The organism is Jezberella montanilacus, from assembly GCF_003003055.1.
Classification (GTDB): Bacteria; Pseudomonadota; Gammaproteobacteria; order Burkholderiales; family Burkholderiaceae_B; genus Zwartia; species Zwartia montanilacus.
Genome location: NZ_PVTV01000019.1, coordinates 1 through 101,011 on the forward strand (window position 1 = coordinate 1; position 101,011 = coordinate 101,011).

100 protein-coding genes, 2 tRNA genes and 1 pseudogene are annotated in these 101,011 nt (G+C 51.3%); 47 read left to right on the top strand and 56 right to left on the bottom strand.

All coding sequences use genetic code 11. The features are described 5' to 3' along the window. Positions 1 to 194, top strand: a 194-nt coding sequence (locus tag BCM14_RS15375) for a hypothetical protein (RefSeq protein WP_259673658.1), incomplete at its 5' end; no start/stop codon positions are given. A gap of 222 nt (positions 195 to 416) precedes the next feature. On the opposite strand, the gene BCM14_RS14615 is transcribed toward BCM14_RS15375, so the two are convergent. The 5 genes and pseudogenes from BCM14_RS14615 to BCM14_RS14635 form a co-directional block, all read right to left on the bottom strand. Further along, positions 417 to 746, bottom strand: a complete 330-nt coding sequence (locus tag BCM14_RS14615; protein WP_106228794.1) for a hypothetical protein — start codon at positions 744 to 746, stop codon at positions 417 to 419. Beyond that, complete coding sequence (locus BCM14_RS14620) at positions 724 to 1,014, bottom strand: hypothetical protein (RefSeq protein WP_106228795.1); 291 nt, start codon at positions 1,012 to 1,014, stop codon at positions 724 to 726. Before BCM14_RS14620 ends, BCM14_RS14615 begins: the two co-directional genes overlap by 23 nt. 113 nt (positions 1,015 to 1,127) lie before the next feature. Beyond that, entirely contained in the window at positions 1,128 to 1,694 is a 567-nt protein-coding gene (locus tag BCM14_RS14625; protein WP_106228796.1) for a tyrosine-type recombinase/integrase, read from the bottom strand. Positions 1,695 to 1,935: 241 nt separating this feature from the next. Beyond that, positions 1,936 to 2,235, bottom strand: coding sequence for a hypothetical protein (locus BCM14_RS14630; protein ID WP_106228797.1), 300 nt, complete (start codon positions 2,233 to 2,235; stop codon positions 1,936 to 1,938). Next, positions 2,235 to 3,097 (bottom strand): annotated as a pseudogene (locus tag BCM14_RS14635) (hydroxymethylglutaryl-CoA lyase). Before BCM14_RS14635 ends, BCM14_RS14630 begins: the two are co-directional and overlap by 1 nt. A 68-nt stretch (positions 3,098 to 3,165) precedes the next feature. Between BCM14_RS14635 and BCM14_RS14640 the strand changes: the two are divergent. Then, positions 3,166 to 3,879, top strand: coding sequence for an IclR family transcriptional regulator (locus BCM14_RS14640; RefSeq protein ID WP_106228798.1), 714 nt, complete (start codon positions 3,166 to 3,168; stop codon positions 3,877 to 3,879). A gap of 462 nt (positions 3,880 to 4,341) precedes the next feature. Then, entirely contained in the window at positions 4,342 to 4,737 is a 396-nt protein-coding gene (locus tag BCM14_RS14645; protein WP_106228799.1) for a DUF1761 domain-containing protein, read from the top strand. 26 nt (positions 4,738 to 4,763) lie between these two features. On the opposite strand, the gene BCM14_RS14650 is transcribed toward BCM14_RS14645, so the two are convergent. Continuing rightward, positions 4,764 to 5,060 (bottom strand): DUF1330 domain-containing protein, encoded by a 297-nt coding sequence (locus BCM14_RS14650; RefSeq protein WP_106228800.1) that lies wholly within the window; start codon positions 5,058 to 5,060, stop codon positions 4,764 to 4,766. Positions 5,061 to 5,263: 203 nt separating this feature from the next. Between BCM14_RS14650 and BCM14_RS14655 the strand changes: the two genes are divergently transcribed. Then, the gene (locus tag BCM14_RS14655) at positions 5,264 to 6,595 is read left to right on the top strand and encodes a M20/M25/M40 family metallo-hydrolase (RefSeq protein ID WP_375318494.1); all 1,332 of its coding nucleotides are present in this window, start codon (positions 5,264 to 5,266) and stop codon (positions 6,593 to 6,595) included. A 67-nt stretch (positions 6,596 to 6,662) separates the two neighbouring features. On the opposite strand, the gene BCM14_RS14660 is transcribed toward BCM14_RS14655, so the two are convergent. The 4 genes from BCM14_RS14660 to BCM14_RS14675 all read right to left on the bottom strand — a co-directional run bounded on the left by BCM14_RS14660 (position 6,663) and on the right by BCM14_RS14675 (position 10,638). Further along, positions 6,663 to 7,277: a hypothetical protein gene (locus BCM14_RS14660; RefSeq protein WP_106228802.1), complete on the bottom strand. Its 615-nt coding sequence runs from the start codon at positions 7,275 to 7,277 to the stop codon at positions 6,663 to 6,665. A 140-nt stretch (positions 7,278 to 7,417) separates the two neighbouring features. Further along, positions 7,418 to 8,164, bottom strand: a complete 747-nt coding sequence (locus BCM14_RS14665) for an acetoacetate decarboxylase (RefSeq protein WP_106228803.1) — start codon at positions 8,162 to 8,164, stop codon at positions 7,418 to 7,420. Between the two features lie 125 nt (positions 8,165 to 8,289). After that, complete coding sequence (locus tag BCM14_RS14670; RefSeq protein ID WP_106228804.1) at positions 8,290 to 9,300, bottom strand: Bug family tripartite tricarboxylate transporter substrate binding protein; 1,011 nt, start codon at positions 9,298 to 9,300, stop codon at positions 8,290 to 8,292. 93 nt (positions 9,301 to 9,393) lie between these two features. Next, a complete protein-coding gene (locus tag BCM14_RS14675) occupies positions 9,394 to 10,638 on the bottom strand; it encodes an amidohydrolase family protein (protein WP_259673659.1) in 1,245 nt (414 codons plus the stop codon). A 292-nt stretch (positions 10,639 to 10,930) separates the two neighbouring features. Between BCM14_RS14675 and BCM14_RS14680 the strand changes: the two genes are divergently transcribed. Then, positions 10,931 to 11,728: a flagellin gene (locus BCM14_RS14680; RefSeq protein WP_106228805.1), complete on the top strand. Its 798-nt coding sequence runs from the start codon at positions 10,931 to 10,933 to the stop codon at positions 11,726 to 11,728. A gap of 65 nt (positions 11,729 to 11,793) precedes the next feature. Beyond that, complete coding sequence (locus BCM14_RS14685; protein ID WP_106228806.1) at positions 11,794 to 12,249, top strand: DUF3237 domain-containing protein; 456 nt, start codon at positions 11,794 to 11,796, stop codon at positions 12,247 to 12,249. Between the two features lie 66 nt (positions 12,250 to 12,315). On the opposite strand, the gene BCM14_RS14690 is transcribed toward BCM14_RS14685, so the two are convergent. From BCM14_RS14690 to BCM14_RS14735, 10 genes are all read right to left on the bottom strand, one after another. Further along, a complete protein-coding gene (locus BCM14_RS14690; RefSeq protein WP_106228807.1) occupies positions 12,316 to 13,035 on the bottom strand; it encodes a sulfite exporter TauE/SafE family protein in 720 nt (239 codons plus the stop codon). Next, positions 13,022 to 13,258, bottom strand: coding sequence for a hypothetical protein (locus tag BCM14_RS14695; RefSeq protein WP_106228808.1), 237 nt, complete (start codon positions 13,256 to 13,258; stop codon positions 13,022 to 13,024). The genes BCM14_RS14690 and BCM14_RS14695 overlap by 14 nt, the downstream gene beginning before the upstream one ends. Beyond that, positions 13,255 to 13,443 (bottom strand): FixH family protein, encoded by a 189-nt coding sequence (locus tag BCM14_RS14700; RefSeq protein WP_259673660.1) that lies wholly within the window; start codon positions 13,441 to 13,443, stop codon positions 13,255 to 13,257. The genes BCM14_RS14695 and BCM14_RS14700 overlap by 4 nt, the downstream gene beginning before the upstream one ends. Before the next feature lie 26 nt (positions 13,444 to 13,469). Beyond that, positions 13,470 to 14,927, bottom strand: a complete 1,458-nt coding sequence (gene ccoG / locus BCM14_RS14705) for a cytochrome c oxidase accessory protein CcoG (RefSeq protein ID WP_106228810.1) — start codon at positions 14,925 to 14,927, stop codon at positions 13,470 to 13,472. A 2-nt stretch (positions 14,928 to 14,929) separates the two neighbouring features. Next, positions 14,930 to 15,859 (bottom strand): cytochrome-c oxidase, cbb3-type subunit III, encoded by a 930-nt coding sequence (ccoP, locus tag BCM14_RS14710; RefSeq protein WP_106228811.1) that lies wholly within the window; start codon positions 15,857 to 15,859, stop codon positions 14,930 to 14,932. Continuing rightward, positions 15,856 to 16,023 (bottom strand): cbb3-type cytochrome oxidase subunit 3, encoded by a 168-nt coding sequence (locus tag BCM14_RS14715; RefSeq protein ID WP_106228812.1) that lies wholly within the window; start codon positions 16,021 to 16,023, stop codon positions 15,856 to 15,858. Before BCM14_RS14715 ends, ccoP begins: the two co-directional genes overlap by 4 nt. Before the next feature lie 17 nt (positions 16,024 to 16,040). Further along, positions 16,041 to 16,694: a cytochrome-c oxidase, cbb3-type subunit II gene (gene ccoO, locus BCM14_RS14720; protein ID WP_106228813.1), complete on the bottom strand. Its 654-nt coding sequence runs from the start codon at positions 16,692 to 16,694 to the stop codon at positions 16,041 to 16,043. Between the two features lie 13 nt (positions 16,695 to 16,707). After that, positions 16,708 to 18,165 carry a cytochrome-c oxidase, cbb3-type subunit I gene (gene ccoN / locus BCM14_RS14725; protein WP_106228814.1) on the bottom strand — a complete coding sequence of 486 codons (1,458 nt, stop codon included), beginning with the start codon at positions 18,163 to 18,165 and terminating at the stop codon, positions 16,708 to 16,710. An 87-nt stretch (positions 18,166 to 18,252) separates the two neighbouring features. After that, positions 18,253 to 18,411 carry a cbb3-type cytochrome oxidase assembly protein CcoS gene (gene ccoS / locus BCM14_RS14730; RefSeq protein ID WP_106228815.1) on the bottom strand — a complete coding sequence of 53 codons (159 nt, stop codon included), beginning with the start codon at positions 18,409 to 18,411 and terminating at the stop codon, positions 18,253 to 18,255. Between the two features lie 9 nt (positions 18,412 to 18,420). Next, on the bottom strand, positions 18,421 to 20,904 hold the full coding sequence (locus BCM14_RS14735; RefSeq protein ID WP_259673661.1) for a heavy metal translocating P-type ATPase: 2,484 nt from the start codon (positions 20,902 to 20,904) through the stop codon (positions 18,421 to 18,423). 107 nt (positions 20,905 to 21,011) lie between these two features. On the opposite strand from BCM14_RS14735, the gene BCM14_RS14740 reads away from it, so the two are divergent. Genes BCM14_RS14740 through BCM14_RS14750 form a run of 3 tightly spaced genes read left to right on the top strand, consistent with a single transcriptional unit; the run spans position 21,012 to position 23,634 of the window. Beyond that, positions 21,012 to 21,857: a transketolase gene (locus BCM14_RS14740; RefSeq protein ID WP_106228881.1), complete on the top strand. Its 846-nt coding sequence runs from the start codon at positions 21,012 to 21,014 to the stop codon at positions 21,855 to 21,857. Next, positions 21,854 to 22,861 (top strand): transketolase family protein, encoded by a 1,008-nt coding sequence (locus tag BCM14_RS14745; RefSeq protein ID WP_106228816.1) that lies wholly within the window; start codon positions 21,854 to 21,856, stop codon positions 22,859 to 22,861. The genes BCM14_RS14740 and BCM14_RS14745 overlap by 4 nt, the downstream gene beginning before the upstream one ends. Before the next feature lie 23 nt (positions 22,862 to 22,884). Next, positions 22,885 to 23,634 carry an SDR family NAD(P)-dependent oxidoreductase gene (locus tag BCM14_RS14750; protein WP_106228817.1) on the top strand — a complete coding sequence of 250 codons (750 nt, stop codon included), beginning with the start codon at positions 22,885 to 22,887 and terminating at the stop codon, positions 23,632 to 23,634. Here the strand turns inward: BCM14_RS14750 and BCM14_RS14755 are convergent. Beyond that, a complete protein-coding gene (locus tag BCM14_RS14755) occupies positions 23,628 to 24,413 on the bottom strand; it encodes a hypothetical protein (RefSeq protein WP_106228818.1) in 786 nt (261 codons plus the stop codon). The two genes, BCM14_RS14750 and BCM14_RS14755, sit on opposite strands and share 7 nt — an antisense overlap. A gap of 247 nt (positions 24,414 to 24,660) precedes the next feature. On the opposite strand from BCM14_RS14755, the gene BCM14_RS14760 reads away from it, so the two are divergent. The 4 genes from BCM14_RS14760 to BCM14_RS14775 all read left to right on the top strand — a co-directional run bounded on the left by BCM14_RS14760 (position 24,661) and on the right by BCM14_RS14775 (position 29,288). Next, a complete protein-coding gene (locus tag BCM14_RS14760; RefSeq protein WP_106228819.1) occupies positions 24,661 to 25,092 on the top strand; it encodes a bactofilin family protein in 432 nt (143 codons plus the stop codon). 5 nt (positions 25,093 to 25,097) lie between these two features. Next, a complete protein-coding gene (locus tag BCM14_RS14765; protein ID WP_106228820.1) occupies positions 25,098 to 26,093 on the top strand; it encodes a M23 family metallopeptidase in 996 nt (331 codons plus the stop codon). 134 nt (positions 26,094 to 26,227) lie between these two features. Beyond that, positions 26,228 to 27,418, top strand: coding sequence for a YeeE/YedE family protein (locus BCM14_RS14770; RefSeq protein WP_106228821.1), 1,191 nt, complete (start codon positions 26,228 to 26,230; stop codon positions 27,416 to 27,418). Positions 27,419 to 27,422: 4 nt separating this feature from the next. Further along, on the top strand, positions 27,423 to 29,288 hold the full coding sequence (locus tag BCM14_RS14775; RefSeq protein ID WP_106228822.1) for an ABCB family ABC transporter ATP-binding protein/permease: 1,866 nt from the start codon (positions 27,423 to 27,425) through the stop codon (positions 29,286 to 29,288). 46 nt (positions 29,289 to 29,334) lie between these two features. On the opposite strand, the gene BCM14_RS14780 is transcribed toward BCM14_RS14775, so the two are convergent. Continuing rightward, positions 29,335 to 30,168, bottom strand: a complete 834-nt coding sequence (locus tag BCM14_RS14780; RefSeq protein WP_106228823.1) for an NADPH-dependent oxidoreductase — start codon at positions 30,166 to 30,168, stop codon at positions 29,335 to 29,337. A gap of 149 nt (positions 30,169 to 30,317) precedes the next feature. Between BCM14_RS14780 and BCM14_RS14785 the strand changes: the two genes are divergently transcribed. Continuing rightward, positions 30,318 to 31,778 (top strand): M20 family metallopeptidase, encoded by a 1,461-nt coding sequence (locus BCM14_RS14785; protein WP_259673662.1) that lies wholly within the window; start codon positions 30,318 to 30,320, stop codon positions 31,776 to 31,778. A gap of 12 nt (positions 31,779 to 31,790) precedes the next feature. Here the strand turns inward: BCM14_RS14785 and BCM14_RS14790 are convergent, their stop codons facing one another. Together BCM14_RS14790 and BCM14_RS14795 are read right to left on the bottom strand one after the other, a co-directional pair. Then, positions 31,791 to 32,672, bottom strand: a complete 882-nt coding sequence (locus tag BCM14_RS14790) for a 3'-5' exonuclease (RefSeq protein WP_106228825.1) — start codon at positions 32,670 to 32,672, stop codon at positions 31,791 to 31,793. After that, positions 32,673 to 33,455, bottom strand: a complete 783-nt coding sequence (locus BCM14_RS14795; protein ID WP_106228826.1) for an enoyl-CoA hydratase — start codon at positions 33,453 to 33,455, stop codon at positions 32,673 to 32,675. Between the two features lie 102 nt (positions 33,456 to 33,557). On the opposite strand from BCM14_RS14795, the gene BCM14_RS14800 reads away from it, so the two are divergent. After that, positions 33,558 to 34,757, top strand: coding sequence for a CaiB/BaiF CoA transferase family protein (locus tag BCM14_RS14800; protein WP_106228827.1), 1,200 nt, complete (start codon positions 33,558 to 33,560; stop codon positions 34,755 to 34,757). 186 nt (positions 34,758 to 34,943) lie between these two features. On the opposite strand, the gene BCM14_RS14805 is transcribed toward BCM14_RS14800, so the two are convergent. Beyond that, positions 34,944 to 36,035, bottom strand: coding sequence for a branched-chain amino acid aminotransferase (locus BCM14_RS14805; RefSeq protein WP_106228828.1), 1,092 nt, complete (start codon positions 36,033 to 36,035; stop codon positions 34,944 to 34,946). Positions 36,036 to 36,230: 195 nt separating this feature from the next. On the opposite strand from BCM14_RS14805, the gene BCM14_RS14810 reads away from it, so the two are divergent. The 4 genes from BCM14_RS14810 to BCM14_RS14825 all read left to right on the top strand — a co-directional run bounded on the left by BCM14_RS14810 (position 36,231) and on the right by BCM14_RS14825 (position 40,836). Further along, the gene (locus BCM14_RS14810) at positions 36,231 to 37,742 is read left to right on the top strand and encodes an ABC transporter substrate-binding protein (RefSeq protein WP_106228829.1); all 1,512 of its coding nucleotides are present in this window, start codon (positions 36,231 to 36,233) and stop codon (positions 37,740 to 37,742) included. Positions 37,743 to 37,785: 43 nt separating this feature from the next. Continuing rightward, positions 37,786 to 38,730, top strand: a complete 945-nt coding sequence (locus tag BCM14_RS14815; protein ID WP_106228830.1) for an ABC transporter permease — start codon at positions 37,786 to 37,788, stop codon at positions 38,728 to 38,730. Then, positions 38,727 to 39,560 carry an ABC transporter permease gene (locus tag BCM14_RS14820; RefSeq protein WP_106228831.1) on the top strand — a complete coding sequence of 278 codons (834 nt, stop codon included), beginning with the start codon at positions 38,727 to 38,729 and terminating at the stop codon, positions 39,558 to 39,560. The genes BCM14_RS14815 and BCM14_RS14820 overlap by 4 nt, the downstream gene beginning before the upstream one ends. Positions 39,561 to 39,633: 73 nt before the next feature. Further along, positions 39,634 to 40,836, top strand: a complete 1,203-nt coding sequence (locus BCM14_RS14825; RefSeq protein WP_106228832.1) for an acetylornithine transaminase — start codon at positions 39,634 to 39,636, stop codon at positions 40,834 to 40,836. Between the two features lie 26 nt (positions 40,837 to 40,862). Here the strand turns inward: BCM14_RS14825 and BCM14_RS14830 are convergent, their stop codons facing one another. Further along, entirely contained in the window at positions 40,863 to 42,212 is a 1,350-nt protein-coding gene (locus BCM14_RS14830; RefSeq protein WP_106228833.1) for an amidase, read from the bottom strand. A gap of 109 nt (positions 42,213 to 42,321) precedes the next feature. On the opposite strand from BCM14_RS14830, the gene BCM14_RS14835 reads away from it, so the two are divergent. From BCM14_RS14835 to BCM14_RS14845, 3 genes are read left to right on the top strand one after another with little or no spacing between them, the layout of a single operon-like run. After that, positions 42,322 to 43,191 carry an isocitrate lyase/PEP mutase family protein gene (locus tag BCM14_RS14835; RefSeq protein ID WP_106228882.1) on the top strand — a complete coding sequence of 290 codons (870 nt, stop codon included), beginning with the start codon at positions 42,322 to 42,324 and terminating at the stop codon, positions 43,189 to 43,191. A 51-nt stretch (positions 43,192 to 43,242) separates the two neighbouring features. Continuing rightward, positions 43,243 to 44,256: a Bug family tripartite tricarboxylate transporter substrate binding protein gene (locus BCM14_RS14840; protein ID WP_106228834.1), complete on the top strand. Its 1,014-nt coding sequence runs from the start codon at positions 43,243 to 43,245 to the stop codon at positions 44,254 to 44,256. A 59-nt stretch (positions 44,257 to 44,315) separates the two neighbouring features. Next, on the top strand, positions 44,316 to 44,621 hold the full coding sequence (locus tag BCM14_RS14845) for a high-potential iron-sulfur protein (protein WP_106228835.1): 306 nt from the start codon (positions 44,316 to 44,318) through the stop codon (positions 44,619 to 44,621). A 63-nt stretch (positions 44,622 to 44,684) separates the two neighbouring features. Here BCM14_RS14845 and BCM14_RS14850 read toward each other — a convergent pair whose 3' ends face one another. The 7 genes from BCM14_RS14850 to fabL all read right to left on the bottom strand — a co-directional run bounded on the left by BCM14_RS14850 (position 44,685) and on the right by fabL (position 51,437). Beyond that, positions 44,685 to 45,917 carry an LpxL/LpxP family acyltransferase gene (locus tag BCM14_RS14850; RefSeq protein WP_106228836.1) on the bottom strand — a complete coding sequence of 411 codons (1,233 nt, stop codon included), beginning with the start codon at positions 45,915 to 45,917 and terminating at the stop codon, positions 44,685 to 44,687. Further along, on the bottom strand, positions 45,917 to 47,188 hold the full coding sequence (locus BCM14_RS14855; protein ID WP_106228837.1) for a beta-ketoacyl-[acyl-carrier-protein] synthase family protein: 1,272 nt from the start codon (positions 47,186 to 47,188) through the stop codon (positions 45,917 to 45,919). The genes BCM14_RS14850 and BCM14_RS14855 overlap by 1 nt, the downstream gene beginning before the upstream one ends. Before the next feature lie 2 nt (positions 47,189 to 47,190). Then, complete coding sequence (locus tag BCM14_RS14860) at positions 47,191 to 48,507, bottom strand: beta-ketoacyl-[acyl-carrier-protein] synthase family protein (protein ID WP_106228838.1); 1,317 nt, start codon at positions 48,505 to 48,507, stop codon at positions 47,191 to 47,193. 15 nt (positions 48,508 to 48,522) lie between these two features. Continuing rightward, the gene (locus tag BCM14_RS14865; protein WP_106228839.1) at positions 48,523 to 49,398 is read right to left on the bottom strand and encodes an ApeI family dehydratase; all 876 of its coding nucleotides are present in this window, start codon (positions 49,396 to 49,398) and stop codon (positions 48,523 to 48,525) included. Continuing rightward, a complete protein-coding gene (locus BCM14_RS14870; protein WP_259673663.1) occupies positions 49,398 to 49,823 on the bottom strand; it encodes an acyl carrier protein in 426 nt (141 codons plus the stop codon). Before BCM14_RS14870 ends, BCM14_RS14865 begins: the two co-directional genes overlap by 1 nt. Before the next feature lie 86 nt (positions 49,824 to 49,909). Beyond that, positions 49,910 to 50,668 carry an SDR family oxidoreductase gene (locus BCM14_RS14875; RefSeq protein ID WP_259673664.1) on the bottom strand — a complete coding sequence of 253 codons (759 nt, stop codon included), beginning with the start codon at positions 50,666 to 50,668 and terminating at the stop codon, positions 49,910 to 49,912. A 13-nt stretch (positions 50,669 to 50,681) separates the two neighbouring features. After that, entirely contained in the window at positions 50,682 to 51,437 is a 756-nt protein-coding gene (gene fabL, locus BCM14_RS14880) for an enoyl-[acyl-carrier-protein] reductase FabL (protein WP_259673665.1), read from the bottom strand. A gap of 174 nt (positions 51,438 to 51,611) precedes the next feature. On the opposite strand from fabL, the gene BCM14_RS14885 reads away from it, so the two are divergent. The 4 genes from BCM14_RS14885 to queE are packed head-to-tail and all read left to right on the top strand — an operon-like array spanning position 51,612 to position 55,616. Beyond that, complete coding sequence (locus BCM14_RS14885; protein WP_106228840.1) at positions 51,612 to 53,135, top strand: CoA-acylating methylmalonate-semialdehyde dehydrogenase; 1,524 nt, start codon at positions 51,612 to 51,614, stop codon at positions 53,133 to 53,135. Positions 53,136 to 53,165: 30 nt separating this feature from the next. Next, a complete protein-coding gene (gene queC, locus BCM14_RS14890) occupies positions 53,166 to 53,864 on the top strand; it encodes a 7-cyano-7-deazaguanine synthase QueC (protein WP_259673666.1) in 699 nt (232 codons plus the stop codon). Continuing rightward, the gene (locus BCM14_RS14895; RefSeq protein WP_106228842.1) at positions 53,864 to 54,973 is read left to right on the top strand and encodes a 6-carboxytetrahydropterin synthase; all 1,110 of its coding nucleotides are present in this window, start codon (positions 53,864 to 53,866) and stop codon (positions 54,971 to 54,973) included. Before queC ends, BCM14_RS14895 begins: the two co-directional genes overlap by 1 nt. 7 nt (positions 54,974 to 54,980) lie before the next feature. After that, positions 54,981 to 55,616 carry a 7-carboxy-7-deazaguanine synthase gene (gene queE / locus BCM14_RS14900; protein ID WP_106228843.1) on the top strand — a complete coding sequence of 212 codons (636 nt, stop codon included), beginning with the start codon at positions 54,981 to 54,983 and terminating at the stop codon, positions 55,614 to 55,616. On the opposite strand, the gene BCM14_RS14905 is transcribed toward queE, so the two are convergent. Beyond that, the gene (locus BCM14_RS14905; protein WP_106228886.1) at positions 55,600 to 56,769 is read right to left on the bottom strand and encodes a CaiB/BaiF CoA transferase family protein; all 1,170 of its coding nucleotides are present in this window, start codon (positions 56,767 to 56,769) and stop codon (positions 55,600 to 55,602) included. The genes queE and BCM14_RS14905 overlap by 17 nt on opposite strands. 78 nt (positions 56,770 to 56,847) lie before the next feature. Here BCM14_RS14905 and BCM14_RS14910 point away from each other — a divergent pair, with 78 nt between their 5' ends. Genes BCM14_RS14910 through BCM14_RS14920 form a run of 3 tightly spaced genes read left to right on the top strand, consistent with a single transcriptional unit; the run spans position 56,848 to position 60,806 of the window. Next, positions 56,848 to 57,660: an SGNH/GDSL hydrolase family protein gene (locus BCM14_RS14910; protein ID WP_106228844.1), complete on the top strand. Its 813-nt coding sequence runs from the start codon at positions 56,848 to 56,850 to the stop codon at positions 57,658 to 57,660. Positions 57,661 to 57,705: 45 nt separating this feature from the next. Next, positions 57,706 to 59,214, top strand: coding sequence for a glycerol kinase GlpK (glpK, locus tag BCM14_RS14915; RefSeq protein ID WP_106228845.1), 1,509 nt, complete (start codon positions 57,706 to 57,708; stop codon positions 59,212 to 59,214). An 8-nt stretch (positions 59,215 to 59,222) separates the two neighbouring features. Further along, the gene (locus BCM14_RS14920; RefSeq protein WP_106228887.1) at positions 59,223 to 60,806 is read left to right on the top strand and encodes a glycerol-3-phosphate dehydrogenase/oxidase; all 1,584 of its coding nucleotides are present in this window, start codon (positions 59,223 to 59,225) and stop codon (positions 60,804 to 60,806) included. Positions 60,807 to 60,811: 5 nt separating this feature from the next. Here BCM14_RS14920 and BCM14_RS14925 read toward each other — a convergent pair whose 3' ends face one another. From BCM14_RS14925 to BCM14_RS14980, 12 genes are all read right to left on the bottom strand, one after another. Further along, a complete protein-coding gene (locus BCM14_RS14925; RefSeq protein ID WP_106228846.1) occupies positions 60,812 to 61,555 on the bottom strand; it encodes an SDR family NAD(P)-dependent oxidoreductase in 744 nt (247 codons plus the stop codon). A 1-nt stretch (position 61,556) separates the two neighbouring features. Next, complete coding sequence (locus BCM14_RS14930) at positions 61,557 to 63,158, bottom strand: GMC family oxidoreductase (RefSeq protein ID WP_106228847.1); 1,602 nt, start codon at positions 63,156 to 63,158, stop codon at positions 61,557 to 61,559. Continuing rightward, positions 63,158 to 63,955, bottom strand: coding sequence for a shikimate dehydrogenase family protein (locus BCM14_RS14935; RefSeq protein ID WP_106228848.1), 798 nt, complete (start codon positions 63,953 to 63,955; stop codon positions 63,158 to 63,160). The genes BCM14_RS14930 and BCM14_RS14935 overlap by 1 nt, the downstream gene beginning before the upstream one ends. 75 nt (positions 63,956 to 64,030) lie before the next feature. Further along, complete coding sequence (locus tag BCM14_RS14940) at positions 64,031 to 65,107, bottom strand: hypothetical protein (RefSeq protein ID WP_106228849.1); 1,077 nt, start codon at positions 65,105 to 65,107, stop codon at positions 64,031 to 64,033. A 27-nt stretch (positions 65,108 to 65,134) separates the two neighbouring features. Then, positions 65,135 to 66,031, bottom strand: a complete 897-nt coding sequence (locus tag BCM14_RS14945) for a DMT family transporter (protein ID WP_106228850.1) — start codon at positions 66,029 to 66,031, stop codon at positions 65,135 to 65,137. 2 nt (positions 66,032 to 66,033) lie between these two features. Continuing rightward, positions 66,034 to 67,374, bottom strand: coding sequence for a serine--tRNA ligase (gene serS / locus BCM14_RS14950; RefSeq protein WP_106228851.1), 1,341 nt, complete (start codon positions 67,372 to 67,374; stop codon positions 66,034 to 66,036). A 91-nt stretch (positions 67,375 to 67,465) separates the two neighbouring features. Then, positions 67,466 to 67,576: a DUF2474 family protein gene (locus BCM14_RS14955; RefSeq protein ID WP_106228852.1), complete on the bottom strand. Its 111-nt coding sequence runs from the start codon at positions 67,574 to 67,576 to the stop codon at positions 67,466 to 67,468. 51 nt (positions 67,577 to 67,627) lie between these two features. Then, positions 67,628 to 68,632, bottom strand: coding sequence for a cytochrome d ubiquinol oxidase subunit II (gene cydB, locus BCM14_RS14960; protein WP_106228853.1), 1,005 nt, complete (start codon positions 68,630 to 68,632; stop codon positions 67,628 to 67,630). Positions 68,633 to 68,634: 2 nt separating this feature from the next. Next, complete coding sequence (locus tag BCM14_RS14965) at positions 68,635 to 70,071, bottom strand: cytochrome ubiquinol oxidase subunit I (protein WP_106228854.1); 1,437 nt, start codon at positions 70,069 to 70,071, stop codon at positions 68,635 to 68,637. Between the two features lie 137 nt (positions 70,072 to 70,208). Then, positions 70,209 to 71,513 (bottom strand): replication-associated recombination protein A, encoded by a 1,305-nt coding sequence (locus tag BCM14_RS14970; RefSeq protein ID WP_106228855.1) that lies wholly within the window; start codon positions 71,511 to 71,513, stop codon positions 70,209 to 70,211. 9 nt (positions 71,514 to 71,522) lie between these two features. Beyond that, complete coding sequence (lolA, locus tag BCM14_RS14975; RefSeq protein ID WP_375318496.1) at positions 71,523 to 72,131, bottom strand: outer membrane lipoprotein periplasmic chaperone LolA; 609 nt, start codon at positions 72,129 to 72,131, stop codon at positions 71,523 to 71,525. Positions 72,132 to 72,225: 94 nt separating this feature from the next. Beyond that, positions 72,226 to 74,595, bottom strand: coding sequence for a DNA translocase FtsK (locus tag BCM14_RS14980; RefSeq protein ID WP_106228889.1), 2,370 nt, complete (start codon positions 74,593 to 74,595; stop codon positions 72,226 to 72,228). A 44-nt stretch (positions 74,596 to 74,639) separates the two neighbouring features. On the opposite strand from BCM14_RS14980, the gene trxB reads away from it, so the two are divergent. Both trxB and BCM14_RS14990 read left to right on the top strand, forming a co-directional pair. Further along, positions 74,640 to 75,599, top strand: coding sequence for a thioredoxin-disulfide reductase (gene trxB, locus BCM14_RS14985; protein WP_106228856.1), 960 nt, complete (start codon positions 74,640 to 74,642; stop codon positions 75,597 to 75,599). Next, positions 75,586 to 76,287 carry a Smr/MutS family protein gene (locus BCM14_RS14990; protein ID WP_259673668.1) on the top strand — a complete coding sequence of 234 codons (702 nt, stop codon included), beginning with the start codon at positions 75,586 to 75,588 and terminating at the stop codon, positions 76,285 to 76,287. Before trxB ends, BCM14_RS14990 begins: the two co-directional genes overlap by 14 nt. Positions 76,288 to 76,586: 299 nt before the next feature. On the opposite strand, the gene icd is transcribed toward BCM14_RS14990, so the two are convergent. Then, entirely contained in the window at positions 76,587 to 77,843 is a 1,257-nt protein-coding gene (gene icd / locus BCM14_RS14995) for an NADP-dependent isocitrate dehydrogenase (RefSeq protein WP_106228858.1), read from the bottom strand. A gap of 83 nt (positions 77,844 to 77,926) precedes the next feature. On the opposite strand from icd, the gene BCM14_RS15000 reads away from it, so the two are divergent. Beyond that, complete coding sequence (locus BCM14_RS15000) at positions 77,927 to 78,352, top strand: DUF1841 family protein (RefSeq protein WP_106228890.1); 426 nt, start codon at positions 77,927 to 77,929, stop codon at positions 78,350 to 78,352. Between the two features lie 42 nt (positions 78,353 to 78,394). Here the strand turns inward: BCM14_RS15000 and BCM14_RS15005 are convergent, their stop codons facing one another. Together BCM14_RS15005 and BCM14_RS15010 are read right to left on the bottom strand one after the other, a co-directional pair. Beyond that, complete coding sequence (locus BCM14_RS15005) at positions 78,395 to 78,757, bottom strand: c-type cytochrome (protein ID WP_106228859.1); 363 nt, start codon at positions 78,755 to 78,757, stop codon at positions 78,395 to 78,397. Between the two features lie 11 nt (positions 78,758 to 78,768). Further along, positions 78,769 to 79,131 carry a c-type cytochrome gene (locus BCM14_RS15010; protein WP_106228860.1) on the bottom strand — a complete coding sequence of 121 codons (363 nt, stop codon included), beginning with the start codon at positions 79,129 to 79,131 and terminating at the stop codon, positions 78,769 to 78,771. A gap of 122 nt (positions 79,132 to 79,253) precedes the next feature. Between BCM14_RS15010 and BCM14_RS15015 the strand changes: the two genes are divergently transcribed. The 4 genes from BCM14_RS15015 to BCM14_RS15030 all read left to right on the top strand — a co-directional run bounded on the left by BCM14_RS15015 (position 79,254) and on the right by BCM14_RS15030 (position 84,836). Beyond that, positions 79,254 to 80,141 (top strand): AAA family ATPase, encoded by an 888-nt coding sequence (locus BCM14_RS15015; RefSeq protein ID WP_259673669.1) that lies wholly within the window; start codon positions 79,254 to 79,256, stop codon positions 80,139 to 80,141. 50 nt (positions 80,142 to 80,191) lie between these two features. Next, positions 80,192 to 80,809, top strand: a complete 618-nt coding sequence (locus tag BCM14_RS15020) for a GNAT family N-acetyltransferase (protein ID WP_106228862.1) — start codon at positions 80,192 to 80,194, stop codon at positions 80,807 to 80,809. Continuing rightward, positions 80,799 to 81,968: a vWA domain-containing protein gene (locus BCM14_RS15025; RefSeq protein ID WP_106228863.1), complete on the top strand. Its 1,170-nt coding sequence runs from the start codon at positions 80,799 to 80,801 to the stop codon at positions 81,966 to 81,968. The genes BCM14_RS15020 and BCM14_RS15025 overlap by 11 nt, the downstream gene beginning before the upstream one ends. A 90-nt stretch (positions 81,969 to 82,058) precedes the next feature. Continuing rightward, positions 82,059 to 84,836: a M16 family metallopeptidase gene (locus BCM14_RS15030; RefSeq protein ID WP_106228864.1), complete on the top strand. Its 2,778-nt coding sequence runs from the start codon at positions 82,059 to 82,061 to the stop codon at positions 84,834 to 84,836. A 92-nt stretch (positions 84,837 to 84,928) separates the two neighbouring features. Here the strand turns inward: BCM14_RS15030 and dnaJ are convergent, their stop codons facing one another. The 5 genes from dnaJ to hrcA form a co-directional block, all read right to left on the bottom strand. Then, entirely contained in the window at positions 84,929 to 86,059 is a 1,131-nt protein-coding gene (dnaJ, locus tag BCM14_RS15035) for a molecular chaperone DnaJ (protein WP_106228865.1), read from the bottom strand. A 91-nt stretch (positions 86,060 to 86,150) separates the two neighbouring features. Beyond that, complete coding sequence (gene dnaK, locus BCM14_RS15040; RefSeq protein ID WP_106228866.1) at positions 86,151 to 88,097, bottom strand: molecular chaperone DnaK; 1,947 nt, start codon at positions 88,095 to 88,097, stop codon at positions 86,151 to 86,153. A gap of 155 nt (positions 88,098 to 88,252) precedes the next feature. After that, entirely contained in the window at positions 88,253 to 88,828 is a 576-nt protein-coding gene (gene grpE / locus BCM14_RS15045) for a nucleotide exchange factor GrpE (protein ID WP_106228867.1), read from the bottom strand. Between the two features lie 98 nt (positions 88,829 to 88,926). Further along, positions 88,927 to 90,018 carry a ferrochelatase gene (gene hemH / locus BCM14_RS15050; protein ID WP_106228868.1) on the bottom strand — a complete coding sequence of 364 codons (1,092 nt, stop codon included), beginning with the start codon at positions 90,016 to 90,018 and terminating at the stop codon, positions 88,927 to 88,929. Between the two features lie 79 nt (positions 90,019 to 90,097). Next, entirely contained in the window at positions 90,098 to 91,114 is a 1,017-nt protein-coding gene (gene hrcA / locus BCM14_RS15055) for a heat-inducible transcriptional repressor HrcA (protein WP_106228869.1), read from the bottom strand. A gap of 62 nt (positions 91,115 to 91,176) precedes the next feature. On the opposite strand from hrcA, the gene BCM14_RS15060 reads away from it, so the two are divergent. Together BCM14_RS15060 and recN are read left to right on the top strand one after the other, a co-directional pair. Then, positions 91,177 to 92,076 (top strand): NAD kinase, encoded by a 900-nt coding sequence (locus tag BCM14_RS15060; RefSeq protein ID WP_106228870.1) that lies wholly within the window; start codon positions 91,177 to 91,179, stop codon positions 92,074 to 92,076. A gap of 5 nt (positions 92,077 to 92,081) precedes the next feature. Further along, entirely contained in the window at positions 92,082 to 93,725 is a 1,644-nt protein-coding gene (gene recN / locus BCM14_RS15065; protein ID WP_106228871.1) for a DNA repair protein RecN, read from the top strand. On the opposite strand, the gene fur is transcribed toward recN, so the two are convergent. Beyond that, the gene (gene fur / locus BCM14_RS15070) at positions 93,722 to 94,156 is read right to left on the bottom strand and encodes a ferric iron uptake transcriptional regulator (protein WP_106228872.1); all 435 of its coding nucleotides are present in this window, start codon (positions 94,154 to 94,156) and stop codon (positions 93,722 to 93,724) included. The two genes, recN and fur, sit on opposite strands and share 4 nt — an antisense overlap. A 91-nt stretch (positions 94,157 to 94,247) precedes the next feature. Between fur and BCM14_RS15075 the strand changes: the two genes are divergently transcribed. Continuing rightward, positions 94,248 to 94,817: an outer membrane protein assembly factor BamE gene (locus tag BCM14_RS15075; protein WP_375318495.1), complete on the top strand. Its 570-nt coding sequence runs from the start codon at positions 94,248 to 94,250 to the stop codon at positions 94,815 to 94,817. Between the two features lie 22 nt (positions 94,818 to 94,839). Continuing rightward, entirely contained in the window at positions 94,840 to 95,634 is a 795-nt protein-coding gene (dapB, locus tag BCM14_RS15080; protein WP_106228873.1) for a 4-hydroxy-tetrahydrodipicolinate reductase, read from the top strand. Here the strand turns inward: dapB and murB are convergent. Next, positions 95,629 to 96,684 (bottom strand): UDP-N-acetylmuramate dehydrogenase, encoded by a 1,056-nt coding sequence (murB, locus tag BCM14_RS15085; protein ID WP_106228874.1) that lies wholly within the window; start codon positions 96,682 to 96,684, stop codon positions 95,629 to 95,631. The two genes, dapB and murB, sit on opposite strands and share 6 nt — an antisense overlap. A gap of 112 nt (positions 96,685 to 96,796) precedes the next feature. Here murB and BCM14_RS15090 point away from each other — a divergent pair. The 7 genes from BCM14_RS15090 (at position 96,797) to BCM14_RS15120 (ending at position 100,878) form a co-directional block, all read left to right on the top strand. Next, positions 96,797 to 96,872 (top strand) — tRNA-Gly (locus tag BCM14_RS15090). A 43-nt stretch (positions 96,873 to 96,915) separates the two neighbouring features. Further along, positions 96,916 to 96,989, top strand: a tRNA-Cys gene (locus BCM14_RS15095). A 34-nt stretch (positions 96,990 to 97,023) separates the two neighbouring features. Next, positions 97,024 to 97,650, top strand: a complete 627-nt coding sequence (locus tag BCM14_RS15100; protein WP_106228875.1) for a DUF2946 family protein — start codon at positions 97,024 to 97,026, stop codon at positions 97,648 to 97,650. 4 nt (positions 97,651 to 97,654) lie between these two features. Then, on the top strand, positions 97,655 to 98,236 hold the full coding sequence (locus BCM14_RS15105) for an NUDIX hydrolase (RefSeq protein ID WP_106228876.1): 582 nt from the start codon (positions 97,655 to 97,657) through the stop codon (positions 98,234 to 98,236). 26 nt (positions 98,237 to 98,262) lie between these two features. Next, on the top strand, positions 98,263 to 99,018 hold the full coding sequence (aat, locus tag BCM14_RS15110; protein WP_106228892.1) for a leucyl/phenylalanyl-tRNA--protein transferase: 756 nt from the start codon (positions 98,263 to 98,265) through the stop codon (positions 99,016 to 99,018). A gap of 53 nt (positions 99,019 to 99,071) precedes the next feature. Beyond that, positions 99,072 to 99,812 carry an arginyltransferase gene (locus tag BCM14_RS15115; protein WP_106228877.1) on the top strand — a complete coding sequence of 247 codons (741 nt, stop codon included), beginning with the start codon at positions 99,072 to 99,074 and terminating at the stop codon, positions 99,810 to 99,812. 19 nt (positions 99,813 to 99,831) lie between these two features. Further along, positions 99,832 to 100,878: a quinone-dependent dihydroorotate dehydrogenase gene (locus tag BCM14_RS15120; protein ID WP_106228878.1), complete on the top strand. Its 1,047-nt coding sequence runs from the start codon at positions 99,832 to 99,834 to the stop codon at positions 100,876 to 100,878. The last annotated feature ends 133 nt before the right edge of the window (positions 100,879 to 101,011 follow it).

A 101,011-nucleotide genomic window follows, 5' to 3' on the forward strand; every position in this document is an offset into this window, starting at 1 on the left:
CGTCCGTAAATCGTGCTTTCTTCATCACTGCTCCTTGCTGTCAAGGAGCCATTGTCTCTAATTTCGCGTGGTCTGAAAATCCCAGGGCAGGTCATGTTGATGGAGACAGTCTAATTTTTTTCGTATTTTTCACGCAAATCACCGCGTTGTTTTATTTCCTTGACAGAAAAATAGGAAAAATCGGAGCCATGTAAACATTGAGTTAGCAGGCGATTTTAATTTTGAGAAAAAATCACTAAAAATCTTTGTTTGAAAATTCCATGCAAAATTAAATGTGAAATTATTGTGAAAATTTTCAGTGAAGTGTTTTCAATTTACTATTAATCTTAGGCGAAAACTTCGCTCTAAAAATAAAAAACCAGCCGGGTGATAGGCTGGTTGATCAGAGTCTAATTGCTGATTAGCTGCTTAGTTGATTACTTTTTTCCGTATGCAGCATCGTGGTCTGGCTCAATTAATAACACTCTAAGAAAATGATCCTCTCTAAAGCCGATTCCCCGAATTGATTTGCTAACCCGAAAGGAGTAGAGCGCATCGATGCCCTTTGGGGCGGGGATACTATGAATCTTTTCCCATTTGAGACCTTTGTCACGGTAAACCTGGTTCCAGGTCAGTTGCGTGATTTTTTCAAAAGTAGCAAAGGCCTTCTCTTGTTCGACTAACTCTAATGTCTCCCAAGCAGATTGAAAGACCGGGCTATTGAGATCAAGCTCAACTAATGGCTCAGGCTTTACGTTTCGTGCCATGCGCTTTAGCCATTTTTAATTTAGAAAGATCAGTCGCTTTTGCCGGGGTTTTTTGTGCCCAAGCTAGAGCAGCCGATAAGTCCTTTTTAACGGCAGGCGTATGCATCCAACGTTCATTATCAGGAATAACCGTGGCTGTACGAATCACCCAAACCCCTGGCTCAGGCGTTTCTACTAGTACTTGACGTCCTGCATGCTCTTTACCAAGCGAAATTTGTCCGCTTGATCCAATCGACTTAATAACCTGGTGATCTATGACTGCGCCCATGGCATTCTCCTATATTCATGCAGCATGATTGCATTATAGCATGATTTTTATACAATCGGACTGATGTTTCACCATGGCACAACCCTGGGCAAAGCCCTTGAGCCCGAACTCACTTAGATCAGTTCTACGGCCTGTCTCTTTTGCTCATCGTTGACGTCGATATATCTTTGCGTTACCGCAATGGACCGATGGCCGGCTAAAGAGGCTAAGATTCTTACACCAATGCCTTTATTAGCCAAAGTGGTAATGAAAAACTTTCTGCCCGAGTGGCTGCTCCCACCGCTAATACCCACATTCTTATATAGCTGATGAAACCACACACATAAGCCATTGGGGCTAAAACGTAATCGGTGATCGGTATGAAAGAAGGGGATATCAGCGCCTTTGGCATGTCTTGTTGTGAGGTAGTTGGCTAATTCCACCTGTAAACGCTGTGAAACAAAGACGGTTCTGGGATATTTGCCTTTAGTTTGCGCGGCCGATAAACGGATCTCATTCTTAATCGATCCATCGGGGTTCACTACATCACCCATGGTGAGTGAGGCTATTTCGGCGACACGAAGGCCTCCGAGAAAACTGGTAAGAATGATTGCTCTGTCACGCAAAGCGTATTTTTTGGTACTGACGTAATTAAGAACTTGATCAAGCTCTGCTTGAGATAAGGTTTTTGCTTGTGCCATTTGGTTTTCCTGTCATAAATAAAATGTGCGTTTTAAGTATGTTTCCTTAAGCAGAAAAGGTCGACCTCAGTTTGTTTGCTAAGCGTCACTTAACAGGACAAAAAGACCTTCAAAGAATCAATGACTTACAAATCGGGTTAAGAATATAGTTATTTTCTTAACCCGTATTTGCTTATAAGTATTTAGCAATCTTCATTAAGATCTGTCGTCTTTAGACGACGACCTTAGCTAATGCTTCAAATCACTTGATAGCGTACTTTTGTAAGTTCTCAAGTGCTTTCTTATATCCCCCAGCAAATACGCCGTTTGTAGACGGTTTTTGAGGGGAATTTAGCTCTGATTGCGTTGTGGCTATCAGCGCTGGGGTGGGTTTACCGGGAATTCTGGCAATGCAGCTACGTATAGGCAGTTCCCAGTAATCATTTATTCCGTGCTCTGAATCTTTAATTTCAATATAAATTCTGCTGTAGTTCATATCCAAAGACGCATAGCCCTCTACCGCGCTCTTGATCCCAGCTTCATAGCGATATATCCAGCTCATTAAAACCCCGTCTTCATTTGTAGGGATGGCTTGCGAGCTTCAAAAAGCAAATCCAAATTGATACCTGTTTTGACGCCCATTGCCTCAAACATAAACACCAAATCTTCAGTGACCACATTACCAGATGCACCAGGAGCATAGGGGCAGCCGCCTAAACCGCCCATTGAAGAATCAAATGAAGTGACGCCCTCTTCATATGCCGCCAAGCAATTTGCTAAACCAAGTCCACGTGTATTGTGTAGATGCGCTGCGCCAGCTTTACTACCAATAGCTGACTTCAATCTTCTAAAGAGTCTTTTAATTTGAGCCGGATTTGCATATCCCGTTGTATCGGATAAACCAGACTCATCAGCACCTGCTGCAATTACTTGCTCAGCTATCCAAATAACCTCATCCTCCGGAACCAATCCTTGTAAGGTGCAACCAAAGGCTGTTGCAATACCCGCCTCGACCTTTACTTGTGGCGCATGGTCATTGCGATATTGAGCAATTCGTTTAACTTCCTCAATCATTTCCTCACGGGTCTTACGGACATTCGCCAAGGAATGTGCGGCACTAGCTGAAACAGGAATAGTAACTTTATGAACACCAGCCTCAATTGCAGCCTGTGCTCCTTTTAAGTTAGGGACCAAGGCCATGACTGTGAGCCCCGGCAAAGTTTTAGCATGACGCACAATATCAGCTGCGTCAGCCATCTGCGGCAACATCTTTGCAGGAACAAATGAAGCAACCTCTATCTCACGAACTCCGGCTTTATACAAAGCATCATCCAGGCATTCTTTTTTTCTGTTGGCATGATTGATTTAATGGGCTGCAAACCATCCCTTGGCCCAACCTCACTAATTAAAATATCTGTTGACATCAAATTCACTATGTTCTATCCTATAGAATGTTGTTCTATTATTAAATCACACAAAAAAGCCTCTGTCTATGCCAAAAAAATCCTCTAAGCAAAATGATGGAAAAATCGCTAAATCAGAGGCAGGCGTAGCTGCTGTAGACAAAGCACTCACAATTCTTAGGCTGTTTACGTCAAGTAACCCTGAACTCTCATTAATTCAAATTTCTGACGCAACAGGTCTTTATAAGAGTACGGTCCTGAGGATGTTGGCATCACTTGAAAACTCTCTTTTGGTAATTAAAAGGGCTAATGGGGTTTATACGCTTGGTCCTGCAATCGCCAGTCTTACCGCTGCATATCAGCAACTGTCCCTAGAGTCGGTTGTATTGCCTATTCTTGAGGATCTTATGCATGCCACTAACGAAAGTGCGGCTTTTCATGTACGTCAAGGTGATCAACGCCTATGTTTATATAGAGTAGATTCCAATCAAGCACTTAGGGATCATATTAAGGTTGGCGATTTATTACCTATCGATAAAGGTGCGGGTGGAAAAGTACTCACCGCATTTGAAGGAGTCCCAGGGAAAATCGCTTCAAAAATTCGCAAAGATATGGTTTTAGCGGTTTCAGGAGATCGAGTAAAAGAAATTTCTGGGATTTCAGCACCCGTCTTCAATTCTGAAGGCCTAATTGGAGTGATCACGCTGACAATGCCGACATATCGTTTTGATAACAGGCAAGCAGCACTGGTTAAGGCTAGTGCAGAAAAATTGACGAAACTTCTTGGTGGGAAATTTTCTTAAATGCACTATGTCGACCCCAGCCAAAATGGCCGTGCCCATTAGGAACTCTCCAATGCCTGCTTATGGCCGTTCTCTGCCACCTAAATACTGCCAATCACCCAAATTGAACGCCAGCAAGCCACCCTATAAGAGCCGCCTGACCGTCACGTAACCGGACACTTCCGAGTCGGGTCAAACCGACACTAGATCGTCAGGGTCAAAAATTGATCAGAGTCGCCCCATAGTCCACTAGGATCCGCCACGCCCTAATACCAGATAGGGTTCTCGATAGCAAAGCTAGATCATGATTAGCCACAATCAGGCCAATAGACCAGCCTAAATATGTATGAAGAAATGTGAAATTTGGCCTGCCCAGCACGATTCGAACGTGCGACCTACGCCTTATTTTGTCTTGACTTGAGACCTGTTACCGTGTTGCATAGCACTATCGCTTTATCGTTCTAATTGAAGAGGGACAAGCTCATGGACATTGGCATCACCGCCGTTTTAGCGGCGACCTTCGTCAGTTATGTAGTAGGCTCGATTTGGTATCTATGGCTCGGGAAATCGTGGCGTCGGGCAGTAGGCTGGGGCGAAGAAGGGCCTGCGTACCGCCCCTCAGCGTTTGAATTGCTCGTCGGTTTGCTGGGCCAGCTGATTATCGCTTGCGCCCTGTTCAGCTTACTTGCCCACCTTGGTTTGACTGGCGTTCGTTCCGCACTCATTGCAGGCTTTGGCATCTGGCTCGGATTTATTTTGCCGAGTCTCACAACGAACATCATTTTCCAACGCAGAAACAAAAAGCTTATTTGGCAAGATGGCCTGCATTGGCTTCTCATTTTAGCGAGCCAAGGGATCGTGCTCGGATTGCTATCCTGAAGATGCGCGTTTTGATCGATGATTACTCAGGAAGCGCTCGACTCCAGTACAAAGATGCGAAAGCCCGCATATTGATCGCCTACCCTGCGAGCATCCCGGTAAGCTTGCGAGGCAAATGTTGCGACGGCCATTTCAACGCTTTCAAACTGAACCAGAGCGACTCTTTTTGGTGCAACTTCATCTATGGCTGTGGGTTGGCTTGGCCGAACGAGAAATGTCGCACCGGCGTCAGCAAATACCTTTGCGGCTAAAGGGAAAAACTCTTTAGTAAAGGCCTCGGGATCCCGCACATCAAGTTCAATAACTGCGATAGCTGGTTTCATTTGAGCGGCTTAGCGTGGAGCAATAGAGCGACTGGCGGTAGACTTTGGCATTTCGTCGAGTCCTCTATACTTAGTTGTAGAGAAGGCTAGTTTAATTGCCTAGCGTGAAAAAGAGAATTTTTTTCTTTGCCGCACCTGAATACTCTAAGCCCCAAAAATTCAACTGATGGTATGTTACCAAGCCACTGCATAGAGAGCTCATCTTGACACCAAAATTCTCATTCGCTCAAGCCAAACACCTAGGTCAGACTTCGCTTGCTCTACTTACAACGCTCCTGGCGATCTCAGTTCCTCCTGTCTACGCGCAGGATATCGACGGCACAGTCAAAACTCTGTTGGCGTCACCCAGAATCAAACAGGTATTAGCGGACTTAGAAACCGATGATGCCAGAGCACTTAAAGAACTCAAGCGCTTCACAACTGAACTCCCCGCCCCACCCTTTAAAGAGAGAGTGCGCGCTGAAGCGTTTTTGGCAAGAATGCAAGAGCTTGGTGCAAAAGATGCCTACATTGATGCCGATAACAACGTGATTGCCGTTCGCAAAGGGACAGGTCACGGACCCAGGCTGCTGATATCGGCACACCTTGATACGGTGTTTCCGGAGGGCACCGACGTCACAATCAAAGAAAAGGACGGCAAGCTCTACGCGCCGGGTATTTCAGACGATACTCGCGGCTTGATTGTGTTGATACAGTGGTTGAAGGCGTTAAACGAAAGAGGCATTCAAACCACTGGTGATTTAGTGATTGCCGCTAACGTGGGTGAAGAGGGACTGGGTGACTTACGCGGCATGAAAGCCATTTTCAAAAATGTAGCTGGTATAGACGGCATGGTTGGCTTAGAACCTGGCTTGGCAGACAGGATCACCATTGGAGGAACAGGTAGCCACCGTTACGATGTCATTTTTACCGGACCTGGTGGTCATAGTTTCGGGGCATTTGGTCAAGTTCCCAGTGCTATACATGCGATGGGACGAGCCATCAGCAAAGTGGGCGACGTCAGGCCACCGAAGGACCCGAAGACAACTTTCACCGTCGGCACAGTGGAAGGCGGAACCTCAGTGAATTCAATCGCTGGTCATGCAAGTTTCGCGCTTGATATCCGATCAAACGGTGCTGATAGTCTCGCTAAAACAGAAAAACTAATCATGGATGCTATTGCAGCGGGCGTTGCAGAAGAAAACCAGCGTTGGGAGACAGACAAAAAAATTACCGTAGAAATGAAGCTGATCGGAGATCGGCCTGCCGGCTCGACGCCTGAAGACTCTGTGATGGTTAAGACAGCGGTGACGAGCAGTCAAGCCTTTAATAAGAAGCCTTATTTTAATAGCTCAAGCACCGACGCCAACGTGCCCATGTCATTGAAAGTTCCAGCAATCATCTTAGGTAGCGGTGGCAAAAATGGGGGTACCCATTCACTGACCGAGTGGCTAGATCCTAGTCAAGAATGGGTCGATGCCCAAGCTGCACTCGTCACTGTGCTGAGTCTTGTCGGGGTTGAAGGGGTTGTTCAACCCTTGTTGTCAAAGAAATAGTTTGGGGACTGATGGCGAAGACCGGGAACGGCACACGTTGAGATGTCCGATTCCCGTTGTCATTCAATTACTTCCTGCCAAATTTCGCCTTTGTGTCTTCCAGACATAGATCTTTAGCAGCATCCGCGAACGCATTGCACTTTTCTTTAGCGACGGTGTACTGAGCGTCAGTCTTGTCGTCAGTCGCGGCCTTCCGAGCATCGTTTACTGTTTTGTTTGCATCAGTACGTGCCTCGACGGTTTTCTCATTCGCCTTGGTTGTCGCATCCGTGGTTTTCTCTTGTACTTTTGCGTCGGCTTTCGCTGAGGTAAATGCAGCATCTGCCTCTTTTACGCACACGTCTTTGATATTGCCACCCTTGTCATTGCACTTTTCCTTCGCGACTTTAAAGTCAGCGTCAGCCTTGGCAACGCGTGCCTCGTAGTGTGCCTTCGGGCTCGGCTTATAGGCAGCTTCCAGTTCAGCCTTTGCGACTGATTCTTTACCTTTAGCCTCAGCCATGCAAATGTTCTTGGCGTTTCCTGCCAAAGAGCTACAGCCGGTTTTGGCGGATTTGTAATCGGACTCGATCTTCTCTTCTGCAGTCTTATGATCGATTTTCGACATGCTTTGAGCCATTGCACCAGCAGCAAATCCAAGAGCTAGCGCAGCCGCGATGAGAGTGATCTTTAGGGTTTTCATGATGATTCCTTTGCGAAACTTTAGAGTGGTCCGGGGTCAACACTGTTGATCCGGTTAGTAACCCTGATGTTATGCAAAAAGAACCTTGGCTTCCGTCTGTTAGAGCACTTACTATCGATAAGGTACGCCCGCGTCTGACTTCAAGTTTTTAGATAGTCGAAAGCAACTTCACCCAACCCAAGCGTCAAATCGCACACTAAGTGTTTGGCACCGATTACTTCCAGAACCGGCAAATCCGCCACCGGCGCGAGAGCATGATGAAACAGCTGAAGCCGAGCTGGTCCCGTCCAGGCTCCGTGTAGTTTGACGCCTTGTGAGAAATAGCGAACCAGTTCGCAGATCCTTGGCGTGCCATCGACGTGTGGAATGATTTTCAACAAGTAGTTGGGTGTTTGAGACATCTTGGTTTGCTCAGTCGCAATATCGAGGCTTTGATATTTAAAGCCCATCGTCCCAGTTGCGACACGCACTGGTCCATAATCGAGCGTGCCCAATAAGGTATCCGAGGCAACCGACAGGTGCGGATTAGCGAGTTTTTTAGGAAAGCCCCACAACTCTCGACCCCCAGCGATGGGTGCGTGGTCATCGAGGTACATCATGTGCGTGTAGTTTGCTGCTTGACCGTCCTGATCGATGACGCTGATCACTTGACCGCTTTCAGTGTAATCACCGAACCCTGATGAGTCTGGCATTTTGATAAATTCAAAGCTGACGAAAGGATCTTTGACTATAAGCGGCTCGGGAACAATTGCTCTTAACGCATCGATATCGGTGCGATAAGTAATAATAAAAAACTCTCGGTTAACAAAGTGATAGGGGCCTCGAGGGAAAGCGGGGCTGGTAAAAGGCATTGAATAGGCATTCGCCCGGATGTCAGCAATTTTCATCAATGGTTGCTCCGAATTTGGGATGTCAGGTCTGCTTAGATAGTAGACACCATAACCGAGGCTTCATGACACCTAGCTTATATGACAGCTCGCTGACATTTCCGCCAACCCCATACCAGCGCGCGTTAAAAACTAATGTTATCGGCCTTAATCACTTTTCCCCAGCGATCGGAGTCCTCCAGAGCGCGCTGGGTCAGTTCTTTCGGCCCCATAGGGGTGGCGATCAGGCCCTTTTCAATTAAGGTTTTTTGGAAAGCAGGATCAGCGAGGATTTGTGCAAAGGTCTGCTCTAGCACTTGTGTGAACTCGACAGGTGTTCCTTTCGGGGCATAGATCCCCATCCAGTTATTAACGTTATAACCTGGCAAGCCAGCTTCAATCATGGTGGGCAACTCAGGCATGCCTGGCAATCTTTGTGTCGCTGCGACGGCTAAGGCACGCACTTTGCCACTATCAAGCAAAGGTTTCGATGCGGCAGCGCTATCGAACATAAATGAAACATTACCTGCCACGAGATCGGGCACTGCGGGAGCACTCCCTTTATAGGGCACATGCACCAAATCGACCCCAATCTGTTCAGCCAGGAGCGCTGATTCGAGATGCGAGAGTGTGCCATTGCCTTGTGACGCGTAATTGATTTTGCCGTTATTCGCTTTAAGCCAAGCGATCAATTCTTTTAAGTTTTGCGCCGGCACTTGAGCATTGACGTTCAACACATGTGGGGCATTGGCAATCATAGCTACCGGTTCAAAATCCGTCAGGATATTGACCTTGAGGTCTTTGTATAAGTGCCCTGCTATTACTTGATTGGTCAGTGAACTCAATAATAAGTTATAGCCATCATTCGGCGCGGCGGCAGCAGCCACCATGCCAATGGTGCTAGCAGCGCCGGGCTTATTGATCACAACGACGGGTTGTCCCAGCTTTGCTGAAAGCTGCTCACCGATCATTCGCGCAACGATGTCAGCGGCCCCACCAGCAGGAAATCCAACAAAAATATTAATGCTGCGCGTCGGGTAGGCTTCAGCCTGAGCGCTAATGTTGAGACCTAGCCCACTCAAGGCCAATAGGCCAACAAGTAGAAACTTACCTAAATGGTGGTGCAAGGACATCAAACGACGGACAGACGAAAACATGGCGAAAACCTTATTAATAAAAGACACCTGATCCGAAGCGATCTGGTGCTTTTATTCAAAGCAATTTTTATGCCATTGCGCCCGTCACGCCAATTAGTCCGGACGATGCAAGACCACTGAACTGCGTGTGAAAGTGCGGCGCCCCCGTTTGAAGCCCATCAAGGTTGGCGCAACTTCGCGAATGGCGTTTACTGGATTATCTGACTCGACAATAATGAAATCAGCATCGTTACCCACACCGATACCGTATCCAGCGCGGCGCATCAATTGAGCGGAATTAGTCGTAAACATTTTCCAGGTATCACGAAGCGGCTCTGGCATGCCACGTTGCACGATATTGGCGTACAAGTTGGCCTGACGAATCAACTGACCATCCCCGAATGGGGTAAAAGGATTGAGGATATTGTTTGAACTAATCGAACAGTTCACCCCTTGTGTCACCAGATGGTTGGCGTCAACCACACCACGGCGCACGTTGGCCTCTAAATCGCGACCTGACAAGTACAGATCCGTGGCAGGTAGCACTGTCAAGGCAACCCCGGCGTCTTTCATGCGCTGAGCCACTTTGTCGACCTCTGCCACAGGCATGGTCGAGAGTTTAGTGACATGACCAATCGCAACTCGACCGCCCCAGTTATATTTTTCTGCCAGTTCGCACACCAAGAGGGTATCTAGCCGCGAAGCAGAGGCGCCTGAGTCCAAATGCATATCGATGTCGACATCGAACTCATGCGCAATTTCAAAGACTCTTCGAATTTGAGCTGCGGGGTCTGAATCATAATTTGGTGCAGCACCAATCACACGAGCGCCCGCTTTAAGGGCAGCGATCATCAGATCTTCGGTACCTGGGTTATTGATCATGCCCTCTTGAGGCATGACGCAAATCTCCATATCTAAGGCCCAGCTGTACTCGTCGATCAGGGATTTAACACCTTCAAAGCCAACTAAGCCAACTTTTGGATCGACTTCGACGTGCGTGCGCATAAGCGTACAGCCGTGGGAGATACATTTTTCGAGGGTACGGCGAGCCCGGGTCTGGACATCCTCAACGGTAAAAGTGTGCTTAATAGCCGAGACGCGCTCCATTGCATCAAAAGGAAATCTAACAGTCTCACAAGCGCAACGATCGATCGTGCACGTTTTGTCGAGATGAATGTGTGTTTCAACGAAACCTGGTGCCACCAAATGGCCTTTAGCGTCGATTTCTTCTCTAGCTTTATCTGGGATGGTGGGCTGAATCAGCACAAACTTGCCATTCAACACTGCGAGATCGACCAAGGGATCGCCCGCTTGCATCTCGGGTAGGCGGGCATTACGAATAATCAAATCCAGATTCATGACAAGCTCACGTGACAAAGTTTAGGAGGATTGCCTCAGCAGATCCTAGGGTTATCACTGACATTCTACGAGAAACCAGTGTCCCCGGTATTCGCGCTTCATTTTTGCCAGACGAACGCTCTTTCACTAAACGCTTGAAACTTGGCGTAATCTCAATTATCGTACTTAGCCCGAGAGGCAGCCGGCCTCTTGCCGTTGAACAATGGCGCTGCCACCCGCACAAGCAAGCGACACGACCCGATAACGGTATAACGGCATCCCAGTTGAAAACTAAATACTTAGGTGAACTGAGTTGTCAGCAATTACCCAACTTTCTTCTACGCTATCGAACGCGGTAAACGCAGTTCAGAAGAAGATTTCGACAACTCAGACTGAGCTGGCGACCAACGTTAACCCGTCGTTGAGCCCAATCTATAACAGCGTGATCCTGACCTTATCAAACAACATCAACACGTGGGGGACGCGAAGCACAAACCTGAACACCACAAATGATATTGTGGGCGTTGCTCAAACTGGCTTGTCCTCAATATCCAGCCTTTTATATGAAATGCAAAACTTGGCGATATCAGCAGAGTCAACAACCGCCACCAGTGACCTTGCAAGTTTGAACGCAACGTACCAAACCCTGGCAACTCAAATCAAAACAATAGCAAACAATGCAACCATCGGCGGCACGGGGTTGCTCAATACAACGTCAGGCATAACCATCTACCCGGCGCTCAGCACGAGCGTCACATCGACCGTTTACGGATATGACTATGCTTCAATTGGCGCCGCATTGACGACGGCTTATCCCCTTAGTTCAACCTCTGCAGCAGTAACCGCTGCAACCCAGCTTGCGACTTACATCACATCCGTTACTGCAGCCCAAGCTTCAATGTCGGCCTACAGTTCAATGCTGACGCTCGACGCCACTGCCGCTGACGCCTTTGCCACATCATCGAGCTCATACATCAGTGATTTACAAGGTTTAGACACGACGACGCTACAAACCAATTTAACGTCTTATAACGATCAGCTAAGCGTTGACTATTATTTGATTGGTCAAATGAACGCTGCTGCCAGTGCCGCGCTCACCATATTCAAGTGAACCAGCAAGTGTTGAGGCCGGCACGATGTTATAGACTAGCAACAAACTAAAACAGGAGACAAAACATGATCCAAACTCGACATATTTTTAAAATAGCTCTGACCGTACCCAGCATTGTGGATCTTGGTCAAACACCTGTGGGTGGCCGCAGAATCGCTTACGTCAGCGGGGGTACTTTCGAAGGAGAGCGCATTCGTGGCACGGTTAGATCGACCACTGGTGGTGACTGGTTGCTGATGCGTCCTGATGGCGTATTGACGCTGGACGTCCGCTTGATCCTTGAAACTGATGATCAGCAACTGATTTACATGAGCTACCGAGGCCTGCGACACGGCCCCAAAGAGGTCATGGATCGCCTGAATAAAGGCGAGCCGGTCGATCCAACTGAATACTACTTCCGCTCGACACCTGTTTTTGAAACGGCTTCGGCTAAGTACGACTGGCTTAATCGCATCATCTGCGTCGCGACGGGCAACAGGACAGCGACTGGCCCCAGTTACGAGGTCTTTGAAGTACTGTAAGTCTGAAGAAGATTGTCGAAACTGCCGAACAACTTGCGTACCGGCATGAGCGACAAGCAATCGGGTCTAAGACAAACAAAAACCTTGTTTTAAAAGAGCTTGGGGCAATACCCAAGCTCGGTAGAGTCCAAAAAGCCCTGCCCCAATAAACAATGTTGCGGCGAAGTAGCGCACCCAAATATAGCGGCCCAACTGCGCCAGGTAAGCAGAGAATTTCGTGATCAAGAGCAAGTTGGGTAAAGTGCCCAAGCCGAACGCTAACATGAGCAAGACCCCGTCAATGACGCTACCTGACAAAAATGCCAGCGGTAAGACGCCATAAACAAGACCACAAGGCACCAAACCCCACAGCATGCCGCTAAACCAGCGAGCTGGCGAGCTACCGAGAGCGCCAATATACTTTGCCCACACACCCGCCAAACGACTACCAAACCATTTCCCCAAGGGGAAAGATTGACTACTTCGCGCTAGTAACAAACGGATACCCAAGTAGATCAAGAGCGTTGCAGTCAGCGCAAACAGTGGTCGCTGAATATTGACAATGTCTTGCTGCCAGACGTAGATACCTAGCCAGGCAGCAACGCCACCAAGCATCATGTAAGTCGCGATACGACCAAGATGCATAGTCAATTGAAGAGAGAACAACCGTTGTGGCGACTGAAAACGAATAATCTTCGTGGACGAGCCTTCGATCGCAGCTGAAATTGCGCCACACATCAAAGCACAGTGCCAGCCGCTGGCCAACGCACCCAAAAATACACCAAGTAGCAGACTAGTCGTTAACATCTGCCTTCGTTGGAAAAATATAAATGGTCAACATGCTTGAGGCCGAGCAAAACAACCAGATTAATAAAAAGCCAAGCGTGTAGATACCTTCGGCATCGATATGCGGGTGCTGACCGAAGAAGACCACATCTTCGGGATGTACAAAACTAAACAATAAGCCGACAGCTGGAATTGACACCAAAAACGATGGCCACAGCGCCCACACAAGTCTAGGCGGTTTCATTTCTTGACCTGTTCTGTTTTTAATCCACGGCTGACAACCCCTTCACGCAATTGCTGATCAGGATAGGAGTTCACTGCCAACCAGATCGTGATCGCACAGGCAACAATTGCTGCAGCGGGGCCGCTGATCAAGAGCCATGGCCAAAGTTGTCGCCACCACGGTTTATTGGTTTCTGCCTGAGCCATCTGCATTCTCCCTTTGTATATTTTTCTTAACGAGGAACAATAAAAGTCGATTTTTCCTGACGCTTTCGACTCACGCTTGCATGACTCGATTGCTCGATTGCCTCGACATCAAAGACAATGGGATAGTTCCCTGGCTCTAACTCACTAATTGAGATCCTCACTTTGATTGGTAATAGCTGATTTGAGGATGGCTCGACTTGTAAGCTATCAATTTGATTTCCCCGCGAGTCGAGTATCTTCAGGTTATCGAGACCTTCAGCTTTCAAAGATACAGTCATTGGATTTTCAGACGAATTCATGATTTGTATTCGATAGATGTTTTCTAAACTGATCCCTTCAACTTCACGGGCCAGCGAGCCACGATCTCTCATCACATCCACTCTCAGTGGATTACGGGACCATAGTGAAAATGCAAATAAAGAACTTAATACGGCAACAATCGCCACGTAAATGATGACACGAGGCCGAAAAATTCGTCGCCACGTAGCAATATTGCTTTCTCTATTGTCCATGGCATTTTCAGACGTATACCGAATCAAGCCTTTGGGATAACTCACCTTGTCCATGACTTGGTTACACGCATCGATACAGGCGCCACAGCCAATACACATGTATTGCAGACCATCTCGAATATCAATGCCGGTCGGACAAACCTGTACGCAAATGCTGCAATTAACACAATCACCCAGACCCTTCTCAACTCGATCATCTGATTTATTGCGCCCCCCTCTGGGCTCACCGCGACCCTTGTCATAGGTCACGACAAAGGTGTCTCGGTCCACCATCACGCTTTGAAAGCGTGCATAAGGGCACATGTACTTGCAGACTTGCTCACGCATAAAACCAGCGTTACCCCAGGTAGCAAAGCCATAAAACGCCCACCAAAAGGTTTGCCAGGGGCCTAGCGAGAAATCCAGAAAATGATCCTGCAAGGTCGTGATCGAGGTGAAATAACCAATGAACGTAAATCCAGTGGCAAAGGCGATCAACAACCAGATTGTGTGTTTGGTGAGCTTTAGCCGAAGCTTTCGCAAGCTCCAGGGCCACTTTTCTTGATCGAGCCGAAGTCTCGCTGAGCGATCGCCTTCAATCTTTTTCTCTACCCACATGAATATTTCGGTGTATACCGTTTGCGGGCAGGCATAACCACAGAAAAGTCTACCTGCAATGGCGGTAAATAAAAATAACGATAAGGCCGAAATAATGAGCAATAAGGTCAAGTAAATAACATCTTGAGGCCACAACACCAAACCAAAGATGTAAAACTTTCTGTGGACGAGGTCAAACAGGACGGCCTGTCGTCCGTTCCAGTTCACCCAAGGCATGCCGTAAAACAGCAACTGCGTGAAAGCGACCAGACCCCAGCGCCATCTTGCGAAGACGCCACTAACAGCTCGTGGCTGAATTTTGCGACGAATTTCGTAAAGAGACTCTTCGATAATTTCAATCGAGACAGGCTTACCCGTGGGAGACGAAACCGACATTGCTACTTCTTCGCCGCTTGGGGTTCGCTGTTCGATAGACCCCAGACATAAGCTGTGAGCAGATGAATTTTTTCAGGACTTAACACATTTTCCTGGGCAGGCATCATGCCTTGACGACCATTTCTGAGTGTCTCGAGGATTGCCGATTGCGTCCCACCATAGAGCCATACCTTGTCAGTCAGATTGGGCGCGCCAAGCATCTGATTACCCTTACCATCAGCGCCATGACAGGCTGTGCAGTTATCGCTGAAAACGGCTTTTCCCCTTGCCGTTTTGATGCTGTCCGACGACAAGCCAGAGAGGCTGCGAACATAGTGCGTCACATTAATGATTGCCTCGTCCCCCAGGTGAGAGAAAGAAGGCATCACACCACCCCGACCATGAGTGATGGTCTCTTTGATATTTTCAGATGCACCGCCATAGAGCCAATCGTGATCGGTCAAATTAGGGAAACCTTTTGCTCCGCCTGCGTCAGAGCCATGGCATTGCGAACAATTATTTAGATAAAGTCTTTGGCCCATGATCTTCGCTTGTGGGTCAGCGGCAACTTGCTCGACCGACATCGCAACGTACTTGTCGTAAACAGGTTTAAGTTCACTGTTCGCCATAATCAGGGACTGTTTCAATTCGCCCTGTGTCGAATACCCCGAAGCACCCGGATTCGAACCAAGCCCCGGAAAAATATACAAATAAGCCAAGCCAAAAATACAAGACAAGGCAAACATCCACATCCACCAACGCGGCAAGGGATTATTCAACTCGCGCAAATCCCCATCCCAGACGTGACCAGTATCCTTGGCGACTGAACCATCTTGATTGAGCACGACGGCAATCTTGCGCTGACTAAATAGAAGCCAAAGACAACAAGCGATACCAACGAGGGTGACGATTGTGATGTAGAAGCTCCAACCAGCATTTACAAAATCACTCATGATTGATCCTTGATAAATTCATCAGGCAATTCGAAAGGAAGGCGGGCCGATTCTTCATTTGCGGCTTTTTGTTTGGCTGACCACGCCCACCAGACGATACCCAAAAAAAATACAATGCCTAAAATAGTTGATAGTGCAGAAAGATAAGGGGCGAGAGTTTGCATATTTGCTGAGCAGCCAGTTAGTTAGAATTTATTTCGTCGATTTTCATATATCGACGATTAATACCCAATCCCTGCAAATAAGCGATCAGCGCATCGGCTTCAGTTTTGTTCTCTAGTTCTTTCGAGGCGTTATTGATGTCGTCATCGCTGTAGGGCACACCTAGCTTTCTTAGGGCTTGCATATGAGCCTGAATCGTCTCTTTATCAGCTTTGTTTGCTGCCAGCCATGGGTAAGACGGCATATTGGACTCAGGCACAACCGATCGCGGATTATTCAAATGAACCTGATGCCACGCATCAGAGTAGCGCCCCCCCACGCGTGCCAAATCAGGACCCGTTCGTTTACTGCCCCACAAGAACGGATGGTCGTAAACCGATTCACCAGCAACTGAGTAGGGGCCATACCGCTCAACTTCAGAGCGCAAAGTGCGAATCTGTTGTGAGTGACAGCCGACACAACCTTCACGCTGGTAAATATCCCGACCAGCAAGTCTCAGCGCCGAATAAGGTTGGATACCTGGACTCGGCTCAGTTGTAGAGTGCTGAAAAAACAATGGCACGATCTGTACTAAACCAGCGATCGCTACAACAAAGATCGTTGCCGCGATGAGCCAGCCAACATTGCGCTCAAGGGTCGCATGTGAAAAAAATGGATGTTTTTGCTCTGCCATGTTCTGCTCCCGATTAAGCCGCGACGGGCGCTTGAGTTGACCCAGGCAACTGGGGAATTGGCGCATCAATAAACTTTTTAGAGGCGACCGTTTTGAAAACGTTAAAAGCCATAATCAACATACCACTTAAGAAACACAAGCCTCCCAACAACCGGATCAGGTAGAACGGGAAGTTTGCTTTGACACTTTCAACAAAGGAGTAGGTTAAGGTGCCGTCCGCTTCAAAAGCTCTCCACATGAGCCCCTGCATGACGCCGGCAATCCACATCGCAGCGATATAGATCACAACCCCAATCGTTGCAATCCAGAAATGCAACTCGATCAATTGCTTGCTGTACATATCTTTTTGTCCAACCAAGCGCGGGATCAGATAGTACAAAGAGCCGATCGAGATCATCGCCACCCAACCCAACGCGCCCGAATGGACATGACCAATTACCCAGTCAGTGTAGTGAGACAGACTATTTACGGTCTTGATCGACATCATCGACCCTTCGAATGTCGACATGCCATAGAAGGACAGGGCCACGACCATGAATTTAAGAATGGGGTCATGGCGCAACTTTTGCCAGGCACCCGATAACGTCATGATCCCGTTGATCATGCCACCCCATGATGGTGCTAACAGAATGATTGAAAACACTGTACCGAGGGACTGCGTCCAATCTGGTAGCGAGGTGAGCTGTAAATGATGCGGACCTGCCCACATATAGGTGAAGTTCAACGCCCAAAAGTGCACAATGGACAGGCGATACGAATAAATCGGACGTTCAGCCTGCTTGGGAATGAAGTAGTACATCATGCCGAGAAAGCTGGTGGTCAAAAAGAAACCGACTGCATTATGACCATACCACCACTGAATCATCGCATCTTGGGTGCCTGAATAGGCTGAGTAGGATTTGAACCACCCTGCTGGCATCTCTATGTTGTTGACGATATGCAGGATGGCAATCGTCAAAATGTAAGCCCCAAAAAACCAGTTCGAAACGTAAATATGTTTTGTTTTACGCTTCATCAAAGTGCCAAAGAAAACGATGGCATAGGCGACCCAGACAATCGTAATCAGAATATCGATGGGCCACTCAAGCTCAGCGTATTCTTTTGATGTCGACAGCCCCATGGGCAAAGTGATCGCTGCAGAGACAATGACCGCTTGCCAGCCCCAGAAAGTAAAAGCAGCTAATTTATCGCTGAACAATCGCACCTGACAGGTTCTTTGCACGACGTAATAAGAGGTCGCAAAGAGCGCAGAACCGCCGAAGGCAAAAATCACCGCATTGGTGTGAAGAGGCCGCAGGCGACCATAGCTGAGCCACGGGATATCAAACGTAATTTCAGGCCACACTAATTGGGCAGCCAGAATCACGCCAACAAGCATCCCGACGATCCCCCAAATAACTGTGACGATGGCAAACTGGCTAACAATTTTGTAATTGAAAAACTCTTTTCTGTTGTCTACAGCAGTAACCATGTTGTCCCCTTTAGGTTGACCTATGGGAAAAAGATTACTTTACTTTTGAGTTTCCGGTCGGTATAGCAAAGTAAATCAGTCGGCTATTCACTGATCTTGCTTGGGGGTATCGTCGTCCAACAGAATCGCTTCGCCCGGCCCTTTCATATCCTCAAACTGATCATTTTTAATTGCCCAAGAAAACACCCAGGCAATCAAAGCGATCACCAAGATAGACAACGGAATGAGGATGTAAAGGCTTTCCATTGGGTCAGTCTACGCTTTTCTCAAACGCCAGGCGTTTAAGGTCACTAACAAAGAAGATAGGGACATGCCAATCCCCGCTATCCAGGGATTAATCAAACCGAGCATGGCAATCGGAATCATCACACTGTTGTAGACACAAGCCCAAATGAGATTCATTTTGATGATTAACCGCGTGCGGTGAGACAGTCTCATTATTTTTGATAGCGGCGCTAATGATCCGCTGGTCAAAACAGCATCTGCGCCGGCGACAGCTAAGGGGGCGCCTGCCCCAACTGCAATCGACACATTGGCCTTTGCAAGCAAAGGGGCGTCATTGATCCCATCACCAATCGCGAGCACTAACCCACCAGCCTCTTGTAGAGCCTGGACGTATTGATATTTGTCTTCTGGGCTACATGCCCCTCGGTATGTTTTGATTCCGACATGCGCTGCCCACCAAAAAACCGTCCCGGGATCATCACCTGAAATTAGATGAACGTTGATGCCACGAGACCTCGCAGCCTCGAGCAAGTCGGCAAGCCCAGGACGGAATTGATCAAGAAAAATGAAACTGGCCATTCTCCCATTTTCATCGCTCAAGTGGACTTGACCATACTGCCCATCCATGTCGACTGGCATTAGCCCGAGCCAGTCAGAGGAACCTAACCGATAGTTTCCAGACACTAGCCCTCGGCCAAGATAGTTTTTGACTGGCTCTTGCAAAACCGCCGTTGCAATGTCACGGTCCCTCGCAGCGCGTGAGATTGCAACGGCCAAGGGATGTTGTTGCGCGACCTCTAAGGCAGCAGCAACCGACAACACAGCTGCTTCAGTGAGACCAGCGCGTAGATTTTCTATGGAGATCAGTTCAGGTTCGCCAAGCGTGATGGTTCCCGTTTTATCAATGACCAAGTCAGTCGCCTTCGCTATGCACTCCATCACATGACCGCGCACAATCAGCAAACCCAATTTCGTGGCGGTACCCTGCGAGGCTGCGAGTGCGGTAGGGATAGCGAGGGACAGCGCACAAGGGCAACTCGCCACCAAAACAGCCATCAGCACGGTCCACGATCGACTCGGGTCAACGAATAACCAAGCTGCCGCGGACAAAAAAGCACTGAACATCAACAGGACAACAAATAAGCCAGCCCAGTTCTCGGTTTTCCTGAGCAAGACTGGCTTCGCTGCTAAGGCTTGATCAAGTAGCGAGGCGATACCGGCAATGCGTGTTGATTGACCCAGCGCGACGATCTTGAGAATCAATGGATTGACGATGTTATGCGTGCCTGCAAAAACAGGATCGCCCATATTTTTTTGAATCGACTTCGACTCACCGGTAAGCAAGGCCTCATTGACTGAACTGGCGGAATCCAGTACGACGGCATCCATAGGGATTACGTCGCCCGCTCGGACTCGAATGATCTCGCCAACACGACAATTGACAACTGGGACCACCTGAATCTGTGGCGAAAGCGGATAGTCGACATAGCGTTCACACGTTGCGGGCAATTGCTTGGCGAGCGCTTCAGCGCCGCTCTGAGCATCTTGCCGGGCAAGCAGTTCAACATAACGCGCCAGCAGTACAAAGGCGACAAACATGGTGATCGAATCAAAATAACTGGGGCCAGCGCGCGAGAGGGTGTTGATGGTTCCAACAAAAAACGCCAGGCCGAGAGCCAACGCAATGGGTACATCCATATTCAGTTGACGACTGGTCACGAACAAACCAATACTTTGCCAGGCGGATCGAAAAATCGGCGCCGCCGAATAAAGCATGACCGGCACAGTGAACAGCCAACTGGTCCACGCCAAGAGCGAGTTGAAGTCCGGTGTCAAATTCGCTGTCCCAACGTAGGACGGCCAGGCGTACATCATCACTTGCATCATGCCAAGTAAGGCGACACCGAGCCGTGCTAGCAATTGACGACGTTCTTTTCTTGCCTTTTCAAACGATAACGAAGGTTCAAAGGGCCAAGCTTCGTAACCAATTCGCTCGATCTCAAACAGCAAAGTGGACAAGTGAATGACGCGGGGCGTGAAAATGATTCTGGCTTTTTGAGTAACGTAATTGATTTGAATATCTTTCACACCTGGTTGTTTGCGAAGATGATTCTCACAAAGCCACACGCACGCAGCACAGCGAATTTTCTCCAGCTTGAGAGTGGTTTCAATATCATCCTCGTTTGCCGCAGGCCGAGTAAACCGGCTCAGTAACGACGGGTCGTCATACGCTAAGAGTCTTTCAGAAATCTGATCGTCGGTAAGCGCTGATGAAGGCTTGGCATTAGCTTCGCGTCGTCTGGTGTAAAAAATATCCAGTCCCTCGCCATGAATCGTCTTTGCAATAGCCAGGCAACCCGGGCAACAGAAATAACGCAGGTGTCCAGCCAAATTTTCTTCCAAGGCTTCAGGTTGAGCGATTGGACTGGAGCAGTGATAGCAGAGGTAATCAGGTGGGCAGTTTGTCATAGCTTGATTGGGCTTGCGCATGCAGACACCTGTTTCGATGAGCATTCTTCTAACCTTTGTTCCCTTTTATACTAAATCAGAGTTGTACTCTAGGTTTATATGGAATAAAAATAGAAATGGCCGAAGCCCTTCACTCAAAAAATCGAGACAATATGCAAGAATTAATCAATAGATTAAGTCAGGTCGCCTATCGAATCCGTCGATTCGCGTTACGGATGGGCGAAGTCCAAGGCCAAGGCTATATCGGCCAAGCTCTCGGTTGGGCAGACGTACTGGCGGTGGCCTATGGTCACGCCTTGAGCTTTCGAGCCGATGATCCTGCCTGGGAGCAACGCGACCGTTTTCTGTTATCCCATGGTCACTACGCTATCGCTTTCTACGCAGCCCTCATCGAAGCCGGCATCATTGCAGAGAGCGAGCTTGAGACCTACGGCTGCGATGACAGCCGCTTGCCCATGTCGGGCATGGCCACCTATACCCCGGGGATGGAAATGTCTGGTGGCTCCCTGGGTCAAGGGCTACCCATCGCAGTCGGCATGGCATTAGGCTTAAGACTCAAGGGCAACCGTGCCTTTGTCTATAACTCCATGTCTGATGGTGAGCTGGATGAAGGTGCGACATGGGAAGCCGCCATGGGTGCAGCCCACCACGGTCTGTCCAATCTGATTTGTCTGATCGACATCAACAACCAACAGGCAGATGGGCATTCGGGCAAGGTGATGGGCTTCGAACCCCTCGCGGATAAATGGGCAGCGTTTGGCTGGCATGTTCAACGAATAGACGGCAATGACTTACCGGCCGTCATCAAGGCGTTTGATATTGCTCGTTCAGCAGCAGGCAATATGCCACGCGTTATTTTGTTTGATACCTTGATGGGCAAAGGCGTGCCATTTCTTGAGCAGCGTGAAAAAAACCATTTCATCCGCGTTGACCCACCAGAGTGGCAGCATGCCCTTGAGATTCTAGACAACGCTCAACAAGCAGGATCATCAATATGAACGCGCCCAAGAGCATTGCAAAACCCCGCTTAACCACCTCAGCGATGATTGCATCGATTGCGTCTGAAGGTCAACGGGTACGGGCGGCCCCGTTTGGCAAAGCATTAGTCGAGCTGGGTGAAACAAGACATGACATCGTCGGCCTGACCGCTGACTTGGCAAAATATACAGACCTTCATTTATTCGCCCAAGCCTATCCAGACAGATTTTTTCAAATGGGCATGGCCGAACAACTTTTAATGGGCGCTGCTGGCGGCATGGCCAAAGAAGGCTTTGTGCCCTTCGCAACCACTTACGCCGTGTTTGGTACAAGGCGTGCCTACGATTTTGTGCATCAAGTCATTGCCGAAGAAAACCTCAACGTGAAAATCTGCTGTGCACTGCCGGGTCTCACGACCGGTTACGGCCCTAGCCATCAAGCGACCGATGACCTCGCCATGATGCGGGCCATACCGGGCATGACGATCGTAGATCCCTGTGACGCGCTAGATATAGAACAAGCGGTGCCGCAGATCGCCGAGCATAACGGCCCTGTCTATATGCGCTTATTACGAGGTAGCGTGCCGTTGGTGCTTGATGAGTACGATTATCGGTTTGAGCTGGGCAAAGCAAAAATGCTTTGTGAAGGCAATGACGTGCTGATCATCTCAAGCGGCTTTATGACCATGCGTTCGCTTGAGGTCGCTAAATCGCTAGCCAACGATAAGGTCAGCGTAGCCGTCATGCACTGCCCAACCATCAAACCCCTGGACGAAGCGTCAATTCTTCAGGCCGTGAGCAGTCTGCCGAGATTAGTAGTCATCGCTGAAAACCATTCAGTGATCGGTGGTTTGGGCGAAGCCGTCGCCAGCACATTGTTACGCCATCAGGTTCAACCGGCTGGATTCCAACTGGCTGGTTTACCTGATGCGTTTCTTGACGCGGGCGCTCTACCTACGCTTCACGATCGTTACGGCATCAGTAGCGAAACGCTCGTCGCACGTATAAAAAATTGGCTTAATTGATAAAACTTCCGGAGACTAAAAAAATGCTTCTTAAGGACAAGGTTGTAATTATTACTGGTGGTGCTGGGCTAAACGGCCTGGGTTTTGCGAGTGCGCGAATGATGGCCGAGCAAGGTGCAAGTATTGTCATTCTTGATTTAGCTCGTGCTCACCCAGAAGATGCAGCGGCACGCATCGGCGCGCAACATTTAGGCATCGTTGCAGACGTAACCGATAAAAGCGCATGCGAAAGGGCCGTGCAGACCGCGCTCGCTAAGTTTGGTCGTGTCGATGTACTGGTGAATAACGCCGGCATTACCCAACCACGCAAAACCGTCGACATTTCGATTGCCGATTACGAAGCAGTGCTGGACGTTAGCCTTCGCGGCAGCTTGTATATGTCGCAAGCCGTGCTGCCGGCTATGCAAGCCGCCAAGTCTGGCTCAATCATCTGCATCTCTTCAGTATCCGCCCAGCGGGGTGGTGGCATCGTCGGTGGGCCACATTATTCTGCGGCAAAGGGCGGCGTGCTGGGTCTTGCCAGAGCGATGGCGAGAGAGTTCGGGATTGATGGGATTCGGGTTAACTGTGTGACACCTGGCCTCATCGAGACAGACATCATGAAAGGACTAATCCCGGATGACAAAATGAGGCATATCCTGGATCAAATACCGATGAATCGCCTTGGCGAGCCATCGGACATTGCAGGCTGCGTGACGTTTCTTGCGAGTTCGCTGTCGAAGTACTGCACAGGCATGACTCTCGACGTTAACGGTGGCATGCTGATTCATTGAAAAACCCAGCGAGACGATGCAGCCAAGCCCGTCAAACTGCATGCCAAGGTCGCCACGCAGAGGATATACGTAAGGGTGACGTTCTGAAACACGCGACCTGTTGGTCGACCAAAATAGGCCAGCTGAATACTTTTTTTCTTGAAGGCTTCGGTGTGTTTTTTTGAGACAACAAAAGCTAAGCGAACCGGTACGGCATGATCTCGAAGGTAAGGCTGAACCGTTTTTTTCGGATCCTTGTGCGCCGGCCATTGAACCCGACATATAAATCTGAATGTCCCAGTCCAATAACCGGTCGGGCGCGACGGATCGCGTTCAGGATTAACTGTTATGTCAGTTACCTGCGCTTTGGTTTTAATCGGTAAACCGCCGATCGCGTATTTCAGACTCACGTCGAATCCACAAAGCACTTGGTCATAGAAGGTCGGTAAGATTTCTTTACGCGCCTTATTGCGCGCCAAAGCATACGTGACCTGTTCGCTGAGATAAGCTCGAAGTAAGTCAAAAGCAATCTCTCGTATCTCTGGTAAATCCCCTTTGTCTGCCCGCCAGAACTTGACGAAACTCCACATCATCGCTGCCGATAAACTTATCCAGACCACAAAAGACCATGGGGTGTTTGTTAATGAGGAGAACCACTGGAAATAGTCGGGTGATAACCCGAGCATGCTTAGTAATTGCAGAAAGAAACAGAGACTGATGATGAAAGCCAACAAATAAACCAATTGGCGAAACTTGGCCTCTTGCCTTCCTGAATGCCCTGTTTTAGCTTGATCGGTCATCGAACTTGTTACAAAGTTTCAATTTTTTCTCAACGCATCGGTCAAATTGCCTCTTCGAGAAGATACTAAAAAGTTTTATAACAAGCAACTAATTAGGAACATATCTTCACAAATTACTTGAAGATATTCAATGAAATCAACGATCTTTTTTGTATTACATGCATAAAAAAAATAACAATTTGTAACTATTCTGCGCTTAAACTGCCCATCCGGACGATTTTTGTTGTCAACCACTGAGGCTAATCCGATGTTTGGTCCAAAAAACAACAAACTTGGCAATTCAATTGAGCGCTTTGATACCATTATTGGTCAATCGCTGCGGGTTGAGGGCAATCTCCTGGTCAGCCAGGCCATCCGTGTAGACGGTTACGTCAACGGCAACATCTTTCAGGCAGACAGCGAGACGGCGACCGTTGCGGTGGCTGAAGGCGCAATGGTGATCGGCGACGTACGCGCCAGCCACGTCATCATCTCTGGCAGGCTCAAAGGGAATATTTTTTCAACCGCCCGCGTCGAAATCTTGAAGACTGCAGAAATAGAAGGCGACATTATTTTTGGCTCGGTCGGTATTGAAGTCGGCGCGAGGGTGACCGGCAAGCTCAGCCCCATTGAAACAACCGAGCAAGAGAATGCAGCTGTCCAGCTCATCGCTCAAACCACACAGCAAATTACTTTGTAAGCGCCATGCAGATATTCTGGGTATCGAGCTCCGTTGGCGAAATCAAAAGCGTCAACCTGACAAAAAAGACCCTCGCCATGTGGTTAATAGTCGCCACCATGGCTCTGATCAGTTTCGGAATCATCGTCGAATATGTGCGGGCTCGTCTGGCACTCAGAATTGATTTCAGCTTGACATCAGAACCAGTCAATCTGCATCGCACGACAAAAGTCGAGAGTCTTCAAAACGAGATTGCCAATCTTAATAAGCTCTACCACGCACGCTTAGCGGAGGCGCGAAAACAAGCTGACGCAACACAGCAAGCCATGAAAGATCGGCTGATTCAGATTCAAAGACAAGCAGACATCAGTTTTCAAAAAGTTAAAGAGTTAGAAGTCGCCAATCGCAAACTAACTGCCATTGCAACCCCCCCTGCCTTGTTAAACGAAAAGCAAAAAAATACCGGCTTGGGCGGACCGTTTCGTCCAGAACCAAAAACACCAACAGGTGCAGATCTTCCGGTCGTGCTTGAAGAGACACTAGAAGAACTGACACAAAGAAACCAGTTCATTATCGAATCCGCAGCTCGATGGGATCAACAAATAGCATGGCTAATTCACAAGCCCATCACCATCCCCGTTAATAACAACGTATTTGTATCCAGCCCTTTCGGGACACGGATAGATCCCATCACTAATTCTTTGAGCAGACACACTGGTCTAGATTTTCAAGCGTCAGCGGGCACACCCATTTTTTCATCGGGGGCTGGCGTCGTCGAAAAAGCTGGCTGGGATCCTGAATACGGTAACGAGGTACTCATTAATCACGGCGATGGATTCATCACACGCTACGCCCACGCAAGCCAGCTCCTGGTTAAAACGGGCGACTCCGTCGAGTATCAGCAACTCATCGCAAAGTCCGGCAGCACAGGCCGGACTACGGGCCCTCACCTGCATTTTGAAGTGATCAAAGACAGCAAGGCGATTGATCCCAGCAAAGTCCTCATCGGCTTAAGTCGCTAAGCGTCAAGCCTCGCTTGTTAACGGCGCAGCACCGTCAGCCCGCAAATATTGTAAATTAAGCCTCTTCGCGCTAATCCGCCGGCATTTTGCGGATTAAATGCATCAATCCCATCGCTAAACAAGACAAACACAATATGTTGAACTCCGTAGTCGTTAATCGCAAACCGATGCTGGCAGCACTTGCCGCTTTAGCAGCTGGTGCCATTTATCTCTCGCAAACGGTCAGCATGACCCAGGCTGCGCTATGGATCGTGGGTGGTTTGATGGGAATTTCTCTTTATTTTGCTTCCTTTGGCTTTACCCACGCCTGGCGAGTTTTTGTAGCTGACCGCAAGGCTGCAGGATTGAGAGCACAAATGATCATGCTTGCTATCGGTGTCCTGTTGTTTTTCCCCTTTCTCAGTCAAGGTAGCTTGTTCGGTCACCCAATCACTGGCAACGTCTCACCGCCTGGGATGTCCGTGGTCATTGGCGCTTTCCTTTTTGGGATCGGGATGCAAATGGGCGGGGGCTGTGCCTCGGGCACTCTCTTCGCTGTGGGCGGTGGTAACACTCGAATGATTGTGACGCTGTTGTTTTTTATTATCGGGTCGGTCTTGGGCGCCTATACCTTTGGCTGGTGGTCTACCTTGCCCGCTTTAGCTCCGTTCTCGTTTGTTAAATCTTGGGGCCTTGGGCCCTCGTTGGCAGCCAATTTGATCGCGTTCGCCGCTATTTTCTGGTTGACCTCGTCAGCAGAGAAAAAGCGACACGGTAAGCTGCAGCCGATCGCCTATATTGAGGGAGGTAAAGCCTCTTTATTTCACGGGCCTTGGCCAATGATCTGGGGCGCAGTCGCCTTAGTCATTTTGAACTTTGCCACACTTGCACTCGCGGGAAAGCCGTGGGGGATTACCTCAGCCTTTGCACTTTGGGGCTCAAAGTTTCTGTACCTGTTCGACGTTGAGGTCACAAAGTGGGCATACTTTGCCAAAACACCTCAAGTCATTACCAACGCGCTCACTCAAGATGTGACGTCCATGATGGATTTCGGCATCATGTTGGGCGCGGTCGTGGCAGCTTGCGCTGCAGGCAAGTTTGCGCCCGCCTGGCATATCCCTTTTAAATCGCTGCTCGCGGCGATAGTGGGCGGAACACTGATGGGTTTTGGTGCACGCTTAGCCTACGGCTGCAACATCGGAGCTTATTTCAGCGCGATTATTTCAGGCAGCGTGCACGGCTGGCTTTGGTTGGTTGCGGCATTCATCGGCAGCGCAGTCGGTGTAAGAATCCGACCCTGGTTTGATTTAGCAGTCGAAAAAACGCCCAAACTGGGCGCTTGTTAGAGCCATGAGACACTCGTCAAGTAGGGCCGATCACCATTCGGCCGATGGGGCTGCGTCCGCGACAAAGCAACGACCGGACTGGCGAGTCATCAAAGATTTGCTGCCATACCTGCTCAAATATCGGCTCAGGGTTGTGCTTGCCCTCGCCTGCATGTTTGCTGCTAAGTTTGCTAATCTCGGCATCCCGCTCATCCTGAAACATGTCATTGACGACCTCGATCCCAAGGTAAGCACCCAGACGAGCGCCTTACTCATTGTGCCGGTAAGCTTATTGATCGCCTATGGTCTGTTGAGATTCTCTGCATCTTTGTTCAACGAGCTGCGTGAGTTTTTATTTGCGCGAGTCACACAACATGCGGTGCGCCAAGTTGCCCTCGAGGTCTTTGAGCATTTGCATGCGCTCTCGCTACGTTTCCATCTCAGTCGCCAAACGGGTGGGGTAAGTCGGGATATAGAAAGGGGCTCCCGTGCAATCCAGTCCTTGGTGTCCTATTCGCTCTACAGCATCCTGCCAACGATCATCGAGTTTGGATTGGTGCTCGGCTATTTCGCGTATTCGTATGATGTCTGGTTTGCAGGCATCACGGTCGTTGCTTTGATCGTGTACATCACCTACACCATCATTGTCACGGAATGGCGAACCCACTTGCGTCGCACCATGAACGACATGGATTCGCGCGCAAACCAAAAAGCTATTGACTCGCTTCTCAATTACGAAACCGTTAAGTATTTCGGTAATGAAGCGTACGAGGCGAGTCGCTATGATCAGAACCTGATTAGCTATCAATCTGCGGCAATCAAATCGCAGCAGTCTCTCACCTTATTGAATCTGGGCCAGCAAGCAATCATCTCTACCGGTCTAGTGCTGATTTTGTTGCGGGCCACGATGGGTGTGACCAACGGCACCATGACCCTGGGCGACTTGGTCCTCGTCAATACCTTGATGTTGCAGCTCTACATCCCGTTAAACTTTTTAGGTGTGCTGTATCGCGAAATCAAGCAGTCCATTTCTGACATGGATCGTATGTTCAAGTTGCTAGAAGCCGATCGCGAAGTAGCAGACACAGACGACGCACGAGCGCTCACGCTCACGAACCGAGACTTGGGGCCTGAAGTCAAGTTTGATCATGTCTCGTTTTATTACGACCCTAATCGGCAAATATTGAAAGACATCAGCTTTACCATCCCGCCTGGCACTATTACAGCCGTTGTGGGTCAAAGCGGCTCAGGCAAGAGCACTCTAGCGCGATTGCTATTTCGGTTTTACGATGTGCAAGAGGGATCGATTTCGCTTGATCAACAGGATCTGAGACAAGTGCAACAACAAAGCCTCAGACAAGCCATTGGTATCGTGCCCCAGGACACCGTTTTATTTAATGACACGATTGCCTACAACATCGCTTACGGCAAACCCAGTGCTGCGACGCAAGAGGTTCACGCCGCTGCCGACGCAGCACAAATGTCATCGTTTATCGAGCATCTTCCGCAAGGATACGACACACCCGTGGGTGAGCGTGGTCTGAAGCTCTCAGGCGGTGAAAAACAACGAGTCGCTATCGCACGCACTTTACTGAAAAATCCGGCAATGCTGATTTTTGACGAGGCAACGTCTGCGCTCGATTCAAAAACAGAACGAGCGCTTCAAGCAGAGCTGTTTGGCCTTGCTCAGAGCCGCACGACCATGATTATTGCGCATCGTCTATCGACCATCGTTCATGCCGATCAAATTCTGGTGATGGATCAAGGGCAGATCATTGAGCGCGGCACGCACGAATCGTTGCTTGAAGCAGAGGGGGCATACGCCCAGATGTGGGCGATACAAGAGCAGCAAGTCGAGCCAGACACCTCAGTCCAATCGACTTACCACTAACGCGATTAGACTCGCTGTAGTCAGGACGCTCTGGCTCGCGCTGTGTTTACTTCAGTTCAAAACCGAGATTCTTCAAGGCAGTTGCCAAACGATCACGCCCTGTCAGGGATTCCGGTCCAGCAACGCGTTTGAGCGAGTGAGCATCCCACTCGCCCTGGGGCTTCATTGAATGAGCCTTAAAAAACTCATCCATCACCACGTTGTAAGCATTCGCTGCGGATTCAAAGGCAGTCGGATCATATTTTTCGTGATGCAAAATCGCTGACTGGGCCAGGCGTGGTCGGATGCCCGAGAGTTTTGTTGGCTCTGGATAACCCAAACACATTCCAAAAGTTGCGAATATTTTGGGTGGCAAACCGAGCTCTTTAGCTACTTCTTCGGGCTGGTTGCGGATACCACCGATATAAACGACACCCAGTCCTAAAGACTCTGCGGCAATAGCCGCATTCTGGGCAGCCAAAGCCGAATCAATGGTCGCCATCATCAGCATTTCAACGTAATTCAGGCCTTCTGTGGGCAAATTTCGTTTCTGGCCCAGCGACTCCATACGAGCCAAATCAGCCAGCCATACTAGAAAGACCGGGCAATTTCTGATCCAGGCTTGATTACCGGCAAACTGTGACAAACGCTCTTTACTCTCGGGGTCTGTCACGGCAACGACGCTCCAGGTTTGCAAGTTTGAAGAGGTTGAGGCGGATTGAGCCGCTGCCATCATTAACTCAAGCGCATCCGAGGGGATTGGTTGATCGGTATAGGCACGAACCGAGCGATGGTTCATCATGGTTGCGATCGTCTCGTTGACCGCCTCGACGGTAATCGACTGATTGCCATAACGGGCTTGAAGCAATTTGGTGAATTCAGCGTGAGTAGCTTGAGTCATTTTTAAGCAATCCGGTAATTTGATCTGCCCAATGATAGAGCAAGGCGGCGCATTTAGGGTTCACACATACGCATATCGAGCCGAACAACCCCTGTGCACTCGGCCCATGATCTGGTTAAATAGGTGATCATAAAAAAATGGATACCGCCATGTCGAACGATAACGCCGTACTGGACACTGAACAGGTCTTAGCTGATGTCAGCCGCGCTTGGGACGAGGATTTGATTGGTCAGATCAGCGATTACATTGAAATCCCTGCCAAATCCCCTGCTTTCGACCCTAACTGGGCCAAAACCGGATACCTCGAAACGGTTACACAACGTGCGGCAGCTTGGATCCTCGACCAGAAAGTGGCAGGTTTGACGCTCGAAATTGTCAGGCTGCCAGGCAGAACACCCGTGTTGTTTTTTGATGTGGCGTCGACTCGCCCATTGGCTCAAGGCAGTCAAACCGTACTGATGTATGGTCATCTCGATAAACAACCAGAGTTTGATGGCTGGCGCGCCGGTCTTGGCCCCTGGACAGCCAAGCTGATCGATGACAAGCTCTACGGTCGCGGCTCGGCAGATGATGGCTATGCGACTTACGCGAGCATTACTGCCATCCAGGCACTCAAAGCACAAGGTGCCCCTCACCCGCGTATTGTCGGCATTATTGAAACATGCGAAGAAAGCGGTTCGCCTGACTTGTTGCCTTACGTTGATGCACTGCGCCCTCGCCTCGGTGATGTGGGCTTGGTTATCTGCCTCGATAGCGGCGCAGGAAACTACGACCAGCTATGGCTCACCACCAGCCTGCGCGGGATGGCTGCTGGCGTACTCAAAGTTGAGATTCTGACTGAAGGGGTTCACTCGGGGGATGCCTCGGGTCTTGTGCCTTCGAGTTTCAGGATCATGCGCCATGTGCTCGATCGCCTAGAAGACAGCAGCACCGGTCAGTTATTACCCGATTCGTTTCATTGTGAAATTCCTGCAGAACGCAAAGCCCAAGCGCAGGTGACCGCCAACATCCTGGGGGATGAACTGTACAAAAGATTCCCTTGGGCGCATCACGATTGTGGCGGCTCAACGCTGTTTGCCTTACCCACGACACTTGACCCAGTCGAAGCCTTGATGCGGCGTACGTGGAAGCCTACCCTCAGTGTTACAGGCGCAGAGGGATTCCCCAACCTGCTGGATGCGGGCAACGTCTTGCGCCCCTACACCGCCTTTAAGCTCAGCCTCAGGCTGCCCCCACTCGTGGATGCCGCACAAGCTGTGCAAGAGCTCAAGACACTGCTCGAAGACAACGCCCCCTATCAGGCAAAAGTGACGTTTGATTCACAAGGTGCCTCGAGCGGCTGGAACGCACCTGATACAGCCCCTTGGTTCGCCAGCGCCCTCAATCAGGCAAGCTTGGCGCACTTCAACTCGCCTGTGGGTTACATTGGTCAGGGTGGCACCATACCCCTCATGAATTTACTCAGTGAGGGCTTTCCAACCGCCCAAATGATGGTTTGCGGGGTATTAGGACCTAAATCCAATGCCCACGGCCCCAATGAGTTTTTACATATCCCCTATGCAAAAAAACTCACTGCCGCCGTGGCGCAGGTGATCCTTAATCTGCCCTAAAACCTGAGACGGTTACCGACGCTGTCGGTAACGCTCGCGAGCTGTCTGCTTGATGACCTCAGGGTGATGACAACCGATCTGGGCTAAAAACTGGATTTCGTCTTGCTCATGCTGAGTTTCAATCCACCAGCACTTACCTAGCGATGTATCGCCGGGATGCCAGCGGTACCCCCGAGCCTTGGCAATTTGACTGTTGTCAAAGGGCAAACCAATCGCATTGATCCGCCAAGTCGGCAGACGCGCGCTCGCTAAGAGCAGGGACAAAATCGTTGTTGCTTGATCTGGCGTGTTGCTCGCAAGGAGTGCAGTGAGCATATCCACGTCTGCAAGTGCGCGGTGACCCGTGTGGAACAAGCCGAACGCGAAACCGAGATAATCCAGTTTGCTGCTACCAATCCCCCAGTCGCGCCAAGGCACCTCGTTCAGCGAGCAACCAAACGCGAGATCCTTGAATACCGCAAAGCGCGCTTCAAGAAAGCCTCGATCAAAAGATGAGTTATGGCAAACAACCAGCGTCACACCCGCCATGACCTTGGCGACTTGCTGTTCGTCGATCCGCTGACCTTTGACCATGTCATCCGTGATACCCGTCAACTTGATGACCTCGGCCGGAATCGCTTGCTCGGGATCCTCAAGGCCCTCGAATCGCTCAACCACCCGATAGAGACGACCCGACTCTTTTCCGTATTCGCAAACTGCGATGGCCAGATCAATGATCCGGTCGCCTTCCTCAGCTTTAAAGCCAGTCGTCTCGGTATCAATCACAGCCAGACGAGCACACGGCTCACCTGACGTGTTTTCAGCAAAGACATGATCGGCAGCGAGCTTCACCCGTCGCAATAAGCGGAAATCCGGATGCTGCTCGATCGCTGAGACGGCCGCCTGAAGGTCCAATCAACGCCCCTGAAAATTGGGAATGCGTTTTTCCATGAAAGCTTTGCGACCTTCTTTAAAATCTTCACTGGCAAAGCAGATGTCGACCATTTTCTGGGCCCCAACCATATCCGCCTTATCCGGATTGGTGACATTCTGACGAATCTCGTATTTGGCAGCTTTGACGGTCAAAGGGGCGTTTTCGGCAATCATGGTTGTGTATTCATCAACCGCGGCTTGTAAGTCGTTGACTGGCGTTACTTTAGAGACAAATCCCATGCGCAAGGCCTCCGCTGCGTTCCAGCGGCGTGCTGTCATAAAAATATCGACGGTATTGGCCATACCAATCAGGTTTTGAAACTGCTTGATGCCTTCTGCGCCGTAACCCAGACCCAGACGCGCCGCTGGCATACGAAAAGTCGCATCCTCAGAGCAAATCCGGATATCGCAGGCCGCCGCCAGACCGAGGCCGCCGCCAAAGCAATAGCCTTTGATCTGAGCGATCACCGGTTTACTGCAGACAGTGGGATATTTCATGGCCACAGCGAGATGATCCTCATACGCCTGATGCCCCTCGGGAGTAGAGCGTAAATCTTCGAATTGAGAGATATCAGCGCCGGATATGAAGGCTTTTTCACCATCCCCTTTCAGTACAATCACTCTGATATCGGGGTCTGCCTCAAATTCCTTGAGTGCTTTTGGCACACCCATCCACATATCAAAGGTCATGGCGTTCATTTTGGTCGGATTAGAAAATACAATCGTCCCGACGGCGCCTTTTTTACTGACGATGAGTTGTCCCATTTTGTCTCCCTAGTCTCTGTCGATAACAAGCAAACCATTAGTATGGCTTGCAATAAGCTCTCAAGCAACCTATATTCCCTCTTTTTGTTCGCTATAAAAATCATGCCAAAAATCCAAGCGTCAACAGCTCTGAATCAATTTAAAGTACTCGATTTGTCCCGTGTGCGGGCAGGTCCCAACTGCGTTCGCGTGCTCGCTGACTTCGGTGCCGATGTGATCCGAATCGAGCCCCCCGCTGGCGTAGACCCCAATGAAGGGATGTTTGCAGCCAACCGCCATGGCGGTGACTTTCAGAATTTGAACCGCAATAAGCGGTCGCTCACTTTGAATCTGAAAAAACCTGGCGCACTCGACATCATGATGCGCCTGGTTAAGACTGCCGACGTAGTCGTTGAAAACTGGCGACCCGATGTCAAGAAAAAGCTCGGCGTTGACTACGAGTCACTCGCAAAGATCAATCCTCGCATCATTCTCGCCAGCATCTCGGGATTTGGCCAAGAAGGTCCTTACTCCAAGCGCCCTGGCTTTGACCAAATCATGCAGGGCATGGGTGGTTTGATGTCTGTCACTGGTTTCCCCAGCACAGGCCCCGTGCGCGCTGGTTTGGCTGTCGCCGACATGAGTGCCGGTCTGTACACTGCGCTCGGGATTCTGACCGCGCTGATCGAGCGCGAGAAGTCAGGCAAAGGCCAGTGGGTTCACTCATCGCTGTTGCACTCGCAAATCGCCATGATGGATTTTCAAGGCGCACGCTACCTGAACGAAGGTGACATCCCGACTCAAGCCGGCAACGACCACCCCACCAGCAGCCCGATGGGGCTGTTCGAGGCCAGCGATGGTGTGTTTAACCTCGGTGCATCCGGTGAAGGTAACTGGCAACGCCTGATTGATGTCTGCGAGCGCCCTGAGTGGCGAGAGAAAGAACAATTCAAAACGGACAAGCTTCGTCGCGCCAACCGGGTTGAGCTCAACGCCGCTTTGAACGAGGCCTTCAGAACTAAACCAGTTGCTTATTGGGTTGAAGAACTCAATAAGGGTGGCGTACCTGCAGGCCCGGTTTACAACGTGCCACAAATGTTTGAAGACCCACAGGTCAAGTTCAGTGGTGTTGCCACGACCGTTCACGATCCTGTGCACGATGCTGATCGTCATTTCATCACGCAGCCCATGATTTTGAGCCGCACACCAGCTCAAGTGGTCACTGTCGGGCCTGATGCTGGGGCCCACACAGACGAAATCCTGGAAGAAGCTGGTTACTCAGCAACCGAGATAGCCAAGTTTCATGACGAAGGCGTCGTCTGATAATTAGGGATAGTGATGATGATGGGTTGAACCGTGGGCTGAACCGCGGTTTGAAATGCAGCCGATTTTGGCTGCATTTCTACTTTTGAGAAGAAGAAACCCATCATGCTCAAGCGGTGAGTCTTGATTCCATACCACGTGTTACAACGCAATTATTATGACTATGTGAGTACGTGGACAAGAAAATCACGCTAACTGAGTCAACCAACCGTGACGATCCGGGATGTGACCATACTGGATGTCCGTGAGCTCTTGTCTCAACGACATAGTCAGTTCACCTGCTGGTGCACTCTCGTCGCCAATAACAAAACCAGGGCCTTTAATCGCAACAATCGGCGTCATGACTGCGGCTGTGCCGCAAGCAAATACCTCGGCTACATCGCCGTTTGAGAAACCGTCACGCAGTTCATCAAACGAAATTTTTCGCTCTTCTACTTTGTGGCCACGATCTCTGGCTAGCTGCATGATGCTCTCGCGCGTCACGCCCTCGAGAATGCTGCCTGTCAAACTCGGGGTCACCACGGTGCCGTTTTTCAACACAATAAACACGTTCATGCCACCGAGCTCTTCAAGATACTTCATCTCGCTTGCATCCAGAAACAGCACTTGTGAGCAACCGTTGGCATAGGCTTCTTTTTGTGGCAACAAAGAGCCGGCATAGTTACCGCCGCACTTAGCGGCTCCCGTACCACCGCTCGCTGCGCGCGCGAAATCCGTGGCTAACCAGATCGACACCGGAGCCACCCCTTTAGCGAAGTATGCACCTGCAGGGCCCGCAATGACGTAATAAGCGGCACGTTCTGCGGCTCTGACACCGAGAAAAGTCTCGTTTGCGATCATAAACGGGCGAATATACATGCTGGTCTCAGGGGCACTTGGCACCCAGGCTTTATCAACAGATACCAACTGCTTGAGGGACTCGATAAACAGATCCAAAGGCAGCTCTGGTAAGGCCAAACGATGTGCCGAGCGCATCATTCGAGCTGCGTTCAATTCAGGACGAAAAGTCCATACACTACCGTCAGCATGCCGGTAGGCCTTTAAGCCCTCGAAAATCTCTTGGCCGTAATGCAGCACCGACGACGCCGGATCGATCGAAAGAGGGCCGTAGGGTCTAACCTCTGCATCAAACCAACCGCGCTCAATCGACCAGTCAATCGACACCATATGGTCGCTGAAATACTTGCCAAACCCGGGGGTTGCCAGAATGGTCTCGCGATTCTCTTGCGAGGTCGGATTAGTCGAGAGTTTGATGGTGAACGGCGTTGAGGTAGTCATGAGCTGATGACGCTATTGCAGCGTTTAAATTTCGTAATGCTCTAGGATAGCGCATCTCAGTCAGATTCTAAAACTCCGACTTTGGTACGGGAATTGCTAGTATATAAAAAACGACTGCCTTTATCCTGTAAAACGTCGTAACCTAAATGTTCTTATTGCCATACGTCGACGCCAAATCATCGCTGAGGATTCTTTATGAAACGAGTTGTTAAATTAGTAAGCCTGTCCGCCCTGCTATTGGTTGTCAGCGCTGTCCAAGCGCAAACCTTGCGCATCGGCCTGCAAGAAGATCCAGATGTACTCGACCCGCATCGCGCCAGAACCTACGTCGGCAGGATTGTGTTTACTTCTTTGTGCGACAAGCTCGTTGATCTCACACCCGATTTGAAGTTCGCTCCCCAGCTCGCGACGTCTTGGGCATTTACCGACGAGAACAAAACTTTGACCTTCAAGCTTCGCGATGATGTTCTGTTTCACGACGGCAGCAAATTTGACGCAGTAGCTGCAAAAGCAAACATCGAACGCGCGATGACGTTGCCAGACAGTCTGCGCAAGGGCGAATTAGCGTCTGTCGCGTCGGTTGAAGCACCAGACTCAACAACAATGATTCTTAAGTTAAAAAATCCTGACGCAACCTTAGTGGCTCAGTTATCGGATCGTGCTGGCATGATGCTGTCTCCAGCCACGTTCGATCCTAAAGATGCAACGCTCGTAGGCAAGCATCCTGTTTGCTCCGGCCCCTATCAATTCACCGAAAGGGTGCAAAACGATCGTATTGTGCTGGATAAATTTGACAAGTATTACGATGCGAAAAGCTACCAGTTCAAAAAAGTTATTTTCAAATCCATACCCGATGCAACAGTTCGTTTAGCCAACTTGAAATCCGGTGATCTCGACTTGATCGAAAGAGCTAGCCCTTCAGACGCGCCCGCTATCAAAAAAGATAAGTCGTTAACGTTTGCACCCGTGTCAGGCTTAGGGTTTGAAGAGATCATTTTCAACATCGCTAACGGTCCACGAGGGGAAAACGGGGTATTCAAAGATAAGCGTGTTCGGCAAGCTTTCGAGCTGGGGCTTGATCGTCAGGCAATCAACGAGGTGGTCGGCGAAGGCATCTTCCCGCCAGCGCAACAGCCGTTTCCGCCTGCAAGTCCTTACTTTAGCGAGAAGTTTCCCGTCAAAGCACGCGATGTGACGAAAGCCAAAGCCTTACTTAAAGCAGCGGGTTTTGAGCGGGTAAAGGTAGAGCTTATCGCGGGCAACAATACAACCGAAGCATCAACAACACAATTAATACAAGCCATGCTCGCCGAGGTTGGCTTCGATGTGAACATCCGCCCGACCGAGTTCGCAGCCATGCTTAAAGAGTCTGCCTCAGGGAACTTCGATGCGATGCTGGTCGGTTGGTCCGGTCGTGCCGATCCAGATGGCAACGTATACAACTTTGCGACTTGCAAAGGCGGGCTGAACGATGGCCGCTACTGTAATCCAGAAGTAGACAAACTGCTCAACGCAACACGGGTAGAGCTTGATGTGGCAAAGCGCAAAGCTCTTTACGATCAAGTGCAAACGATTCTTCAAGATGAGTTGCCTGAAATGTATGTCTACTATCAGCCTTGGCCTTTTGCCTTAAGTAGCAAAGTTAAGGGTTTTACGGCTCACCCAGATGGCATGATCAGGTTGCGTGGCGTAAGCGTGGCACAGTAGTGGTAATCCAGCGTTACTGCCTGCCAGCTCAGCCTACACCCTCATGATCAAGCTTATTCTCAACCGCTTACTCGTCGCGATACCAACCTTATTGCTGGTATCGCTGATGGTATTCACGTTGCAAAAAATACTGCCCGGTGATCCTGTGCTCGCTTTAGCCGGTGAGGAGCGTGATCCTGTTGTCTTGAGCTATCTTAGGCAAAAATATCATTTGGATGATCCTCTGCCCGTTCAGTATCTCGCTTGGCTAACTCAGGTTGTACAAGGTGATTTGGGCAAGTCGCTGCGCACGGATTTGCCTGTGACCACCCTCATCGGACAAAAGCTACCGGTCACAATACAACTCGCGACGATGGCGATGATCTTGGCGATGATCATTGGAATCCCGATGGGGATACTGGCTGCGGTAAAAAAGGGGGGCGGCTTTGAGTTCGCAGCCAATGTCACCGCACTCTCGGGCATGTCCATCCCTGGGTTCTGGTTAGGGATTTTGTTAATTATGCTGGTTTCAGTTCAGTGGCGCTTACTGCCGGCCTCGGGGTTTGTACCACCGGGGCAAGATCTTGGGTTATCGATAAAAACCATGATCATGCCCGCTTTCGTTTTATCGACAGCGATTGCCGCCTACCTTATGAGGCATACGCGCTCGGCCATGCTCGAGGCTCTGTCGGCAGATTATGTTAGAACGGCGCGGGCAAAGGGGGTTGCACCGCTGACTGTCGTTTTAAAGCATGCCTTGCGAAACGCCCTGATGCCTATCGTCACCCTGGTTACCTTGCTGCTTGGCGAGTTACTTGCTGGTGCGGTCCTAACTGAGCAGGTATTCACGATTCCCGGCTTCGGCAAATTAATGGTCGATGCTGTCTTTAACCGAGACTATGCTGTGGTTCAGGGTGTTGTGCTCTGTGTTGCAGTAGGCTTCATTGCACTCAACTTGCTGGCAGATATTCTCTATGCCGTCATCAATCCCAAATTGAGGCAGGCATGAGTAATCGTTCGTTCGATAAGTTTCGACATAATCCAGTCGCTGTGTTGGGTGCGAGCATCGTGCTGTTCTTTACTGTCATGGCGCTTTTAGCACCATTACTCACCAGCGCCGATCCGTTTCAGACAAGTTTTACCGCCATCCGCAAAGCACCGTCGGCTGCCCATTGGCTGGGAACCGACGAGCTTGGACGGGATTTGTTCAGCCGTATGCTTTTTGGCGCACGCGCATCGCTGATGGCGGGGCTAGCTTCCGTACTCATCGCTCTCAGTGTTGGGGTACCGTTCGGCTTGATTTCTGGTTATTTCGGAGGCTGGGTTGACGGCCTGATCTCGCGAGCAACAGAGGCTGCGCTGGCCATCCCTTTTCTCATTCTGGCCATCGCACTGGCCGCTTTTCTCGGGCCTAACCTGGTGAACGCGATGCTCGCCATCGGGATCTCGGCAGCACCCAGATTTGTGCGAATGACTCGCGGTCAGGTTTTAAGTGTTAAAGGTGATGATTTTGTTCAAAGCGCTCGGGCCCTTGGCGCCTCCAACACTCGCATCATTCTGACGCACATCCTACCCAACATCATGCCACCCCTGATCGTGCAAGCCACCATCACGATTGCCACTGCGATTATTGCGGAAGCCAGTCTTTCTTTTCTGGGTCTTGGCTTGCAACCGCCCAATCCATCCTGGGGCTCGATGCTCAACACGGCAAAAAACTTCATGACCCAAGCACCCTGGATGTCCGTCTTCCCAGGTAGTGCAATTTTTTTAGTCGTTCTTGGCTTTAACTTGCTCGGTGACGGTCTGCGAGATGCACTCGATCCAAGGCAGCAGCAATAGAACTGCCTCGCTAGTCTGATAGACTATTGTGTCCAGGAGAAAACCCGTCAACTAAACATTAGAAGAGGAAGCCATGAGCAATACTCAGTCAGTCATGTTCGTCACAAAACGTCCCGATATTGAAATGGTTTCCGGACAAGGATCTTGGTTAGTTGATAATCACGGCAAACGATATCTCGATTTTCTGCAAGGTTGGGCGGTTAATTGCTTGGGCCATAGCGATCCAGGCATGCTCGCCGCGCTGAACGCGCAGGCGAGCAAGGTGATTAACCCTAGTCCCGCTTTTTATAACCAGCCAATGATTGAATTGGCTGACTTACTGACCAAACACAGCTGCTTTGATAAAGTCTTCTTCGCCAATAGCGGTGCAGAAGCCAACGAAGGCGCGATCAAGCTCGCCCGGAAATGGGGTCGCATGCACAAAGACTCAGCCTTTCAGATCATCACGTTTGATCACAGCTTTCACGGACGCACACTCGCCACCATGAGTGCGTCAGGCAAGCCCGGCTGGGATACGATGTTTGCACCTCAGGTCAATGGTTTCCCCAAAGCGGATCTGAACGATATCGCGTCGGTCGAACGTTTGATCAACGACAAGACGGTTGCAGTCATGCTCGAACCGGTTCAAGGTGAAGGCGGTGTCATCCCGGCAAGCAAAGAATTTATGCAACAGTTACGTGCGCTAACGAAAGCACACAACGTTTTGTTGATCGTGGACGAAGTGCAAAGTGGTTGCGGTCGTACGGGCGAGCTGTTCGCGTATCAGTTGTCGGGTATCGAACCAGACATCATGACCCTCGGCAAAGGAATCGGCGGTGGCGTACCGTTGGCTGCCTTGCTTAGCACAGACGCCGTAGCCGTTTTTGAGCCTGGTGACCAGGGTGGCACCTACTGTGGCAATCCACTGATGACTGCTGTCGGTGTCAATGTAATCGGGCAGATTACTGCACCGGGATTCCTCGATGACGTGAAAGCAAAAGGCCAGTATCTGAGAGAACAACTGCTCAAGCTGTCCGATAAACATCATCTGGATGGCGAGCGCGGCGAAGGCCTTCTGCGCGCCTTACAATTAGGCTCTGACATGGGTAATGAGCTCGTTGAAAGAGCTCGCACCATGGGCCCGAACGGTTTGTTAATCAACGCACCACGGCCTAATTTGCTGCGCTTTATGCCAGCACTGAATGTTACGCGTGCCGAGATCGATCAAATGATTTCCATGCTCGACGAGGTGATGACAGTTGAAATCGCCTCGCGCAAGCAGGCAGTCCCAGCCTAAAGACGGCTAGACTTTGGCGCTTGCTCTCATGCCATTTGCAGGCATGCTTCAATCGCCAAAGCAACCGCTACGAGCCGAGCGTCGTCACCTCGAACAGACGAGACCATCAAGCCCACCGGCAGTTCTCCTGCATCATGGCAAGGCAAGCTAAATGAGCAACCATCCAGAAAGTTAAAAACGCTTGTGTTGCGCAATAACAATCCATTGGCTTTAAAAAATGCCTCTTCAGACGCCGCGAGTGCAGCGATTTCGGGTGCCAGGATGGGAGCTGTCGGACACAACACCGCGTCAAACCCTTGAATGACTGCCTCTGTGCGCTCAATCCAGTCAGCACGGCGATTAATCAGATCCAGATATTGTTTGGCCGTCACTGACTCGCCGAGTTTGACGCGTTTCGCAACCAGCGGATCAAACTTGTGCTCGGCTCGCATCAACCTCTCATAGTGAACTGCATAGGACTCGATCGGTGCAAACCCCACTGGCGAGTTGATTTTTGATAGTTCAGCAAATTCCCTCAAGGGAATATCAATGATCTGGGCACCCGCTTTTGATAGCGCTGACAGTGTCCGATTGAAGGCCTGAGCAACCTCTGGTGCCATAGCATCAAGGACAAGCGTCTGGGGAACCGCAAAGCGCATCGCTGTCAAAGGACGACGAACAACTTTCAAGGCTTCACCTGCGAGAATGCCGTCCACCAACCAGCAATCTTCGACACTGCGAGTCATCGCGCAAACGGTATCGAGGGAGTGAGATAACTCTAATGCCCCTTGAAGCGGCGTCCGCTTTTGCGTATTTTTAAACCCGACCAAGCCGTTCAGTGCTGCGGGAACCCGAATTGAACCGCCGGTATCCGATCCCAGCCCAGCAACTGATAAACCCAACGCAACTGAAACAGCTGCGCCAGAGGATGAACCGCCCGGAATTCGAGCCACCTGATTGTCAGTTGGATTCACCGGCGTGCCGTAGTGAGGATTGATCCCCACCCCAGAAAAGGCAAACTCGGTCATATTCGTTTTGCCAACAATCGCCGAACCCGCCGATCTTAAGCGAGCCACAGCTGGGCAATCGGCCTTTGCTGTTGGCTCACCTTCGCAAACAGTCGATCCGGCCATGGTGGTTTCGCCAGCCACGTCATACAGATCTTTAACCGACACCGGCAAGCCCGCAATGGGGTGCATGGCAACCCCCGCAGCTTGTGAAGCGTCTGCATAGCGAGCTGCGGCAAGCGCGGCATCGCCGTAAGTCTTGGTGAATACGTACTGAGCGGGCTTTGACTGCGCCCCGGTCAGCGCCTCGGCAACCAGGGCTTCACGGGTGATTTCCTTGCGGCTAAGACGTTGATTCAATACGGCAATCGTTTCGGTGATGTGAGGCATTTTTTTTGTTCTATCGGTTGAGTGAGTGTCAAAGATCAATTGTTCTGTCAGAAATCTTGCCAAGTGTTGCGCAGTAACGCAAAATGGTCAACTCAAATGGGGAGACAGCATGTCAAATACTAAAAGAGCCAAACTGGCTGCACGACTTAAGCAACCTGGTCTGATTACTGCACCGGGTATTTATGACATGGTTTCTGTCAGGCTGGCTGATACATTTGGCTTTGATGCCCTGTACATGACAGGCTACGGTACGGTTGCTTCATATCTGGGTCTGCCTGATGCAGGCCTAGCCAGTTATTCAGACATGGTGAACCGGGTAACCGCCATGGCTGGCATGGCTAATACCCCCATGATTGCTGATGGCGATACGGGCTATGGCGGTCTGCTCAACGTCCGGCACACGGTGCGCGGTTACGAGGCCGCGGGTGCCTCAGGCGTTCAGCTTGAAGATCAAGAGTTTCCGAAAAAATGCGGACATACGCCAGGCCGTCGGGTGATCCCCACAGCCGACATGGTGAAGAAAATCAAAGTGGCTGTGGAAGCCCGAGAGTCCAAAGATTTTCTGATCGTCGCGCGCACTGATGCACGCACGACGCTGGGTCTGGATGAAGCGTTACGCAGAGCCGACGCCTACGCCAAAGCAGGTGCTGACATCCTGTTTGTCGAGTCGCCTGAATCAGAAGAAGAGATGCGCAAGATCTGCTCATCGTTTGACTTACCGCTTTTAGCCAATATGGTTGAGACGGGCAGAACGCCAGTGTTGAGTAAACAGGATCTTGAGTCCATGGGTTATAAGCTGGCGATTTTCCCAGCGACCGCTCTGCTTGCCGCGGTGCAAGCCATGAGTACCGTGTATCAGCAGTTCAAGGATACGGGTTCATCAACAGGTGGCTCCACAGATCTCTATCATTTCATGGATCTCAACAAGCTCATGGGCTTTGAAGAGATTTGGGATTTTGATAAAAAGCACGCAGACTGATTTAGCAGCCTGTCGCCTCGTCACTTGTGCTCGTTCACTCGGATAAAAATAATGAATCAAATATCGAACATCACACTACAAAGCAGGCTCAGCTCCTTAGGTCGACGGGCATTGCTTAGCCTGATAACCACGGCCACGTTGGTCGGACTGGCGCAGGCACAAGACGCGTACCCTAATCGCGCCATCCGCCTTATTGTTCCTTTCGTGCCCGGTGGTGTCACGGACACCAGTGGCCGACTGATTGCTGACGCCTTGTCGCGCCGCATTCGTCAGCAGGTGATTGTTGAAAACAAGCCCGGTGCCTCAGGCAACATCGGCACCGTGATGGTTAAAAACGCGGATCCTGATGGCTACACCATGTTGCTCGGCTTTGATGGCACACTGATCATCAATCCGCATGTTTTCCCCAATATGCCTTTTGACACGATTAAGGATTTCGCACCAATTGGCGAAATCGGTGATGCGGCGACCATTTTGGTCGCTAATCCTAAACTACCCGTCAAGACCTTGATGGATGTGATTAACCTGTCAAAAACCACACCAAATGGATTGGCCTTTGGTACCTCTGGGGTAGGGGGGGATCCGCATATTGCTGGTGAAAGACTGAATATCGTGACAGGATCGAAGTTGGTGCACGTACCGTACAAAGGCGGTGGCCAAGCGTTGATCGATGTTGAAGGCGGTGTCATCCCCCTGGTGTACACAGCCGTTGCTGGTGCTTACCAACACATTCAAAGCGGCAGTATTAAACCGATTGCGGTCTCGACAGCCAAGCGCGTCCCTTCTTTACCCGACGTGCCGACGTTCATTGAGTCAGGGGTGCCTGACTTTGTTGTGAGTTCCTGGGTCGGTTTACTGATGCCTGCGAACACACCGCCGGCCATCGTCAACTACATGAATAAAGCGCTTAATGACGTGCTCGTTGATCAAGACGTCGCTGCCAAACTCGAAAAGCTTGGGATCATTCCAACGGTCACCACGCCTGCTGAATTTGCCAAAGCCATCAAGGACGGCTTAGCTCAAAACGGCGAGATTGTAAAAGCGGCCAACATCAAGCTCGAATAGCGTTAAAATATAGGTGTAATCCCTATGGTGGGACTACCAATACATTTCAGGATATCGCTATGAAATCATCACGTCGCCAGTTCATGATTTATTCTGTCGCCGGCGCTGCAACGATGGCTCTTGCCAACCAAGCCAGCGCACAAGCAATGGTCGCCGAGTCTGATCCCCAAGCTAGTGCATTGGGCTACAAAGCCGAAGCATCGACCGTTGATAAAGCAAAATTCGCAAAATACGCCGATGGCCAGAACTGTTCAAGCTGTGCCTTATACGCGTCCAAGTCTGCTGAAGCGGGTGCCTGTGGCATCTTTGCTGGCAAAATGGTTGCAGCCAAAGGCTGGTGCAATGCTTATGCCAAGAAAGGCTAAGCTGCGTTTACCCGTTTGAGTCTGAGATCTACGGCCGTTACGTCATAAACGTAGCGGCTTTTTTTACGCCAGCTTTGAAGGTTCTGGCGAGTTTTTCCAGCGGCGATGCACCCACCACCACTGTTCAGGGTGGCGCATGATTAACCACTCAAGCGCTCTGTTGTAGGCGCGAGTGTTCAGTCGAATCTCGTCGCCCACCTCTTCAGCGGTAATCACGTCGATGGGTGGCCAAAACTTCAAGACGTGGCTGCCATCAGGTTCACGCCAGGATGACGCGGGCATAACCGGCGCCCCCGTCGACAAGGCAATCAGCGCCATACTTTTGTAGGTACCCGCGTCATAACCAAAAAACTCGACAGGAATACCCTCTGGACGTCTGGCGTATTGATCAAACGGAAACACGATGGCATCGCCTTTTTCAAGCGTATCCACGATTTCTTCGAGTGAGCCTCTTCGCCCCACCACACCAAAACCGGCTCGATTAAAACGGTTCGTCAGAAAATCGCTCAACCATTTCGGCTTGATCGGACGCCGTAAAAAGTGAATATGGCCTTTGGCTTGGGGGAAATGCTCGATACCTGCAACGGTAGAAACTTCGAAATTACCGAAATGCCCGGTTAAGACCAAAATCCCTTTTTTGGCTTCAAACGCTCGGATCAAGTCGTCAACACCTTCAACACGTACGATATTTTTTTTATCACTCGCAGACATGAATCTGAAAGATAGCAGCTCTTTGAGTAGTGTCAGAAGATGTCCATAGTGAGCTTGAGCTAAAAGCCGGATCTGATGCTCGCTGACCCGTCCGCCGTACACACGCTGCAGATTAGCCAAAATAACCTTGCGTCGATAGGGTATCCACCGAAACATGAATCGACCGGCCGCGCTTGATTTAATTTGCTTGGGTACGCGCAAGGCGACGGCTGAAGCTGCGGTCGCTGAATGAGTCAGTGAGATCTGGATTGTTTCAACCAGGTAACGTCCCATCACGATATCAGCAGCTTGACTCGCGACAATATGAGGGGCACCGTAGGGGTCGCGCCTGACTGAAAAGTCCATCGCAGTGATGATATTGAGAGCTGCTTCTTGTGGGAAAAGCTTTAAACAAGCCTCTTTCGCTGCAAAACGAGCCGCCAGTGAAGCGATCCGACCAACACCGTAGCCAGCGTCGTCGAGCTCTTGCTTAGAGAAGAGTTTGTCCAGATCCTGAGGCAACTCAGCAACCAGACGAGCTATCCGGGCAATATCAACCGTGTCGATGGCGCAGCCATCTGGCAGCACGGTCTCTTGCGTTGTCATTAGACTAGGCCGCGCAACAACACCGCAGCATTGGTCCCCGCAAACCCCCGGCAAATGACGAGCAGAACATCACTGCGCGGCGTTTGATTTTGCGACGAGATATTGATGCCTTCACAACCCGAGGCAAGCGATTCTAAATTGGCAATCCCCGGTACAACGTTTCGACGAATTGCCTCGAGACCGACGACCAGATCGAGGATGCCCGCCGCAGCAAACAAATGGCCAGCGGCCCATTTAAACGACGTGACAGGTGGCATCTCTGCGCCAAACACCGCCTTCAATGCTTGCGCCTCAGATACGTCCGAGGAAACCGTGCCATTGCCATGCGCAACGATCATGCCAACATCTCGAGGCTGTAAGCCGGCATCCGCCAAAGCCGCTCTAATCGCCCTGATCACACCGTCGCCATCAGCCCGGACCGGAAACAGTCCTTCACCTTCTGAAGTATCTGCGCCGCCAAGATACTCACCAATTACCTTGGCACCACGCGCGGCAGCTGAGGCTTCAGTTTCAAGTACGAAGCAACCTGCTCCCTCGCCCAAAAGACAACCATCATGAGCCCGGTCAAAGGGACGAAGGGTATCTTGGGCAATGACGCCGATTTGATCCAGATAATTCAGTGTTTGCGGTTCAATTGGCGCATCGTGACCAATTGCAACCACTCGCTCTGCATCGTTTTCACGCAAGGCCCATGCGCCTTCAATCACAGCGAGCAAGCCACTCGTGGTGTGGTTGGTAATGCAAGCATTGGGACCTTTTAACTGATGACGAATCCCGACATGGCACAACACATTATTGGGCAAGGATCGCAAGAGCCACATGGGATTAACCATATTGGACAATTCTTGACCAAAGGTTTGAAGGCGGTCGCCCGACTCTGCCATCAACGGAAAGTAGTCGTAATTGACTTCAAACGCACCGCCACCAGACCCGACGTAGCAACCTGTCTGATCAGTAAAATCAACGACCGCTTGTTCGCCAAGGGATTCACGATATACATCCAAACCAGCTTGTTCAACAGCTTGCGCCCCGGCATAAATGCCGAAAACGTCTGAGCGTCGCACCAGTTTGAGTAATTTGCGATCACCAAGCAATTTACCGCCGTTGTAATCCTTGACGGCAGCGACCATTTTCTTAGGCCAGTGCGCACTATCCCAGCTTTCGACTGGCGCAACGGCGCTGCGACCTGCTGCGATTTCATCGACAATAGTTTTGGGATCATGTCCAGCGCCGCAAATAGCACCACTTCCAGTAATAACGATTCGACTCATGATTATTGCCCCGCAGCGATCAGTTCAGCCGTGTCAGAGGCGTTGCGAAACGCCAGACAATTATTACTGCCACCGAAACCCAAAGAGTTAGATAAGGCGATACCAATGCGTTGTTGACGCGCCGAACCGTGAATCACGTCAACATTGCAATCTGGATCAAGTTGCTGCAAGTTGGCTGTGGGAGGCATCAAGCCTTCATAGACTGCCAAGGCGCAGATCGCAGCCTCAACCGCACCGGCAGCAGCAATCAAATGGCCAGTCACACTTTTGGTTGAACTCACGGCGACGTCTCTGGCACGAGCGCCGAACACCGCATTCACCGCAGCACATTCACTGCGATCGTTCATCAGGGTAGAAGTGCCGTGGGCGTTCAGATAGGTCACATCATCAGTCGTTGCACCCGCGTCAGACAACGCCCGACGCATTGCCTGGATAGGACCATCGCCTGATGGATGAGAGTCAGTAATCCGGTAGGCCGACAGGGAATTCCCTTCACCTGCTAGTTCAGCGTAAATTTTTGCGCCACGTGCGACCGCTTTGTCCCAATCCTCGAGGACCAGAAATCCAGCACCTTCCCCCAGTACAAAACCATTTCTCGTTGCATCGAACGGCCTGCTAGCGCGCTCAGGGTGATCATTATCAGCAGAGACCGCAGATAATAAGCAGAACCCCGACAGTCCTACTGGCGAAATCATTGAGTCAAAGCCGCCGGTCAGCACACGATCAACTACACCGCGCCGAATCAGACGCAAGGCCGTCCCTATCGCTTGACCACCCGAGGCACACGCCGTGTGAACAGTCGACCCGTAGCCGCGAATACCGTAGCGTCGGACTAGCAGAGACAATCCAGCGGTCGACAAACTGCGACTAAAAGCCATGACATCTTGGGCAACCGGTGTTTCTAGCAGGCGGTCTGCCTGTAAATCACCTTCAGGTGCAGCCATTTTTTGAACTTCGTCGATTTCTGCGTGCGCGACCGTCATCATGCCAGCGCCCACCACACATCCCCAGCGATCACCATCTTGTTGGGTTGGGCGAATTCCAGCATCAGCGATCGCCTGATCGGCCGCAGCCAGAGCAAATTGGTGCGCGCGGCTCGCATACTTGAGGCTTTTTTGATCTTTAATCACCGCTTCAGGCTCAAAACCTTTTACTTCGGCAGCGATGCGAGTGCTAAAACCAGACGCATCGAACAGCGTAATCGGGCCAGCCTGACAAGCCTTGGCTGCTTTGATGACCGCCCAGCTACTGGCGACGTCAAGCCCAGCCGGGGTAACCAAACCAATACCGGTAATCGCGACTCGGCGCTTTTTACTCATGTGTTTTCTCTAAGACTATGGGGCAAAAAAGAATTTTGCGGCTGCAATCGTGCGGGTACCAACCAAAGCACCGACCTTGATCAGAATGGGTTCGGGATCGGCTTCAGCGGGCGTGGCGAACTCGGCAAACAAACCAAGCGACGACCCGGGGCTGCTGAAGGCTCTGACCTTCACGTTGGTAATCCTGGTTACTTGTAACGTTGGCGCCAAATCCGGTGTCTCAGCGATCAGCTGTTGTGCTAACTGCAATTGCGCATCGAGCAACAACGTCGCTGGCAGCACCGGGCGACGGGGAAAGTGGTCGTTAAAGTAATCGGCTTCTTCGGGCACATCAAGCAGGGCATCAATTCGATGACCAATTTGATGCTCGGTGACGTTCATCACTGGCGCAGGCACCCCTGCAAACAAACCTGGGGTCCGTCCTGAACCCGTCAGAATAGCGAAGTCTTTAGCTAGTGACTCAGGGTCATCAAAAATCTCGATGCCAAGGTTAGAGCCAAGCGTATCAAGCAACTCAAGGATCAAGGTGTCACCCACCATCGCTCGACCACGATAAGCGATTGAATCTCGGTCACACGAATCGATATCCACATGCAATTGCAGCGTGTCGCCAGCCTTTGGGTAGGCATGGATGCGAGTATCGCCTGCTAACGCTGCCACAGGACGACGAGCGAAACCACACTCGGACATAGCAACCCACGCGGCCAGCTGCCCGAGTGCCTCGGCCACCAAGCTAACTGGAAAACGCCCGACGTTGTGTGGGATCTGATACACCCCGGTTACTGCGCGGACACCATCAATATGCGTAATGCGATCCACAAAGGAAAACGCAGCAAAACGGCTGTTTGGCATCGGAGACACCAAACCATCTGCTTTCACAGCCGCAACCATCAACCAGCTGCTTGCGCACGCTGAGCGCGGATCACAAGCTTGCAGAAGGTTTCAGGCGTGTAGAGGCGTGCGATGGCATCGACCCGCATGCCCGCTTTGAAACGATCGTCAGGGATTTCAGAGAGGTATTCGCGCAAACGAGCCAGACCTTTTTCGGTCAACAGGCCATTTTGCTCGAAGTCTTCGACGGACATGTCGCCCCGCACATCTTCAATGATTTTGCCGCGTGGCACTTTGACCTTAAACGCACGCTCTAAGCGAAAAATCAAGTCAAGGAAATCGATCGACTCAGCGTCAAGACCTTCAATCAGGGAGACATCAATCTCGATATCCTCAACATCACAGCCCAGCGCATCAGCGACTGTTTTCTGCACGGTCGGGAAGACCGCCATGATTTCTTCTTTAGAGATGACTGCTTCAGTCATATTGGACTCCAGATTAATCGGTAAATACCTAGCATTTTAACCTATCGAGTCATCAATCACCGAGCCACACTCAGGTGGCGTAGTGCTCAATCCATTTTAAAGCCACCATCGACGTACAAAACCTGGCCCGTCACATAGCTCGCCATGTCTGAAACCAGAAACGCGACGGCTTGCGCAATATCGCTCGCCTGCCCGTAACGTTTCAACAAAATCCGGGATTTCACCTGATCATCAGCTAGATCACGCACTTGCTGCGACATATCGGTTTCAATGACACCCGGTGCGACGGCGTTAACCAGAATTTTTCTGGGGGCCAGTTCTACGGCCAAGGCACGAGTGATCGCATCGACAGCCCCTTTGCTGGCGGCGTAATTAGCCTGGCCGCGCCCTGCCTTGCTACCCGCCACAGACGATAAATTGACGATTCGTCCGGATCGTTGCGACATCATGAAAGGGATCACAGGCCGAACCATATTAAAAACGCCCCCCACATTCGTGTTGAGAACCGACGAGATCTCATCGTCTTCCATGGCGGCGGTCAAGTTATCACGCACGATGCCCGCGTTATTCACGAGAATATCAATCCGCTCGCACCGGTCTGCCACTTGTTCGACCGCTGCAATACAAGCAGCAGAGTCCGCCACGTCCACTTGCATCGCTGTCGCTTTACCGCCCAGTCCGGCTACCGCTGCAACAACCTCATTCGCAGCACCAGCATTGCCGCGATAAAAGAAGGTGACATCGCAACCTTGACTTGCCAAAAGCTCAACAATCGCTCTGCCAATACCTCGCGAGCCGCCCGTAACAATCGCAACCTTACCCTGCAGCCCTGATTCAAATGCCATGTTTTAGCCCTCTTTAGCCTGAAATGGCAAAGCCACCGTCAACGACCAAGGTATGACCGTTAATCCAGGAAGCCTCAGGCAGACATAACAAATACACCGCATCAGCAACGTTGGCTGGCGTCAGTTTCGGGCCTGCAGGCGTGCGTGCGGCGAACTCCGCTAATACTTGATCGCGGTTAGGAAAATGACTTAATGCATCAGTGTCTACCACCCCTGCCGAGACCGTATTGACTCTTATCCCGCGGGGACCGAGCTCTTGCGCAAGGGTGCGCACGAGTGATTCGAGGGCTGCTTTGGATGCGCCAATAAACCCATAATGTGGCATCGCTCGCTGGGCACCCAGACTGGACATCGCCACAATACGCCCGCCCTCTTTCATCAAGGGCGCAGCGTGTTGAGCCAGTAAATTGACAGCAAAGGCGTTGGTTTCCATACACCAGCGAAAATGCTTCAGTGTCATATCCATTGCTGGTTTGAGCACCCCAGAAGCCGCATTACTGATCACGATATCCAGATGATCAAACTCTTTAGTAATGGCCTCGAATATCTCGGTCACGCTGTCTGGTACGCCAACACTGCCCTGCACGGCAAGGGCGCGTCGACCAAGCGCCCGCACTTCAGTGCAAACGGCCTCAGCCTCTTCATGGCTGTTGTAATAGTTCGCAACGATGTCACAACCTGCTGCGGCCAGTTTGAGCGCGCAGGCACGCCCTATCCCCCGGGCAGCGCCTGTAACCAGTGCAACTTTGCCAGACAAAGGCTCATTCATGATGAAAACACACTCCGAAAAAATTTAATGTAGTGCAATGATGCGCCGAAGTTTACTCAGAATCGGGCGCTGAATGTAACAAAGTGCCACAATCACGGATAGCTTTTGGACAACAACCTCGAAAAAAGGTTAGATTGTCAATCTCTTAGAACCTAATCTCGTCGAGACTCAGCCATGTCGAACCAGCCTCCCGTGCCCGTCATCCCCAACCTGATTTCACAATGGATCGGGGGACAGCCGCTCATGCACCCCGGATTGCGGCTGCAAGACGTCTACAACCCGGCCACTGGGCAGGTTGCTCGACAAGTTGAGCTTGCCTCTGTTGAAGTCGTCCAGGTGGCAGTAGAGAGCGCAAAAAAAGCCTTCCCGGCTTGGGCAGACACCCCACCCATCCGCCGTGCACGGATTTTGAACAAGTTTCTCGCCTTGCTGAATGAGGCCAAAGACGAACTCGCCGCCATCATTACCCAAGAGCACGGCAAAGTATTTACTGACGCTCAGGGCGAGGTCATGCGCGGCATCGACATCGTTGAGTTTGCTTGTGGCATCCCGCAATTACTAAAGGGTGACTTTACGGACCAAGTATCCACAGGTATTGATAACTGGACCTTACGGCAGCCACTGGGCGTGGTGGCTGGCATCACCCCCTTTAACTTCCCTTGTATGGTGCCTTGCTGGATGTTCCCGGTTGCGCTGGCGGCCGGCAATTGCTTTATTTTGAAGCCGAGTGAACGTGATCCGGCGTTGTCGTTGTTTATGGCGGCGCTGCTCAAAAAAGCAGGCTTACCGGATGGGGTATTCAATGTAGTACAAGGCGACAAGGTTGCTGTTGACGCGCTGCTTGAGCACCCTGACGTCAAAGCGATCAGCTTTGTCGGCTCAACCCCGATTGCGCATTACATTTACCAGCGTGGCGCTGAACTCGGCAAACGAGTGCAGGCATTGGGCGGCGCAAAAAATCACATGGTTGTGATGCCCGATGCGGATTTGGACCAAGCCGTTGACGGTTTGATCGGTGCTGCTTACGGATCAGCAGGCGAACGGTGCATGGCGATTTCAGTGGCCGTGCTCGTCGGTGACGTGGCTGACAAAATCGTACCCATGCTGGCAGAGCGTGCGCGTGCCCTCAAAATCAAGAATGGCATGGAACTCGACGCTGAAATGGGCCCGGTTATTACACGCCAGGCTCTCGAACGAATCGAAGGCTATATCGACATTGGTGTCAACGAGGGTGCGTCACTGGTCGTTGATGGTCGTGGTTTAAAGGTACCTGGGCACGAACAAGGCTTTTTCACAGGTGGCTCGCTGTTTGATCATGTCACCCCTGACATGCGCATCTACAAAGAAGAAATATTTGGTCCCGTACTTGGTTGTGTGCGTGTCAACGATTTTAACCAAGCCGTCGAGCTCATCAATGCACATGAATTCGGTAACGGTGTCTCGTGCTACACCCGCGATGGTAATGTTGCGCGCGAGTTCGGTCGTCGCATTCAGGTAGGCATGGTCGGGATTAATGTCCCTATCCCTGTCCCGATGGCCTGGCACGGCTTCGGTGGCTGGAAGAAAAGCCTGTTCGGCGATATGCATGCCTATGGCGAAGAAGGTGTGCGCTTCTACACCAAACAAAAATCCATCATGCAGCGCTGGCCCGAGACGATCGCCAAGGGTGCAGAGTTCGTGATGCCCACAGCGAAATAGTTTCAGTAGCATTTGATGCAAAACAGTTTGATGCAAAAAAAAGCAGTGTGTTTACTGAGCGGTGGTTTGGATTCAACCACTGTCGTGGCGATTGCCCAGGCCGAAGGTTACGAGGTCTATGCCCTGAGCTTTCGCTACGGACAGCGTCATGCCGTCGAACTTGAAAAAGCCAGCGCGTTTGCCAAAGCCAGAGGCGTAGCGCGCCATGTAACGATCGATATGGATATGCGTGCGTTTGGCGGATCTGCGCTAACTGCTGATATAGCCGTACCCAAAGGACATTCAGTAGAAGACATCAAGCAAGGCATACCAGTAACCTATGTGCCGGCTCGCAACACAATATTTTTAAGTTTTGCACTGGCCTGGGCCGAGACGCTCGGCGCACAAGACCTCTTCGTCGGTGTTAACGCGATGGATTACAGCGGCTACCCTGACTGCCGGCCTGAATACATTAACGCTTTTGAGACCCTTGGCAACCTCGCGACCAAGGCGGGTGTAGAAGGCAAGCAACAGTTAAAGATTCACGCACCCCTGATCACGATGACCAAAGCTGACATCGTACGAAAAGGTACTGAACTTGGCGTTGATTTTAGTGAGACCACCAGTTGCTATGACCCTGATCCGGCTGGCAAACCTTGTGGTCAATGCGACTCGTGTTTGCTTCGTGCAAAAGGTTTCATCGAGGCAGGCCTCATTGATCCGCTTTACGTCAAATTCGGCCTCGTCTGATGGAAGAACAACTGCTATACGTGGCCGCTGCTCGCTTTGAAGCGGCTTGCCAGGTTGACTGCCTGCCGGCGGGACACCGCTCTGCAAAGTTACATGGCCATAGCTATCTCGGCGAAGTCAGGGTCAAGCTGCCGCTAGGCTGGGCCGAGTTTCCCGGTGCTGAAGTGTATGCGCTAAGGGTTCAACTGCAGCAATGCGTGGCACCGCTGGACTACAGTCATCTGAACACACACCTCAACGAACCAACCGATGAAAACATTGCGCGCTGGATACGGAAGCGGCTCGGTGGTCTGCCTGGTGGGGTGCCAGGCATCGTCGCGGTCGGCGTGCAAAGTACAACGGAATCAGGGGTAGATTTAGACGCGTCGGATCACGCACATGTCTGGCGTCGCTACGTGTTTCAATCGGCACATCAGCTACCTCATGTGCCGGCGGACCATAAATGCGGACGTATGCATGGACATGGTTTTGAGGTCATCCTTCATGCCAATCGTGACTTAGGTCAACAAGCGCTTTCGATTGATTACGATCAGCTGGATGCCTTGTGGGCACCCATTCATGCCGAACTTGATCACGCCTGTCTGAATGATATACCCGGCCTGGAGAACCCAACCAGTGAGAACATCTCTGCCTGGATTTGGGTCAAGCTTAAACCGCGACTACCAGAACTGAGCTGGGTGACCGTTTACGAAACAGCTCAATGCGGCGCCCATTTCGACGGCCATCACTATCGAATATGGAAAGAATTCACCCTTGACAGCGCAGTGCAGCTCAAGCGCGCACCTGACGGGGATGCAAGAAGACGCATACATGGTCATACCTTCACCTTGCGCCTGCATCTTCATGCACCACTCGATACCGTGCGAGGCTGGACCGTCGATTTTGGTGATGTGAAAGAGGTTTTTGATCCAATTTTTAAACAGCTCGATCATCAGCCTTTGCATGAAGTGCTGGCAGACAGCGACTCTGACACGGCAAACATTGCCCGATACATCAAGACCCTTGCCTCAGCAAAAATCCCTGAAATGGATCGTATTGATTTGTTTGAAACTCCAGGGTGTGGCGTCATCCTTTATTGGGGTGAGCTCGGGCCCGCCCTCCCTGTTTGAGCTTCCCATGACCTATAGCGTAAAAGAAATTTTTTACACCCTGCAAGGGGAAGGTGCGCAAGCTGGTATGCCTGCGGTGTTTTTGCGCTTTGCTGGTTGCAACTTGTGGACTGGGCGCGAGTCAGAACGAAGTACGGCTGTCTGTCAATTTTGCGATACAGACTTTATCGGCACCGATGGAATCAACGGCAATAAATTTTTGAATGCGGCAAGCCTAGCAGCCAAAGTGGCTTCACTCTGGCCTCAACAATCGCCTGATCATCGCTTAGTCGTTTGCACTGGCGGTGAGCCGCTGCTGCAGCTTGATGCTGATGCAATCCACGCACTACACGCCCTAGGGTTTCGTATTGCCGTTGAAACCAATGGCACCATCAAAGCACCCGAAGGAATTGACTGGCTATGTGTGAGCCCCAAGTCAGACGCGCCGCTCAATCAGATCAGCGGCCAAGAGCTCAAACTTGTCTTCCCGCAAATTAAAGCGCGACCCGAACTCTTCGAAGCCTTGGACTTCGAACATTTTCTGTTGCAACCGATGGATAGCAACGAACAAGCGGCCAATACGCGAGCCGCAATCCAATACTGTCTTGATCACCCAAAATGGCGCCTGAGTTTGCAGACCCATAAGATTATCGGGATTGCTTGAGGCTATCCAATATCTCTTGAGTATGTTCGCCCAGCAAGGGCGCAGGTCTTGTAAACCCGCCAGGCGTTTCGGACAGTCTTGGAACGATGTTATGCATACGTATCGAGCCAAGATCTCTGTCTTCCAGTTCAACGATAGCCTCACGACCGTCAATATAGGGGTGTCCTACCAGATCAGCCACTGAGCAAACAGGACCCACCGTCACGCCCGCTGCCTCGAAAAGTTCGAGGTTTTCAGCTTGAGTGCGCGCCGCGATGAAATTGCCGATCAGACGATCCAGCTCATCACGATTCTTGACTCGTGCATCATTGGTGCTGAAGCGCTCGTCGTACTTGAGCTCAGGACGGTCGATAGTATCGAGAATTTTCATGGCCATCGATTGCATCGATCCAGACAACGCGACAAATCGCTGATCCGCGCAAACATAAACATTGCGCGGTGCCGTGTGGGTGGATTGGTTGCCTGCTCGCATGGTGGCTTCGCCCGTCAACTGATATTTGGCTGCCTCGGAGGCGATCACTGAAAAGATCGGCTCAAACAAGGACAAGTCGATTACCTGACCCCTAGCTTCTTTCTCGGCCACCCGTAACGCAGTCAACACCCCTGCAGCCCCGTACACACCCGCGATCATATCTGCCAAAGCAAGTGGCGGCAATGCAGGGGGCTTATCCGCAAAGCCATTAAGATGTGCAAAACCTGACATTGCTTCAACCAAGGTACCGAAACCAGGTTTGTGGCTAAAGGGACCTGTCTGACCCCAGCCTGATACGCGCACCACGACTAACGCCGGATTGATCGAAAGAAGCAGCTCGGGGCTTAGCCCCATTTTTTCGAGTCCACCGGGTACAAAGTTCTCAATCAGAACTTGGGCGGTCGCCACGAGACTTTTAAAAGTATTCAGCCCGTCGTCTGACTTAAGATCCAGCACAAGCGAACGTTTGTTACGGCCATACACCTTCCAGTAAATGTCCCAGCCCGCTTCGCGCCAATTGCGCAAATCGTCACCTGAGCCCTCACGCTCGACTTTAATCACATCAGCACCGAAATCAGCCAAGTAAGCAGACATCATGTTGCCAGCGACCAGACGCGACATATCTAATACACGCACGCCAGCTAGGGGTCCAATGTGATCAGGATCAAATTTTTTGCTCATCGGTTTCGTCTTGTGATTCTGGCATTCGATTATATTCAGCATACTGGATAAACCACTGTCACTATCGGAGACAATCTCATGACTTCACGGTCAATTTTCAAAACGGTCTGTGCGATCGCCCTAACATTGGTGCTTGGGCAAGCACAAGCCTACGATACCCCTAAGGTTACGCAGCCACACACTGCGAAAATCACCTCAGGCATCTATGTCGGCAACAGTTTTTTCTACTACAACAACAGCATGCATGGCCACGTTAGTAATCTGCTGAAAGCGGCTGCGACCAAACAAGAATTCAGAAGCACCTCAATCACCATCGGGGGATCTGGCCTCGACTGGCATAACGTCGAAAGCTATTTCGCCCCGAACGGCATTGGCCGGTATTCCTTCGTAGGCAATAACGAAGTGCAATTCAACAAGCTTGATAAGCTCTGGGATATCGCGATCATGATGGATTGCAGTCAGTGCCCCATCCACCCGCAACTGCAGCCTATTTTCTATGAATACGTAAAGAAACACGGAGATACTGTTCGCAGCCATGGTGCAGAGCCTATGCTGTTCATGTCTTGGGCATATGACGACAAACCTGAAATGACCGAACCGCTTGCAGCCGAGTATGTCAAAGCAGGCAATCTGAACAATATGATGGTTATCCCAGCTGGTTTAGCCTTTGCAGCGTCCAAAAAGGCGCGGCCAGACTTGAACCTGTACGCGCCAGATCACCGTCACCCGAGTCTTGCCGGTACTTACCTGGGCGCGAGTGTGGTCTACGCATCCTTGTTCAGGCAATCCCCGGTTGGCAATCCTTACACAGCTGGTCTGGATGCTGCAACGGTGGCGTTTCTGCAGAATACTGCATGGGATACTGTCAAATCTTTTTACGGGATCAAGTAAGATCAGGTACTCGTGCTGACAGAACAATAAAAGAGACTTAAAGTCATGAGCTACATCTTGGCGCTGGATCAAGGCACAACGAGTTCGCGAGCGATTCTGTTCAACGCCGCTGGCGAAGTCGTGTGTACCGCTCAAGAAGAATTCGAGCAGATTTTCCCGCACCCGGGCTGGGTTGAGCACAACGCCAACACCATCTGGTCCTCGCAACTCAGCGTGATGCAGGCGGTCGTCGCCGAGGCCAGGTCCAAGCACACGATGTCGCTTGATGCCATTGCTGCAATCGCTATCACTAACCAACGTGAAACCACTGTTGTGTGGGATAGAAAAACAGGTCTGCCTATTGCCAATGCAATTGTCTGGCAAGACCGCCGGACCGTCGATTTTTGCCAAAGTATGCGAGAGGCTGGGCACGCCCAATTGGTGGCGGACAAGACTGGTTTGCTCATTGACAGCTATTTTTCTGCAACAAAGATACGCTGGATACTTGATAACGTCGACGGTGCACGCGTGAGGGCTGAGCGGGGCGAACTAGCTTTTGGCACGATTGATACCTGGCTGGTGTGGCAACTGACAAACGGCAAAGTGCATGCAACTGATCCAAGTAACGCTTCGCGTTCGATGCTGTTCAATCTGCGGACATTGGATTGGGATCAGGACCTGCTGGACTTGTTCGACATCCCTCGTTCGTTACTACCGCATATCGTGCCGAGTTCTGGCATTCTCGGTCACAGCGAAGCCGATCTGCTGGGACGATCTTTACCCATCGCATCTATCATCGGGGATCAGCAAGCAGCAACCTTTGGGCAGGCTTGTTTCAAGCTGGGCATGGCGAAAAACACCTATGGCACAGGTTGCTTTATGTTGATGAATACAGGCGATCAGGCATACCCCAGTAAAAATCGTTTGCTCACGACTGTGGGCTGGCAAAGACAAGCCAATCAGGCTGCCACCTATTGCCTCGAAGGTTCTGTCTTCATGGGCGGGGCGACGATCCAGTGGTTACGCGACGGACTTGGGATCATTAATCGCGCAGGGGATGTAGAGGCGTTGGCGGCTTCTGTGCCGGATACCGGAGATGCCTATCTGGTGCCTGCCTTCACCGGTCTCGGTGCACCGGACTGGGACGGTCGAGCAAGAGGATCTTTAGTAGGCATCACGCGCGGCACAACCAAGGCTCACCTCGCCCGAGCCGCTCTTGAATCGATTGCTTTGCAAGTCGCTGGCGTGCTTGGCGCGATGCAAAAAGATTCGAGTATCGCCTTGAGCGAACTCAGAGCCGATGGGGGTGCCTGTCACAATAATCTCTTGATGCAGATGCAAGCTGATTTCTCTGGCGTCGCAGTGGTCAGACCCAAAGTGACAGAAACAACTGCACTGGGTGCTGCCTACCTTGCAGGCTTGGCGACTGGTGTGTGGTCCGATACCGAACAGATCTCGTCGCTGTGGGCCGTTGACCGCGTTTTCGAACCCTTGATGGACGAAGCTGCAAGACAAAACAAGATTGCAAGGTGGCGCCAGGCCGTAGAACGTTCACTGGGATGGGCCGAGAATTGAACACCTTCATGAACAGGCCTGAACCAACTGACAGAGCTCAGTTGCTCGATCGCCTCGGTGCACTCGTTCAATATGATTTGGCCATCGTGGGTGGTGGCGCGACCGGACTGGGCATTGCTTTGGACGCTGCGGCGCGCGGCTTCAGCGTGGCGTTAATCGAGTCAGAAGATTTTGCACACGGCACCTCGTCGCGATCAACTAAGTTATTACACGGTGGGGTGAGATACCTCGCACAAGGTAACATCTCTCTCGTTCAAGAGGCCTTGCACGAACGCTCGACGGTTTTGCATAATGCACCACATCTCTCACAACGCTTGTCTTTTATTCTGCCCTGCTACAAGTACTGGCAAATACCGTTTTATGCGATAGGCCTGCAGATGTACGACGCGCTCGCTGGCAAGCGAGGTTTGGGCAAAACTCAAATCATGGGATCGTCTGCCACCCGGCGCAGCATGCCCAATCTGCAACTGAGGCAACTGAAAGGCTCGGTCCGGTACTGGGATGCCCAATTCGACGATGCAAGGTTGGCGCTCGCTCTGGCTCGTACCGCTGCGCAGCGTGGCGCCCTGCTCGTGAATTACTGCAAGGTCAATGAGCTGATCCATGAAAACGGTCGAATAAGTGGACTGGTTTGCGAGGACAGGGAAACGCAGCAGTCTTTTAAAATCTCAGCCAAATGCGTCATTAACGCAGCAGGTGTCTGGGTTGACAGATTGCGAGCAAGCGACGATGCCACGCGCAATCAAGTCAGCCAGGCTATCGTGGCCCCGAGCCAAGGTGTGCATATCAGTGTGGACGCCAGTTTCTTGCCAGGACATGAGGCCCTGATCGTGCCTAAAACTGCTGACGGTCGGGTTTTATTTGCCGTGCCTTGGCGCGGCAAAGTGATTCTCGGCACCACCGACACACCAAGACATGATCTGAGCCGAGAACCAGACCCTTTTAAAGCAGAGCTGGATTTTATTCTTGATGAAGGTGCCAAATACCTCGAGCGAGCGCCGACTCGGGCTGATGTCAAAAGCATCTGGGTAGGCTTACGACCATTAGTCAAACCACCATCAGATGACGGCGATAACACCAAAAAAATCAGTCGTGAACATACCGTCTTGATCAGCCCAAGCAAACTGGTCACGGTGACAGGCGGAAAATGGACAACCTATCGCGTGATGGCACAAGATGCTTTGAATCATTGTTTTGACGCTGGTTTATTGTCGAAAAAACAAGGTGACGACACGGTCAGGTTGCTACTGGTTGGGGCGCAACAGAACCAGCATTTTGTCGACCCCATGGTCGTCGCAGGTGGCGCAGCTTTGTACGGGGACGAGGCGGATGAACTGCTTAACCTGCCCGGCCATGACAACGAATTAGGCGGTCAGCTGACTGAGGCAATGGTCAGGTTCGCGGCACGATATGAATATGCCCGCAAGGTCGAAGACGTATTAGCCAGACGCGCGCGCATCTTATTTCTGGACGCCAGACTGGCGCAAAGCATGGCACCCAGCGTGGCCGGTATCTTGCAAAGTGAAACCGGGATTGATCCCGGCCTGTCTGAGTTTCTCGAATTGTGCGAACACTATTTACGGCTGCCTTAAGGGTTTCAGGCCGCCATATGGATGCCTCCGTTAACACTGACATCCTCACCCGTCATGAAGCTGCTATCGCTACTGCATAAAAATGCAATCACAGAGGCTATCTCACCAGGTTGACCAAAACGTTTAAGTGGCGTTTGAGCGATCGAATCAGCACCACGCAATTTCATTAACTCTGTAGTCATCGGTGTCTCAATAATACCGGGCGACACTGAGTTAACCCGGGTTCTTGGTGCTAACTCTCTTGCCAACGAACGCGTCAGGCTTAACAAGGCGCCTTTGGTGGTGCTGTAGTGCGTATTGTGGAAGGCACCTCGATGGGCGGCAACAGAAGCAATGTTTACGATGGCGCTCTCGTCACTCAGGTATGGTAGCGCGCGTTGGATCAGGTAAAAGACGCCGTCCAGATTAATGCTCATGGTCTCACGCCATTGCTCATCGGTCATCCCGTCGACAGGCTGAAACTTGTAGATGGCTGCACCCGGCACCAGATAATCAATGCCACCAAAGCGATCTGCCGCGAGTTTCACCAAAGCTTCGCAATCTTTGGATGAGGCTGCGTCCATGGCGAAGGTTGCGCAGCGTTCTGGGGCGAGCCCAAGGTCTTGGACGACTGCAGCTAACGCAGTATTATCCCGATCGGCCAAAACAAGATTGGCGCCGTCCCGGTAAAAGCGTTTAGCAATTTCCCTGCCAATGCCGCCTGCTGCCCCAGTCAAGACTAGCGCACGACCTGCAAAATCGTATGTCATCCTATTCTCCTTTTTTTGCATCCATCAAGATCAGGTCGGCACCTTTTTCGGCGACCATCACCACCGCAGCCTGCGTGTTACCGGACACCATAGCTGGCATGACCGACGCATCGACGACGCGTAGTCCGTCAATCCCTTTGAACTTCAAGGATGGATCGACCACCGACCGCTCGTCAGTCCCCATCCTGCAGGTACCGGTTGGGTGATAGATTGTTTGGCCATTTTCTCGGGCAAAATCCAACCATTGCTCATCAGTTTGAGTGACATCACCCGGCGACATTTCATGATCAATGTAATGACTCATGGCGGCTTGACCGACAATCCGTCGGGCGATTTTCATGCCACTGACCAGAACATCCCTGTCTTCCTGCTCGGCTAGAAAATTAGGGCGGATACGCGGCTGTTTCGTGCTGTCAGCCGATTGAATATGAATACTGCCTAACGACTTAGGTCTGAGCCCAGCCACCCCAATCGTCAAACCGGGGAAGGCATCCAGCTTTCTGATGGCTGCGTTGGCATAACTCGCATGCATGAAAAAATATTGCACATCGGGTGTGGGAATATCGGGGCGGGATTTCACAAATCCATGCCCCAATCCAGTACCCAGAGTGAGAATGCCTTTGCGTTGAGTAAAGTACTGGAGTACCGCGGCACTGAGGCGCCAACCTTGAGCTAATTCATTCAGTGTTTGCGTATTTTTGACGCGCCAGTTCATGCGTGTGGCGTAATGATCGATATAGTTTTCACCCACCATTGGGCAGGCGTGCTTAACCTCGATGCCGTATTGCTGCAATAGTACCGGCTCGCCCACGCCAGATAATTCGAGTATCTGCGGGGTCTGTACCGCACCAGCGGCCATCACGACTTCACGCTTGGCAGAGACCTCGAATGAGCCTTCCGCAGAGCGATAGACAACCCCCGTGCAACGATTAGCCGCTAACTTTAGCTTCTGTACAGAAGCACCAGTTCGAATCGTCAGATTTTTGCGATGTCTAGCAGGATTGATGTAGCCATCCACCACAGTCCAACGTTGCCCATTTTTTTGCGATGCTTGATAGTAGCCAAAACCCGATTGATCACTGCCGTTGTAATCCTCTATCTGGCGATGACCCTCTTGCTCGGCCGCCTTCAAAAAAGCGCTCATCAGCGGATAACGCTCAGCGATCGGCGACACGTGCATCGGGCCGGTTTTGCCACGCCCTGCATCGCCAGGCAGATAGGTTTCGAACTTTCTAAAATACGGTTCAACGTCGGCTGCCGACCAACCTGTTGCACCTTGCAAAGCCCACTGATCGTAATCTTCGGGCTGGCCACGCACAAAGACCATGCCGTTAATCAAAGTCGAACCCCCGAGCCCTTTACCGCGCGGAATCGCAATCTGACGGCCTTTGGTGCCCTCCTCAGGCTCAGTACTAAAGCGCCAGTTGTAGACCGGATCATTCAGTAGTTTGGTAAAACCGGCTGGTATCTTAATCCACATACTTTTGGGTTCACCACCCGCTTCAAGCATCAAAACCGTGTATTGACCATCAGCCGTTAAACGATTAGCCAGTACACAAGCGGCTGTGCCACCACCCACTATCACATAGTCAAAGGTTTCCATTAACGTTGTCCAAGCCTCATGAAATCAGCCATCAAATCGATCTGGCATTCAAGCATAGGCAGACCGAACTGTACGGTACAGCCCTTTTCTTGCGCTACCGCCAAAACAGGTGTTAGCGCGGGTTTCATAATGATCTCAGCCACAATTTGAGTCGCCACCAATTGATAGGCTCGAAACGGCAACGGATCGGTCTCTGACATCCCAAGGGAAGTCGCATTGACAATGAGATCAAAGCCGACTGGGCTGTCAGTCGCTAGGGTCAGTTCACCCGAGGGATAAATAGGTTTCAAGCGATCGATCAATTCCTGGGCTTTAGCCGTGGTGCGGTTATAAATCGCTAATGCAGCGACACCAGCAGCCATCAGCGCAAACGCAATGGCATTAGCTGCGCCACCCGCGCCACAAAGCATGACTCGTTTACCTTCCAGAGCAATGTTGCTGCGGCGCAGGCCAGCAACAAAACCCTCGCCGTCTAATATGTGGCCAATTAAACGGCCATCCGGATCACGCCGCACAATATTGACTGCACCAACCAACGCGGCTGCCGGAGACACCTCATCACAGAGGTCACACATGGCAATCTTATGCGGCACCGTGGCGATAAAGCCGTCAAGATTTTTTAATCCCCTCATGGCTTGCGCCCAACTCGCTAGCTCGGCCGGTGCAACCTGCATGGGAACAAGCACAGCGTTCACACACTTTTTATCAACCCAGGCATTGATAAGTTGTGGCGCCTTGACCTGTTGAACCGGGTCTGCAACGATCGCGCAGATCCGCGTTTGGCCGGTGATGTCCATGATGTCCCTATGTATTTTTTGTTTTTACTTTAGAGGCACAGCATAAACCATTTAGGACCTCAAACGCTCAACACCTCAGCCGCGTTTGACGATTTGCATGCACCGTCTTTCCTGACCTTTGTTATAACTGAACGCGAACGGCAAAGGCTTAATTTCTTTCGACTCTTTGTAAGCTTGCGCCAGTGAGGCTTGGCGATTACGGTTAAACAACTCATGCGGGTAGAGAAAGCCCCCGTACAAGGTGACATGGCCAATCTTGCTCAAGTCAAGGTAATCAAGCCCAGTTTCATCCTGCACCACGACAGGCGCATGAGCCATAACCATCTCTCTCAGCACGCTGAAACTTGGCATTTGCAAGAGATGTGATGCGGCCTTGAGCATGGTCGGGTGAGTAGCGTTCTTCTCGAGCCACTTGCGCAACGGCTCGTTTTCTTTCAGATTGCGGTCAGACAAATCCGTACTGACGTAATCAAGTACGACATCACGTGCATTTTTGGTAAGGATCAAGCGTACCGAATGCCAGGGACCACTCACTTGAACGACCTCGCCGGACGAGTCCACGGCAATCGGGAACACCTCTTTCACCTGATAACCCGAGTAAGTTGCGAAGCTGATGAGTATCGTAGACACGCCGATGTGCGCCTCCGGATCGGACAGATCCTGATTTAAATCGTCAGTTCTAAAAAATCCCAGCTTGGCGAATTTTCTCCATTCATGCAGAAACTTTTCCTGGAACTTCGCTTGTTTAGCAACCGACATCTGCCTAAGCGACGCGGGCTCGCCGGCAGCCTGAAGCGCAACCATGACGAAATGGTCAGCATTTGGGAACAACGCAGCGGCGCTTACAAAATCGGGGCCTGAAAAAGGATAAAAGACCGTCCGGTCAGTTGTGGCAGGTATTTCTGCTTGAGCCCATTTTTGCGCGAGCGACCGTGTTGCCCGGTCATACCCGTACCATACCTGCTCAGCCTGAGCCTTGTTGGATCCGGTTAAAAACGGCAAGTCGAAGGCCCCATTGGTTGCAGCCCGTTGCTCTTCTGCTGCAACCGCGTGTGGCCCAAAGAGGCTCGCGACCACCAACAAGCCTCCACCACAAATCCTTATGAACCGCTGAACTGACATCCACTCAAAGCACTTAAACACGTTGATCATCAAACTTACTCGTCATCCAAATTGAAATTATTTAGTATTTTGTTTTCGATTCGCCAGCACAATACCAAGCACAATCAACACCAACGCGACAACATGATAGCCTTCGGGATGTTCGCCTAACAAGGCGACAGACAACAAAGCCGCAAAGATTGGGGTCAAATTCTGAAAAAACATTGGCAATTCAGTCCCCGTTCTTGCAACAGCTTGTTGCCAGCAGATGTATGCGAGTAGCGCTGGGCAGGTGACCACATAGAGCAAGATGGCGAGCAGTTTCAGGTTGAAATAAATGGGCGCGTAAGAGCCAAACGACAGCTCAGCGAGCATCATGGGAAAAGCAAATAGAGAACCCAGCACGATTTGGGCGGCGAAGGCTGAATAGATTGAAATGGACTGAGGGCGTTTGCGCAGAACCCAGGCGTACAAAGCCCAGAGCGCTACAGCCAACAACATGAAAAGATCACCGGGCACAAAATGAATACCCGCGACATTATCAAGATTGCCTCGCACTAAAACCCACACGACTCCGACGATCGATATGATGGCGCCAACAGTAGCTGGGCGACTAATTTGTGAGCCAAAAAACAGGCGGCCAATTAACAGCGTGAAGATTGGACCAGCTGACGTGATCAGCGTGATGTTGATGGCGCTTGAGGTCGTTAACGCTAAGTATTGCAGGGCGTTATAGGTGGTGATACTCAAAAAGGCGGTGACTGCCATTAACACCCAATGTTTTTTTAGCAGGGGCCAGTCACGTTTCAGATTGTTCCAGACAAACGGCAGCAATAGAAGGAGTGCCAAAAACCACCGCACAAAATTCAAGGTAAGTGGCGGGATAGTCCCTGCGGCCATTCGACCCACGACGGCGTTGCCTGCCCAGAAAACGGGAGGCACCAGCAAAAACAACAGGTTAAGCGGCCGCAGCATGCTTAAACTGCACCGAGTACTTTGACACCGCCCATGTAGGATTGCAGAACGTCGGGTACGCGGACGCTACCGTCGGCATTTTGATAGTTCTCAAGCACAGCAACCAAGGCCCGGCCCACAGCAAGGCCTGATCCATTTAACGTGTGCAAGTATTCGGTCTTGCCCGATTCTGTGCGAATACGCGCCTGTAGCCTGCGCGACTGAAACGCTTCGCAGTTGGATACGGAGGAGATTTCGCGCCAGGTATTCTGGGCCGGCAACCAGACTTCAAAGTCATAGGTTTTTGCCGAGCCAAAGCCCATATCGCCGGTGCAGAGCAACATGACTCGGTAGGGTAAGCCTAACAGTTGCAACACCTTACCTGCGTGTCCAGCCATTTCTTCAAGTGCCTGATACGAGGTATCTGGCGCCACAATCTGCACCATCTCTACCTTGTCGAACTGATGCTGACGGATCAAGCCCCGCGTATCGCGTCCACCACTACCCGCCTCAGATCTGAAGCAAGGGGTGTGTGCCGTTAGACGAATCGGCAAGTCCGTCGCAGGCACGATGGTATCCCGCACAAAATTGGTCAAAGTAATTTCGGATGTAGAAATCAAATACTGTTCTTCTTGCACAACAGGGTTGCCGTTAGCGTCGACGCCATCATCGCCACCCCTTGTCACCCAGAACATGTCGTTCTTGAATTTTGGTAACTGCCCGGTCCCCATGAGGGTCGACGCGTTAACAATGTAAGGCGTATAGCACTCGGTGTAACCGTGCTCAGTCGTTTGCAAATCCAGCATGAATTGCGCCAGCGCCCTGTGCAACTTGGCGATAGGGCCTTTCAGGAAAGCAAAACGAGCACCTGACAATTTTGCAGCCGTTTCAAAGTCAAGCCCAATCCGCTCGCCGATGGCGACGTGATCCAGGGGATCGAAACCCAAGCCCTGAGGATTGCCTGTCTGCGGATCTGAATGCGGTACCCAGCGGCTCACCTCGACGTTTCCCTGCTCATCCTGCCCTGGCGGGACACTCTCGTGAGGCAAATTAGGGATAGCCATCAACATCTCTGCCAATTGACTTTGTATAGCGCTGAGCTCAGCCTCAAGTGCTTTGAGCCTGACTGGGATGGCCTGAGATTCGGCCATGACAGCACTCGCATCTTCGCCCTTTGCTTTAAGCGAACCAATCTGCTTGGCCAGCGAATTGCGCTGGGCTTGCAGGTTCTCGGTTTCAGTCTGAACAGACTTGCGTCTGGACTCAAGCGAATTGAAATGATCCGTATCAAATGCGAAGCCACGGCTAGCCAAGCGGGCAACCACAAAAGCTAAATCTTTACGTAATAGGGCTGGATCATGCATAGTCAGACTCTACAAACATCATTGAATGGTTGATCATTGTAATGTTTGTCACGCCGTCGGGCGTTCAGAGAGCAAACTTGATGGCTTTTTTCTAGTGACGGATCATCCAGCGTATGCCGTAAGCAACAATCCCAAGCGCCAAGACGCTGGCTGCCCAAATCAGGACAAACCAGCCGAAGCGCTTGGTCGCGGTCGATTTCATCGTTTGTTCAGCCTCAGCTTCATCAAGAAAATGCCCTGTTTGCGTGGTGCCTTAATGGTAAGCACTGCTGTGTCTGACCTTGCCCCGGAACACCCAATAGGCGTAGCCCGTATAGGCAAGTATCAGTGGAATGATCACCAACGCACCTGGCAGAATAAACGCCAGGCTCTTATCGGGGCCGGCCGCATCCCAGAGCGTGACCGAAGACGGCACAATATAGGGGAAGAAACTGATCAGCAAACCGATGTAACAGAGCAAAAACAACCCGTTTGTTGCTAAGTAAGGCATCAGCTCTTGCTTGCGGGCAAGGCCACGAAACAGCAGAAAAGCACAAACTGCAACCAAAATTGGCACTGGCGCCACGAAGGCCATGGCAGGCCAGGCAAACCATTTTGCTTTGAACTGCTCGTGCAGCAATGGGGTCCACAAACTTGCAACGCCAATCATGATGAGCATCAGGACGCCTGTTATCCGTGCAAGGTGACGAACTCGCTCTTGCAACTCGCCCTCTGTTTTTAGATACAACCAAGTCGCGCCTAGCAAAGCATAGCCAATGACTAAAGCAACCCCAGTCATCAGACTGAAAGCCGAAATCCAATCCCACCACCCGCCTGCATAGGCACGGCCAGAGACTGGGATCCCGTGAACCAGCCCACCTAGAGCCATCCCTTGGGTGAAAGTGGCGAGAATAGAACCAAACCAGAAAGCAAAATCCCAATAAGGTTTGTGCTTGGCTGATTTCCAGCGAAACTCAAACGCTACACCCCTAAAAACCAGTGCCAGTAACATCGCGACTATTGGTGCGTAGAGTGCAGGCATGATGATCGAATACGCCAGCGGAAAAACCGCCAGTAGACCGCCCCCGCCCAGAATCAACCAGGTCTCGTTACCGTCCCAGACTGGTGCGATGCTGTTGACCATGCGATCACGATGTTCAGCATCTTTAATAAATGGAAACAGAATCCCAACACCCAAGTCAAAGCCATCCAGCATCACGTAGGTGATGACTGCCACAGCGACAAGACCTGCCCAGATCAATGCGTAATCGATGCTCATGATCAGGCCCCCTTGGTGAGCGTATTGATGGTCTGCCCAGCGCCCATGCCTGCAGCGCGAACAGGCTCGTCGACCGGCAAATGGGCGTCACCGGCTTCGGGTGCTCGCCTCATCATGACCAGAATGTAATAGATGCCCATCGAAAACAACGCAAAGTACACAACGATGAAGGCAATCAGCGACGCACCAACGGCAGCAGCATCAACTGGCGACCGAGAATCCCAAGTCGTCAGCAAGTTGTAAATGGTGTAGGGCTGACGACCGACTTCGGTCACGATCCAACCCGCCACCACTGCAACAAAGCCAGCCGGCCCCATCACCACCGAAAATTTATGTAGAAAGGGGCTAGCGTAAAGCTTCTTCTTGTAACGTTGCCAGAGTCCCAAGACAGCGAGCCCCAGCATTAACATGCCCAGCCCCACCATGATCCTAAACGCGAAAAACGGCAACGCCATGGGCGGTACCTCGTTATCGGGCCAGGTGTTGAGACCTTGAATAACACCATCTAACTTGTGCGTCACGATCAAGCTGCCAAGATAAGGGACTTCGACTTTGTAATGAAGTTTCTTTTCTTTTGAATCGGGGATACCAAATAAGACGAGCGGTGCAGGCGTGACCGTTTCGTAATGACCTTCTATGACGACGATTTTTTTAGGCTGGTACTCGACATCATTCAGGCCGTGCATGTCACCCGCCAGGATTTGCAGGGGTGCCACAAAGGCAATGAGCCACATTGCCATTGAGAACATGGTGCGACCTGCTTGAAGCGAATCTTCACCGTGCGTTTCGGTTGGCGGATGTTTTCTGAATTTGAGCAGGTGATAGGCGCCGACCGCTCCGACCACGAGTGCCGTCGTGAGATAAGCGGCCAGCACCGTGTGCACCAGCCGATAAGGGAAGGATGGATTGAAGATGACGGCGAACCAATCCTCAACGATATACTGCCCAGCCGCATTCATGCTGTAACCAGCAGGTGTTTGCATCCAGCTGTTAACCGACAGTATCCAGAAGGCAGACAAGGCGGTGCCGAAAGCCACTAAAAGGGTGGCAAAGCAATGCAGTTTGGGACCCACGCGATCACGGCCAAACAACATCACCCCTAAAAATCCAGCTTCAAGAAAAAATGCCGTCAACACCTCGTACCCCATTAAAGGGCCGATAACTGGACCTGCCTTATCAGAAAAGACACTCCAGTTGGTACCAAACTGATAACTCATGACGAGCCCGGACACAACGCCCATGCCAAAGGCGACAGCGAAGATTTTCTTCCAGTAATTAAAGAGTGTCAGGTAGACGGCCTTGCCCGTGTAAAGATGACCTACATTCAGGACAGCAAGATAACTGGCCAGGCCAATCGAGAATGAGGGGAAGATAAAATGAAAACTGACAGTGAAGGCAAACTGCAAGCGAGCTAGGTTATGAGCATCGAACCAATCCATCGTGACTCCATTCTTTGTAAGAGCGCAATCGCTAGGATTAGGTTACTCCTGTATTGAGAAACGTCTATTACTTTTTTTACCGAACAGACAAATTTTATGAGGTGTGATGGATTAATTTCTCACAATAAAAAAAACAATTATTTCTCTCCTTTGTCCCACGCTTTCATCAGTGCCATCTTTTCTATAATCTTAATTTCCAACCCTCTTGGCACTGGCTGATACCACCCAGGGTCTTCTACCCCTTCAGGCAGATAGGTTTCACCTGCTGCATAAGCATTGGGCTCATCGTGGGCATAGCGATATTCATGCCCGTAACCTAACTCTTTCATCAGTTTGGTGGGTGCGTTACGCAGATGCACGGGTACCTCGCGACTCTTGTCTTGCTTTACAAATGCTCGTGCCTGGTTGTAGGCCTTATAGCCCGCATTGCTCTTGGCTGCCACGGCAAGATAGATGACGGCCTGGCCCAGGGCCAATTCACCTTCCGGGCTACCAAGCCGTTCGTAGGTCAACGCCGCATCATTCGCGATCTGCATGGCACGTGGATCAGCAAGCCCAATATCCTCCCATGCCATCCGAACAATTCTGCGCGACAGATACCTGGGATCAGCGCCACCATCGAGCATCCTGCAGAGCCAATAAAGTGCACCATCGGGGTTTGAGCCGCGCACAGATTTATGCAGTGCAGAAATCTGGTCGTAAAAATTATCCCCACCTTTATCAAAACGCCGCGCATTGAGCGTCAACGCATTCTTAATAAAATCGGCATCGATGATTTGCACATCAGCAGCGCTTGCAGCCGTTTTGCATTGCTCAAGCAAGTTCAAAAATCTTCTGGCATCGCCATCGGCGTAACCAATGATGGTGTCGACTGCCAAGTCTTCAAATTGCACACCCTCGAGCGCTTGCACTTGTGCCCTTTTAAGCAACGCCCTTAACTCATCGTCCGTTAATGACTTGAGCACATAAACTTGCGCGCGCGACAATAACGCTGAATTCACCTCAAACGACGGATTCTCAGTTGTCGCCCCGATGAAAGTCACCAGTCCTGATTCGACAAAAGGTAAGAGCGCATCTTGTTGCGATTTATTGAACCGATGGATTTCATCAACAAATAACAAGGTTTGCTTGTTATTTTGATCAAGCGCATGCTGGGCTGCTTCCATCGCAGCGCGGATTTCTTTAACCCCTGCAAAGACCGCAGAGAGTGCAATGAAATGACAATCGAAGGCTTGCGCAGTGAGGCGTGCAATGGTGGTCTTGCCAACCCCTGGAGGGCCCCAGAGAATCATCGAATGCGGGTGACCTGATTCAAAGGCGAGGCGCAGGGGTTTGCCTACGCCCAGCAAATGACTCTGCCCGACGACCTCATTGAGGTGCTTGGGCCTGAGCTCCTCGGCTAAGGGTGGCGCCGGTATCGACTTGAAGAGATCATCCGCCACGCGACAAACCTATTGTGCTTTAACCACGTCGACACCCGACGGCGCCACAAACTTAAAACTGTTTGCTGGTAATTTTGGATTCGCTTGCAGCTTACTCATTTCAATGTGCGTTGTTTGACCAAAGCCATCCAGCAAAATAAACCGGACGGGCAAGTCTTGCGCGAAACCTATGTCTACATGAACAAAACCAGCATCGGATGTTTTGGGCAGCGCACGCAACCATGACAAGCCATCTTGATCGGGCAGCGCCTGGAGATTAAACGCCTGAGTCAGATCGCCAGACCCGAATAAAATGGCTGCGGGTGACGTACCGATGGCTTGGCCGACCGCTCTTGTCATCACTTGATTCAAATCAGGATCATATTGAAACAGTGTGGCTCCGTCAGAGACCACTTGCTGTTCGTAAGGTTTCAACACATGCCAGCTGAAGCGCCCAGGTCGTTCAAACAGGAATTCACCAAACTGCTTAGGCTTGGTCAGGCCCTGCGGCCCAACCGTAAATTGAGCGAATTCGCCGCGCGCCGCTGAGACGCTAGCCACAAACCTGTTCAGTTGACCAACAGCATCACCGTGTGCAGCGGCGGCAGCGCAAGCATCCTCAAAGGTACCAGCACCCATCAAAAGCAGACCAATCATCGCGGCAGAAACGATTTTTGCACTCCGGATCACTGCCACCAGTCTAGAGACGATCCGGTTAAGAAACATAGCGGGCCTATTCCTCTTGATTAGCGCTCGGCGCCAGAATCTCGCGATTACCGTTGGACTGCATTTTGGATACGAGGCCAGCATTCTCCATTTGCTCGAGCAAGCGCGCAGCCCGGTTGTAGCCAATACGCAAATGCCTCTGGACGAGAGAAATTGAAGCCCGCCGGTTTTTCAGCACGACCTCGACAGCCTGATCGTACATGGGATCGGCTTCAGGATCCGAAAACCCCGTCACACTACTCAAACCATCTCCTGTCTCGCCCGCAACGCCACCTTCAAGCAGACCATCGATGTAATCAGGCTCACCTTGCTCTTTCAGATAATCCACGACGCGATGGACTTCATCATCTGAGACAAAGGCACCGTGCACGCGCACAGGCAAGCCTGATCCAGAGGCCATGTAAAGCATATCCCCCTGGCCCAGCAAAGCCTCTGCGCCCATCTGGTCGAGAATCGTGCGCGAATCGATTTTGGACGAAACTTGAAACGAAATGCGCGAAGGAATATTGGCCTTGATCAGACCCGTGATGACATCCACACTGGGACGTTGGGTAGCCAGGATCAGATGAATGCCTGCCGCACGTGCCTTCTGAGCAAGACGAGCGATCAACTCTTCAATCTTCTTACCCACCACCATCATTAAGTCGGCCAACTCATCGATCACGACGACAATCGTGGGAAGTTCCTTTAGTGGTTCAGGTTGATCGGGCGTTAGCGAGAAGGGATTGGGAATAGGTTCTTCACGCTTGATTGCTTCCCGAATTTTCGTGTTGTAACCAGTCAGATTACGAACACCAAGCTTACTCATCAAACGATACCGTTTCTCCATCTCTCCAACGCACCAGTTCAAGGCGTTAGCCGCCTGGCGCATATCGGTGACCACTGGCGCAAGCAGGTGAGGGATGCCTTCATAGACACTCATTTCCAGCATCTTCGGATCGATCAGAATCAAGCGAGTGTGGTTGGCATCTGCTTTATAAAGCAAAGACAAAATCATGGCGTTGATGCCCACTGACTTACCAGAACCGGTCGTACCGGCAACCAGCAAGTGAGGCATCTTTGCCAGATCAGCGACGACGGCATTACCCGCAATATCCTTACCTAACGCCATGGTCACCACTGAATGATTGCTGTGATAGACCTGTGAGCCAAGAATTTCAGAAAGCTTAACCATCTGACGTCGCGGATTGGGTAGCTCTAGTCCCATCAGATTTTTGCCAGGAATGGTTTCAACCACACGAATGCTGACAAGACTCAAGGCACGAGCGAGATCCTTAGCCAAGTTCACGACCTGACTACCTTTTACCCCGGTAGCTGGTTCAATCTCATAGCGAGTAATGACTGGGCCAGCCTGAGCTGCCACGACCTGCACCTGCACGCCAAAATCCGCAAGCTTCTTTTCAATTAGTCTGGATGTGAACTCAATGGTTTCAGGGGTTACCGTCTCAATGATGGGAGGTGGTGAATCGAGCAGTGAGAGCGCAGGCAAATCACCTGTGGCAGAGGGCTCGCTAAACAAGGTCTGCTGTTTCTCTTTTTGTACCCTTTCTGATTTAACAACCGAGAGCACCGCAGGCTCGATGCGGATGGGTTGCTCGTGCACGATGATGTCTTGCTTGGATTCAACTTGCTCGCGTCGTCTGGCCTGTGCCACCTCACCCGCCTGGCGATCAACGTGTGCTGCGCGCCAGTCCTTGATCTTGTTAAATACCCACTCTAAACATAGACCGACCCGTTCGCAGAGCAGCAACCAGGAAAAACCAAAAAACAGACTGGCACCGACGCAGACTAAAGCCAACAAAATCAGTGTGCTACCTGTGAATCCCACGCCTTGCCATAAAAATCTGGACCATGCCTGGCCAATCCAACCGCCCGCGCCGCTCATGACATCAGTGTGCCCCGGCAAGCGCATACCCCAAGAACCAAAACGGTGAGCTTCTATCCCCACAGAACCAATGAGCAACATAAAAAAACCGATGCCCTGCTCCCATCTGACGCGCTCAAGGGTTTCAGGCTCACCTTTTGTGCGAATCTGATTGGCTAGTCGCCTGTAACCAGCCCTGACCCGATGGAGTAAAAGCACCACCAGCCACCAGGCCGAAAAACCGAAAACCGAGAACAGAATATCGGCTAAACAAGCGCCCAGATACCCGCCGCGGTTATGGATGATAGTTGAGGCACTAGAGTGGACCCAACCGCCATCGCTGGCAGACCAAGTGAATAACACCAGGCCCAGCCAGGCAGCGAGTGCTGCAAAGAAAATCCACCGCGCTTCTCGCAGGATGGAGAACAAACGGCTCTGCATGGCGGAGGGGCCGTTTTTGGTGTTTCGGGTCGTTCGCGCGGTGCGCGCAGTAGCTGCAGATATTTTGGGCATGGCGCACATTATAATTTGCTAACTAATATAGGGGTAAATACCTGATGTCGACAAGCAAACATGCAAAAGTCCTGATTCTCGGGTCTGGCCCAGCCGGCTACACAGCGGCTGTTTACGCCGCTCGGGCCAACCTGAGCCCCGTTCTGGTGACTGGTCTGGCTCAGGGCGGTCAATTGATGACAACCACTGACGTTGATAATTGGCCCGCTGACGCCGAAGGTGTTCAGGGTCCCGATCTTATGCAGCGATTTTTAGCCCATGCTGAACGATTCAACACCGAAATGGTTTATGACCATATCGCCAGTGTCGACTTATCTAATCGTCCCTTCAAACTGATAGGTGATGGTGGCAACGAATACACCTGCGACGCCCTGATCATTGCTACTGGCGCGTCGGCCAAATACCTTGGCATCCCTTCAGAAGAAGCCTTTATGGGCCGCGGCGTCTCGGGCTGTGCAACCTGCGATGGTTTTTTCTATAAGAATCAAGATGTTGTGGTCGTTGGCGGCGGTAATACAGCAGTTGAAGAGGCCCTGTACTTGTCTAATATCTGCCGCACCGTCACGGTCGTGCACCGTCGTGACAAATTTCGTGCAGAACCCATTCTGATCGACAAAATGATGGACAAAGTCACCCATGGCAACATGAAGCTCGCTTTGCATCAAGAGCTGGATGAAGTGCTCGGCGACGCAACGGGCGTTACAGGGGTTCGGCTCAAAAGCACAGGAAGCAGCGAGAAAACTGAACTGGCCGTGACGGGTGCATTCATCGCTATTGGTCATCAACCCAACACTTCGATTTTTGAGGGTAAGTTGACGATGAATAACGGCTATATCGTGACAAAGAGCGGGTTGTCTGGTTTGGCCACGATGACTTCGGTACCCGGCGTGTTCGCTGCAGGCGATGTACAGGATCACGTCTACCGTCAGGCCATCACGAGCGCCGGCACAGGTTGCATGGCCGCCCTTGACGCACAGCGCTGGCTGGAGAATGCCGAGCAATAAAAAAAGCCTGACTGATCTCAACTTACTTTACAAAGAGATCCAGGCTGAAAAATCCCGTCTGGCGGCGTTAGTTCCGCCTGAAGCACCTGCGGTCGTGCGCCCTGAACAAGCGAAAGACAACAAGCTATTTGCGCGTGCGACGCGCACGGTGGTTCCGCTTAAGACCGCGTCTCGAATTGTGCATCAGCCGTCCAAAGCTGATAATCCTGAGGTGGTCGCGCAGCGCAGAAAACAAGCATTGGGTGCTGCAAGGGTGGATGCCAGTGTGACTCGTCCTTTGCTTGTCTCAGACGGTCCGGGCGTCTATGCCGACCTTAACCGAGTCGATGCACCAGACTCTACTTTTGCAGCGACGGGCGTTGGGCCGGATACGATTCGCAAACTAAAACAAGCCTACTGGCCCATCGGAGCGCAACTCGACCTGCACGGCCTGAACGCCGACCAAGCTAGAGGCAGACTGGTCGATTTCATCGAAACCAGTCGAGAATTCGGCACTCGATGCGTCAAGGTTATCCATGGCAAAGGTTATGGATCGAAGCAGGGGCAGCCTGTCCTCAAACAACTGGTGGCACACTGGTTGACACAAATAGGGTCGGTACAGGCGTTTGCGACTCCGCCAAACGCTCATGGCGGCCAGGGCGTTTTGTTTGTTTTGCTTAAGCCGCGGTCAGCCAGCAAGTTAAGTTAAAGTCGCAGCCTTAAACCGCGTCGAGCAAAGGCTAAAGCAACAACGGCTGACACATTGTGCCAGCCGTTGCGCTGTTATTTTTATATTTTTTTTATTACCTGTTTTGGTGCCGTTATCCCCGACCTTTCCAACCAGGCTTTGTCACCTCACCCGCATGTGACAAATAATGCACCAATTAGCCTCACTCAACATCAGGGAATGCCCTTATTTAGGGCGGATTTTTGCAGATAGCTGTTTCTGATTACAAAAGTCAGCGATCAGTTTTTGTTAATACAAACGAATTACTTTGACACTAACCACTACATGTTAGCAATCAGCACTTCACCAAAACCCGAGCAGGAGACCTGAGTCGCGCCCTGCAGCAAGCGGGCAAAGTCGTAGGTGACATGCTTGGACAAGATGGATTTCTCCATACTGCTGACAATCAAATCAGCTGCCTCAAACCAGCCCAGATGGCGCAACATCATTTCGGCCGATAAGATCTCGGAGCCCGGATTAACGTAATCCTTACCGGCGTACTTGGGTGCGGTGCCTGAAGTCGCTTCGAACATGGCAACCGTATCAGACAAATTCGCACCAGGCGCAATGCCAACCCCGCCTACTTGAGCTGCCAGGGCATCCGACAAGTAGTCGCCGTTCAGATTCAGTGTCGCGATGACGTCGTATTCTGCTGGACGCAACAATATTTGTTGCAAAAACGCGTCGGCAATCACATCTTTGATGATGATTTCTTTGCCAGTTTTTGGATTGATGATGCGGCACCAGGGTCCACCATCAATCAATTCGGCACCGAACTCCTCGCGCGCGAGCTCATACCCCCAATCGCGAAACGCACCTTCTGTGAATTTCATAATATTGCCCTTGTGTACCAAGGTGCAGGACGAGCGATTGTGATCAATCGCATATTGAATCGCTTTGCGGACCAAGCGTTTACTTCCCTCGCTTGAAACAGGTTTAATGCCCACGCCGGACGTGGTCGGAAAACGGATCGAATCCACTCCAAGGCTTTGTTGCAAAAAATCGATCAACGATTTCGCCTGTTCGGACCCTGCCGCGAACTCTACCCCCGCGTAGATATCTTCGGAGTTTTCGCGAAAAATCACCATGTCAGTCTTCTCTGGATTGCGCAAGGGTGAAGGAACCCCCTTGAAATAACGCACTGGCCGCAAACAGACATACAAATCAAGCTGTTGCCTCAAGCTCACGTTCAAAGAGCGGATCCCGCCCCCGACTGGGGTGCTTAGCGGACCTTTGATCGACACGACATAGTCTTTCACCGCGGCAATGGTCTCGGCTGGCAATCGATCATCAGCACCATAAAGTTTTGCCGCTTTCTCACCAGCGAATATTTCCATCCAGTGGATTTGGCGGGCGCCACCATAGGCCTTCTGAACAGCTGCATCCACAACTTTAAGCATAACGGGGGTTATATCAGCACCCACACCGTCGCCCTGAATAAAAGGGATAATAGGATCATTGGGTACTTCCAATGAGAAGTCGGGTCTGACCGTAATTTTTCTACCTGTAGTCGGCACGACAATGTGTTGATATGACATGATTGCTCCTGTTGTCATTGTTTTTCTGCCATTCTATTTGTTATATGGCGCATCTCAAACTGAAGGCGAATTCCTGTACAGATATGTTTAGTCCATCCAGAGAAGAAGTCCGCGAATTTTTTGTACAAGCTTGGCGCAAACACCGCCAAAACGATATTCTTACCCCGCTTGAGTCTCAGGCTTTAGGCTGGATGGTGCAGCACCCCGAATACCAACCCGACCTCGAAAGTGACGAGGCATTGACTCGTGACTACTCCGTTGAAGAAGGGAGAACAAACCCCTTCTTACACCTATCCATGCACTTGGCCATCACTGAACAGGTTTCGATCGACCAACCCCGAGGAATCAAAGCCGCCTACGACACCTTGTCGGCAAAGGTCGACAGACACTTCGCTGCCCATGAAATCATGGAATGCCTTGGACAAGTCGTCTGGGAGTCACAGCGATCTGGCACCGCGCTCAACAGTGACAGTTACCTTGAGCTGATTCAGAGGCGCGCTGGCCTCTGAAATCACAGATTACTTCGCCGGGGAAAGCTGACTGATTAGCGCTTACTTATGGACGCTGAGCGGCCCGGGCATCGACGCTAACCAAGCTGTCACGTTGCTGATATCCTGCGAGGATAATTGCACCGCAAAAGCACCCATCACAGCATTTTTACGACCATTGGCGGTCGTAGGGGCTTCATGGGCGCCACGTTGATAAGCTTTTAAAGCATGCGCCAGATAGTCGGCGTGCTGGCCAGCCAAAACTGGATACTCAGGAAGGATTGGAGATTTTGCATCTGCGCCGTGACAGGAAGCGCAGTTGATTTTTTCCCAGGTGGCTTTACCAGCAGCTAAGTCAGACGCATTAGCAAACGTCGAAGCAATCAGCAGGGTCGTGCCAGCGAGAGCGAGCGAAAGAAGTTTCATGAAGCCCCCGATTATTTAAGACTGGAGTAATAAGCTGCCAGATCAGCAATATCCTGATCCGACAGGCTAGTCGCTACGGAATCCATCGTAGGATGAGTCCGCGCGCCTGATGCATACGCTTTCAGTGCCGCCTGGATGTATTTATCGCTTTGACCAGCGATCATTGGAACTGAATACACCTCTGGGAAGCTGGCTTTGTAGCCGGGGATCCCGTGACAACCGATACACATCGAGATTTTTGCCTTAGCAGCATCCGCATTACCAGCAGGTGCATCAGCAGCAGAAGCAGAGGCTGACAGAGCAGCACTTGTCCCTACTATTAGCAGGGATACTAGACGAGTCGTGAGACTGCGAAATGTCAATGTCGACAACATGATGAAATGACTCTTGGCTTGGCAAAAAAAGTCCCGGACAATAAAGTCCGGCCGCAAAAACCTTATGATTGTACGATAATTGCTCGAAATAGACTAAAAAAATGACGGGAGCTAGACGACTAATGACTGACGCAGCAAACAAAAACAGCTTGATTGAACGCTTTGACGGCACCGACCGCTACGTGGCGACCGATGATTTAAAACTAGCCGTCAACGCCGCCCTGACCCTGCAACGACCACTTTTAATCAAGGGCGAGCCCGGCACGGGCAAAACCATGCTGGCCGAAGAGGTTGCGCGCGGGTTGGGTCGTCCATTACTCCAATGGCACATCAAGTCAACCACCAAGGCTCACCAAGGTCTCTACGAATACGACGCCGTGTCCAGGTTGCGCGACTCGCAACTTGGTGACGAAAAAGTACGCGATATTCAGAACTACATTTTAAAAGGCGTACTGTGGCAAGCCTTTGAATCACCCGAACCTGTGGTTTTATTAATTGATGAGATCGACAAAGCGGACATCGAATTCCCCAACGATCTGCTCAGAGAACTCGATCAAATGGAGTTTCACGTCTACGAGACCCGCCAAACGATCAAAGCGCACAATCGCCCTTTAGTCATCATCACTTCAAATAACGAAAAAGACTTGCCCGATGCGTTCTTGCGTCGTTGCTTTTTTCACTATATCCGCTTCCCCGATCGCGACACCCTTCGCAGCATTGTTGACGTTCACTACCCGAAGGTTCATGCAGATGTCTTGCGTGCCTCACTTGACACCTTCTTTCAGCTTCGCGATGCACCCGGTTTAAAGAAAAAGCCGTCAACCTCAGAGTTTCTTGATTGGCTGCGTCTCTTGATTTCTGAGGATGTCACAGCAGAGCAGATCGATGCACATGCCGCAACGTCGATCCCAATGCTGGCTGGTGCATTACTCAAAAATGAACAAGATTTGCAATTACTTGAACGTCTGGCCTCGGTCACACGCAACTCGGTCCGTCGTCCAAATCAATAATTAGCCAAGCGACTGCGACTCGTATGTCGCAACAAAGGAGGCTCGTTCGAATGAGCAAACTCACCGGATTCAAGATTACCCCAGGCCCGACCACACTGACTGGTCGTGGCGTGAAGCTCGAACCCCTGACTCTTGAACACGAGGCAGGTCTAAAACTAGCCGCAGCCGATGGCGCACTCTGGGATCTTCGTGTCACCTCTGTCCCTGAGCCTGAAAACACATCGGCCTATATACAAACTGCGCTCACTGGTTTGGCAGAAGGTCACCGTGTACCTTTCGTTGTCACTGACGAAGCAAGCGGCAAAGTCATGGGTTGCACGAGTTATCACGACATCATCCATTCTGTCGGTCGCCTGGAAATCGGTTTCACTTGGTATGCCCAAAGCCATCAACGCACCCACTTGAACACAACGTGCAAACTGCTGTTGCTGGAGCACGCGTTTGAAACGCTTGGGGCGTCCATCGTCGGCTGGCGAACCGACAATTACAACTATGCCTCGCAACGCGCCATAGAAAGACTAGGCGCCAAGCTCGATGGTGTTATCCGTCATCACGCGCTGCGCCGCGATGGCACCGTTCGCGATACCTATATGTATAGCGTGACAGCAGGTGAGTGGCCCGAGATTCACGCGCACTTGCTCTATCAGTTAAAGCGCCATGCTAGTTGATTTTTTCTACCACTTGCGCACGCAGAAGCTGAAAGTTTCTGTCAAAGAATATTTGACACTGCTTGAAGCGTTGACTCATCCCTTGATGTCACCCACGCTAGAAGATTTTTATTTTTTGGCTCGAACGACACTTGTCAAAGACGAAACGCTCTTCGATCGGTTTGACAAAGCCTTTGCCCTTTACTACCGGGGCATTGAGGCAAAATTGCCCGGAAAAAAAATACCGCTTGATTGGCTGGTCAAAGAAATTGAAAAGAAGCTGACACCCGAGCAAAAAGCCGAGCTTGAAAAGCACGGCTGGGACAAACTCATGGATATGTTCAAAGAACGTCTCGATGAGCAAAAGGGTCGCCACGAAGGCGGCAGCCGGTGGATAGGAACCGGCGGAACCTCACCTTTCGGCAATGGTGGCTATCATCCTGAAGGAGTGCGAGTGGGTGGTAAATCGGCAGGGAACCGGACCGCGGTCAAGGTATGGGATGAGCGGCAGTTTCGCGATTACGACGATACCCTTGAGCTTGGTACCCGCAATTTCAAGGTAGCCTTGCGTCGGCTGAGAAAATTTGCCCGTCAAGGTAGTGAAGTTGAACTGGATCTCGACGACACGATCACAAGCACTGCTCGCAACGCTGGCTTTCTTGATATCAAGATGATCCCAGAGCGTCACAACAACGTCAAAGTGCTGATGCTATTAGACGTCGGTGGCAGTATGGACGACCACATCGGCCGTGTTGAAGAACTCTTTTCGGCAGCCAGCAGCGAATTCCGCCACCTGGAAGTCTATTATTTTCACAATTGTCCCTACGAGCATCTCTGGAAATCCAACCGTCGCCGACAAATGGAGCGTTTCGAGACCTGGGATGTGATCCGTAAATTTAATGCAGACTGGCGTTTGATCTTTGTCGGCGACGCAACGATGAGCCCTTACGAAATATTGCAACCCGGCGGTTCAGTCGAGCATTACAACAAAGAGTCGGGTGCCGACTGGTTACAACGAATCGTCTCAACTTGGCCAAAATCGGTTTGGCTTAACCCAGAGCCTCAAGCCTCGTGGCAGTACCGGCAATCGATTTCGCTGATTCGTAATATGGTGCAAGACAAAATGTTTCCCGTGACTGTCTCAGGTATTGAACAAGCCATGCGATTGCTATCGAAATAGACTCAAGAAATGAAGTAACGAAGTGAACCAATTGTCGCAGACACGCTCAAACGAAGTGTCTGCACGAATCAAACAATTTAGGAAGATCCCATGCGTTTATTGACTGGCGTCCATTGTGACGCCCTGACTGGCATCGTCACTCGCGCTATTGTTACTGCCTCGTTATCTTTTGTCGCCTTGCACACAGCAACCAGCTTTGCAGGCAATTTACCGGTCGGGGTGACCGAAATCACCACTGTTGAAGGCATCACGGAATATCGCCTCGACAGCAATGGCCTTCGCATCTTGCTGGCGCCAGATGACTCGAAACCATCGACGACCGTCAATATGACCTATTTGGTTGGATCCCGTCACGAGAACTATGGCGAAACCGGGATGGCGCATCTGTTAGAGCACATGCTGTTTAAAGGCACGCCTACCCACCCCAACTCGCTCGCCGAATTCTCGAAAAGAGGCTTGCAGGCCAACGGTTCAACCTCATCAGATCGCACCAATTATTTCGCGAGCTTTGCCGCCAACCCAGACACCTTATCTTGGTATCTCGGCTGGCAAGCCGACGCCATGATCAACGCTAAAGTCGCCCGCGAAGATCTCGATACCGAGATGACCGTCGTGCGCAACGAAATGGAAAATGGTGAAAACAACTCCTTTCAAACCCTCTGGCAAAAAATGCTCGGCGTCGCTTACCAATGGCATAACTATGGCAAGACGACCATCGGCGCCCGCTCAGATGTAGAGCAGGTCGATATCTCGCACCTGCAAGCTTTTTACCGCCTGTACTATCAACCCGATAACGCCGTGCTGATCGTGTCTGGCAAATTTGATCCGCAAACTACCATTGAAGAGATTGCCAAAACCTTCAACCCCATCCCTAAGCCCAGTCGCAAATTACCAGCCGAATACACGGTTGAGCCTGTGCAAGACGGGGAACGCAGTGTGACCTTGCGCCGGACGGGTGGTTCGCCTTTAGTCGCCGCTATGTATCACGTCCCACCGGCAAGCACCAAGGATTTTGCCGCGCTTGATCTGGCCAGCATGATCATCGGTGACACCCCTTCAGGTCGTCTTTACAAAGCCATGTTACCCAGCAAACAGGCCACGAGTGTGTTCGCCATGACCATGGATCAGTACGCCCCTGGTATTGCGATGTTTGGTGCAAGCTTGCAGCCAGGAATGGATACGAAAAAGTCCTTGCAAACCCTGACCCAAACCGTCGAGGCCATCGCCAAACAACCCTTTACGCAAGTCGAACTGGATCGCGCTCGCAGTCAGTGGCTCACGCAATGGAACCAAACGTTCAGTGATCCGCAGAAGATTGGTGTTGGCTTATCTGAGGCAATTGCGGTGGGAGACTGGCGCCTGATGTTTGTTGAAAGAGACAACATTCGCTCAGCCAAACTTACTGACTTGCAACGGGTAGCGACCGACTATCTCATCACTGCCAACCGTACTGAAGGCACCTACATACCCACGATCAAGCCTGTTCGCGCCCCTCAGGTTGCCATCCCGGATCTAAGTAGTGATCTCAAGGATTACAAAGGCGACGCTAACGTCAAACAAGCTGAGGCCTTTGACCCGGAGCCCGCCAACATCGACGCACGAACTGAACGCAAAACACTGAAACTCGCCAACGGCAACGTGAAACTCGCTTTGCTGTCCAAGCAAACACGAGGCGAGCGAGTCAAGGTCAACATCGCGATTAAGTTTGGCTCTGTCGACTCTCTCAAGGGGCAAAAGCTGGCATCACTTGCCAGCGCAGAGCTCTTGACTCGAGGCACTGACAAAATGACTCGTCAACAAATCAGCGACAAGATAGACGCCTTGCAAGCAGAGGTCTCAGTATCAGGCGCCGCGACCACCGTGACGATTGCTATGTCAACCACTCGACCCAATATTGATGCCTTGACTGCGCTGATGCTGGATGTGGTGCGCAATGCCAATTTTGCTCAAGATCAAGTTGATGAATACCAGCGCTCAACAATCACGGGACTAAAGAGCGCTATGACTGAGCCGACCTCTATCGCCGCTCGTATGCTGGCTCGCCACGATAATCCATATACCAAAGACGATATTCGTTACACACCTTCTTTTGAAGAATCGCTGGCTTCAATCGAAGGTTTGAAACGTGACGCACTCGTTGGCTTTCATAAGAAGTTTTATGGTGCGGGCGAGATCGCCATTTCAGCTGTGGGTGACTTCGATCCTAAGACACTAGAAGCAACGATCACGCAAGGGCTGGCTGGCTGGAAGAAATCCGCCCCTTACGCCCGGATCCCAAACCCTTACCATCAAGTGCCAGCCGAGCGCATGGAGTCGATCACACCAGATAAAGCCAATGCGTTTTACCTGGCCAAGATGCCTCTGGCTTTGCAGGACACGAACGAAGATTACCCTGCCTTGTCGCTCGTGAACTTCATGTTGGGAACCTCTGAGACATCACGACTCTGGTTGCGCGTCCGTGAGAAAGAAGGCTTATCCTACAACGTTCGCTCATCCCTGACAGCCTCAGCGTTCGAACCTTCCGGCACCTGGACGATCTACGCCATTTTCGCACCTCAAAACCGAACTAAAGTTGAAACAGCTATTCAAGAAGAATTGGCTCGGCTGGTCAAAGATGGCTTCACGGATGAAGAAGTTAAGGACGGCGTGAAGGCCCTCTTGAACTACAAGAAACTTGCTCGCGCCCAGGACGGTACGGTCGCTGCTGCTTGGCTTGAATATCTCGATACCAATCGCACGTTCAAGCGCTCTGCTGAGCTCGATCAAAAGGTTGCGGCACTGACCACAGAACAAGTGAATGCAGCAGTACGCAAGTATCTCAAGCCAGAGGCCTTTAGTAGCGTGGCGGCAGGAGATTTCAAGAAATAGGGGTGCACCGTCTTTTCGTTCCCTGAGCTTAACCGCTCAGGACAGCGCAAAGCTTAAATGGCCAGCCTCCAGGGCTGGCTATTTATTTCTAATTAAGAAAAGAAAGCTTTGACCCGATCAGTCCAGGATTTACTTTCAGGCGAGTGCCGTGCCCCTTGCTCGTTTAAGGATGACTCAAACTTCCGCAACAACTCTTTTTGATCGTCGGTCAGTTTGACCGGGGTTTCAACAACAATATGGCAATGCAGATCACCGGGATAAGCCGAGCGTACACCTTTGATACCTTTGGCTCGCAGACGGAACCGCTTGCCTGACTGAGTACCCTCGGGGATGGTCATGTCTACCTTCCCGTTGAGAGTCGGTACTTGGGTTGTGCCACCCAAAGCTGCCAACGTAAACGGTATCGTGACTTGGCAAATCAAGTCATCATTCTCGCGCTGAAAAATCTTGTGCTCTTTAAGATGAATCTCAACAAAAAGATCGCCAGGTGGGCCACCATTAATGCCCGGTTCGCCATTGCCCGATACGCGGATTTGCATGCCATCATCGATACCCGCTGGTATCTTGACTTGCAGGGTTTTGTTCTTCCGGGTGCGACCAACGCCATCACAACTGACACAAGGATCAGAGATCTCTTTACCAGAGCCGTGGCACTTGGGACACGTCTGCTGCACGCTGAAAAAGCCCTGCTGCATCCTTACGGCACCTGCGCCTCCGCAAGTACGACAAGAAATCGGCGTCGTGCCAGGTTTAGCACCACTGCCTTTACAAACTTCGCAATTTTCCCAGCTTGGAACCCGGACGTCGGTTTCAAAGCCCGCTGCTGCCTGCTCAAGCGTGATGTCCATCGAGAACCTCAAGTCGCTTCCGCGATAGACCTGGGGGCCACCACCGCGGCGAGCCCCGCCACCACCAAATATCTCACCGAAAATATCACCAAATGCGTCGCCAAAACCAGCCGCCCCAGCACCACCAGCCCCCATGCCGGCGGCATTAGGATCGACCCCCGCATGCCCATAGCGGTCGTAGGCAGCGCGTTTACTGTCGTCAGACAGCATCTCGTACGCCTCTTTGGCTTCCTTAAACTTTGACTCGGCATCTTTGCTGTCTGGATTACGATCAGGATGGTGTTTCATGGCCATCTTACGATAGGCCTTTTTGATCTCTTCCTCGGTGGCATTTTTACCAATGCCCAGAATTTCGTAATAGTCGCGCTTTGCCATGATTTAAGGTTCTTGCAAACAAGATTCAAAAAAACTTCCGCCCGGAAGCCCTATTCAGAGCACCCGGGCGGTGAGAGTTACTACTCGTCGATCACTTGCCGTCGCGCTTGACTTCTTTGAAGTCAGCGTCAACGACGTTGTCATCAGCTGGCTTGGCGCTACCATGCTCTTCAGCACCTGGGGTACCCGCAGCACTAGCAGCTTGATTAGCCTGCATATCAGCGTACATCTTTTCGCCTAGTTTCTGCGATGCTGTTGATAAGGCCTCAACTTTAGAATCGATCGCTTCTTTATCAGCGTTGTTTTTCAAGACTTCCTCAACCGAAGCAATGGCGGATTCGATTGCGGTCTTCTCTTCCTCTGAAAGCTTATCGCCGTATTCAGTCAACGACTTTTTGGTCGAGTGAACCAGGCCATCCGCTGCATTGCGCGCTTGAGCCAGTTCAGCCATACGGTGATCTTCAACCGCATTAGCTTCAGCATCTTTAACCATCCGTTGAATTTCTTCTTCGGTCAAACCAGAGTTTGCCTTGATCGTGATTTTGTTCTCTTTACCAGTGCCTTTGTCTTTCGCAGACACGTGGACAATACCGTTGGCATCGATATCAAAAGTCACTTCAATTTGTGGCACACCGCGTGGTGCTGGGGGGATCCCTTCAAGATTGAATTCGCCCAGCGTCTTGTTACCGGCAGCGATTTCACGCTCACCCTGAAATACTTTGATCGTCACAGCAGGCTGGTTATCATCGGCAGTCGAAAATGATTGCGAATAGCGTGTTGGGATCGTCGTATTCTTTGTGATCATCTTGGTCATCACACCGCCCAACGTCTCAATACCCAGAGACAAGGGTGTCACATCCAGCAACAACACGTCTTTACGATCACCAGACAGAACCGAGCCCTGAATCGCGGCACCAGCAGCCACTGCTTCGTCAGGATTCACGTCTTTGCGTGGCTCGCGACCGAAAAATTCTTTCACCTTTTCTTGAACTTTAGGCATGCGGGTCATGCCGCCTACCAAAATGACGTCATCGATGTCAGAAATTTTGATGCCAGAATCTTTGACCGCTGTGCGACAAGGGGCCATGGTGCGCTCGATCAACTCTTCAACCAAAGCTTCAAGCTTGGCCCGAGTAATTTTTACGCTCAAGTGCTTAGGACCACTAGCATCAGCTGTGATGTAGGGCAGGTTAACTTCGGTTTGCTGGCTGGATGAGAGCTCGATCTTTGCTTTTTCAGCTGCCTCTTTCAGACGCTGCAGCGCAAGCACGTCTTTAGACAAATCCACGCCTTGGTCTTTTTTGAACTCAGCAATGATGTAGTCGATGATGCGTTGGTCGAAGTCTTCGCCACCTAAAAAGGTGTCACCGTTGGTTGACAGTACTTCGAATTGCTTCTCGCCATCTACATCAGCAATTTCAATGATGGAAATGTCAAACGTACCGCCGCCCAAGTCATAAACAGCAATCTTGCGATCACCTTTTTCAGACTTATCCATACCGAACGCCAAGGCTGCGGCAGTTGGCTCATTAATAATCCGCTTAACGTCCAGGCCAGCGATACGACCAGCATCTTTAGTTGCCTGGCGCTGACTGTCGTTAAAGTAAGCAGGTACCGTGATCACGGCTTCAGTTACTTCTTCGCCGAGAAAATCTTCGGCGGTTTTTTTCATTTTGCGCAGAATATCTGCTGAAACCTGTGAGGGAGCCAGTTTTTTGTGTTGAGCTTCAACCCAGGCATCGCCATTATCAGCTTTGACGATTTTATAAGGCATCAAGTTGATGTCTTTTTGCACGGCGTCTTCACTAAATTTGCGACCGATCAGACGTTTGACCGCATAAAGGGTGTTCGCTGGATTAGTGACCGCTTGACGTTTAGCAGGCGCGCCAACTAAAGACTCGCCGTCTTCAAGATAGGCAACAATTGAAGGTGTCGTCCGGGCGCCTTCGGCGTTTTCAATGATGCGAACCTGACCGCCATCCATCACTGCAACGCAGCTGTTGGTTGTACCGAGGTCAATACCGATAATCTTGCTCATGGTGTCTTACCTTGTTCAGAATTCAGAAATAAATGAAATGTTGATATTTGGTAATTGGGGGGATTTTTGGCTATTTCAAGTCCGAAATCATCGGTATTTACTTAAAAAGCAGACAAAAATTTGCCCTAATCATTGGCTAAAAATTTATTTGCCAATTAAGTCGTCGCGGCTGGGCCGCCCGATACGGTCACCAGGGCCGGGCGTAAAACACGATCTGCGATCAGATACCCTTTTTGCAGAGTCGACACGATGGTGTTAGCGGGTTGGTTAGCCGGAATCGTGGCGATCGCCTGATGCTGGTGAGGATCGAACTTATCGCCCGCACCGGGTGCAATGCCTTTCAGGTGGTTACGCTCGAACGCGGACACCAATTGCTTGAGGGTTGCTTCAAGACCCGTTTTCATATCCTCAATCGACTGGTCTGTCTGAGCGAGTGCTGCCTCAAGACTATCCATCACGGGCACCAAGCCCTCGGCAAACGATTCGATCCCAAACTTACGGGCTTTGGACACTTCGTCTTGTGAGCGACGGCGGACGTTTTCCATCTCTGCGTGCGCTCGCAAAACCTGATCTTTATTCAGTGCGACCTGCGCCAGTGCGGCTTCCAGCTCAGCCTGAAGCGCGACGAGGGGATCAGCAACGGCCTCAACCGACTGCGAAGTTTGCTCGGCTGTTTGAGCGCCAGAGGTAGATTCAGGGGCGACTTTGGTGGGATCCTGCTGCGAGGTCATTGAACTGCTCCGAAAAGAACCATAGATACTGGTTTAAATGGGGGCAACCCCTAGTCTTTCAAGAGCAGTTTTTTCGTCAGATTGACAAAAATTTGCACTCAGCTTTGCTTGGTTTTAACAGGCCAGCCTTGCAAATGAGTATCGATCAGATCCGCAAACGATTCAATCCACTCGGCGTTGTCGTTCAGCGCCGGAATATAGCGAAACTGTTTACCCCCGGCATGCATGAAGGTCTCACGAACCTCGACCTGTATCTCTTCCAGGGTTTCCAGGCAATCCGCCAAAAATCCAGGGCAAACCACATCAACCTCGGTCACCCCTTCTTCGGCCAATCGCTTCAACGTCGGCTCCGTGTAGGGCTCAAGCCACTTGGTCGGGCCAAAACGACTTTGAAAGGTCACCAGGTATTGATCGTCAGCTAAGCCCAAATAGTTTGCCAAGGCACGCGCAGTCTCATAGCTATCGCGACAATAAGGGTCGCCCAAATCCACGCACTGCTGAGGTAACCCGTGAAAGCTCATGACTAGCTTCTGCGGACGACCTTCAGCGCCCCAGAAGCGTGCAATCTGATTACCTAAAGTTGAAATAAACCTCGGATCAGTATGAAAGCGTTTGATAAACCGCAGGGCTGGCTGATCTCGCATTTTTCCGAGTACCCGCGCGACCTCGTCCACCACCGTTGCGGTTGTGCTTGACGCGTACTGCGGGTACATCGGCACAATCAAGATGTGATCGCAGCCTTGACTATCGAGTCGCTTGATGGCGTCGCCTATCGACGGATTACCATAGCGCATCCCTACTTCGACTTGCACGTCCATGCCACGGGCAACAAATAACTGCTTGACGAGCTGCGCCTGACGCTGGGTATAGACCATCAGCGGTGAGCCCTCCGGCATCCAGACACTGGCGTAACGCGGCACTAGCTTACGAGGCCTAGCCAACAGGATAGGGCCATTGAGAATAGGCCACCACAGTAACTTGGGGATTTCAATCACACGCGAATCTGAAAGAAACTCTTTCAAATATCGCTTGATGGCGGGGGCTGTTGGTGCATCAGGTGTCCCGAGATTACTCAGCACTACGCCTACTCGTCCCTTGTTAAAAGCCTCTGGCCAGGGGATAAAGCGCTCAGTTTGCTTGGCTTTGGCCCAAAATCGGCCGAAGGATCGTTGCTTAGGGTTTTCTGACACAGTGAAGCCTTAAAACGGATACGAAGAATTCAATAATCGACACGCGAAGCGATCAGAACACGCCAATGTGTCAAAACCGCTAACGATCGACATGGTAGTGGCTCAGGGCACTGGATAGTAATCGAGCGGTGATATCAACGATAGGAATCACTCGTTCATAGGCCATCCTTGTTGGGCCGATCACACCGAGTGTTCCGACTATCCGGCCATCCACGTCGTAAGGCGCGGTGATAACAGTTAAATCCTCTGTTGGCACAAGTTGCGAATCGCCCCCAATGTAAATCTGAACACCATCGGCACGACTCGATACGTCTAACAATTGAAGTAAATCGGTCTTGCGTTCAAACATCGAGAAGGTCTTGCGCAAGCGATCCATATCAGACGCCAACTCATTCACGTCCATCAGCTTGCGTTCGCCGGATATCACCACGGTTTCACCTTCGTCCGCCGCTTGAGCACCTGCTTCAACCGCCGCTTGCATCAGACGGGACATATCTTCTTGCAACCGAGCCAGATCACTGGCCAGAGTTTGACGAACCTCGCTAAACGATTTGCCTGCGAAATTATGGTTAAAGAAGTTGGCTGCTTCAATCAGCACCATGTCAGAGTAGTCACGTGGGGTTAACAGCACCCGGTTTTGTACGTCTCCGTCTGGTGTGACGATAATCAACAAAATACGTTTTTCTGACAACCGGATGAATTCAATTTGCCGAAAGACGTGTGAGCGTCTGGGCGCCAGCACAACACCTGCAAACTGAGTCAGGCTAGAAAGCAAATCAGCAGCGGCATTCACTGCTCGGGTTGGGTCAGAAGCCGGGGCAAGATCACGAACATTTTTGCCGACGTTAAGCTCGAAAGGTTGAGCCGAGAGCATGGTGTCCACAAACAACCTGTAGCCACGCGGCGTCGGGATTCTCCCCGCCGACGTGTGCGGACTATGTATAAGCCCGAGTTCTTCCAGGTCTGCCATCACATTACGTATTGTGGCTGGCGACAGATCGAACACTTTTGATAGGGTGCGCGACCCGACCGGTTGCCCGTCATCGATATAACGTTCGATCAATGCTTTAAGTAGTGCGCGAGAGCGATCATCCATAGTGTGGTTATTCTACCTCTGCGCCCCTATAATCCATCAAGAATTATTGAGACGGGTGTTTGATGCATTTTCCAATTGTCGCTTTAATCGGCCGTTACCAGGATGCTGGGTTGCAAGGTCAACTGCGGGCGATTGCCGCCCGGCTGGTTGCTGCCAAACGTGAAGTCCTGATCGAACAGGTCACGGCACAACACACCGGTGTCAGCGAATATCCATCGGCAACGTTCGACGAGATCGGCGCGCGAGCCAGTCTTGCCATTGTCATGGGCGGCGACGGCACCATGCTTGGGGCAGCAAGACATCTGGCTCCGTTTGGGGTCCCGGTCGTGGGCATCAATCACGGCCGGCTTGGCTTTATCACCGACGTTCCCATGCAAGATGCCGAACAAGTCCTGCACGAACTGCTCGAAGGCAATTACGAAACCGAGCAACGCATGTTGCTCGAAGGTAGCGTTTGGCGAGGCAATAACAAACTCTTTTCAGCCACAGCGCTCAATGATGTGGTTTTGAGCCGAGCCGGACGTGGCGGCATGATCGAGGTTCGCGTCGCAGTTGATGACACCTACATGTACACCCAGCGGGCGGATGGGCTGATCGTCGCTACCCCGACCGGGTCAACAGCTTATTCACTCTCTTCGGCTGGGCCGATTGTTCATCCGGCAGTCAACGCCATCTTGCTGGTGCCAGTCGCACCTCAAACGCTCTCGAACCGGCCAATTTTGATCCCTGACCAAGGCAAGCTCAGCATCACCCTGACCTCGATGAGTCGAGTTGAAGCGGGTGCTAGCGTTCACTTTGACATGCAGACCTGGTCTGACCTGCTGCCAGGCGATGTGATTCAGGTCAGACGAGCCCCGCACAATATCCGCTTTCTGCATCCAGCCGGCTACAGTTTTTTTTCCACTCTGCGTCGTAAACTCGACTGGAACCGCATGCCCAGCGGCAATCAAGACAGAGATTAAACCGAATGCTGCGAGCCTTACACATCCGTGATTTCGTTATCGTCGATCGGGCCGACATCGAATTTGATAGCGGGTTTACTGTCTTCACTGGCGAGACAGGTGCTGGCAAATCCATTCTCATTGATGCGCTCGCCCTGGCACTGGGCGAACGAGCAGACCTCAGCGTGCTGCGTGAGGGTGCCACAAAAGCAGAGATCAGTGCAGTATTCACACCGACTAAAGATATCGGTAAATGGCTTGAGCAGCACGACCTTGAAGCTGAGGATGAATTAGTCCTGAGGCGTGTTGTCGACGCTCAGGGACGCAGCCGTGCCTACATCAACGGATCGCCGGTCAACCTGACGCAGCTCAAAGAGGTTGGTGAGCAACTGATCGATATTCACGGACAGCACGCTCATCAAAGTCTGTTGCGAGGCGACAATCAGCGGGATCTGCTCGACGCACACGGCGCCCATCAGGCGCTAAAGCAAGACACCTTACAAGCCTGGAAATCCTGGCGCGTCGTCCTCAAAAAACTCGAAGCTGCCACTCAGGATGCCAGTTCACTGGCGGTTGCTCAAGAAAAACTAGACTGGCAAATTAGTGAACTGCAATCCCTGCGCCTGATCGCGGGTGAATGGGACGATATCTCTGCAGAGCACACACGCCTGGCGCACGCCCAAGCTTTGATAGATGGCGCGTCGAGCACGCTGGCGATGCTAGATGAATCAGAGTCGTCGACCCAACATCAGCTGGCAGTGGCAGTCAAAACACTCGGCTCCTTGTTGAAGCACGATACTTCGTTGCAAGCTGTTCAAGATGCTCTGGTATCAGCGAGCAATGATGTTAATCAGGCAATTTCAGACTTAAATGTCTACCTCTCAGGGGTAGAGCTCGACCCAGCAAGGCTGTCTGTGGTCGAGGCTCGAATGAGCAGTCTTTTCGATGCCGCCCGAAAACTCAAAACCGATCCCGAACATCTTTTTACTCTGCTTCAAAGCTTATTGGCAGAGCGTGATGCGCTAATTGCTTCAACCGATATTGAAGCGCTCAAACAAGAAGAATCCACGCTCAAGCAAGCCTATCAAGCAGCGGCACAGACTTTATCCCTGGCCAGAAAAAAATCAGCGACGCGCTTAAGCCAAGAAGTCACGACGGCCATGCAAACACTTGCTATGCAAGGCGGAAGCTTCCAGATTGCCGTGACAGAGACCAATCCCTCAGGACACGGACAAGATCAAATCGAATTTCTCGTTGCCGGCCATACCGGTACAAGCCCTCGTCCGTTGGCAAAAGTGGCGTCTGGGGGTGAACTTGCCCGCATCTCGCTCGCTTTATCCGTGATTGCAAGCCGGGCAGCAAGAGTGCCCACGCTGATATTTGATGAAGTGGATTCGGGAATTGGTGGGGCCGTTGCTGAAGTAGTGGGTCGCCTCCTGGCGGAGCTAGGCAACCGCCACCAGGTCTTGTGCGTGACGCACCTACCCCAGGTTGCCGCGCGTGGCCAGTATCAATTTCAGGTGAGCAAGCAGCAAATCAATCAAACCACTATCTCAAAAATTGAACGCCTGCAGCAACCAGCACGTATCGAAGAGATAGCAAGGATGCTGGGCGGGGTAAAAATCACCGAAACGACGCGAGAACACGCGAAAGAGTTGCTGACGGGTTAACCAGTCCCTTGACTGGAGCAACTGGCGCATACGCCATATAGAACCATCGCGTGACTCTCGAGCGTGAAACCGTTCTGACTGGCGACCTGATGCTGTCGTTTTTCAATTTCATCGTCAGAAAACTCGACGACTGTGCCGCAGTGCGTGCAGATCAGATGATCGTGGTGGTCACCGTCATTGAGTTCAAAAATGGCTTTGCCGCCATCAAATTGACTTCTAAGCAGGATGCCAGCTTGCTCAAATTGTGTCAGGACACGATATACCGTTGCCAAACCAATATCTACGCTATCACTGACCAAAGACCGGTAGACGTCTTCGGCACTTAGATGGCGAGAATCCGACTTACGGAAGATATCGAGGATTTTTAGCCTAGGGAAAGTTGCCTTTAGCCCGAGATCTTTCAGCCCACTTTCATTTTTATCTAATTGCACGAATTCCCTTTAGTTGATAACCGTCATGACAATAGACTCTGTAAAGCTTTATCATACCGTCTTTGATTGTTTTCCCAACAGGGGCAGCGCAGTGTCAATTTATACAAAATTTGCTTATTTCGCCCGCATTGGCGTGCTCTGCTGCGGCTTAACAATGACCTTAGCTGGTTGTACTTCAACCAAGTTCGGGTTTCCCTACAAAGTTGGCGTACAGCAAGGCAACTGGATTACTAAAGATCAGGTCGCGATGATTAAGCCCGGGATGACCCGAGAACAGGTCAAGTTTGCCCTGGGCTCTCCCGCCTTAACGGACGTTTTCCATGCAAATCGTTGGGATTATCCATATTTCTACCGTTCTGGTAACGGCAATATCGAAGAACGAAAATTCACAGTTTTCTTTGTCGACGGCAAACTCGACAAATGGGTTGGCGACGAACAACCTGAACTTCAGCCATACCAAATAGTTAAAGATGAAGTGACTAAATCCGAGAGAGAAGATAAGCAAATCAAACTCGACGATGACCAGACCAAAGCGGCCGGTTTAGAACCCTCGAAAACACTTGCGCCCGGCATACAGATCGACGGTGTATTGACTGATAACCAGGCTGAACCAGCTTCGTCGACCGATACAGGTGTGACGGGCACTCAGCCAATGCGCTAAACAACACGATAAAGTTTTGACGATGACTCGAATCGCTATAGCAGGTGCAAGTGGCCGGATGGGTCGCACACTCATCGAAGCAATCGCGCAATCAGATGACCTGCGCTTAACTGTTGCTCTCGACCATGTGAGTAGCCCGGCAATTGGGCAGGATGCCACCGCATTTCTGGGTCGCAACAGCGGTGTCATCATTACTAGTTCGCTCGATGCGCTGGCGCAGGCAGATTGTCTGATTGATTTCACCCGGCCAGAAGGCACGCTTGAACACTTATCGGCTTGTCAGACCCACCGTGTCAACATAGTCATTGGCACAACCGGTTTTGATGACGCCGGCAAAGCTGCTATCAACGAAGCGTCGCAATCCATTGGGGTAGTGTTTGCCCCAAATATGAGCATCGGTGTTAACGCCACGTTCAAACTGCTGGATATCGCTGCCCGCATTCTCAACGCCGGCTATGATGTTGAGGTATTCGAGGCTCATCACAAGCATAAAGTTGATGCACCTTCGGGCACTGCCATTAAAATGGGTGAGGTCGTCGCCAACGCCTGGGGTAAAAATCTGGATGACGTAGCGATCTGGTCTCGCGAGGGCCATACTGGGCCCAGAGAAACCGGCAAAATCGGTTTTTCGGTCGTCCGTGGTGGCGATATTGTTGGCGATCACACCGTCTATTTTTGTGGCGCGGGTGAGCGCATTGAAATCACTCACCGCTCCAGCAATCGAGCGGGCTACGCCGAGGGTAGCCTTCGCGCGGCGCGTTATCTGGCAAACAAAAAAACGGGACTCTACGACATGCCCACCGTCTTGGGCCTATAAAACGACGGTGGGTTCTATCTCGAGCTGCACGCCGTAACGATCCTCTACGCTCGCGATCACGGCTGCGGCAAGGCCAAGAATATCGTCAGCGCTGGCACCACCCTCATTGATTAGCACGAGAGCCTGTCTGTCATGGACACCGGCGCAACCTCTGCGTTGCCCTTTCCAGCCGGCTCGATCAATCAGCCAGGCAGCAGCCAATTTAACTTGGCCGTCATCTTGAGGGTAAGCCACGACATCCGGGAAAGCTTGGCGAAGCGACGCAAACCGTTCCGCAGAAACGACGGGATTCTTGAAAAAGCTACCGACATTGCCGAGCACTTTAGGGTCTGGTAGCTTGGTTTGTCTGATCTGGCACACCGCCTCGAACACACGAGAGGCATTCAACTCTTCCGAGGACAGGTTGGATACAAAAGGATGCCTGGCGAGATCAGGATAGTGAGTGGTTGCTATCCAAGGTTTGGGCAATCTGAACTGCACCGAGACAATGACCCAAGTGCCCGCGGCTGAGTGCTTGAAGACGCTATCACGGTAAGCAAAGCTGCACGCCTGCGCACTTAAGGTAACAAAACATCCGTCAAGAACATGCCAGGCCCGTACTGATTCGATTCTTGTATCGAGCTCAACCCCATAGGCGCCGATATTTTGCACAGGGGCCGCACCCACCGATCCCGGAATCAGGGCAAGATTTTCAAGTCCAGGCCAGCCTTGCTGCAAGCAATGAAGGACAAACTCATGCCAATTTTCACCGGCTGCCGCCTCGACGATCCAAGCGTCAGCTTCTTCAGCAATCAACTTGATGCCTCTCAACGCGACGCGTAAGACTGGTCGGTCAAGTTGCGCTGGTAACACCACGTTGCTTGCACCGCCTAAGACAATCCACTGCTGCCCTTGCTGAGCGATTTGAGAGATTGCCGGTAATTGATCCAGATCAACAAGATCAACCACCCTACTCGCCTGACACGCCAGGCCCAGTGTGTTGTGGCTTTGCAAGTTCACGTGCTGAAAATCGAGCGTCGTAGGATGAGGGCTTCGGTCTTGAATTGACATCAGTTAGAAATATTTGCTATGATTCTGGTCTTCGCTGATATTACTTGAAGTTCAAGCGGTAGGTTTCAAGCTTCAATTTTTCAGGCAATCATCGCGAGCAGGCAGTCATCATGCGGGAGTAGCTCAGTTGGTAGAGCGCAACCTTGCCAAGGTTGAGGTCGAGAGTTCGAGACTCTTCTCCCGCTCCAAATCCAGGGGGAAGCACCATGCTTCCCCCTTTCAGTTTTTGCTGGCGCAATGGCAGAGTGGTTATGCAGCGGATTGCAAATCCGTGAAGCTCGGTTCGATTCCGGGTTGCGCCTCCAGCCTTCTAATATCTCAAGCTAAAGCGGCTTAGGCATGGATCAATCCGTTATTGACTCAATCGTTCGTTGGCCCAATGTCCCTGCAGTCGCCGGTTGGTTATCACTGAGCAGTCGTGGCGAATGGCGCCTGCATCCAAATGGAGACGCAGAACAGGGTGGCCCCGGTGTGGGCGTAAGCAATACCCAAATCCTCAGTTTTTTTGGTCGTAATTATTCAAATGAAGGTGATGGCCGGTATTTTTTTCAGAACGGTCCACAACGTGTTTACGTCAGGCTAGACGCCGCCCCCTACGTCCTGCGTCTCATGCCAGAAAACGGCACCTTGCTCACCCACAATAATCTAGTCGTCAAACAGGTCAGGCGTTGGCTGATTGATGATCTGGGCAATGTTTATGCCGACACTGATCTTGGGCCAGGAAGGATCGACGACCGTGATCTCTTCTTACTGGCAGACTTGTTAGTCGATGATCTCGGCCTTAATTTGTTGGATCGGGTGGAAGCTGGCGGGCAAGATAGCCCCCCTGGCTTAAGCCTGGGGGCACCAGAGAAAGAACAGCGCTTCCCGGCGCTCAGCAAATTTGCGCCGCTCAGTTGGGTACCGTCTCAAAAAATCTCCACTGAAATGAAATTCATCGCAAATCCCGGCGTGCCGGTAAAATAAAGTGATGAATAACGATCCTAACTTCTTTTTCCCGGCGCCGCGACTACAGAATTTTTGTGGCCAATGCGGGCATTCGATTACTCGTCGTGTCCCTCCCGGCGATAACCGGGAACGTGATCTGTGTGAGAAATGCGGCGCTATTCATTATCAGAATCCCAGAGTGGTCGTCGGCACGATGCCCATCCTCGGCAACCAGGTTTTGCTTTGTTTGCGAGCGATTGAACCGCGCGCGAATACGTGGACATTACCTGCTGGCTTCATGGAGCTTGGTGAGAACCTGAGCCAAGGCGCAGAGCGCGAAACGCAAGAAGAGGCAGGCGCCGATATCGAACTTGGCCATTTGTACACGACGATAGACATCCCTCAAGCGGATCAGATTCATATTTATTTTCTGGCAACAGCCCGAAGTGCCCGCCTGGATCCTGGGCCTGAGACCCTCGAAGCCCGTTGGTTCGCTTTGGAAGATATCCCTTGGGATAACTTATCGTTCAGATCGGTCTCTACAACACTTAAGCACTATTTGCGGGACCGTGAGACTGGTAAATTCGGGCCCCACCACTACGCTTTGACTCCCACGCGGGGCTAGGCCAGCCAAACATCGGGATGAGCTCAATTGAATTGCCCTGGCTCGTTTCAGGGGCATCCTTTCCTGATCCTAGTCGTGCGCTACGTCAACCTGCTGGTCTGCTTGCTGCTGGCGGGGATCTCACCATCCCAACACTGCGACGGGCCTACTCGCGAGGAATTTTCCCGTGGTTCAATCAAGGCGAACCGATTCTTTGGTGGTCTCCTGAGCCAAGAATGGTGCTCAACTGTGCAGACTTGCACGTTTCGCACAGTTTAAAAAAGCGCTTGAAGCAAATCGCAAACAAACAAAGTGCTGCTGACTTCGAGGTCGTGGTGACCGTGGATACGCAGTTTGAACGCGTCATGTATCAATGCGCCAACACCCCTCGCGACGGGCAACCCGGCACATGGATTACCAAGCAGATGCAACAAGCCTACTGCGCCTGGCATCAGATCGGAGAAGCCCACAGCATCGAGACTTGGATCGATGGTGAATTGGCTGGCGGACTCTACGGCATCAGCCTAGGGGCAATGTTCTTTGGTGAGTCGATGTTCACACATCGAACAGACGCCTCGAAAATCGCCTTAGTTCATCTGGTCCGACTGTTGCAGCAGGGGGGCGTGAAGCTGATCGACTGCCAGATGCAAACGCACCATCTTGCTACGCTGGGCGCCAAGCCGATTACTCGACAGGAGTTTTTAGCCCATCTTGACTTGACTATTGAGCAGCCCAGCATGCCCTGGAGACCTGGTTGGATCGACCATCGCGGGCAACTACAATCTTTATCATTGCTGGGCTAATACCTAGCCGTGTACTATCAAAACTGAAACGTTTTTTGGGCGAGGCCCAAGCCATGAGCAGACTCCAAGAGCTTCCCTTCTCAGCATTACAGTTTTATGCGACCGCAGCCTACGACTGCAGCTATCTGCCGAACCGGCAAGCACGTTCTCAAGTTGCAGCACCGGGGCATCTGATCAACACAGACACCTACTCTCACCTCGTCGATGAAGGCTTCAGGCGCAGCGGTTTGTTCACGTATCGACCCCACTGCGACGACTGCAAACAATGTGTGCCAGTTCGTCTGGATGTCAAACGCTTTAGCCCCAATCGGACGCAAAAGCGTGTGGCGAAAAAGCATCAGGAGCTACGCCCACTAGTTGCTGAACTGGCGTGGTCGCCTGAGCATTTTGATCTTTACACACGATATCAAGCAAGTCGGCATCCTGGCGGCGGTATGGATGAAGATGGCAGAACCCAATACAGCCAATTCTTACTCGCCAGTCGAGTCAATACAAGGCTTGTTGAATTCAGGCAAGAAGACGGGAAATTGTTGATGGTGTCCATCATCGATGTGCTCGAACATGGCTTGTCCTCGGTCTATACTTTTTACGAGCCCGATTACCCGGGCAGCCTGGGCACCTACAGTATTTTGTGGCAGCTGCAACAGTGTCACTCACTTGAGTTGCCCTGGCTGTATCTGGGATACTGGATTCAGAACAGTCAAAAAATGGCTTATAAAGCCGCGTTTCAACCAGCTCAATACCGCTTCAATGGCCAGTGGCAAGATACTTTGCCAACGACCACTGAGATCTGATTTTTTAGCGAACCCATTCATGTCGATCCTGTTTCAAGCCTATCCCCTCGCCCGAGCCGCTCTGTTCGCTTTAGATGCTGAAACTGCTCATGAAGCCACACTAGACGCGCTGCAAAAAGCCTACGATTGCGCACTCACCAGAGGCTTCCTGCACGATCAAGCTTTAGCACCGATTCAGCTCATGGGCCTGGCGCTAAGAAATCCTGTTGGTTTGGCAGCAGGATTGGATAAAAATGGCGCCCATATTGACGCCATGGGCAATCTCGGCTTTGGTTTTATTGAGGTTGGCACGGTGACGCCGCGAGCGCAATCGGGTAACCCCAAACCCCGCATGTTCAGGCTAGTCAAGGCTTGCGCACTGATCAATCGTCTCGGCTTCAACAACCTGGGTCTTGAGGCGTTTTTGGCTAACGTCAAAAGCAGCCAATGGCGAGACAATGGCGGGATATTGGGATTGAACATTGGCAAAAATGCAGATACGCCCATTGAACAAGCTGCGAACGATTATTTGCTTGGCTTGACTGCCGTGTATCCACACGCCGATTACGTCACCGTCAATATTTCTTCGCCTAACACTAAAAACTTACGTGCCCTGCAATCGGGATCTGAACTGACGTCCTTACTGACGGCGCTGTCCGAATGTAGGAAGGCCTTAGCTGACCAATACGGCAAGCGCGTCCCGATGGTCGTAAAAATCGCACCCGATCTGAGCGACGAAGAGATCGATGTCGTCTCTGATTTGCTGCCAAGATTTGGGATTGATGGTGTGATTGCGACCAATACGACGCTGGACCGCAGCGCTGTGCAAGGCCTGCAACACGCAGATGAGGCCGGGGGGCTGTCGGGCGCACCCCTTCATCAAAAGTCACTGCATGTGATTCGTCGGCTGAGACAAAAGCTTGGGGCTCAGACTGCAATCATCGGCGTGGGCGGGATCATGAGCGGACAAGACGCTCTCGAAAAGATGCAAGCGGGCGCTCAGGCGGTGCAGCTGTACACCGGCTTGATTTATCGAGGACCGAGCTTGGTCGGAGAATGCGTCCGAACGATTGCGACACAAAGGTAATTATCATTGACATCCTCCCCGGCCTAAAGGACGGGGATTCCTACGGCGCTACGCGATGATTTGCGAGTCGCTTCGGTGGGTTCCTGCTTCACAGAGCGGCCTGACTGCGCCAACTCTCCACAGGCTAAGACGC

Coding starts and splice junctions, on each gene's coding strand:
- BCM14_RS14770 (WP_106228821.1), top strand. CDS start 26,228: ATGTTGAACTCCGTAGTCGTTAATCGCAAACCGATGCTGGCAGCACTT.
- fabL (WP_259673665.1), bottom strand. CDS start 51,437: ATGAATGAGCCTTTGTCTGGCAAAGTTGCACTGGTTACAGGCGCTGCC.
- dnaJ (WP_106228865.1), bottom strand. CDS start 86,059: ATGGCAAAGCGCGACTATTACGAAATTCTGGGCATTGGTAAAAATGCC.
- recN (WP_106228871.1), top strand. CDS start 92,082: ATGCTGCGAGCCTTACACATCCGTGATTTCGTTATCGTCGATCGGGCC.
- BCM14_RS14845 (WP_106228835.1), top strand. CDS start 44,316: ATGAAATCATCACGTCGCCAGTTCATGATTTATTCTGTCGCCGGCGCT.
- BCM14_RS14855 (WP_106228837.1), bottom strand. CDS start 47,188: ATGAGTCGAATCGTTATTACTGGAAGTGGTGCTATTTGCGGCGCTGGA.
- BCM14_RS14775 (WP_106228822.1), top strand. CDS start 27,423: ATGAGACACTCGTCAAGTAGGGCCGATCACCATTCGGCCGATGGGGCT.
- BCM14_RS14760 (WP_106228819.1), top strand. CDS start 24,661: ATGTTTGGTCCAAAAAACAACAAACTTGGCAATTCAATTGAGCGCTTT.
- BCM14_RS14910 (WP_106228844.1), top strand. CDS start 56,848: ATGACTTCACGGTCAATTTTCAAAACGGTCTGTGCGATCGCCCTAACA.
- BCM14_RS14870 (WP_259673663.1), bottom strand. CDS start 49,823: ATGACTGAAGCAGTCATCTCTAAAGAAGAAATCATGGCGGTCTTCCCG.
- BCM14_RS15000 (WP_106228890.1), top strand. CDS start 77,927: ATGTTTAGTCCATCCAGAGAAGAAGTCCGCGAATTTTTTGTACAAGCT.
- BCM14_RS14990 (WP_259673668.1), top strand. CDS start 75,586: ATGCCGAGCAATAAAAAAAGCCTGACTGATCTCAACTTACTTTACAAA.
- BCM14_RS14685 (WP_106228806.1), top strand. CDS start 11,794: ATGATCCAAACTCGACATATTTTTAAAATAGCTCTGACCGTACCCAGC.
- BCM14_RS14750 (WP_106228817.1), top strand. CDS start 22,885: ATGCTTCTTAAGGACAAGGTTGTAATTATTACTGGTGGTGCTGGGCTA.
- trxB (WP_106228856.1), top strand. CDS start 74,640: ATGTCGACAAGCAAACATGCAAAAGTCCTGATTCTCGGGTCTGGCCCA.
- BCM14_RS15100 (WP_106228875.1), top strand. CDS start 97,024: ATGGATCAATCCGTTATTGACTCAATCGTTCGTTGGCCCAATGTCCCT.
- murB (WP_106228874.1), bottom strand. CDS start 96,684: ATGTCAATTCAAGACCGAAGCCCTCATCCTACGACGCTCGATTTTCAG.
- BCM14_RS14945 (WP_106228850.1), bottom strand. CDS start 66,031: ATGCTGCGGCCGCTTAACCTGTTGTTTTTGCTGGTGCCTCCCGTTTTC.
- BCM14_RS15115 (WP_106228877.1), top strand. CDS start 99,072: ATGAGCAGACTCCAAGAGCTTCCCTTCTCAGCATTACAGTTTTATGCG.
- ccoN (WP_106228814.1), bottom strand. CDS start 18,165: ATGGTTACTGCTGTAGACAACAGAAAAGAGTTTTTCAATTACAAAATT.
- BCM14_RS14690 (WP_106228807.1), bottom strand. CDS start 13,035: ATGTTAACGACTAGTCTGCTACTTGGTGTATTTTTGGGTGCGTTGGCC.
- grpE (WP_106228867.1), bottom strand. CDS start 88,828: ATGACCTCGCAGCAGGATCCCACCAAAGTCGCCCCTGAATCTACCTCT.
- BCM14_RS14860 (WP_106228838.1), bottom strand. CDS start 48,507: ATGAGTAAAAAGCGCCGAGTCGCGATTACCGGTATTGGTTTGGTTACC.
- BCM14_RS14905 (WP_106228886.1), bottom strand. CDS start 56,769: ATGAGCAAAAAATTTGATCCTGATCACATTGGACCCCTAGCTGGCGTG.
- BCM14_RS14765 (WP_106228820.1), top strand. CDS start 25,098: ATGCAGATATTCTGGGTATCGAGCTCCGTTGGCGAAATCAAAAGCGTC.
- queC (WP_259673666.1), top strand. CDS start 53,166: ATGCAAAAAAAAGCAGTGTGTTTACTGAGCGGTGGTTTGGATTCAACC.
- BCM14_RS14620 (WP_106228795.1), bottom strand. CDS start 1,014: ATGGGCGCAGTCATAGATCACCAGGTTATTAAGTCGATTGGATCAAGC.
- BCM14_RS14625 (WP_106228796.1), bottom strand. CDS start 1,694: ATGGCACAAGCAAAAACCTTATCTCAAGCAGAGCTTGATCAAGTTCTT.
- BCM14_RS14865 (WP_106228839.1), bottom strand. CDS start 49,398: ATGGTTGCGGCTGTGAAAGCAGATGGTTTGGTGTCTCCGATGCCAAAC.
- BCM14_RS14615 (WP_106228794.1), bottom strand. CDS start 746: ATGGCACGAAACGTAAAGCCTGAGCCATTAGTTGAGCTTGATCTCAAT.
- BCM14_RS14840 (WP_106228834.1), top strand. CDS start 43,243: ATGAATCAAATATCGAACATCACACTACAAAGCAGGCTCAGCTCCTTA.
- cydB (WP_106228853.1), bottom strand. CDS start 68,632: ATGAGCATCGATTACGCATTGATCTGGGCAGGTCTTGTCGCTGTGGCA.
- ccoS (WP_106228815.1), bottom strand. CDS start 18,411: ATGGAAAGCCTTTACATCCTCATTCCGTTGTCTATCTTGGTGATCGCT.
- BCM14_RS14820 (WP_106228831.1), top strand. CDS start 38,727: ATGAGTAATCGTTCGTTCGATAAGTTTCGACATAATCCAGTCGCTGTG.
- BCM14_RS15005 (WP_106228859.1), bottom strand. CDS start 78,757: ATGAAACTTCTTTCGCTCGCTCTCGCTGGCACGACCCTGCTGATTGCT.
- BCM14_RS15060 (WP_106228870.1), top strand. CDS start 91,177: ATGCATTTTCCAATTGTCGCTTTAATCGGCCGTTACCAGGATGCTGGG.
- serS (WP_106228851.1), bottom strand. CDS start 67,374: ATGCATGATCCAGCCCTATTACGTAAAGATTTAGCTTTTGTGGTTGCC.
- queE (WP_106228843.1), top strand. CDS start 54,981: ATGACCTATAGCGTAAAAGAAATTTTTTACACCCTGCAAGGGGAAGGT.
- BCM14_RS14695 (WP_106228808.1), bottom strand. CDS start 13,258: ATGAAACCGCCTAGACTTGTGTGGGCGCTGTGGCCATCGTTTTTGGTG.
- BCM14_RS15015 (WP_259673669.1), top strand. CDS start 79,254: ATGACTGACGCAGCAAACAAAAACAGCTTGATTGAACGCTTTGACGGC.
- BCM14_RS15120 (WP_106228878.1), top strand. CDS start 99,832: ATGTCGATCCTGTTTCAAGCCTATCCCCTCGCCCGAGCCGCTCTGTTC.
- BCM14_RS14830 (WP_106228833.1), bottom strand. CDS start 42,212: ATGCCTCACATCACCGAAACGATTGCCGTATTGAATCAACGTCTTAGC.
- BCM14_RS14755 (WP_106228818.1), bottom strand. CDS start 24,413: ATGACCGATCAAGCTAAAACAGGGCATTCAGGAAGGCAAGAGGCCAAG.
- BCM14_RS14740 (WP_106228881.1), top strand. CDS start 21,012: ATGCAAGAATTAATCAATAGATTAAGTCAGGTCGCCTATCGAATCCGT.
- hrcA (WP_106228869.1), bottom strand. CDS start 91,114: ATGGATGATCGCTCTCGCGCACTACTTAAAGCATTGATCGAACGTTAT.
- icd (WP_106228858.1), bottom strand. CDS start 77,843: ATGTCATATCAACACATTGTCGTGCCGACTACAGGTAGAAAAATTACG.
- lolA (WP_375318496.1), bottom strand. CDS start 72,131: ATGGGTGCTGGTACCTTTGAGGATGCTTGCGCTGCCGCCGCTGCACAC.
- BCM14_RS15030 (WP_106228864.1), top strand. CDS start 82,059: ATGCGTTTATTGACTGGCGTCCATTGTGACGCCCTGACTGGCATCGTC.
- BCM14_RS14645 (WP_106228799.1), top strand. CDS start 4,342: ATGGACATTGGCATCACCGCCGTTTTAGCGGCGACCTTCGTCAGTTAT.
- dnaK (WP_106228866.1), bottom strand. CDS start 88,097: ATGAGCAAGATTATCGGTATTGACCTCGGTACAACCAACAGCTGCGTT.
- BCM14_RS14650 (WP_106228800.1), bottom strand. CDS start 5,060: ATGAAACCAGCTATCGCAGTTATTGAACTTGATGTGCGGGATCCCGAG.
- BCM14_RS14745 (WP_106228816.1), top strand. CDS start 21,854: ATGAACGCGCCCAAGAGCATTGCAAAACCCCGCTTAACCACCTCAGCG.
- BCM14_RS15025 (WP_106228863.1), top strand. CDS start 80,799: ATGCTAGTTGATTTTTTCTACCACTTGCGCACGCAGAAGCTGAAAGTT.
- ccoO (WP_106228813.1), bottom strand. CDS start 16,694: ATGGCAGAGCAAAAACATCCATTTTTTTCACATGCGACCCTTGAGCGC.
- BCM14_RS14660 (WP_106228802.1), bottom strand. CDS start 7,277: ATGAAAACCCTAAAGATCACTCTCATCGCGGCTGCGCTAGCTCTTGGA.
- BCM14_RS14805 (WP_106228828.1), bottom strand. CDS start 36,035: ATGACTACCTCAACGCCGTTCACCATCAAACTCTCGACTAATCCGACC.
- BCM14_RS14670 (WP_106228804.1), bottom strand. CDS start 9,300: ATGTTTTCGTCTGTCCGTCGTTTGATGTCCTTGCACCACCATTTAGGT.
- BCM14_RS14665 (WP_106228803.1), bottom strand. CDS start 8,164: ATGAAAATTGCTGACATCCGGGCGAATGCCTATTCAATGCCTTTTACC.
- BCM14_RS14640 (WP_106228798.1), top strand. CDS start 3,166: ATGCCAAAAAAATCCTCTAAGCAAAATGATGGAAAAATCGCTAAATCA.
- ccoG (WP_106228810.1), bottom strand. CDS start 14,927: ATGTCGGTTTCGTCTCCCACGGGTAAGCCTGTCTCGATTGAAATTATC.
- BCM14_RS14930 (WP_106228847.1), bottom strand. CDS start 63,158: ATGGAAACCTTTGACTATGTGATAGTGGGTGGTGGCACAGCCGCTTGT.
- BCM14_RS14980 (WP_106228889.1), bottom strand. CDS start 74,595: ATGCCCAAAATATCTGCAGCTACTGCGCGCACCGCGCGAACGACCCGA.
- BCM14_RS14850 (WP_106228836.1), bottom strand. CDS start 45,917: ATGACAACGCAAGAGACCGTGCTGCCAGATGGCTGCGCCATCGACACG.
- BCM14_RS14800 (WP_106228827.1), top strand. CDS start 33,558: ATGCCAAAAATCCAAGCGTCAACAGCTCTGAATCAATTTAAAGTACTC.
- BCM14_RS14810 (WP_106228829.1), top strand. CDS start 36,231: ATGAAACGAGTTGTTAAATTAGTAAGCCTGTCCGCCCTGCTATTGGTT.
- BCM14_RS14940 (WP_106228849.1), bottom strand. CDS start 65,107: ATGATCAACGTGTTTAAGTGCTTTGAGTGGATGTCAGTTCAGCGGTTC.
- BCM14_RS14815 (WP_106228830.1), top strand. CDS start 37,786: ATGATCAAGCTTATTCTCAACCGCTTACTCGTCGCGATACCAACCTTA.
- BCM14_RS14785 (WP_259673662.1), top strand. CDS start 30,318: ATGTCGAACGATAACGCCGTACTGGACACTGAACAGGTCTTAGCTGAT.
- BCM14_RS14780 (WP_106228823.1), bottom strand. CDS start 30,168: ATGACTCAAGCTACTCACGCTGAATTCACCAAATTGCTTCAAGCCCGT.
- BCM14_RS15105 (WP_106228876.1), top strand. CDS start 97,655: ATGAATAACGATCCTAACTTCTTTTTCCCGGCGCCGCGACTACAGAAT.
- BCM14_RS14965 (WP_106228854.1), bottom strand. CDS start 70,071: ATGGATTGGTTCGATGCTCATAACCTAGCTCGCTTGCAGTTTGCCTTC.
- BCM14_RS14675 (WP_259673659.1), bottom strand. CDS start 10,638: ATGAATCTGGATTTGATTATTCGTAATGCCCGCCTACCCGAGATGCAA.
- BCM14_RS14630 (WP_106228797.1), bottom strand. CDS start 2,235: ATGAGCTGGATATATCGCTATGAAGCTGGGATCAAGAGCGCGGTAGAG.
- BCM14_RS14735 (WP_259673661.1), bottom strand. CDS start 20,904: ATGCTCATCGAAACAGGTGTCTGCATGCGCAAGCCCAATCAAGCTATG.
- BCM14_RS14920 (WP_106228887.1), top strand. CDS start 59,223: ATGAACAGGCCTGAACCAACTGACAGAGCTCAGTTGCTCGATCGCCTC.
- ccoP (WP_106228811.1), bottom strand. CDS start 15,859: ATGAGTGATTTTGTAAATGCTGGTTGGAGCTTCTACATCACAATCGTC.
- BCM14_RS14835 (WP_106228882.1), top strand. CDS start 42,322: ATGTCAAATACTAAAAGAGCCAAACTGGCTGCACGACTTAAGCAACCT.
- BCM14_RS14885 (WP_106228840.1), top strand. CDS start 51,612: ATGTCGAACCAGCCTCCCGTGCCCGTCATCCCCAACCTGATTTCACAA.
- BCM14_RS14955 (WP_106228852.1), bottom strand. CDS start 67,576: ATGAAATCGACCGCGACCAAGCGCTTCGGCTGGTTTGTCCTGATTTGG.
- BCM14_RS14825 (WP_106228832.1), top strand. CDS start 39,634: ATGAGCAATACTCAGTCAGTCATGTTCGTCACAAAACGTCCCGATATT.
- dapB (WP_106228873.1), top strand. CDS start 94,840: ATGACTCGAATCGCTATAGCAGGTGCAAGTGGCCGGATGGGTCGCACA.
- glpK (WP_106228845.1), top strand. CDS start 57,706: ATGAGCTACATCTTGGCGCTGGATCAAGGCACAACGAGTTCGCGAGCG.
- BCM14_RS14895 (WP_106228842.1), top strand. CDS start 53,864: ATGGAAGAACAACTGCTATACGTGGCCGCTGCTCGCTTTGAAGCGGCT.
- BCM14_RS15020 (WP_106228862.1), top strand. CDS start 80,192: ATGAGCAAACTCACCGGATTCAAGATTACCCCAGGCCCGACCACACTG.
- BCM14_RS14700 (WP_259673660.1), bottom strand. CDS start 13,443: ATGGCTCAGGCAGAAACCAATAAACCGTGGTGGCGACAACTTTGGCCA.
- BCM14_RS14925 (WP_106228846.1), bottom strand. CDS start 61,555: ATGACATACGATTTTGCAGGTCGTGCGCTAGTCTTGACTGGGGCAGCA.
- BCM14_RS15010 (WP_106228860.1), bottom strand. CDS start 79,131: ATGTTGTCGACATTGACATTTCGCAGTCTCACGACTCGTCTAGTATCC.
- BCM14_RS14715 (WP_106228812.1), bottom strand. CDS start 16,023: ATGCAAACTCTCGCCCCTTATCTTTCTGCACTATCAACTATTTTAGGC.
- BCM14_RS14935 (WP_106228848.1), bottom strand. CDS start 63,955: ATGGACATCACCGGCCAAACGCGGATCTGCGCGATCGTTGCAGACCCG.
- BCM14_RS14875 (WP_259673664.1), bottom strand. CDS start 50,668: ATGGCATTTGAATCAGGGCTGCAGGGTAAGGTTGCGATTGTTACGGGC.
- BCM14_RS14795 (WP_106228826.1), bottom strand. CDS start 33,455: ATGGGACAACTCATCGTCAGTAAAAAAGGCGCCGTCGGGACGATTGTA.